Source organism: Ferrovibrio sp. GW821-FHT12F09 (assembly GCF_058806775.1).
Map to the genome: position 1 here is coordinate 114,603 of NZ_JBXAPZ010000003.1, position 110,707 is coordinate 225,309.

Consider the following 110,707-nt stretch of genomic DNA (forward strand, 5'->3'; position numbering starts at 1 on the left):
AGTCGGAAAACTTCTCCACATTCTGCGGGGCGGTCGTGAAGATGATATCCTTGTCGGCCAGGATGGTTTCGATGAAGTCTTCCGACAGTTTGGAATTGTCCAGCTTGTTGAAGATCTGCGCCGACTCCCTGCGGTTCGCCCTGATGAAAGCCGTGGCTTCCTCCACCGCAGCCAGTACGGCCTGATAGGTCTTGGGATTGTCGCTGCGGAATTTCGATGTGGTCCAGATCGCGCTGAACGACGCCGGTCCGTTGGTGATCTCGTAACTGCTCAGCACCTTGTGCACTTTCGAGTCCTGCAGCTGCTGATACTGGAAGGGCGGGCTGGTGAAATGCGCGGTGATCTCGGTGCGGCCGGTGAGCAGCGCCGCAGTGCCATCGGGATGCGCCAGCGATACGGTCAGGCCGTCCAGCTTGTTCTGCTGGCCCGGACCGAAAGTCTGTTCAGCGGCCATCTGCAGCAGGATGGCCTGCAGCGACAGCTTCACGGTCGGCAGGGCGATGCGGTCCTTTTCGGTGAAATCACGGATCGATTTCACATTGGGATTGATCGTGTTCAGGAAGGCCGGTTGCGAATTGAGCGCGGCCACGGCTTTCACCTGGACATTGCTGCGCGTCTTGTCCCACAGGATGATGAAGGGCGTCACGCCGGCGGCACCGTAATCCACGGAACCGGAAAGCAAGGCGTCGTTGATCGCGCCGGGATTGCCGATGGCTTTGTAGCTGGTCTTCAATCCCTTCAGGCCGAGCTTCTCTGCCTGTTTTTCCACCAAGCCTTTCTCCTGCATGACATAAAGCTGCAAATACCCCAGACCGAGATTGCGGGCGAACCGCACTTCGGAAACTTCCGCGGCCATGGCGGGCAGGGCGGCAACGGCAACGAGGGCCGTGGCCAAAAGACTTGTTTTCAGGGGCGTCAGCACAGACAATTCTCCATTGGATGATGTGTGAAGACGGGAACGGTAGGCCGCGCCGCGGCGTTGGAGAATTTACTTTTCCTATCGCGAGGATTTAGTGACGATTGCGACGCAACCGAATGCAGCCGCCAGCCGCCGCATCGCCATCATCGGCGGAGGATTGAGCGGTGGCGCCATGCTCTGCGCGCTGCTGGAAAGCGGCGTCGCCTGCGAGGTCGTCGTCTTCGAACCGGCTGCCGAGATCGGTCCGGGCCTCGCCTATGGCGCGGCCGCGCCCTGGCATCTGCTCAACGTCGTGGCCTCGCGCGCCAGTCTGGTGGAAGACGATCCCGATCATCTCTGGCGCTGGGCGCAGCGGCATGGGCCCGCCCTCGGCTGGCCCGAGACCGCGGACTGCACGGCCGCCAGCTATCTGCCGCGCAGTCTCTACGGCCGCTATATCGTCGCCCATATCAATGCGGTCATGGCGCGCAGTTCCGTGGCGGTCGTGCATCGCCGTACGGCGGTGACCGGCATTGCACACCGGCACGGCGGGCTGCCGCGCAGTAATCTGGTCGTGCAGTCTGCCGATGGCTCATCCGAGATATTCGACGACGTCATCCTGGCCGTCGGGGCACGCGAGGCTGCGGCGCCGGCCATCGAGGGATTGGCCAGCGTGCCGCTGATCGCCGATCCCTGGCAGCTCGATCGCCTGCGCGGTATCGCACCCGAGGCTGCCGTGCTGATCCTCGGCTCGGCGCTCACCATGGCCGATACCGTGCTGTCCCTGCAGCACCTGGGTCATCGCGGGCCGCTGCATGTGCTGTCGCGCCGCGGTCTGGTGCCGGAAGCCCGCCGCGAAGCGCCGGCCCTGCCTTGCGGCGTGGATGCGGGATCCACCGGCTTGCCGCTCAGTGCCCTGCTGCATCGTCTGCGTGACGCCATCGCGGCGGAAGCGCCGGAACACTGGCAGCGCGTGTTCGAGGGTCTGCGGCCGTTCAGCAACGATCTGTGGATCGCGCTGCCCGATGTGGCCAAGCGCCGGTTCCAGCGTCATCTGCGCGCCTTCTGGGATGCACATCGCTTCCGCATGCCGCCGAGTACGGCGGTGCTGCTGCAGCAACTGGCCGCTGCCGGACGCCTGCAGTTTCACAAAGGGCGGGCGCTGCGTATTGTCCGGAACACGGTGACCTGGCGGCCGCGTGGCCGGAACATGGAGCAGACTCTGCAGGCCGATGTGGTGATTGACTGCACCGGGCCGCGCCGTACGCCATGGGACTGGAAGGCGCAACTGATCGACCGGCTGCTGGCGCAGGGCCTGCTGGCACAGCATTCCACCGGCATCGGGCTTGCGGCCGATGTGCAGGGCCGGGCGCAGGACCAGGCCGGCCGGGCTGTCGCGGGCCTGTTCCTGCTCGGGCCGCCCATGCGCGGGGTGCTGCTGGAATGCTCGGCGATCACCGATATCCGCCGCCAGTCGACCCAGGTGGCAGCGCTGCTCAGCCGCCACGTGCTGCAACCGACGGGTTAGGGATTACGCCAGCCGGTGCGGCGTGGGGTCGCCGCGTTCGGCGATCAGCTGCCTGCGCGCCTCGGCGGCGCAGCGCTCGAAAGCCTGCATCACCTCATTGGCAGCGACGCCGGCACGTCCGGCCAGATCGACCAGGTCGCGCACCAGCCGGTGATCGTCATGTTCGGCAATGCGGCTGGCGATCAGCGGCGGGTCGATGCCGGCAATGCCGGGCAGGCGGTCACGCAGCCATTCGGCCAGCAGCCGGATGCGGCGCCCGCGCAGGTGAAAGTCGAAATCATCCGGTCGGCCGGAGCCCATCTCCGGCTTGGGCGGCGGGGCGTCGTGAGGGTCGAAACTCGTCATGGCGCTGACATACGGCAGAGCCGGTCTGGATGGCAGGTTTGCAGCCTGCGGCACGGCAGCGCAGCAGCCAGTTGTCAGGCCGGTCGATTGTTGCTATAATGTTCTCATAAAATGCAGGGTGGAGCAATCATAAAATTGGCCGGATAAGGCGGAATAAGCGCCGGATAACACCGAATAAGACGAAATAAGCTCGAATAAGGAGGCAATAGCGGTCGAATAAGACTCGAATAAGAAGAAATAAGCCTGCCTGAAGCACTGGTAGCCGTGCCGGCAAACCACACCTGAACGGACCGCTGCGCTGGGCAAGGCCGGGCCGGACGGTTAGCCTGCCGCCCATGATTCGCGTCACCCATCGCATCAGCCTCGACCCGCGCGAGATCGAGACCACCTTCATCCGTGCTTCCGGTCCCGGCGGCCAGAATGTCAACAAGGTCTCGACCGCCGTGCAATTGCGCTTCGACGTGCGCAATTCGCCCGGCCTACCTGAGGACGTACGTATGCGGCTGGAAAAGCTGGCCGGCAGCCGGCTGACCAATGACGGGGTGCTGATCCTGATCGCCCAGCAGCACCGCAGCCAGGACCGCAACCGGGCCGATGCGCTCGACCGGCTGCTCGGCCTGATCCGCGAGGCCGCCATCGTGCCGAAGGCGCGGCGGCCGACCCGGCCGACGCTCGGCTCGAAGAAGCGCCGGCTGGAATCCAAGGGCAAGCGTTCGACGGTCAAGGACCTGCGGCGCAGCAAACCGGGCTTCGATTGATGGTAACGAACCATGTCCTGCCGCGTTCATGCCATAATCGCCCGGCAAGAGGGGCGGGCCTGCCGCTTTTCCCAGTCACTCAGCCGCGTTGTTTTCCCTATGACAGATCGCCGACCTTTCCTGCTGCTGGCCGCCGGCCTTGCCGTTTGTGCTGCGCCCATTGCTGCTCTGGCGCAGGAGATGGCCCAGGCGCCGGTGCAGCAGGAGGCGCAGCCGATGCCGCCGCCGCCCTCGGCGCAGCAGGCCCCGGAACTGCCCGCCGTGCAGCCGGAAAAGCCCAAGCCGCCCGAACCCGGCATCTTCAGCCTGGTGGTGGAGAACGACCTCTTCTATGAAACCGACCGGCGCTACACCAGCGGTGTGCGCGCCAGCTACATGACGCCGAAAGGCGAGGAGCCGGCCTGGCTGCGCGAGGCCGCAGTGCAGGTGCCGATGTTCGGCTGGCACAGCGACATCCGCGTCGAATACGCCATCGGCCAGAACATGTACACCGCCACCGACAAGCTGCAGCGCAATCCGCCGCAGGGCGACCGGCCCTATGCCGGCTGGCTTTACGGCTCGGTCGGTCTGGTGGCGCGCACCAACAACGTGCTGGATCAGATGCTGGTCAGCATCGGCATGGTCGGTCCGGCATCCGGCGCCCATGAGACGCAGGATTTCATCCATTCCATTGTCGACTCTCCTGAAGCGCAGGGCTGGGATACCCAGCTCAAGAACGAGCCGACCCTGCAACTGACCTATCAGCGCAGCTGGCAGTCGCCGGAATTCAAATTGCCGGCTGACTTCGCCATCGATGCGACGCCGCATGCGGGTGCCGCACTGGGCAACGTCTACACCTATGCCAATACCGGTGCGATGTTGCGCTTCGGCCAGAATCTGCCGACTGATTTCGGCCCGCCGCGCGTGCAGCCCAGCCTGCCGGGCTCTGGTTATTTCGAGCGCGCGCCGGGCGGTTTCGGCTGGTATCTGTTCGCCGGCGTTGACGGCCGCGCGGTGGCGCGCAACATCTTCCTGGATGGCAATACCTTCACCAACAGCCGCAGTGTGGAGAAGGAGAATTTCGTCGGCGATGCCCAGTTCGGCCTCGCTGTGGTGATCGAGGGTGTGCGTCTCGCCTATACCCATGTGCTGCGCACGCGCGAATATGTCGGCCAGGATGCCAGCGACCAGTTCGGCGCTTTCTCAATGTCGGTGAAATTCTAGGCAAAACCCCGGTGCGGCTCGCGGCCTTGTGAGCCGATAGCGCTTGCCTGACGCAGCGTTTTACGGGATTTTTATGCCATGCGTCGTTCCGGATTTTTCCGCCTGCTCACGCCCTCCGTCTTCATGGTACTGGTCCTGATCGGACTGGTGCTGGCCGGCACGCCCGCCAGGGCGCTCAGCGGCAGTGATCTGGTCCAGGCCAGTCTGATCGCCGAGCCAAAGCCGTTGCGCGGCGGCGAACCTTTCTGGGTTGGTGTGCGCCTGCGCATGGCCGAGCACTGGCATACCTACTGGCGCAATCCGGGCGACAGCGGCCTTGCGACCGAGATCGCCTGGACCCTGCCCGAGGGCTTCACGGCCGGGCCGATTGTCTGGCCGGTGCCGCAACAGATTCCTGTCGCCCATCTGGTCAACTACGGTTACGAGGGCGAGGTCACGCTGCTCACGCAGATCACCCCGCCCAAGACGCTGCCGGCAGACGTCACATTGAAGGCCGATGTGAACTGGCTGGTCTGCCAGAAGGAATGCATACCCGGCGAAGCCAGCCTGTCGCTGGCGCTGCCGGATGGGGGCGGAGGCAACGCGGCGCTGTTTGAGGCGGCGCGTGCGCAGCTTGCACAGCCATCGCCGTGGGCGGCACGGATCGAAACCTCTGCCGAAGGGTATGTCCTGCGCGTTGCAGTCCCTGGCCTTAAGCCCGACCGGATTCGCAGCGCCGCTTTTCTGCCCGACAGCGAAACCCTGATCGAACATGCAGCACCGCAGACGCTGGCCATCGATAGCGCGGGGCTGTCGCTGCGGCTGAAGCGCAGCACCTATGCGGCTGCGACATTGCCCGACAGGACCGGCGGCCTGCTGGTGCTGACCGAAGACACCGGCGGCACACAGCAGCGTCAGGCGTTCGAACTCACCGACATTACAGCCGGTGGTGCCGCCCCGATGGCGATGGACTGGGCTGCCATTGCGCAGGCGGCGTTGCTGGCGCTGCTCGGCGGCATTGTGCTCAACCTGATGCCCTGCGTCTTTCCGGTGCTGTCGATCAAGATCCTGGCGCTGGTGGGTCATGCCGGTGAGGGCAGGGTGCGTCTGCGCCGCCACGGCTATGCCTATACGCTCGGCGTGCTGGCCAGCTTCGCGCTGCTGGCCGGACTGCTGCTGGGCCTGCGCAGCGCTGGTGCGCAGATCGGCTGGGGTTTCCAGCTGCAGATGCCGGTGGTGGTGGCGCTGCTCGCCTATCTGCTGTTTGTCATGGGCCTCAGTCTGTCAGGCGTGTTCCATATCGGCGGGCGTTTCGCCGGCATCGGCAACAGCCTGGCGCAGCGTGGCGGCTATCAGGGTTCGTTCTTCACCGGGGTGTTGGCCGCTGTGGTCGCCACGCCCTGCACAGCACCCTTCATGGGCGCCGCCATCGGTTTTGCCCTGACCCAGCCGTCTGCGGTGGGACTGTCGATTTTCCTGGCGCTTGGTCTCGGCCTGGCGCTGCCCTTCCTGCTGCTGACGCTGATCCCGCAACTGGCCGACCGCATGCCGCGTCCCGGCCTGTGGATGGAACGCGTGAAGCAGGCGCTGGCATTCCCCCTTTATGCGACTGTGGCCTGGCTGATCTGGGTGCTGAGCCAGCAGGTCGGCCAGACCGGCCTGCTCGCAGCCTTGCTCGGTCTTGTGCTGCTGGCCGCTGCCGCCTGGCTCTACAGCCTGAATGGCCGCATTGCCTCGGGTGCGGCCATTGCCACCATCCTGGCCACCGTGATTGCCCTGGTCGGCGTGGCGCGCGATCCGGCGCTGGCTGGTGCGCAGCCGGCAGAGAAAGGTGGCAGCCAGACCGCCGAAGCCTTCAGCCGGCCGAAACTGGATGCCCTGCTGGCAGAGAAGAAACCGGTCTTCGTCAACATGACGGCGGCCTGGTGCATCACCTGCATGGTCAACGAGCGCACGGCACTCAGCAGCGACAGCGTGCAGGATGCCTTCCGTGCGAAGGGCATCACATATCTCAAGGGCGACTGGACCAACCAGGATCCCGAGATCACCAAAATCCTGGAGCAGAACGGCCGCAGCGGCGTGCCGCTCTATCTGCTCTATGCCAACGGGCAGACCGTCGTGCTGCCGCAGATTCTCACCCCGGCCATCGTGCTGGATCACCTGAGCCTGCTGGATCGCGTCGGTTCGCGCGACCAGTCTTTGCAAACCGCGTCTCTTCCCAACCAGACAAGGAGTGCTCGTCCATGACCACCCCCCGTATGACTGTTGCTCGACGTACCCTGCTTTCCGCCGGCCTGGTCGGGGCCGCATCTCTCGCCTTCGCCCTGCCGCAGCTCAGCCTGGCATCCAGCGTGCAGGTTGGCCAGCCGGCTCCGGCCTTCAGCGCCAAGGATACAAACGGCAAGACGGTGTCGCTCGCAGACCTGAAGGGCAAGACCGTGGTGCTGGAGTGGTCCAACCACGAATGCCCCTTCGTGAAGAAGCACTACAGCAGTGCCAACATGCAGGGCCTGCAGAAGAAGTGGACGGCGCAGAATGTGGTCTGGCTCACCATCGTTTCCTCGCCGGCCGGTGAACAGGGCTATGTGGATGCGGCGCAGGCCAACAAGCTGACGGCTGATCGCGGCGCGTCGCCCTCGGCCGTGTTGCTCGATCCGAAGAGCCAGATCGCCCGCGCCTATGGTGCGCAGGTGACGCCGCATATGTATGTGATCTCGGCTGACGGCAAGCTGGCCTATGCCGGCGGTATCGACGATAAGCCGTCGGCCCGCGTGGATGACCTCAAGGGTGCGAACAACTTTGTCGATGCCGCGCTGACCAACATCGCGCAGGGCAAGGCGGTGGCCACCACCACCTCGCGACCCTACGGCTGCACGGTGAAGTACGACACCACGTCGTAACCGGCAGGATGTTTCACGAGAAAGGGCGCCGCAGGGCGCCCTTTTTTATTCTGCCGCCTGCGGCAACGATCTGAGGCTTGCCTCGAAGTCGGCCAGGGTGTTGTTCAGGCTGTTGCCGTCGGGATCGGCCAGGGCGGCGGTACGCGCCTGCACGACGGCATCGGCGGCCTGCGCCAGCGGGATGCGGCCCTCCAGCGCCGGAGCAATCACACGGTCGCGGATCTTTTCGAAATTGCCGGCGCCGCGCTTGAAGGTATCGCCATAGCCCTTGATGAGCCGCGCGCAGTCGACGATCTCGCGCGCCAGCGCCATATCCTTGGCAGCAGCACTGCTGATCAGGTCGAGCCAGTTTTCGATACGCTGCTGTTCCTCATGATAGCGGAAGCTGCGCGGACGCCAGCGGCGCAGGCCGGCCAGCAGGCGGAAGCGCAGATAGCCGCCCAGACGGTTCGACTGCACGGTCATGCCGAAATGCACGGTCTCGATCCAGCCCTTGCGTATGCTGAGGCCGATGATCCATTTCGCCAGTGCCGGCGGCAACAGCGAAGCGATTTCCTCGATGCCGGGCTTGACGAAATCAGCCACCGCATAGGGCTGGCCGGTTTTCACGCGGGTTTCGCGCTCGATGGCAGCAAAGCGTTCCGGTTTCACTTTAAGCTGGGCGACGCGGATCACATCCTCGAAGCTCATGCGCAGCGCCAGGTGACGCGCCGTCTCGGCGGTGAGCTGGGCATCGCCGGCTTTGGCGATGCTGTCCAGACGGTCGAGATAGAGGCCGGCATAGGCCTCGCCCTGATAATCGATCAGGCGTTTCACACCCTCGGTGGCGAAGCGACGTGCAGCATCAGGCAATTGACCGATGCGGTCAGCCAGGGCGCCAGAAGAGGCCACCTGCGGCAACGCGGCGGCGCGGGCCTGCCGTTCGGCCAGTTCGCCCTGGCCATGAGAGAGACCGAAGCGGAATCCGGAGAGGTTGCTCTCCACCGCTTTGCCTTCAGCGCGGATACCCTCTTCGAAGGCGGAAGCCGGGATCGGCAGCGCGCCGGAACCGGCGAGCGCGCCCAGCAACACGGCATTCAGGATCGAGCCGGCGTCTTTTGCCGCCTGGTCCATATCGAACAGGATGGTCTGCTGCGAGAAATCCCTGGCGGCACGCAGCAGCTTGCCGGTGTCGTAACGGCCATCGCCCATGGCGCTTTTCTCGGCGACAGCAAAGACGCGGTGCGTGGAGGCGATCAGCAGCGTGCGATCGGGCGAGACATAGCCATTGGCAATGGCGCGGCCGGCCTCGACAAACTCGCTGGCGATCATCACGTCCACCTGGCCCGGCATCGGGTTCAGGCACATGACCGGACGCTGGTCGGTCTGTTCAGGCCAGAGTTCGATGTAATAGGTGGTGGCGCCGGTGCGCTGGGCGACGCCCGGAATGGAGGTGGCCTGCACCGGATAGCCCAATTTCTCGGCCGTGTCGGTGATCCAGCCGGTCAGGACACCGCCGCCTTCGCCGCCCATGGCGGCAATCAGGATGCAGATGGGACGGGTGGGGGAGGTCATAGCTATTCCCCCGCCGCGATCTGGGATGTCGAAGCCGGCTTGCCGCCGAGCCAGCCGATCACGCTGCGATGCAGGCGGTCGCTGAGGCGGTCCCACCAGCCGGGATTATGGATGATCTCGGTCTTGTAGAAAGACGGGCAGAGCACGGCGGCATGGGCGACCTCGCCGCAATGGCCGCAGCCGACGCAGCTGCTGATGACGCTTGCCACCGGATCGGTGCGCAGCGGATCGGGATTGGGCTTGATGGTGAGCGACGGGCAGCCGCTGAGCCGGATGCAGGAATGGTCGCCGGTACAGACGCTGTCGTCGATGCCGAAGCGGGTGCGTACCACGCGCTCGCCGGACTTCAACGCCTTTGCCTCGTCGCTGCGCAGGCGGCGCTGACGCGCCAGCTGGCATTCGCCTTCGGCGATGATCACCTTCAGGCCTTTGCCGGCGGTGGTCAGCGCATCCTTCAGATTGGCCGTCATGTCCTTCAGGCCATAGGAGCGCAGGCGCTTCACCCATTTGACGCCGAGGGCCTTGAGTGTGCTTTCGATATCCGAGCCGCTGGCCAGGCCGTCGAGACGGTTGCCGGCGGAGGAGGGGATATACTGCACGCCGGTGGCCGATGTGTAGCCGTTCTGCATGATGACCAGCACGCCATCGCCGCGATTGAACATTGCAGACGCGACACCGGACAGCACGCCGTTATGCCAGAATCCGCCATCGCCCATGATGGCGAGCGAGCGCGTGTTCATCATCGGGCCGACGCCGGCCGCCGAGGCCAGCGACATGCCATAGCCGAGGATCGAATGGCCGAGGCTGAAGGGTGCAAAGGTGGCGAGCGCATGACAGCCGATATCGGCGGCGACATGCACCTTGCCGATCTGGCGCTCGACCAGCTTGATCGCGGTGAAGACCGGACGTTCGGGGCAGCCGGTGCAGAAGGTGGGAGGGCGCAGCGGCAGGTTCGGGCCGATCAGGGCCTGGGCGGTCTTGCGATTATCCAGTGCCGCCTCAAACCGGGTTTCCGGCGTGGCAACATCGACAGCGGGTTGCTCGGCCTTGATGAAGGCGAGCAGGCCACGGGTCAGCACCTCGATGGTGTATTCGCCGGCTGCCGGCAGCATGTTCTTGCCATGCACGCGCGTGTTGATGTCGGCCCGGCGCAGGACTGTGTGTAGCGTCTGCTCGATATATTCGGGCGAGCCTTCCTCGATCATCAGAACGGCGCGCTTGTCGGCACAGAACTGGGTCAGCTGCTCGGGGACCAGCGGATAGGTGACGTTGAGCACCATGGTTGGTACACGGCTGTTGCCGAAGGCATCGGCCAGGCCAAGATTCATCAGTGCGCGGTTGAGGCCATTATACAGGCCGCCCTGCACAACGATGCCGATCTCGGACAGATCGCCCGGCATCACCTCGTTCAGGCCGCGCTCCAGGATGAACCTGCGGGCCGCCGGCAGGCGCTGCTCCAGCTTCAGCTTTTCCTGCATGAAGGTGGCGGGGGGATGCGCCAGCTTGTCGTAATTGAAGGCGGACGGTCCCGGCAGGCGGCTGTTGCGCGAGACTTTCGCCGGGACATTGTTTCTGGCCGGGAAACTGCCAGTGACATGGCAAGCGCGGATGCGCAGTTCCAGCATCACCGGAGTATTGGAGATTTCGGAAAGCTCGAAGGCGTCCTGTACGCTTTTGGTGATGGTCGGCAGATCGGGCCGTGGATCGAGCAGCCACATGGAGGACTTCATCGCATAGGCATGGCTGCGCTCCTGGATCACGCTGGCGCCTTCGCCGTAATCCTCGCCGATGACGATCAGCGCACCGCCGGTGACGCCGGCCGAGGCGAGGTTGCTCAAGGCATCGGAGGCGACATTGGTGCCGACGATGGATTTCCAGGTGACACAGCCGCGGGCGGGGTAATGAATGGAGGCGCCGAGCAGGGCGGCCGCCGAGGCTTCATTGGTGCAGGTTTCCAGATGGATGCCGAGATCGTCGAGGATGTCCTGGGCCTGCACCAGCACGTCGACCAGATGCGACACCGGCGCACCCTGGTAGCCGCCGACATAGGACACGCCGGACTGCAGCAAAGCCTTGGTGACGGCGAGAATGCCTTCGCCCCGGAAGGTGTCGCCATCGCCCAGACGTAAGGATTCAATCTCCTTGGCAAAAGAGCGTTCCATCGTTGTCCTCCCACTTGGGCGAAATCTGCACCGCAGCATTCCGATCGTCAAGGAATTAGTTTGGCGTCCAACAAAATCGGGTGGACAGCATCGGGGCCGGACTGCTAGGTTTTTTATGCAGATGAAAAAGGGACAGCTCCGTCAATGAGAGCTGCCTGCAAGCGGAGGAAACAAACAATGGCGTTAAAACAGCATTTCTATGCCTGTGCGGTCGCACTCGGGCTGATCGCGGCATTGCCGGTTGCGACCCCGGCTGCTGCGCAGGACAAGGCGGTCACGCTGCGTCTGGGGCACTGGCTGCCACCGGCGCATCCGTTGCATCCGTCCTTCAAGACCTGGGGCGACTCTCTGGAGAAGGCGACCAACGGCACGGTGAAGACGCAGATTTTCCCGGCCCAGCAGCTTGGCCAGGCGAAAGACCATTACGACATGGCACGCGATGGCGTCGCCGACCTGACCTATGTCAATCCGGGCTACACGCCGGGTCGTTTCCCGGTGATCGCCGGCAGCGAACTGCCATTCCTGTTTTCCAATGGCAAGAGCGGTTCGGCCGCCATCGACACCTGGTATCGCAAATATGCCGAGAAGGAGATGGGCGATGTGAAGGTCTGCATGACTTTCGTGCATGACCCGGGCACCTTCCACAGCAAGATCAAGATTGCCGGCCCCGACGATGTGAAGGGCCACAAGATCCGTCCCGGCAATGCCACGGTGGCGCGTCTGGTCACACTGGCCGGCGGCACCAATGTGCAGGTGACGGCGCCGGAATCGCGCGATGCGCTGGAGCGCGGGCTGGCCGATGCCATCACCTTCCCGTGGGACAGTATGTTCATCTTCGGCATCGACAAGGCGGTGAAATACCATCTCGACGCGCCGCTCTATATCAGCAACTTTGTGCTGGTGATGAACAAGGCAACCTATGGCAAGTTCTCGGCCGGTCAGAAGAAGGCGTTCGACGACCATTGCACGTCGGAATGGTCGGAAAAGCTGAATAGCCCCTGGTCGGACGCGGAAGCGGCTGGTAAGGCCAAGATGCTAGCCCTGCCGGGTCATGAAGGCGTGAAGCTGAGCGATGCCGACAAGGCCGCCTGGGGCAAGATCAGCGACGAGATGACCAAGGCCTGGTATGAAGATACCAAGAAGGTCGGTATCAACGGCGAGCAGGCGCTCGGCGAACTGAAGGCCGAACTGAAGAAGCGCAACGCAGCCGCGTTCTGAGCCGACACGAGTATCCGGCCGCGGCAGATCATCGGGTCGCGGCCGGTTTTTTGACGGGGTGGGGGTGCCGGAATGTCCCGATTTATTGACAGGGTCGAGCTGATCGCCGGCCTGCTGCTCGGCGCCATTGCCGTTCTGACCTTTGTGGCCGTCATGGTCCGCTGGCTGTTCAATTACAGCATCCCCGATACCTTCGACTTCTCCCGCCTGCTGCTGGGCACGGCCATGTTCTGGGGCATTGCCATTGCCGGCTTTCATAACCGCCATATCCAGGTCGACGGTTTCTGGGAAATGGCACCAGCCTGGGGCAAACGCCTGATCGACATTTTCGCCACCTTCATCACGCTGATCTTCATGGTCCTGTTCGCCTGGATGTTGAAGAGCAAGGTGATGAGCGTCTATGCCAGCAACGAGCAGACCTTCGATCTGCGCATGCCGGTCTGGCCCTTCCATGCGATAGCGGCCCTCGGCATTGCATTGGCCACCATCCTTCTGGCTTTGCGTCTGTTGCGGCTGCTGGTTGGATCGCCATCGACCAGCGGCAGGGGAGTCTGATCGTGGAGCAGGACGTCATTGCCGTTGCCGGCTTCGTGATTCTTTTTGTGCTGATGGTGCTGCGTGTGCCGGTCGGTATTGCCATGGCCATCGTCGGCATTGGCGGTTTCGGCACGCTGGCAGCGGTCTATCCGGCGCTGAACCTGCTGGCGCAGTCGCCGATCCGGGTCGCCACCGATTACGATCTGGCGGTCATCCCGATGTTCATCCTGATGGGCTGTTTCGCCACGGCGGCCGGCATGAGCCGGGAACTCTTCCGGGCCAGCGAAGCCTGGCTCGGCCACCGTCGCGGCGGTCTGGCCATGGCCACGGTTGCGGCCTGCGCCGGCTTTGCCGCCATCAACGGTTCCTCGGTCGCCACGGCGGCCACGATGACCAATGTGGCGCTGCCGGAGATGCGGCGCAGCGGTTACCATCCCGGTTTTTCCACCGGGGTGATCGCCGCCGGCGGCACGCTCGGGATCATGATTCCGCCGTCGGTGATCTTTGCGCTTTACGGCATCCTCACCGAGCAGGATATCAGCAAGCTGTTCATTTCCGGAATCCTGCCCGGTCTGCTGGCGGTGGTGCTGTATATCGTCACGATCCAGCTGATGGGCTGGTGGCGACCGGACTGGCTGCCGCGCGGCCCGAAATTCAGCTGGCGCGAGAAATTCGAATCGCTCCGCGACATCTGGGCGACCGTGCTGCTGTTCGCCGGCATCGTCGGCGGTATGTATGGCGGCGTTTTCACGGCCACGGAGGCGGCCGGCTGCGGTGCCTGCGGTGCGCTGATCATCGGTATCCTGCGCCGCCGGCTCGGCTGGATTCAGATCAAGGAAAGCCTGATCGACGCGGTGCGCACCGGCGGTTCGATCTTCACCATCGTGGTCGGCGCTTTCCTGTTCGGTTACTTTCTTGTCATCACCCAGACGCCGCAGAAGGTGAGCGATTTCCTTACCGGGCTGCCGATCGGTCCCTATGGCGTGCTGACTCTGATCCTGATCATGTATCTGATCCTCGGCGCCCTGATGGATGAACTGGCCATCATCCTGGTCACCGTGCCGATCATCTATCCGGTGATGATGCAGCTGGGTTTCGATCCGATCTGGTTTGGCGTCATCATTGTGATGGTCACCACCCTGGGCATGGTCATGCCTCCGGTAGGCATCAATGTGTTCGTCATCAACTCCATCGCCCGCGACATTCCACTCTGGCAGATCTATAAAGGCGTCATGCCGTTTGTTGTCGTCGATCTGATTCGTTTGGTCCTGCTGGTCCTGTTCCCCGCCATCGCGCTCTACCTCCCCAGTCAGATGAACTGATGGCGCGCAAGGTCTTGTCATCGGCTGACGCGGAAAGCAGTGTCGCAAAGCGCGAGACGACGGCGCGCAGGCTGGATCGTGGCCCGCTGACCGGCCTTTACGGCTATAACCTTCGCATCGCCCAGGTCGCGGTCTTCGAAAATTTCATCGATGTGGTCGGCGCGGCACTGGCCGGGCGCATGGGCGGGCTGACGCCCGGGCGCTTCAGTCTGCTGGTGCTGCTGCGCGCCAATCCCGGCATCAACCAGACCGAATTGAGCCGCGGGGTGGGCGTCGACAAGTCCACACTGACACCGGCGCTCGATCAGCTGGAACGCAAGGGCCTGGTCCTGCGGCATCGCACCGCCAACGACCGCCGCACCTATGCCCTGTCGCTCAGTCCGGCCGGCGAGGCCCTGCTGAACGACCTGATGGTGAAGGTGATGCAGCATGAAAAGAACATTGTCGCCATGCTGTCGCCGGCCGAGCGCAGTACGCTCAATCGTCTGCTGAAAAAAATGGCCAAAGGACTAGGCAGCGAAGCGGTTGATTGATCCGGTCTGGATTTGATTGGTAATCCGCTGATTTCCGCTCCTGACCCGCTGTGGCGCATATTTGCCGGTGGTATGGCGCGGCGGTGTCACTCAACTTTTCCGTTCTGAGATCGGCTGTACAAGCCCAGAACAAATCGTTACCGATCCAATTGACAACATCCTGAATTATATGCCGAATAGTACAGGATATCGGATTGGCGTCCTGCGGCCGGTATCGAACGCATTTCAAGTCGGGCTGCGGACAACCGTCGCAGCAGAATGGCCTTGGTCGTCGCATAATCTCGCGTCTGTTCCGCCTTGCCGGGGTTCAGAAATTGCCTGGGTGCTCGTGATCGTGCGCTTTTCGGTATCCGACACGACAACCGGAAAGGCCGGATCAGGACGGAATGCGGTTCAGGAGTCATCTGTGCAAAGGCGAGTGTCTGGGATGCCTGCACGGCAGCGATGGAGCAGGGGCGACGCATGAGTGAGCAGAAAGCGGTAACGATCATCATGATCGAGGATGACGACGGGCATGCGCGCCTGATCGAGAAGAACATCCGCCGCGCCGGCGTCAGCAACGAGATCGTGCATTTTGCTTCTGGCGGACCGGCCCTGGAGTATCTTATCGGCGTCGGTGACGGCGATACCGGGAGCCATGGCGGTGCCTATCTGGTCCTGCTCGACCTCAATCTGCCCGATATGTCGGGCGTCGATATTCTCAAGCAGGTCAAGGACCATCAGGGCCTGCGGCGCATGCCGGTCGTGGTGCTGACGACGACCGATGACAAACAGGAAATTCAGCGCTGCTACGATTTGGGTTGCAATGTTTATGTGACCAAGCCGGTAAACTATGAGAACTTTGCCCAGGCGATACGCCAACTGGGCATGTTCTTCATGGTGATGCAGGTGCCCGAGACTGCGTGACATGACAACCGCTCGACTCAACCTCCTCTACATAGACGACGATGCCGGTCTGTGCCGCCTGGTGCAGAAGGAGTTCGAGCGTAATGGCTATGTTGTGCAGACGGTTTCGAGTGGCCTCGAAGGCCTTGAGCGGATTCGCTCGGCGCCCGATATCGATGTCGTGGCGCTGGATCACCACATGCCTGAACAAGGTGGCCTGGAAACGCTGGCTGCAATCGCTGCATTGCCCGATCCACCGCCGGTGGTTTATGTCACCGGCGAATCCGAGGGGCGGGTGGCTGTTGCAGCCCTGAAGGCGGGTGCTGCCGATTATGTGATCAAGGATGCCGGCCCGGAATTCCTGCTGCTGCTGCGCGCTGCCATCACCTCTGCCATCGAGGTGCGGCAGCAAAAGCGCCTGCGCGCCAAGGCCGAAGCCGAATTGCGGGAATCGCGCGATCGTTTCGAGGCCCTGGCCAACGAGCGTGCTGTTCTGATCCATGAGGTCAATCATCGCGTTTCCAACAGCCTGCAATTGATTGCCAGCCTGTTGCAGGTGCAGTCGGCGGCACAGAGCGACACACGCTCAGCGCAGATTCTTCTGGATGCCTATAAGCGGGTCGCCGCTGTTGCTCGTGTTCACAAGCGTCTCTATCGCACCGCCGATGTGCGATATGTCGATCTGGCCGACTATCTCTGCAGTCTGGTGGAAGATCTGCGCCAGTCCGCCGATCAGGGCGGCAGTGCGCTGCAATTCCTGGCCAGCCAGACCAGGATCGGCACCGATTTCGCCATTCCGGTAGGTCTGATCGTCACCGAGCTGGTCATCAATGCCCTGAAGCACGCCTATCCCGGCGCTGGCGGCGCAATCCGGGTCAAGGCCGAGCGCAATGACGACCTGATTACGGTCCAGGTCCAGGATGACGGTATCGGCGTCAGCGAAAACGACTGGCGCAAGGCGCGTGGCATCGGCAGCAAGATCGTGCTGGCCATGGTGGAGAAGATTGGCGGTGGCCTCACCATTGAATCGGGGCCGACCGGCACATCGATCACGGTCACGTTCACGGCCATAGACCCGGCTCCCGAAACTGCGGTGACAGCCGAAACCGAAACTTCGGTTCTGGTCATCGCGGACAGCCTTGGCCGTCCGGTGGACGACGCAGTCGATATCGGCCAGCCGCGGCTGCTGCTGGTCGAAGATGACCCGCTGATGCGCATGGTGGTGGCCGGCAATCTGGAAGCCGTGGGCTTTGTTGTCGAAGAGGCCGGGTCAGCTGAAGAGGCGCGTCAGCTCTGGAAGGTCGGCCGTTTTGCGGCGGCCATTATCGATGTGGGACTGCCCGATATCCGGGGTGATCAGGTGGCGAGCGAATTCCGCCTGGCCGATCCCCATTTCCCGGTCATCCTGGCGACCGGATATGACGAAAAGTCGATTGCCGCCGGCTTTCTGGGCAGCCGGTTCAGTCGTGCGTTGGCCAAGCCGTATGACGACATTGCAATGCTGGCAATGCTGGAAGCCCTGGGTGTCCGGGCCGCGCCGCCGGCCGCCACACCGCGTCTGGAGCAGCAGCAGCCCCGGCTGAACTGAATATCTCGTACCGCAGGAAATGCCGGCCGATGCCGGCCCGGGCGATCAACCCCGGAAGACAACAGTGCGATGACCGTTGAGGAAAATGCGGTGTTCGACGTGATATTTCACCGCCCGCGCCAGCACCAGGCTTTCGATATCACGGCCGACAGCCGCCAGCTGGTCCGGCGTATAGCCATGCTCGACGCGCCCGACCTCCTGCTCGATGATCGGGCCTTCATCGAGATGCTCGGTCACGTAATGTGCCGTCGCGCCGATCAGCTTCACGCCGCGGGCATGCGCCTGATGATAGGGTTTGGCGCCTTTGAAGCTGGGCAGGAACGAATGATGGATGTTGATGATGCGGCCACTGAATTCCCGGCATAGTTCCGGTGACAGAACCTGCATGTAACGCGCCAGCACGATCAGATCGATGCGTTCCTGCTCGATCAGCTCGCGCAGCATCTTTTCCTGGCGCGCCTTGCTGCTCGGTGTAACCGGCCAGTGGTGATAGGCAATATCATGATTGGCGGCGCGCTGGTACCAGTCGCGATGGTTGGAGACGATCGCCGGAATTTCCACCGGCAGGGCATCGATGGAATAGCGATACAGCAGGTCGTTCAGGCAATGACCGAATTTCGAGACCAGGATCAGCACCCGCGATTTGGCCTGGTCGTCGTGCAAGTCCCAGGTCATGTCAAAGGGCGCGGCGACCGGGGCGAAGGCTGCGCGAATCTGGTCGAGCGGCCGCCCGCCATCCAGATCCTCGAAACTGACACGCATGAAGAACAGGCCGGTCTCGCTGTCGCCGAACTGGGCTGAATCGCGGATGTTGAAACGCTGCCCGGCCAGGAAACCGGAGACGGCAGCAACAATGCCAGGACGGTCTTGGCAGGACAGTTTGAGGATCAGGCTCATGACACGGAACAGTTTGAGAGGCGGGAGGTTCGAGCGGGTGACTTTAACGTTGCAGTCCGCTGTGATGCAACTGCAGGGTTAACAAAGTGTAAGCGGCATCCGCAGGCGGGGCAAAAATCGGCTCGCATCCCTGTCGTTGCCCCTTTAAGCTGCGCCCAACGCGAATGGATTCGCCGCCAGAGCAGGCTGACAACAATGATTATCCGCGGTCCGGATTTCCTTCGACAGATGGCCAACAAGCTGTTTGACGCCCTGGTGCAGGGCGCCGAGGCACAGGCCCAGAAAGCGCCGTTCAGTATCGAGACCCTGCGGCAGCTGGTCGATGCAATGAAGACGGCGCCCGATTACGATCACTTTTACCGGGCGTCCTACGACGGCCTGATGAAAGTGATCGAAGAGGATCAGCATCGCGGCGCCCGCGTCAATGCCTTCGGCCGTCTGTTGGTACACCCGCTTGACCCGGTCTTCTCCGAAGAACGGCTGGATCGTCGCCTGATCGGCAACTTCTTCTTCTTCGTGCGCTCGTTGTTCGGCGACGAAGTCGAAGCGATGGCCGATGAGGCCGCAGCTATTGCCGAGGAGCGGCGCGCAGCATCTGGTGGCTCGCTGGACTGGGCGTCTTTCTACGCCGATCCGCGGGCCAAGGGGCTTTATTTCAAGGTGGTCGGTCGTGTGATCCGGGCTTTCCGTGTGTTCGACACGCGGCGCGACTGGGTGATGAAAGTGATGCAGCACGATCCCACGGCGGTCGGGCTGTCGTCGAATGTTTATATCGAGCGGCCCTTCGAAGGGCAGGCCCTTCCTTTCGGCGACCGCGAATTCTTCCTGTTCTTCGACGGCCTGGTGCGCCCGCTGGTCAGCCTCAGCGCGGCGGATGCAGAGATGTACCGCAGTGTGACCGGCGACGATGCCGCACGGGTCGCAGGCTCGTTCCTTGGGGAACTGGAGCAGTACCGGCCGGCGGCCTGACGCCGCCGCAGGCTTGCATCAATTGGTGTTGGCCGGCTCGCGATGGTCGAGTTTGGCGGCAAACTGCTCGAACAATTCCGACACGCAGCGCGCCACGGTCCGCTGGTGATTGTCGTTCAACTGGTCGGCGGCACGCATGCACATATCGGCGAACTTGCGGGCCAGGATCACGGCGTCGCGATTGCTCTCCTGGCGGATGTCGTCGAACATCGTGACGATGAAGTCGCGGGTCTGGTTGCTTTCATAATTCGTCACCGGGCGATCGCCCATCAGCGAATCCAGCATCGCGTTGAAGGTCTGCGAGGTGTCGATGGCGATGCTGGCGAGGATCTTCTCGATCCGCTCGTTATCCTTGGCGGTCACCGGCTTTTTGGACGGCGTGCTGCTCGGCGCATGGCCTGCGCGGATTTCCGTCACCTGGTTCTCGGTCTGGTTGGGGCGCGAGCCGGAGCGGTTCCACATGATGCAATACCCTGCTTAAAATTGACTGCTGTTGTGTGACTGAACGCCGCTGGGCGGCGTCAGTTCACCACTTCACGAGAAGCGCGGATCATATTGTCGATATGCCAGCCCTGGAACAGGCGGATACCGGCAGCGAGACCAGCCTTGAGCGCCTCTTCGGTCTCGCAGCGGGCCATGATAACGCGGTTGGCGTCGGCTTCGGAAATCTTGCTGGCCAGATCCTTGTCGATCCAGTCTTCATGGCGGTCCTTGAAATAGAACAGCTTGATGAAGTCGGCCTTCAGTTCCTTGCGTCCGAACAGCTGCAGCAGATCGGGCGTGATGCCGTCGATCAGCATGCGATAGCCGGAATTATGCAGGAATTCCGCGGCCAGCAGGTATTCGTTGTAATCCCAGAACACATCGTAGCGCTGCAGCTCGATGATGATCTGTTCTTTCTTGATGATGTTGCCGATGCGGCTGTCGAAATCGCGGAAGGTATCGCTCAGGATCGTGCTGACATTCATGTTGAGGCTGAACGGCCCGCTGTTGCGGGTTACGTAGCCATCCAGCAGGGCGCGGAACACACGGGTGTCCAGCGTGCGCGTCAGGTGGTGGAACAGCGAGCGGGCGCCGCGCAGGTTGACGTTCGGCGCGATGGCCTGGCGCAGTTCGTTCACGCCGACGAAGATTTCCTGGAAGATCGGCTTCGGCGGCTGGTTGCCGAAGCACAGGGCGATCGGCTGCCGCTTCATGAAGGTCGAGACATCGGCCTTTTTCAGGATGTCGTCGATCTGCTGCAATGCACCCGGCGTCAGCGGCATGCCGTCGCCGGTCGCGGCGGCGGTGCCGGCTTTGGCCAGCAGACGCTTGCGCCGTTCGGAGAAGACACGGAAACGCTGCTGGATGTTATCCATCAGCTCCTGCAGGTCTTCGAACTGGCTGTCGAAGCGATACCACTTGACCGCATTCTCGGCTTCTTCGGGCGTCAGGCCGATGGCAACGTTGTTGCGCGTGAGAATGTCGTCGATTTCCAACACCAGCTTTTCGAAAGTCTGGTCGAAGAAACGCTCGGACAGGCGCACAAACAACACGATTGAATAGTCGTGCAGCGTGTAGAAGCTGCCTTCGTATTTCGACATGAGCGAGCGGATGGAGTGCACAACGATGTTGTAGCTCTCGCGGTTGCGCTCAAACGTCTTCGGGTTGACGAATTGGATGACGGAGGCCAGGCGTCCACCGAAAATCTTGCCGCGAACCAGGCGGTCAAAATCGGTGAACATCTTCTCGTCGTCGGACGAGCCCTGGTTCTGAAGTGCTTCACTCATTAAACGGTCGCTTTCTCCGGTAACGGTCGTGGAGAGGGCGGCAACCAGCCAATATAGCTATGCTATTGCCCCCCGCAGCATGCCCACTATGGCAAATTCCCGGTTACGGAAAAAGCCGCACAAGATAGTTAATGCCACTGCTGTGAATAATATTCGCTTAATGCCAATGACTTGCGGTTAAGAGTTGGTAACCCCGCGGGCGGCCAGCGCATCGGGGGTGTCGTAATCCAAAAGGATGCCGGGGTCCTCCACCGGCACCTCGCAAATCCACTCCGCATGCGGCAGGAACAGGCTGCGGGCACCGGTATCGCCTTCCAGCCGCAGCAGATCAGGGAGAAATTGCACGCTCCAGAGGGTTGGGTTGCCGCGCTTGCCGCTCAGGGTGGGCAGGCAGATGGCCCGGCCTTCCACCGGATTAAAAGCGCTGATCAGGGCTTCCAGGGTCGCAGTGTGGACATCGGGCATGTCCCCCAGGCAGACCAGCACGCCGTCCAGACCTGCCGGCAGGGCATTCAGACCCGCGCGCAGGGACGCGGCCAGCCCTTCCGAATAGGCCGGGTTGTGGATTGTCTGGACTGCCGTACCGGCAGCCTCGCGCACCGCTTCGGCCTGGTGACCGGTCACCAGCAGAACGGGACTGGCGGAAGACGCCGTCACGGCATCAACGACATGGCGCAGCACCGGCTTGCCATCCAGGTCTGCCAGCAGCTTGTGGCCACTGCCGAACCGGCGCGACAGGCCGGCTGCCAGGATCAGGGCGGCGATTTTGGGGCGCCGCGGTGCCGGGATCGCCATCTGGCCGGTATCGGCCTGGGCCCGGGGCATCGGGCGGCTGGGGATTTCCTTCAGCAGGCCGCCGGCGCCCATGCGCATGATGTCGCGCCGGTCGATGGTCAGTCCGGCGCACAGGCGCTGCAAAACCCAGTCGAAGCCATTGAGTTTGGGCGAACGGGCACAGCCCGGCACGCCGACCACCGGGACGGCTCCAAGACTGCCGAGCATCAGCAGGTTGCCGGGATCAACGGGCATCCCGAAATGCAGCACAGTACCCCCGGCGCGAACCAGACCGGCCGGGACCACGTCCAGCCGGTCGACCGTGGCCGAGGCACCGAAAACCAGAATTGGGTCGCAGCCCAGGTTTTTCAGTTCGGCGATGGCCCCGGCGATGACAACCTCGTCATGGGCGACCACCCGTCGGTCACCGATATGGCTGCCGAGCTGGGCCAGCCGTTGCGACACCGCCTGTTCGGTTTTGGTCAGGACACTGTCCTTGGTGTTGCCGACACGGGTCATGACAAGGCCGAAATTGCGCGGCTGGAACGATGCCACCCGCACCAGCGGCCCCTGGTCACGCAACAAGGCCTCGCCGGCGGCGATCACTGCTTTCGGGGCGGCAAAGGGAATGATCTTCACGGTCGCCAGCATCTGCCCGGCTTCCACCGGCTCATAATCGGCAACGGTGGCAACGGTCAGGGCTTCGTCCAGCTCGTTCAGGCCGTGCAAGGCGGCGATATCGATGCGGGCGAGGCCGGCGCTTTCGGCATAGAGATTGGCGCGCCCGGTAAAGGCGGCAGCCGTGCGGGCCTGCGGACCGGCCAGTCCTGTGGCGATGCGGCGGGCGGCCTCATCTTCGGGCATGTCGCCATCATCAAGGCGGGCGACATAGATGCTGTTATGCCCGGCCAGTTCCAGCGCGGCGATGTCGGCTTCGCTCAGGATGCGGCCTTTGCGGAAGCGGTCGCTGCCTGCGCTCAGGGAGTGGCCGAGAATGCCGCCGATTGCCTCTCGCACCGGCACGGGACCGAAAAACATCTCAGGCGGCCGCGGCGCTGGCGGGTTGGGTCGGCTGACGTAGTGCTGCCGTCATCTGGGCCAGGATGGAGATGGCAATCTCGGCTGGTGACTTGGCGCCGATGCTCAGGCCGACCGGGCCATGGATGCGGGCAAAATCCTCGGGCCCGAATCCTGCCGCTGTCAGGCGTTCGATGCGCGAGGCATGGGTCTTTTTGCTGCCCAGTGCGCCGATGTAGAACACGTCGGATTTCAGCGCCGAGATCAGCGCCGGATCATCGATCTTGGGGTCATGCGTCAGCGTCACCACGGCGGTGCGCAAATCGGGCTTCAGCTGGGCCATGGCTTCGTCGGGCCAGTCGTTCGACAGCGTAACGCCTGGGAAACGCTCGACGGAACCAAAAGCGCTGCGCGGGTCGATCACGGTGACGGCATAACCGGTGAACTGGGCCATCGGAACCAGGGCCTGGGCGATATGCACGGCGCCCACCAGAACCAGGCGCAGCGGCGGATTGAACACATTGAGGAAGAGGGGGCCCTGCTCGGTATCGATGGTGCGCGGCTTATCCTCCAGCAAGGCCGCGCGCGCGGCTTCGCCGATGCGGGGGTCCAGATCTTTCAGCCCCTTCTTGCCGACGAGGTAGAGCAGGCGCTGCTCGCCGGTTTTCAGGAAGGTCGCCAGCACCACCGGGCGCTGTTCGGCGCGATCGGCCTGCAGCTGTTCGAGGATTTCGCGTTTCATGTATCCAGCCGTTCGACATAGACTTGGATCTTGCCGCCGCAGGCGAGGCCGACTTCCCAGGCCTGGGCATCGGAGACACCGAAATCGAGCAGGCGCGGCTTGCCGTCGCCAATCGCATCCAGCGCCTCGGTGACCACGGCACCCTCGATGCAGCCGCCGGAAACCGAACCGATGAACTGTCCCGCGTCGTCCACCGCCAGTTGGCTGCCGACCGGACGCGGGGCCGAGCCCCAGGTGGTGACCACAGTGGCCAGTGCAACGCCTTTGCCCGCCTGTTTCCAGTCCAGCGCGGTGGCGAGGATGTCTTCAGAAAGATCGGTGCTCATGCCGCCATCCTTCCCAGATTCTGTTTGAGCCGGTTGCCCTCGTGGCTGGCGTGGCTCAGCGCGGCGGCCAGGTCGGCAATGGAACTAAGATTGTGAACCGGACGGAAATCGTCAACCTGGGGCAGAAGTGCCCGGATACCGGCGGCTTTCGGCTCGAAACCCTCCCAGCGCAGCAGGGGATTGAGCCAGATCAGCCGGCGGCAGGATTTGTGCAGCCGTTCGATCTCGCGGGCCAATCCAGCGCCACCGTCACGATCCAGACCGTCGGTCAGCAGCAGCACCACCGCGCCCTGGCCCAGCACGCGGCGCGACCATAGCCGGTTGAATTCAGCGAGCGTTGCGCCGATGCGGGTGCCGCCTGACCAGTCGGGCACCTTTTCGCTCACGGCAGCCAGAGCCTTGTCGACATCACGCTGGCGCAGCAGGCGGCTGATATTGGTCAGCCGGGTGCCGAACAGGAAGCTGTGCACGCGGGTACGATCGTTGCTCAACGCATGCATGAAATGCAGAAACATGCGGCTGTACTGGCTCATCGAACCGGAGATGTCGCACAGCACGACCAGCGGCGGCGGTCGTTCACCAGGGCTTTTGCGTTTCAGCGGGATGATGGCGCCGCCGGTGCGCAGGGACGCCTGCAGGCTGGCGCGCAGATCGATGCGATGGCCGCGGATATCGGGTTTCTGGCGTCGGGTTTTCGCCGGCCGAAACGGCCATTCGATATGCCGCAAGGCAGCTTTGGCCGTCTCCAGTTCTTCGGCCGACATTTCGGCGAAGTCCTTATGCTGCAGCAATTCATCAGCCGAGAAGGTCAGGGTGGCATCGATTTCGACTTCTTTCGGCTCTTGCGGGGTCCGGCCTGCGCCGCGTCCCGGCAGCAGAGCCTGCCGCAGACGCTGGGAGACATGATTCTTCTTCGGCTCGGCCGTGCCCTCCGCCTGAGGCAGCAAAAGGCTCATCATGCGTTCGAGGATTTTTGGATCGCGCCAGAAGATATGGAACGCCTGGTCGAACAGTTCGCGCTGGTCGCGGCGGTTCACCAGCACGGCGAACAGTGTCCAGTAAAGATCGTCGCGCCGCCGAATGCCGGCCGTTTCCACCGCACGCACGGCATCGATGGATTTTCCAGGGCCGAGCGGCAGGCCTGAGGCGCGCAGCAGTCGCACGAAATGCACAATATTGTCGGCAAAGGCGCCGCCGTCATGACGCTCACCCGAAGTCGGATCGGGCAGCAGGGTCATGTCAGAGGTCCCGTTTCATATCAGACACCCAGCGCCGCCATATCCTGCTGCACCTGGCGCAGGATATTTGCGGCTTCGCTGCCCTTCATCTTTGCGATGTCATCCTGATATTTCAGCAGCACGCCCAGCGTGTTGTCGATAGTGTCGGGATCGAGGCTGACCTTGTCGAGGAAGGCGAGGGCGCGGGTCCAGTCGATGGTTTCGGCCACGCCCGGCAGCTTGAACAATTCTGTGTTGCGCAGATGTTGCACGAAACCAACGATTTCGCGGCTCAGGCGCTGTGGCGCGCCCGGCACTTTGCGTTTGAGGATGGCCAGCTCACGTTCGGCGTCGGGATAATCGACCCAGTAATACAGGCAGCGTCGCTTCAGGGCGTCGTGGATTTCGCGGGTACGGTTGGAGGTGATGATCACGATCGGCGGTTCGACGGCTTTTACGGCGCCGATTTCGGGGATGGTGATCTGGAAGTCCGACAGCACTTCCAGCAGATAGGCCTCGAAAGGCTCGTCGGTGCGGTCGAGTTCGTCGATCAGCAGCACCGGCGCGCCGGCGGGATCGGGCTTCAAGGCCTGCAGCAGCGGGCGCTCGATCAGGAAATCGGGGCTGAACAGGTCGCGCCCCAGCTTATCCTTGTCACCGGAGCCGGCCGCTTCGGCCAGCCGGATTTCCAGCATCTGCCGCGGGTAGTTCCACTCATAGACAGCGGAGGAGAGGTCCAGGCCCTCGTAACACTGCAACCGCACCAGCCGGCGACCAAGCGTGGCGGCCAGCACCTTGGCGATCTCGGTCTTGCCGACACCGGCCTCGCCCTCGAGGAACAGGGGGCGGCCCATCTTGAGGGCGAGAAACAGGGTCGTGGCCAGCGAACGGTCGGCGACATAGTCGCCCTGGTTCAGCAGGGTTTCGGTGGCATCAATGGAATCAGGCAATGCGGACATGACGACAATCTAGGGCGAGGGGGACGGAAATCATGCCCGGTTCGGCAGGCTGTCACAAGACGGGGGCGGGCCACGTCTGGGCTGTATAACTCTGGAGGACGTCGTGAATGCACCGTCAGGCCAGCCTGCTGGCCAGCCCCATCCCAACCGCCTGATGTTACAGCGCCACCTGGCTGCCGAGAATGCCCATGACATGGCCGGCACCCTGGTCACCGTGCATGAGGACTGCGTATTCCGCGATCTGGCGGCCGGTCAGGCTTTTCGGGGTCGCCGTGGCGCCGAACGCCATTACCGGCAGTGGTGGCAGGCCTTCGGCAATGTCGTCGAGCGCTCGCCCTTCGGCGGCGCACACTGGATCGACAACGATACCTATGTGGCCGAGCCGCAATATACCGGCCGGCATGTCGGGCCGTTTCTGGGCCTGGCGCCGACTGGACGGTCTTTCGTGTTGCCCTTCACGGTCTTCGTGAAGTTCCGGGACGGCCTGTTTGTGGAAGAGCGCTTTTATTACGACCTGGCCACGCTGCTGCGGCAACTGGGGCAGGACTGTGTTGATCCGGCCATGCTGGCGCACGCCCGGAGCTGGGCCGAGGGTGACTGAGGCCTAGCGTGAGAGGAAGGTATAGCCCCGTTCGATGACGCGCTTGGTCGCCTCGAAAGCATGGACCAGTTCGTCATTGGCCTCGCGGGCCGCCTTCAGGCTTGCGATATCCTCGGCGGTCGGGTTGGCCTTGGCCGCGAGCTCCAGGGCGATCTTCAGGTAGCGGGCGCGGGCCTCGGCCACCCGGACGGCAAAGGCCATGAAGGAGTCGCGGGTCAGTTCCGGCACGGTTTTCTTCAGTACTTCGCGGTTGGCGCTGAAGATCGCCATCTCAATTTCCTCAAGGAATTTTTGCAGCTTGCGCTGCGACTCCCGGTCCAGCATGTCCTTGCTGACCAGGTGGTCGACCTTCTCGGTCTTGCTGTAGCCCAGAATGCGCATGGCCACCTCCCGTGGAGAATCGTGTCTCGCCTCAAGATAGTGGTCCGGGGGCGGGGAAAGAAGCGCGATTAACCGGTGGAACCGGTCTCGGCACGGGCAGATTGTCTAGGAAAGTGATGGAGGTCCGGGCCGGAATTGAACCGGCGTACGCGGATTTGCAGTCCGCTGCGTCACCACTCCGCCACCGGACCTCGCGCGCGCGGCCTCTTACTAAGGGTTTCGCCCCGGCGGGGTCAAGGCTTTACCGGCCGGCGGGGCAGGTTGCACAGCTTGTGACGGCGGTTACCGCAGATGGGCGCGGGATCGGCTAACCCACAATAGAACCGTTGTTTTTACGGCATCGCAGCATTATAACGGCGCCTGACTTTCTCTCCAGTTCCAGCCTCGGATATTGCTCCCATGGCATCAGCCGAACTCTTTGCCGAAGCCCGCCGCCAGATGGTGCTGACCCAGCTCCGTCCGAACAAGGTGATCGACGAGCAGTTGATCGCTGCCATGGCCGGGCTGCCGCGGGAGGATTTCGTGCCGGCGGCCTATCGGGGCGTTGCCTACATGGATGAAGATGTGGCGGTTGCGGCCGGCCGCGCCCTGCTGGAGCCGATGGTTCTGGCCCGCCTGCTGCAGGAAGCTGAAATCCAGCCGACGGACAAGGCGCTGGTGGTGGGAGCCGCCACCGGATACGACCTCGCGGTGCTCGCGCGTCTGACAGCTTCGGTCGCTGGTGTGGAAGCCGATGCGGCGCTGGCTGCGCAGGCCAGGCAAAACCTGCAGGCGCAGGGCATTGCCAATGCCTCGGTTGCCGAAGGCAGCCTCAAGGATGGTCTTGCGGGGTCAGCCCCCTTCGATGTGATTCTGATTGCCGGCGCCGTGCCGGAAATTCCTGCCGCATTGCTGCAGCAGCTGGCCGACGGCGGCCGGCTGATCGGTGTAGTGCGTAAGGCCGGCGCACCGATCGGCCATGCCGTCATGATCAAGCGCGCAGGCGAGCTGTTCCCGCAGCGTGTGCTGTTCGATGCCGGCACTCCGGCGCTGCCGGGCTTCGAACGTCAGGCCGGTTTCGTGTTCTGATGGCCGACGCTCCGCTGGAAATCGATGTGGCCGAACTGGCCGGCTGGCGCAAAGCCGGCCGCGATGTGACGGTACTCGATGTCCGCGAGGACTGGGAGATCGCCACGGTGGCGCTGCCGGATGCCCTGCATATCCCGATGCGCCAGGTGCCCCAGCGGGTTACCGAATTACCACATGACAAGCCGCTGGTGGTGATGTGCCATCACGGTGGGCGCAGCCGCCAGGTGACGGGCTGGCTGCGGCAGAACGGCTTTCCGCAGGCGACCAATCTGGCCGGCGGCATCCATGCCTGGGCAGAGGAGATTCAGCCCGGTATGGCGACTTACTGAATTTCGAGTGCGTTGGTCATAAAAAATGAAGAGTTCGGGGAACACGATCGGGGCGCGCTGGTGTGGGAACAATGGATAAAATAAAGGACGGATGCGCGTCATGAACTTCAAGAAAATCCTGCTGGCGACTGCAATCGCCGTAAGCGGCCTGACGATGGCGCAGACCGCCAGTGCGCAGTCGCTGAACGAAGCGCTTAGTGCGGCCTACAATAACAACCCGACGCTGCTGGCGGCCCGTGCGGCCCTGCGGGCGACCGATGAAGGCGTGCCGCAGGCGCTTTCGGGCTGGCGCCCGACGGTCAGTGTTTCGAGCGAATATGGTCGCCAGAAGCAGGAATATGAGCCGCCGTCGGCAAGCAATCCCAACCAGATTCTCACTCCGAATACGAAATCGCTGACCGTGTCGCAGCCGCTGTATCGTGGCGGGCGCACCGAAGCCTCGACGGACTCGGCCGAAGCGCTGGTGCTTGCCGGTCGCCAGGATCTTGCCGCCACCGAGCGTCGCGTGCTGCAGGATGCCGTGACCGCCTACATGGATGTCGTCCAGAACCAGGCGGTGCTGGATCTGAACCGGAACAACGAAGAAGTGCTGCGCCGCCAGCTGGAAGCGGTGCGCGAGCGTTTTCGCGTCGGTGAGATCACCCGCACGGACGTGGCGCAGTCTGAATCTCGTCAGGCTCGTGCGACAGCCGACCGTATTTCGGCTGAAGGCGCCCTGGTGTCTTCGCGCGCTGTCCTGGCCCGCGTGATCGGCGAGATGCCGCGCACGCTGGTCCAGCCGCCGCCGCTGCCGCAGCTGCCGGTCAGCGAGGAAGAGGCGTTGTCGATTTCCTATGACGAAAATCCCGATCTGCTGGGGGCGCGCTTCCGTGAAGTCGCGGCCAAGAACGACGTGCGGGCGGTGTCCGGCGCGCTGCTGCCGACGATATCCCTGAACGGGACCCTGACCGATGCGAGCGAGACGACCCGTCGGAATCTGGGTACGGAGTCGGCGAAGATTGCGGTGCAGCTGACCATGCCGCTGTATGAAGGCGGTTCGGTCTACAGCCAGACCCGTCAGCGCAAGCAGATCCATAACCAGCGCCGCATCCAGGTCGAGGAGCAGCGTCGCAGCGTGCGCCAGTCGGTGGTGCAGGCCTGGGAAAACCTCGGTACGGCGCGCTCCAACATCACGGCCCGCCGGGCCCAGGTCGATGCGTCCCGCATCGCGCTGGAAGGCGTGCAGCAGGAAGCCGAAGTCGGTTCGCGCACCACCCTCGACGTGTTGGACGCCGAGCAAGAATATCTTGATGCCCGCGTGGCCGAGGTGCGCTCCCGCCGCGACGAATACGTGGCGGGCTACGTGCTGATCTCGGCCGTGGGCCGTCTCGGAGCCCGCCAGCTCAGCCTGCCGGTCGAATATTACGATCCGGAGAACAACTACAAACGGGTGCGCGACAAGTGGTTCGGCACCGATGGCGGCCTGAACGGCGAAGATTGATGTTTGCGGCCCGGTTCGTGGTTAAAAAAACTGCGAATCGGGCAAAAAACTTAACCGGGGCGGGAATTTGGGGAAATATCCCTTAACCCAGGTTAACAGTTCGGTTATCTTTCCGGCGCATACCATTGAGCCGACTGATTCGGCCCGGGCCGCCTCAGTATTGGCCTGCGTGCGTGACAGAAAGATTGTATCGGGCACCGGATGAGCGACCCCAAAGCAGGCCAAAATGAACCGACAATGGAGGAAATCCTTGCCTCCATCCGCCGGATCATTTCCGAGGACGGGGCCGACCAGGCTGCCGCGCCTGCCGCCGAGCCTGCACCGCCGCCGGCCCCCGAACCCGAGCCCGAGCCGCCGGCATTCGAACCTGAACCGATGATGGCGGAGCCGGAACCCGAGCCGGAGCCCGAACCGCCCGCCTACGAACCGGAACCCGAGCCGGAACCCGAGCCGCCAGCCTACCAACCGGAGCCTGAGCCGGAACCGGCTTTCGAGGCGCCGCCGATGCCGCCGCCGCGGCGTGCCCCGCCGCCGCCGCCGCCGCGTATGCAGGCGCCGCGCGACGACATTTTTGAACTGACCGATGTGGTCCGCGACGAGGTTGAGGGGCTGGTGTCGCAGCCGACCGCCACGCGCGCCGCCGCCCATCTGGGGCAGCTGTCCAGCGCCGTGGCCGGGTCGCGTGCCATGGCCATGGGCAACAGCCAGCGCACCCTTGAGGAACTGGTCAAGGAACTGCTGCGCCCCATGCTGAAGGAATGGCTGGATGCCCATCTGGCCACCATCGTGCAGCGTATTGTCGAGCGCGAGGTCGCCCGCCTGACCATCCAGGCGGAAGAAGAGCAGGACCACCTCTAAAACCGGGCCTTTTGGCGCTGACGACCGGGCCTGCCGGGGCTGGACGCGCGCGGCCGGATCGTCTTTATTTTGCGCCCCTTTCCTCAGTCTGCCGCCCGAGTTGCCCCATGTTGGACAAGACCTATCTGCCCCAGGATGTCGAGAACCGCCTGTACAAGGCCTGGGAAGAGGCGGGCGCGTTCAAGGTCGGCGTCAAATCCGGCAAGCCCTATACCATCGCGCTGCCGCCGCCGAACGTCACCGGCAGCCTGCATATGGGCCATGCGCTCAATCACACCCTGCAGGACATCCTGATCCGCTACCAGCGCATGCTGGGCCGCGACGCGCTGTGGCAGCCGGGCACCGACCATGCCGGCATTGCCACCCAGATGGTGGTGGAGCGCCAGCTGGCCGAGAAGCAGATGAACCGTCGCCAGATGGGCCGCGAGAAATTCGTCGAGCGCGTCTGGGAATGGAAGGCGGAATCCGGCGGCATGATCACCGGTCAGCAGCGCCGCCTGGGCGAGAGCTGCGACTGGAGCCGTGAACGTTTCACCATGGATGCCGGCCTGTCGGATGCCGTGCGCAAGGTGTTCGTCGAACTCTATCGCGAAGGCCTGATCTACAAGGATCAGCGTCTGGTCAATTGGGACCCCAAGCTGCTGACCGCGATTTCCGATCTGGAAGTCGAGCAGCATGAGGTGAAGTCTCACCTCTGGTATTTCCGTTATCCCGTTGAAGGTATGGCCGACACCTATATTACGGTGGCGACCACGCGTCCGGAGACCATGCTGGGCGATACCGGCGTGGCCGTGCATCCGGAAGACGAGCGCTACAAGCATCTGGTCGGCAAGTTCGCCATCCTACCGCTGGTCGGCCGCCGCATTCCCATCGTGGCCGATGAGTATTCCGATCCCGAGAAGGGTTCGGGCGCGGTGAAGATGACGCCCGCGCACGACTTCAACGATTTCGAAGTCGGCAAACGCCATAACCTCGAGATGATCAACATCTTCGACAAGCACGCGAATCTGAACGATGCCGTGCCGGAGAAGTATCGTGGCATGGAACGTTTCGCGGCGCGCAAGCTGATCGTCGCCGATCTGGAAGAGCTGGGCCTGGTCGAGAAGATCGAGCCCAACACCCATATGGTGCCGCATGGCGACCGTTCGCAGGTGGTGATCGAACCCTGGCTCACCGAGCAGTGGTATGTGAATGCCGAAGTGCTGGCGCGGCCGGCCATCGAGGCGGTGGAGAAGGGCGATATCCAGTTCGTGCCGAAGAACTGGGAAAAGACCTATTTCGAATGGATGCGCAACATCCAGCCCTGGTGCATCTCGCGCCAGCTCTGGTGGGGCCACCAAATCCCGGCCTGGTATGGCCCGGATGACAAGGTCTTCGTCGCCTATGACGAAGCCGAGGCGCAGGCCGAGGCCACGCAGCATTACGGCAAGGCTGTAGAGCTGCGCCGCGACGAAGACGTGCTCGACACCTGGTTCTCGTCGGCGCTCTGGCCGTTCTCCACGCTGGGTTGGCCGGAACAGACGCCGGTGCTGCAATCGCATTATCCGACCGACGTGCTGGTCACTGGATTCGATATCATCTTCTTCTGGGTCGCCCGCATGATCATGATGGGGCTGCACTTCACCAAGAAGGCGCCGTTCCATACGGTCTACATCCATGCCCTGGTCCGCGACGAAAAGGGTCAGAAGATGTCGAAGTCCAAGGGCAACGTGATGGACCCCCTGGATGTCATCGGCAAATACGGCGCCGACGCATTGCGCTTCGCGCTCACCATCTTCGCCGCCCAGGGCCGCGACGTGAAGATGTCGGAGCAGCGCGTCGAGGGCTATCGCAACTTCGCCACCAAGCTGTGGAATGCCGCGCGCTTCGCCGAGATGAACGGTTGTGCCCTGCCGGCGGATTTCGATCCGGCCAAGGTGAACGGCACCATCAACAAATGGGCGCTGGGTGAGCTGAGCAAGGCGACCCGTGACGTGGAAGCCGCGCTGGCCGCTTACAAGTTCAACGAGGCCGCTGGTGCGCTCTACCATTTCACCTGGGGCAGCTTCTGCGACTGGTATCTGGAACTGATCAAGCCGGCATTGCTTGGTGAAGATGCAACGCTGAAAGCCGAAACCCAGGCGACCTGTGCCTATGTGCTGCGCCAGCTGATCCATCTGCTGCATCCCATCATGCCCTTCATCACCGAAGAGCTGTGGGACAAGCTGTATGGGGCACCCGGCGGTTATCTGATGCTGCGGGACTGGCCCAAGGATGGCGCGCGCCCCGAGGACAAGGCGGCGTCGGCCGAGATCGACTGGCTGATTCGCCTGATCGATGGCGTGCGCGCCGCCCGTTCGGCTCTGAATGTCCCGGCCGCGGCCAAGATCGCCATGATCGTCAATGGCGCCTCGGCCGAGACGGCCGCGCGTCTGGCCCGTCATGCCGACCCGATCAAGCGCCTAGCCCGCATCGAGACAGTCTCGGAGAATGCTGCTGCACCGCAGGGTTCGGCGCGTATCGTGATTGATGAAGCGACTTACGTACTGCCGCTGGCCGATGTGATCGACATTGCCAAGGAGAAGCAGCGCCTGGGCAAGGAACGTGACAAGGCGTTGGCGGAAATCACCAAGATCGACGCCAAGCTGGCGGATGCCACCTTCATGTCGCGCGCCCCGCAGGCCGTGGTGGACGAGCAGCATGAGCGTCGCGCCAACCAGTCGTCGCTGGCCGAGAAGCTAGCCGACGCGCTGACCCAGCTGGGCTGATCATGACCGTGGCTGACGACAGGGCGCTGCTTGAAGCCGCTTCGGCGCTGATCCGCAAGCGCTACGCCGTCGGCCGTCATCACATTGCAGCGGCGCTGCGCACGCGCTCGGGCAAGATCGTCACCGGACTGCATCTCGATACCTATGTCGGCCGGGCCTCGGTCTGTGCGGAGGCCGTCGCGGTCGGTCAGGCCATGGCTGACGGGGCAGGGCCGGACGACCCGATCACCGATATTGTCTCGGTGCGCCATCCCCGTCCGACTGAGCAGAACAAGGATATCCAGGTGGTGGCGCCCTGTGGCATCTGCCGCGAGATGCTGCGTGATTTCGCGCCGGATGCGCGCGTGCTGCTGGCCGGCGAAGACGGCGGCCTGAAAGCCTACAACCCGACCGATCTGCTGCCGCTGAAGTATCACCGGCAGCCATAAGGCTGCAAAAAGGAAAGCCGCCAACCGTAACGTCAGGCCTCAGGCCAGCGTGGCCAGTGCCACGCGCAGATAATTGCCGCCCAGCAGCTTCAGCATGTCCTCACGCTTGAATCCGCGCGCCATCAGCGCGGCCGCCAGTTCGGGCAGGACCCTATAGCTCGGGAAGGCCGATGGGCTGAGCAGGCCCAGCATGTCGCTGCCCAGTCCCACGTTATCGATGCTGGTGGCATCCACCATCTGGGCAATGCCGGCGGCATATTCATCGATATTGGGGAAGATCGTAGCCGGTGGCCAGATCCCGATCACGCCGCCGGTCTTGGCCACCAGCTTGGCATGGATAGGCAGGATCTGTCGGATGAACGGGCGATTGTTCATGGTCAGCGAAGTATGCGACAGCACCAGCGGCTTGGTGGTGACATCAACGGCGCGCTTGACCAGATCGTAGGTGCCATGGGCGATATCGACCACGATGCCGCGCGCGTTACAGCGCTGAATCACCGCGACGCCGGCATCGGTCAGGCCGCCATGCACCTTGGCCTCGGTCTGGATGTCGCCCAGTTCGTTGACGCGGTAATGGGTGAGCTGGAGGTGACGCAGCTGCCATTTCTCGTAGGCTTCATCGACGCGCTCGGCCTTGCCTTCCAGGAAATCGCCGCCTTCGGCCGAGACGATGACCGAAGGCCGGTCGGGATGCGCTGCCCTCAGGCTGGCCGCATCGGTGATGACGCCCAGCTTCTGTGCTTTCACCAGGTCATGCAGCCGGCCGAAAGCCTGCTGGGCATAGGCGTAAAGCTCGCCCGGCGCCGGATCGCGGAACGGGCGGATGCGTTTGTCTTCTGTAGCCTGAGTGGCCGGCGTGTCCGCCACCATGGCGAGGCAGATCACCGCCATGCGGCCGGCGCGCATCGGCTCGGCCACGGGTGTGAAGGGGGCGCGCTCCTGGATGCGCTTCAGGCCGAGGATCGAGCCGGCATGGCTGTGCAGGTCGATGGTGATCGCATCGCCCAGCGCCTGTCGTGCTGCGGCGATGGCAGCCTCGTTCGGCGCTGCCGTGGCATCGGGCATCCAGGCCGACAGGCCAAGCGTGGCGGTGCCGGCCAACACGGCGCGGCGGCTGAAGCCGGTACCGTTGGCCGGCATCGGCAGCAGGCGGGCATCATGCAATTGGTAGCGCCAGCCGGCGTCGTCCTGTGCAAGGCAGGTCCAGCGACCAGCCAGCCGCAGCGGGCGGCTGGCCGGAGTGACCGGCTCGTCCATGAACACTTCGATACGGGCATGCGGGTCGCGCGGCAGGTGGCCGGCGCAACAGACCGGCTCAGCCACGAAGGCGAAATGCGACTGCGTGTCTGCATCTTCGGCCGGCGCCATCCAGCCATCGATCTCGATCCAGGCACCGTCCAGTGCATCGGCGATGGTTTCACTTGCCAAATCTGTCCAGGTGATTCGCATGGCCGCCTCCCGTCGCTCCAGCATCGCGCTGCCGGTCATGACAGGGAAGCGAAATGTGCCGGTGCAATGGATCGCTTGACGGCCCATAGGCGGACTGGTCTGCTGCCGGCCATAAACCGGAGGCACAGATGAGCAACCCGCAGGTGAACGAGATTCTTGATATCGTCCAGGTCTATCTGGACGGGCTGTACGAGGGCGATACGGCGAAACTGCGCCAGGCCTTTCATCCCGCCTCCAGCCTGTTCGCGTCGATCGACAACAAGCTGGTGAATGTGCCGCGTGAAGACTGGTGCAAGATGGTGGAGAGCCGCCCGTCGCCCAAAGCCAACGGCCAGGGTCGTGAGCATGACCGTATCCTGTCGGTCGATATCACCGGCCCGTCAACTGCCCTGGTGAAGCTGAACTGCGCCATCCTGCCGCGCCTGTTTACGGATTACCTCAGCCTGATCAAGCTGGATGGTCGCTGGCAGGTGATCAGCAAGACCTACACGGCCGAAACCGTGAAGGCGTGACGATGCGCTCAGTTCAGGACTGAACCTTGGCTACCGTCGTCGCCTTTACAGACTTCTGCCGGATCACCACGGCGGTCAGTGTCGTCAGCGCCAGCATGGCGGCGACGAACCACAGCACGCGGTCGGCATGGCCGTGGTCGAGCAGCAGGCCGAGCACCAGCGGCGCCATGGCCGAGCCGGCATCCAGGCCGGAATAGACAAAGCCGAAGACCCGCCCCGATGCGCCCTTGGGCGCGGCGCCGCGCACGATCAGGTCGCGTGACGGCGTGGTGAAGCCCTGCAGGAAGCCGGCAGCGGCAATCGCCGCCACCAGACCCGCAGCCGGCAGATTCAGGTTGGCGACCAGCAGGATCAGGCCAGCCGCACCAAGCAAGCCGCCGATCACGATGGCTTCCAGCTTTACGCCCTTGTCGGCGACCCAGCCGCCAACCATCACGCCACCGGAGGCGCCGAGCAGGAAGCCGGTGAGCGCTGTAGTGGCCAGAGTCAGCGGGGTATCATAGAGCGCGGCAAGTGTGGCCGGCAGGAAGTTCTGCGTGCCGATCAGTGCAAAGGACAGCAGCAGGAAATAGCCGAAGCACATCACCACGGGCAGGCTGAGCAGGGGCCCGAGGGCTTCGGCCTTCTCGCCGGCCTTGGCGGCGGCACGACGGGCGGCGCCGGCATCCTCCTTGATCAGGTCGCGGTTGAGCAGCAGGGCGGCGAGGATCGCATAGCCGACAAGGGCCGCGATGATTGGTGCGGCACGCCAGCCAAAGAGTGCAGCGCCGCCAGCCATCAGTACCGGCGCCAGGCCCCAGCCCAGATTGCCGCCTAGCGTGTGCGTGCCATAGGCCATGCCGAGACGCTTCTGATCGACCGATGCATTGAGAATGGAGAAGTCGGCCGGATGGAACACGCTGTTGCCGATGCCGGCCAAAACTGCCACCGGCAACAGCAGCCAGTAGCTGGGCGCCAGACCATAGAGCAGGACCGCTGTGCAGAAGATCGCCAGGCCGCCGATCAGCACGTTGCGCGCGCCGATGCGATCGACCAGGAATCCGGCCGGCGTCTGCAGAACCCCGGACGTGACGTAGAACAGCGTCATCACCAGGCCCAGCTCGGTGTAGCTGACAGCGAAGTCTTCCTTGAGGAAGGGAAACAGCGGCGGCAGCACCAGCTGGAAGAAATGGCTGCAGCCATGGGCGAAGCCGATCAGCGCCATCACCTTGATGTCACGGTTCGGAACGGTGGATGGCTGGCCGGGAAGGGCGATGTCGGTCATGGGGACCTGCAGAACGAAGCGGACTGGCGAATTCCGGCTGTATCGCCGGTTGACGCTCAGCCTAGCAGTTAATCCGCATGCGGCAAACGGTGGAATGGGTGCGTTTACTTCGCGTTTATGCGATTTCGCGGGCGCAAAAAAAAGCGCGGGGGTTTCACCCCGCGCTCCGTTTGCGGCCCTAGTCGATCCGGGGCTGCGCCTCAGTTCTTCATCTTGATGGACTTGTCCAGGAAGTCGTTGGTGTAGACCGCCTTGACGTCGAAGTCCTTCTCCATGCCGAAATAAGTCTTCACCAGATCGTAGTCGAACTTCATGCGATCGGCGTTGAAGGCGCCGAGGGCCACGCCGGTGGTGGTCGGATCGGTCATCAGTTCCTTGATGCGGTTCCACTGGTCGCGCTGGTTCGGCTCGTCCAGGCCGCTGACGCTGGCCATCAGCGCCTTCAGGCAGGGACTGACGTCGGTGACGCAGGCCGCGAAAGCCTTCTGCGAAATCTGCACGAACTTGGCCACTGTGTCCTTGTTCTTGCCGAGGTATTCGCCATTCACGATGATCGAGTTGCCATAAAGGTTCAGGCCGATATTGCGCCAGGCCAGGAATCCGAGATCAGGGCCGAACTCGCGCACTTTCAGATCATGCTCGTTGTAGAAATCGCTGGTGATGTCGATCGCCTTGGCCTTCAGCGAGGCGACCTTGGCCTGCGGTGTGATGTTGACGAAGGTAACGCTGTCAGTGGCGATGCCGACCTGCTTGGCAAAGGCCGGCCACATCACGCGCGAAGCATCGCCCGGCGGGTTGCCCAGCTTCTTGCCGGGGAAGTCTTTTGCTCCAGTGATCCCCGAACTCTTGAGCCAGTAGAAGCCCTGCGGCGAATTGGCATAGACGGTCATCACCGAGACCAGATCGGCGCCCTTGCTCTTGGCGACCAGGGCGGTGGCCATATCGGCGATGGCGAATTCGGTGTTGGCGGCACCGACGCGCTGGGCCGAGACGCCGGACCCCTTGCCGGTTTCGATGCTGACATCGATGCCGGCCTGGTCGTACCAGCCCTGGGCCTTGGCATAGTAGTAGGGGGAATGGTCGGCGGTCGGCACCCAGTTGAGCAGCAGGTTGACCTTCTGCTTGCTCTGGGCTTGGGCCGCTCCGGCCGCCAGTACGGGCAGCAATGCCGTTGCCAGCGCCATGCCAAGGATTTTGCACGGTGTCATGATGGTTCCCCTCCGTTGTGATTCGCTGTCCGGCTGACCGGGCTGAAAGAAACTCTAGCCAGACGCCGCGATCCGTTCAATAATTAATCAACCAGTTGGATGATAAGAGATGAGTATGGAAAATCCGGCACCGATCCGGGACGAGGGCGGCAGCGAGCGCCGCCGTGACCCCGTGGCGACCAAAGCGGCGCTGCTCAAGGCGGCAGTGGTGGAGTTTGCCGCGAAAGGTCTGGCCGGGGCCCGGATCGACGAGATCGCCCAGCGCGCTGGCGTCAACAAGCAGTTGGTTTATCACTACTTCGGCAGCAAGGATGAACTCTACCGGGCCGCGCTGGAACTGGTTTACGCGGAGATCCGTGAGCGTGAGAAGGCGCTGCACCTCGCCGACCTGCCACCGCGTGTGGCGATGGAGCGCCTGATCGGTTTCTCCTTCGACTACCTGGCTGAGCATCCGGAATTCCTTGCCCTGCTGAACGACGAAAACCGCCAGGAGGCTCGTCATGTGCGCGGCTCCGAACGGCTGGAGCAGATGCATTCACCACTGGTCAGCCTGCTCAAGGAGACCCTGGAACGCGGGGCGGCCGAGGGGGCATTCCGCCGCGACCTTGAGCCGGTGCAGCTCTACATCTCGATTGCCGGCCTGTCTTACTTCTTTTTCTCCAATAACCGCACGTTATCGGCCATTTTCGGCCGTCCGCTGGACAGTCCGAAAGCCGTTGCCGAGCGCCGCCGGCATGTGATTGCCTTTGCCATGGCGGCTTTACGGCCGTAAAACAATCAATCAACTAGTTGGTTGATTGTGATGAGGATGGCTGCTAGGCTGCGAGTCAGACAGGGGAGCAAGCATGGCCGTGACCGAGCCGACTGCGCAGCCGGACGACAAACCCAGAAGCAGCCATCTGCTGCGCTGGGCTACCATTGCCGTCATCCATGTGGTCGCTGTCATCCTGTGGGAAATTCTGGTCCGCATGACCAAGCTGCCGGCCTTCATCCTGCCGGCGCCGAGCGCGATTTTCGCCACGCTGTCCAAGACCAACTATGCCTGGGTCTCCAACACAGGGGTGACGGCCGCTGAAATCTATGGCGGCTATCTGCTGTCGGTGGTGACCGGCGTGGCGCTGGCTTTGCTGTTCACCTGGTCGCGGCTGCTGACGCTTCTGGTCTTTCCGCTGTTCATCACGCTGAACATGATCCCCAAGGTAGCGCTTGGCCCGCTGATTATCGTGTGGTTCTCCTACGGTATCGGCACCAACATCATGATCACGCTGTCGCTGTGCTTCTTCCCGATCCTGCTCACCACCGTACGTGGCCTGAAGGAAGTGGAACCCGATCTGCTCGATCTGGTGAAGTCGCTTAAAGGTTCGCGCTGGCAAACCTTCATCTATATCCAGTTGCCCGGCTCATTGCCCTATATCTTCTCCGGCATGAAAGTCGCCGCGATCCTGGCTGTTGCCGGCGCAGTGGTGGGCGAGTTCATTTCGTCCGACAAGGGTCTGGGCTATCTGATGATCCAGGTGCAGGCCTCGCTCGACACGCCCGCCATGTTCATGGCGGTGATCCTCATCACCCTGCTCGGCATCGCGCTCTACCTGCTGGTGCTGATCCTCGAACATCTGCTGATCCGCAAGGATGCAAGGATTGCGTCATGACCCAGAGCAAGACCGAAACCTGGCTGGATGACAGCGCGCTGCCGACGGGCTTTGCCGACGAGGTGGCGCTGGAAGAATTCATGACGCGCCCGAGCCGCGCCCTGGCGGCCGATCTGGAAGCGCTGGACGGCGACATCATGATCCTCGGTGTCGGCGGCAAGATGGGTCCGACCATGGCGCGGCTGGCCAAGCGCGCCGCGCCAGGCAAGCGCGTGATCGGTGTCGCCCGTTTCAGCGAAAAGGGCCTGAAGGAAGGCCTGGAAAGCCACGGGATCGAGACCATTGCTACCGACCTGATGGATCGTGACGCCATTGCCAGATTGCCGCGCATTGCCAATGTGGTCTTCATGGCCGGCCGCAAGTTCGGCGCCAGTGGCAACCAGTCGCTGACCTGGGCGATGAATGCCCATGTGCCGGCGCTGGTGGCCGAAAGCTTTGCTGCCTCGCGCATCGTCGCCTTCTCGACCGGCTGCGTCTATCCGTTTGTGCCGGTCGACAGCCAGGGCGCCACCGAGCAGATGGAGCCCAACCCACCGGGCGAATATGCAATGTCCTGCATCGGCCGCGAGCGCATGTTCGAGCATTTCTCTCAGGTCCATAAGACGCCGGGCCGGCTGTTCCGCCTCAACTACGCCATCGACCTGCGCTATGGCGTTCTGCACGACATCGCGCGTCTGGTGATGCAGGGCGAGCCGGTGGATGTCACCATGGGTCATGTCAATGTGATCTGGCAGGGCGATGCCAATGCGCAGGCGCTGCGCTGCCTGAAAGCCGCGACAGTGCCGACCACGCCGCTGAATGTCACCGGGCCTGAGACCATCGCCGTGCGCTGGCTGGCGGAGAGCTTTGCTGCGCGCCTCGGCAAGAAGGCTATCGTCACCGGTACTGAGGCACCCAACGCTTGGCTCAATAACGCCGCCGAGGCGGCGCGGCTGTTCGGTTATCCGCGCATCCCGCTGGCCAGCATGCTCGACTGGGTGGCCGACTGGGTGTCGCGCAGCGGCCGCAGCCTGGGCAAGCCGACCCATTTCGAGGTGCGCGATGGCGCCTATTAAGACGCTCGATATCGATCGTCTTGACAGCGCCGACCTTTCGGCGGCGCTGGTGCTATCGGCCGAGGCTGGCTGGAACCAGACCGAAGACGACTGGCGGATTTTCCTCGACCAAGGGCGCGTCTTTGCCTGCCGCGATGGCGATGGCAGGCCCGTCGCGACAGCGGCCATTCTTCCCTATGGCGATTTCGCCTGGATCAGCATGGTTCTGGTGACGGCTGCGATGCGGCAGAAGGGTATGGGCAGTCTGCTGCTGCGCCATTGCATCGGCGAATTGCAGCGTGAAGGTCGCGTGCCCTGTCTGGACGCAACGCCGGCTGGCGAAAACGTCTACCTGCCGCTCGGCTTCCAGCCGGTCTTCGGCATCACGCGCTGGCAGGGGCAGGGGCAGGGGCAGGGTCTGGGCAGAAGCGCGGTTCCGGTGGATGTCGAGGCGTGCCAGGCCCTGGACGAGGCGGCGTTCGGCGCCCGCCGTGCGCCGCTGCTGCACAGCTTTATCGGGCGGCTCCCAGTGCTGGCATTGCAGCAGGACGACGCCTTTATCGCGGCGCGCAATGGCCGTGTCGCCACTCAGATCGGACCGCTGGTTGCGGGCAGCGAAACGCAGGCGCTCGATCTGCTCACGACGGCCCTGGATCATGTCGCAGGCCCGGTCTTTCTCGATGTCCCTGACCGCTGGACAGCCTTGAGGGCCGAACTCCAGCGGCGCGGCTTCACCATCCAGCGTGGTTTCCGCCGCATGGCCTTAAACAGCAGCAACGCCAATGGCGATCCGGCGCGCAGTTTCGTCATCGCCGGTCCTGAATTCGGGTAGAGGATATCAAGCATGGGTTTGCATCATTCCAAGCTTCCGGCCGCGGTTCTCAGCAGCCTGCGTAAAGGCACCGTTATTCCGGCACATCCGCTAGCGCTGGATGCCAATCGCGATTTCGACCGCAGGCGCCAGCGTGGACTGACGCGCTATTATGTCGATGCCGGCGTCGGCGGCCTGGCCGTCGGCGTGCACACCACCCAGTTTGCCATCCGCGATGTCGGCCTCTATGAGCCGGTGCTATCGGCCGCCATAGAAGATGCGAAAGCCTGGACGGATCGTCCGCTGGTCATGGTTGGCGGCCTGGCCGGCAAGACCGCACAGGCGGTGAAGGAAGCACAGACGGCCGTAAAGCTCGGCTACCATGCCGGCCTGCTCAGTCTGGCGGCCATGAAGGATGCCGACGTCGATGCCATCATCGCCCATTGCGAGGCGGTGGCGGCCGAAATCCCGCTGGTCGGATTCTACCTGCAGCCGGCCGTTGGCGGCGTGGTACTGGATGCCGAATTCTGGCGTCGCTTCGCCTCGATCGACAATGTCATCGCCATTAAGGTGGCGCCGTTCCATCGCTATCGCACGCTGGATGTGATGCGCGGCGTGGCAGCAGCGGGGGCGGAAAAGCGCATTTCTCTCTATACCGGCAATGACGACCATATCGTGCTCGACCTCACCATTCCCTTCACGGTGAAGCGCGGCGATGAAGCGGTGAACCTGCGCTTCGTTGGCGGCCTGCTCGGTCACTGGTCGGTCTGGACGCAGCAGGCGGTCAGGCTGCTGGAGAAGGCCCATGCCGCGGTCGCTGCCGGCAGCGTGTCTCCCGAGCTGCTCGGCCTCGATGCGCGCGTCACCGATTGCAACGCGGCCTTCTTCGACGTTGCTAATGATTTCCACGGTTGCATCGCCGGCTGCCATGAAATCCTGCGCCGCCAAGGCCTGCTGGAGGGCATCTGGTGCCTCGATCCGCATGAGGGCCTGAGCCCCGGCCAGGCCGCGCTGCTCGATCGCGTCAGCCGCGAACATGCCGACCTCTCCGACGATGCCTTCGTCAAGGCCAACCTGGAGCGGTGGCTGGCATGAATGCGGCTGCTCCACTGATCCACCTGCAGAATGTCCGCAAGACCTATCGCGGACGCGGCAAGGATTTTATCGCCGTCTCCGACGTCACCTTCGATGTGGAAGAGGGCGATCTGGTCTCGCTGGTCGGTCCCTCCGGCTGCGGCAAGACCACCGTGCTGAAGATACTCGCGGACCTGCATACCGCAGATGACGGCGGCACGGTCGAGATCGGCGGTGGTACGCCGTTCACGCCCGGTCGCGATGTGGGCATGGTGTTCCAGCAGGCGCTGCTGCTGAAATGGCGCACCATCCTCGACAACGTTCTTCTGCCGGCCGATATCCTCGGCCTGCCGCGCAAGGCCGCCCGGGAGCGCGCCCGCGACCTGCTGCATATGGTTGGCTTGGCTGGTTTCGAGGCCAAGTATCCTTATGAGCTTTCCGGCGGCATGCAGCAGCGCGCCGCCATTGCCCGTGCGCTCGTGCATGATCCGAAGCTGATCCTGATGGACGAGCCTTTCGGCGCGCTGGATGCGCTGACGCGCGAGAAGATGAACTTGGAAATGCTGCGCATCTGGCAGGAAAGCCGCAAGACCATCATCTTCGTCACCCACAGCATCCAGGAGGCGGTCTTCTTGGGTTCGCGTTGCGCGGTGCTGACGGCCGGCCCGGCCCGGATGGCGGACTGTTTCCCCATCGACCTGCCGTTCCCGCGCACGCTGGATATGAAGACCACAGAGCGTTTCGGCGACTACACCAAGCGGATCTATCGCCTGCTGGGCATGGAATAAGGTTCGCGTCGGTCAGACGGCCGCAGGCTTTTCCGCGACCAGCACGATCCCGGCAACAGCCAGGTCCTGATCGCTGAAGGACGCAAACGGCTCTGCCAGTCTGGGCCTGATGGCGGCGACCGTGCGCAGGGCCTGATCACGCGCCACCTGCGGAATGTGCTCCCAGGGGCAGGCCGGGAATTCGCCATCCACGCCAGCCAGCCGCGTGATCCCCAGATGTCCCGGCCAGTTCCGGCTGGCCGCATGGGCACGATACTGCGGCAACAGAATGCGGTTGGGACGTCCGGTGTCCTTTGCCATCAGGGCATACAGCCCTGTCCTGATCGTCAGGAATGTCAGGGGATGGGCGCCGGCAAACATGCCGTGATCGCGAAAATCGATGCGATGCACAAGAATGCCGCCCGGCCGCAGACGGCCCCACATGGCATCCAGCGCCGACAACGGATCGTCCAGGTGTTCGAGCACGGCGCGCGAGATGACCGCATCGCAGGGTTCTGTTTCTGGTGTGAAATATCGTTCCGCCGGCATACCCGGCAGATAGGTGAAATTGCGGATCGTGCTTTCTGCCGGTGAACCACTGAAGAGATCGTTCAGGGCGAAGCGGCGTGCCAGGGCTTCGTAAATGACGGATTGCTGCTGCGGGTCGCGATAGGAGGTATATTTGTCGATAGCGACGACACGATCCGCGCCGTTTTTCAGGCAGAGCAGGGCCACGCCGAAGTTATCGCCGGGCCCGATCTCGACAATCCGTCCCGTCAGTGCCGGCCGGTTGGCGTATTGCAGGTAGTCGCGATAGACCCGTTCGATATAGGCAAGGGAATCGTCCAGCCGCAGAACGGCATGCCGCGAACCGGATGTCGTGGACAGAATGCCGCGCCGCAGACGGGACCGGCGGCGCCACCCGTCAAAAATGTAATAGGCGCATGCGAGCAGCATATTGGTCTTGAGAACTTTAACCAGCCAACCCCGCACTACCGATTCCCCTGATATTCCTTTTGCCGATCCCATGAACGGTTGCCGCCATCCTAGCCATGTTCCGGCTGCATTGCACCGTCGGCACCCATTGCCCAAGGCTTGATCTACGGGTTTTCCATACCACATTGAGGATATGGAAACTGCCGTCCGTGATAATCCCGCCCACAGCCGATACGAACTCGATGTCGACGGCCAGGTCGTCTTTGGCAATTACCGCCGGCAGGGCGATGTGCTGGCGATCACTCATGTGGAAGCGCCCGTGGAACTGCGTGGTACCGGTGCCGCCGGTCGCTTCATGCAGGGCCTGATGGAAGAAATGCGACAACAAGGCCAGAAGGTGTTGCCGCTCTGTGGCTATGCCAGCGCCTGGCTGCGCCGCCACCGCGAATTCAGCGATCTCGTCGTCTGATCTAGGCTGGTTGCTGCCGGACCCAGTCCAGATAGGACTGCAGGATGTAGCTGGCGGCCAGCTTGTCGACCAGCTCGGCGCGGCGCGCCCGGCTCAGGTCGGCTTCCTCGGTCATCATCCGCTGCACCGCCACCGTGCTAAGGCGCTCATCCCACAGCGCCACTGGCACCGGAATCTGCAGCGCGATGTTCCGGGCAAAGGCACGGGTGGCCTGGCAGCGCGGGCCTTCGGTGCCGTCCATATTGACCGGCAGGCCGAGCACCAGGGCGCCGACATTCTCCTTGGCAGCGATTCTGACCAGTTCGGCGGCATCCTGGGTGAATTTCTTGCGGGGCAGCGTCAGATAGGGGCTGGCGATATGATGGCCGGGATCCGACAGCGCCAGACCGATGGTTTTGGTGCCCAGATCGAAGCCGAGGTAACGGCGGCCGGATTCCAGCCGGATCGGGCCATCGGCAGGGCGGAACGGGGCCGGTTTCGGGGGAGCTTCGGAGGATGGTGCAGGGTTGCCGGTGGACATGCCGGATGATACTTTCCGCCGCCATTTCAAGGGGATTCTCCCCGGTACTATAGCGAACGGACCGCGCATGTCATTGGATAGAGCAGCCGTGGCGAAAATCGCCAAGCTGGCCCGCCTCAAGATGGAACCTGAACGGGCCGAGGCCCTGGCCTCGGAGCTGAACCGGATTCTGTCTTTCGTCGAGGAATTGCAGGCGGTGAATACCGACAATGTGGCCCCGATGACCTCGGTGGCGCCGATGAAGCTGCGCCATCGTGAGGACGCGGTGACCGACGGCGGCCAGCCGGAAGCCGTGCTGAAGAATGCCCCGCAGCGCCAGGGTGATTTCTACACTGTGCCGAAGGTGGTTGAGTAATGACCATCGATCCGGACAAGCTCACCATTGCCAGCGCCCTCGAAGGCCTAGCGAAGAAAGACTTCACCGCGGTCGAACTGACGCAGGCCAGCATCAAGGGCATGCAGGCGGCTAGGCCGCTGAATGCCATGATTACTGAAACGCCGGACAGGGCGCTGGAGATGGCGAAGGCTGCCGATGCCCGCCGGGCGAAGGGCGAGGCTGGCCTGCTGGAGGGTATTCCGCTCGCCATCAAGGATCTGTTTGCCACCAAGGGCGTGCTGACCACGGCGGCCAGCCATATCCTCAATGGCTTCCATCCGGAATATGAGTCCACCGCCACGGCCAATCTGTGGAAGGCCGGCGCGGTCATGCTGGGCAAGCTGAACCTCGACGAGTTCGCCATGGGCTCGTCGAACGAGACCAGCTATTACGGCCCGGTGGTCAATCCCTGGCGCGCCAAGGATGGCACCAAGCTCGTCCCCGGCGGCTCCTCGGGCGGTTCGGCCGCGGCCGTTTCCGCCGGCTTCGCGCTTGGCGCGACCGGCACCGATACCGGCGGTTCGATCCGCCAGCCGGCCTCTCTCTGCGGCATCACCGGCATCAAGCCGACCTATGGCCGCGTCTCGCGCTGGGGCATCGTCGCTTTCGCCTCCTCGCTCGACCAGGCCGGGCCGATGACCCGCACGGTGCGCGACAGCGCCCTGATGCTCCAGGCCATGGCCGGCTTCGACCCGAAAGACAGCACGTCTGTTGATCGGCCGGTGCCCGATTACGCCGCCAATCTGGAAGGTGGCGTGAAGGGCATGCGCATCGGCATTCCGCGCGAATACCGCATGGACGGCATGAACCCGGAGATCATGGCGCTGTGGGAGCAGGGCAAGCAGTGGCTGAAGGATGCCGGTGCCGAGATCATGGATATCAGCCTGCCGCATACCCATTATGCGCTGGCGACCTACTACATCGTCGCTCCGGCCGAGGCGTCGTCGAACCTGGCCCGCTATGACGGCGTACGCTTCGGCCTGCGTGTCCCGGGCAAGGACCTGACCGAGATGTACGAGAATACCCGCGGCGAAGGTTTTGGCCGTGAGGTGCAGCGCCGCATCATGATCGGCACCTATGTGCTGTCGGCCGGTTATTACGACGCCTATTACACCAAGGCGCAGAAGGTGCGCACGCTGATCAAGAAGGATTTCGAGCAGGCCTTCCAGCGCGTTGACGCCATCCTGACGCCGACCGCGCCGAATGCGGCATTCCCGATCGGTATGAAGAACGACGATCCGGTCACCATGTATCTGAACGACGTATTCACCGTGCCGACCAGCCTGGCGGGTCTGCCCGGCATGTCGGTGCCGGCCGGTCTGGCCAGCGATGGCCTGCCGCTTGGTCTGCAACTCATCGGAAAACCCTTTGAGGAGGCGCAGCTGCTGCGCGTCGGCCGCACGCTCGAAAAGGCCGCCAACTACACGGCGAAGCCTTTCCATTGGTGGGAGTCGTAAGATGGCTGAGAAGGATTATATCCAGGGCGCCACGGGTCCGTGGGAGATCGTGATTGGCATGGAAGTCCATGCCCAGGTCGCGTCGAAGTCGAAGCTGTTCTCCGGTGCCGATACGACATTCGGTGCCGAACCGAACCACCAGGTCAGTCTGGTGGATGCGGCGATGCCGGGCATGCTGCCGGTGATCAACGGATTCTGCGTCGAGCAGGCGGTGCGTACCGGTCTGGGCCTCAAGGCGCAGATCAACCTGCATTCGGTGTTCGACCGCAAGAACTACTTCTACGCCGATCTGCCACAGGGCTACCAGATCAGTCAGTATCTGCAGCCGATTGTGGGTGTGGGCAAGTTGCTGCTCGACATGCCCGATGGCTCGACCCGCGAGATCGGCATCACCCGTCTGCATCTGGAACAGGATGCCGGCAAGAGTCTGCATGACCAGAGCCCGCGCGAGAGCTTCATCGACCTGAACCGCTCAGGCGTCGCGCTGATGGAAATCGTCTCCGAGCCAGACATGCGGAACTCGGAAGAGGCGGGGCTGTACCTGAAGAAGCTGCGCACTATCGTGCGTTATCTCGGTACCTGCGACGGCAACATGGACGAAGGCTCGATGCGCGCCGACGTCAATGTCTCGGTGCGCAAGCCGGGCGGCCCGCTGGGTACGCGTTGCGAGATCAAGAACGTCAATTCCGTGCGTTTCGTGCAGCAGGCGATTGAGTATGAAGCCCGCCGCCAGATCGAAGTGCTGGAAGACGGCGGCAAGATCGCTCAGGAAACCCGCCTGTTCGACACCGGCAAGGGCGTGACGCGCTCCATGCGCTCGAAGGAAGAAGCGCATGACTATCGCTATTTCCCCGATCCCGATCTGCTGCCGCTGGAATTCGAACAGGGCTGGGTCGACGGCATCAAGGCGACGCTGCCGGAACTGCCCGACGAGAAGAAGGCGCGTTTCATCGACAAGCTTGGCCTCAGCCCCTATGACGCTTCCGTACTGGTTGCCGAAAAGGAGTCGGCCGACTTCTATGAGAAGGTGGCCAAGGGTCGCGACGGCAAGCTCTGCGCCAACTGGGTGATCGGCGACTATTTCGGTCTGCTGAACAAGTCGGGCCAGTCGATGGCCGACTTCGTCATCACTGCCGAGAAACTCGGCGGCCTGATCGACCTGATTGCCGATAACACCATCTCGACGCGTCTGGCCAAGGATGTCTTCGCCCTGATGGTCGAGACCGGTAAGGATGCACTGACCATCGTGGACGAGAAGGGCATGCGCCAGGTCACCGATACCGGCGCCATCGAGAAGGTGATCGATGAGGTGATGGCGGCCAACCAGGACAAGGTGGCCGAGTATCGTTCGGGCAAGGACAAGCTGTTCGGCTTCTTCGTCGGCCAGACCATGAAGCTATCGGGCGGCAAGGCCAATCCGGCGGCGGTGAACGAGTTGCTGAAGGCCAAGCTGGCGGGTTGATCCCTGTGACCACGTTGTGAATACAGAGCAATGGAAGGCCGGGGTGGTTTGACCCCGGCCTTTTTCTGACAGTTTCGCGGGATTATTTGCGGTTTGCTTCGTTGTGGTATCGCCCAGACGAGGAATCCTGATGATCCGACCTGTCCTGCTTTCTGCCGCCCTGTTGCTGTTGCTCACCTCTTGCTCCTCGCGGCGCGAGACCGAGCCACCGCGTTCGGCCACCGAGCAGTTGCTGTTCTCCACGGCTGCCGACCGCGCGGCCGACAAGCTGGCCTTCAATCTGCAGCCCGGCACCAGAGTGTTCGTCGATGCGGCCTATGTCGAAGGCATCGACAGCAAATATCTGCTGAGTTCGATCCGTGACCGCATCCTGCGCAAGGGCGGCGACCTGACGGACAAGAAGGAAGAGGCGGAGATTGTGATCGAGCCGCGTGTCGGCGCCATTTCGGTGGATGCCGACCGCACCCTGTTTGGCATCCCGGCAATCCCGGTCCCCATTGTGGGCTTGCAGGTTCCTGAGATTGCCCTGTTCAAGCGCAGCTATCAGCAGGGTGTGATCAAGGTGGCGGCGACATCCTACAACGCCAAGACCGGCATGCTGGTTCAGTCGCTCGATCCGGTCTACGGCTTCTCCAACCGCAAGGAGTGGGCCGCGTTGATCTTCTTTTCCTGGGGCAGCAACGATCTCATGCCCGAGCCGGCCAAGACGGAATGGATCAATCGCTGACGACATTACCCGTATTACACCTAATCAAAAACAGTCAGTAGTAGCATTCGGTTCTGTCATCCTGTCGGAGGGTTGCGCACCCGGTTAGCGCGGGCTAAGCCAGCTTACCTTGGGCTGAATTCCGCCATTTCCGATGTTCTGTGAGACCGAAGCTGAGACTTATGCCGATCCGGCGCGCGAGCTGCTGTTCCAGGTGGCGACCGCCTATCTGGAGCGTGTCGGGATCACCGCCACTGAGCTGGTCTTCAGCCCGGCGCAGCATCGCGCGCTGCTGAACGACGGCCCGCGTTTCCAGGAAATCCTGCAGCGCGTCGCGCTGCTGCAGGGCCAGCATACCAAGCGGCCGGTCTCGGAACGGATGAAGGAGCTGACGGCGATGGCCGAAAGCGCCATCCGTCGTGTCGAGGCGCAGGCTGCGGCGCTGCCCGACGGCATTGCCCTGCCGCAGGCGCTGCAGGCCGGATTGCTCAGCGGCAGCAACCTGGATGAATGGGTGCGCGGCGGCGTGGTGATGGCCCGGTTTCTGTCGGCCGATACAGACTGGCAGGTCCGTGCCGGCCTCTGCCTCGACCTGATCGAAGCCGATATCGGCAGCGAAGCCCATGCCATGGCCGACCAGACGCTGTCGGAAATCCTGCGCCTCAAACCGGCTGCCACGGCTCTGTTCGGTGATGCCAATCGTCGCCGCATGATCGAGCTGTGTCTGCGCCTGGCCGGCGGTGATGTGAAAACCGAAGCCCCGCCGATCCTGGAGCGTCTGCGCCAGGGCCTGGCTGGCGGCAGCCTGGAGCGCTGTCAGGCGGCGGTGCGTGGGCGCCTGGCCGAGATGCTGGGCGGTACTCTGCCGCTGTATCATCAGGATGCTTACGAGGAATTCACGGCGCTGCTCGGTCTGAAGAAGCGGATCATGGACCTGCCGATGCTGGCGGTCGATGAAGCGGTGTCGGCGACGCTGACGCGGCGCTTTACGCGCTTTGCCGCACCGGACCTGATGAACCCGCTGATTGGCCGCGATGCGGAATTCGCCCGTAAGCTTCTGACGCTGTTGCGCCTCTACAGTGAGATCGAGGAGGGCAATGCCCGCTTCGAGTTGCAGGGTATCATCAGTCACTACATGGAGCATCGCGAATTCACCACCAAGTTCATCGGCCCGCAATCGGGCAAGGATGATTTCGCCACGCTCTCGGCTGCCATCTCGACGGCGCTGCTGCAGGCCGAGATTCCGGAGCCGCGCAAAAGCCGCCTGCTGGACCTGTATCGCAACCAGCTTGGTAAGGTGGTCAAACCCAGCGGCCAGCGTGTCGCCCAGCGCGGCGTCGGCACCCCCCGGGACGCGGTCGTGATCAAGGCGCTCCGGGTGCCGCTGAAGAACTGGAGCCCGGTCGGCCTGCTGTTCGGACCATGCCCGGCCAGTATCCTTGCCAAGATCGCTGTGGGCGACAAGCTGCGCCTCGGCGTGGAAATCCGCGGCAGTCTGCTCAGCCTGGAATTCACCGCCGAGGCCGAGGTGCTGCGGGTGGCTGACGGCCTGATCGCGGCGCGCTACAGCTGCAGCGACGCCGCGATCACCCAGCGTATCCAGACGTATTTCGCGCCCTAGGCAGGGCGCCTGCTCCGATCCATTCGGACTGCCCGGGTCATGTGGTTCCGAGCAGGATGAGGTTTCAACGCATGCCGGCCAGGCTCTGGCCATGCTGGCCGCCGGGCTCCGACACCTTGCGCAGGGTTTCGACGGTATGGCGCGGCTGGGCCTCGATGGCCAGGTCGGCCAGCGATACGATGCCGACCAGACGCTTCTGCCGGCTCAGCACCGGCAGGCGCCGCACCTGGATATCGCCCATGTTTTTCGCCACATGCGCCAGGTCTTCATCCTCGAAGCAGTATTTCAGGTCCCGGGTCATCACCGCACTCACCTTGGTATCCGGGGGGCAGCTGCGGCCGACGCCGCGCAGGGCGATATCACGGTCGGTAATCATGCCAACCAGACGATCATTCTCGCCCACCGGCAAACTGCCGACATCCATTTCGGCCATGATCTGCGCCGCATCGGCGATCGACTGGTTGGGCGAGGCGATACGCACTTCGCGGCTCATGGCTTCGCTCACACGCATGATAGTCCTCCTTGAATCCATTTCACTCTGACTGCGGCGCAAAAAAACGCCGGGGACAGAGATGGGGGCGGATTCCAGCCCTGCAACCCGCATCGCCTGTTGCGAGGCTGCGGCCCGTCCGTGGTCACAGCACCCCTGCAGAATCCGGCACTGCCATGGAACAAACCGCGCTGCCGCCGTGTTTTCGCTCGTATCATCAACGGAGCGATGCCATGCCGCGCGGGGATAAATCCAGCTATACGGCCAAGCAGAAGCGCAAGGCCGCGCATATCGAAGAGGGGTATGAGAAGCAGGGCGTCGGCAAGGCGGAAGCCGAGCGTCGGGCCTGGGCGACGGTCAACCGGGAATCCGGCGGCGGCAACAAGTCAGGTTCCGGCCGGGGCAAGCCGGACAGCCATGCGAGTGCGCGCAAGGGCGGCCGGAAGGGCGGGGCGGCCGCAGCGGCGCGCCCCAAGGCCGCCGGGGTCGCATCGGCCAAGAAGGCAGCCGCCACCCGCCGTCGCCGTGCCGGCTGAGCCGGATCGTCCGCTCATGCTACACTCCATCCGAAGACTCGGGGTGCCGCATGAACCTGATGGAAGCGACCATTTTTGCCATTCTGATCAGCACGCCGGTGGTGGACCAGCCCCAGCCCAATCAACCGCCCGGCTTTGGCTGCCGCCTGACCGACGACCCCAAGCAGGCCTTGTGCAGCAACGATCTGGTGATCAAGGAATTTGAGGACGGCACGCTGGAATTCGGGTCCAGGTTCACGGTCAAAAAGAACCGCCGCCGCGAACTGGTCTTCTCCAATGGCGTGACGCATTACTTTGACAGCTTCGGGTGGCTGCAGTTTTCCAACGGCTATGCCGTCCGCCGCATGGAAGGCGATATCTTCAAGATGACGCAGCCGCGCGGTGGCCGCGACCTGCTCTGCCGTTACACCATTCAGAACAAACAGACGCGCTGTTCGCCCGGCTAAACCGGAGGGATCAACGTTTCATGTCGACGGCGCGCGATAGCATCGAGTCCGCGGCCGAGATCACCTGGCCATTCATCGAATAGGCCTGTTGCGCAACCATTAGCTTGGTCATCTGCTCGGCGATATCCACAGTGGACTGCTCCAGCGCGCCGGCAATTAGCTTGCCGACGCCGGTGGTGCCCAGCGGATCGCCCGGCTGGCCGTAGACGACAGCGCCAGAGACATTCCGGCCGGTGGCCAGAAATGCCGTCCCGTCGACGCGGTCAAGACGATCAGGTTCGGGGAAGTTGCCAAGCAGCAGCTGGCCGCCGAGCTGACTGCGGCCATTGCTGTAATTGTAGATGATATTGCCGTCGTCTTCGAAGGTCAGATAATCGAAGGTGCCGCCGAGCAGGCCGTTCTGGGTGATGATATTGTTCGAGGCTTCGGTGTTGTTGCTGGTGTATTGCGTCAGACTGCTGGTGGCGCTGACATCGAAGGCGGCGCCAAAGTCGCCCAGGTTGAGGGTGATCGCCTGCGGACCGGCGCCATAGTCGACGCTCAGCGCAACGGTGGCCGCGCCTGTGAGGTTGGTTACGGTCAGATTGGCGTCGGTCGTGGTCATGGTCTGCAACGTGCCATTGTTGAAGGTGACAGTGACCGGGCCGAAGGAATTCGGTGTGGCCTGCGTGGTGTTGATGTTCATGGTCCAGGTATCGGCTGCCGCCGACTTGTTCCAGATCACCTGGAAATTCTGTTCTTCGCTGTTTGCATCCACCACGCCGATGCCGGTGGTGATGGTCTTGCCGGGCAGGGCAGAGCCGGGCAGGTTGATCGTGTAATCCACAGTGCTGGTGGGAACGGCGGCAATATCGCCGGTGTCGACGATGAAATCCGCAGGCACCGTTCCACCGGCTTCGGCGGCGCGGAGATAGTAGCCGGCGGAATTGACCAGACGGTTCGATGAATCCATGCGGAAATCACCCAGCCGGGTGAAGTAGGTGGCGGTTTCGAAGGCCGTCGGTTCGCCGGTCAGGGGATCGATGCCGGTCGGCTTGGCCACCGGAATGAAGCCCTGGCCTGTGACCGCGATCGACGACGGGCTGGCATCGCGGATGATCGAGCCCTGCTTGCGGTTGGCGAAATCGGCCTTGGCCAGCACGCCCATATGACGGTTGGAGTCGATCACCGGGCTGTCGCCCAGCACCTTGTTGTTCACCAGGTCGGAAAAGTAGGTGTTGACCGTCTTGTAGCCGACCGTCGACGCATTGGCGACGTTGTCGGAGATATGGCCGATGGCGGTTGCCTGGGCGTTGATGCCCTGCACGGCAGTACCGAGTGCGCCAAAGAATGACATGATGGACTCCTGGTCCGGGTGGAATTCTCTCCCTGCGGTATAAGCAAGCCCCATGCCGTCCCGTCTCCAGGGCTATCCAACTGAAAACAAAAGGGTATTATCGAGGCCGCGGTTGGGGATGCTAGGCAATATTTGCCGGCTGGCTTTCCTGCCGCCGGCGTGATGGTCATAATATGCCGAGGATCGATCCACGCTGATGCTGCACACGCCATTCAATTCGCTTTTGCAAAATCCGGACGAACAACGCCTGTTCGCCCTGACCGGCGAATTTCGCGACCGCCGGGTTGAGCGTGCTTTTCGGGAGAGCCGCCTGGAGCCGGCGCGCAGCCTGCTTATGGCTTGTGGCCTGGCCGGGACCACTGTCTTCTTTCTGCTGATCGTGCGCGATTACCTGATGGTGGGCAGCGGGCTCACCTTCATGCTGCTGGCGGCAACGCGAATAGCCGGGTTGGTAATCGGTATTGCTTACCAGGTGGTGATCCGGCGGACCGCCAGTGTGATGACGATGGATGTTGTCGCCGGCGCCGGCATGGCATCGCTGACGATTCTGACCTTCATGACCTGGATGATCAGCCCGCCGACAACGCTGAATTCCGGCCCGTTGACCTTTGCCTACCTTCTGGTCTTTTTCCTGCTGATGCCGGTGATGTCGCGGCTGGTCGTCGCCAATGCGGTGTTGCTGTCGATCGGCACCCTGCTGATCGGGGCGACCTGGCTGCAGATGCGGGCCGACGGCCTTATCGTCCTGACGCTGTTTCTTCTCATCGGCAACGGCCTGGGTTTTGTTGGCATGCGCCAGTTCAAGCTGGAGCGACGCCGCAACTATTTGTCCAGCGAGGAGGCGCGGCGGGTCACCGAGGCCCTGACCCTGGCGCGACAGGAAGGTCGGCGCCGCAATGAATACCAGGCCTGGGCCCTCGACGCGCTGCAGGTCGGCGTCATCCTGTTCCACCCTGGCGGCATGATCCACACGATCAACCGCCGCGCCGCCGAACTGCTGGCTCTGCCACCCGGGATCATCAATCCTGGCGACAGTCATGAGGCCCTGATCCGCTTTCTGGTCGAGCGGCGCGATTTCGGCGATATGGAAATCAGCGATGTGCGCTACCACATCGACCGGCTGCTGCGTGGCGTCGGCAAGCTGGCGGCGATCCGCCATGCAGCGACCGGCAATGTCCTGGAGTTCACCCTCAACCGGCTGCCAGACCGTTCGGTGGCCGTCACCATCTTCGATGCCTCCGAGCGCTATGCGCTGCACCGGCGGCTGCGTCACGCGGTGGAGGTCGCCGGCGATGGTTTTGCCATCTACGATGCCAGCGACCGCATTTCGATCTGTTCGAGCCGGTTTGCGGCGCTCTACGGGCTGACGGCCGAACAGGCGATTGGCCAATCTTTCGCCGAGCTGATCGCCCGTAGTTACGAGCGCAATGTTTTCATGCCGGACGAACGCGAGCCGGGCAATACGGCAGGGGTCACTCATTCCCGGCGCAGTATCCCGGAACGCATGATCGAAATCCGCACCACCGCCGGTGAATGGTTCCTGGTGCATGAACGCCTGACGCCATCGGGCGATCTGGTGGTGGTGCGAACCAACATCACGGCGCGCCGCCGCATCGAAGACGAGTTGCGGCGGGCCAAGGAAGAGGCCGAGCGCGCCCTGGCGGATCTGCGCGGCGCCCAGGCCAGCCTGATCCTGGCCGAGAAAATGGCATCGCTGGGTTCGCTCGTCGCCGGCATGAGCCATGAGATTTCCACGCCGCTGGGCATCGGCGTATCGGCCGCGTCGCATCTGTCGGAGGAGGTGGAGCAACTGACCAACCACTTCCGCGAGGGGCAGCTGAAGCGCAGTGACATGGAGGATTTCCTCGAAACGGCCACCGAGGCAACCCGCATCATGCAGGGCAACCTGACCCGGGCGGCCCGCCTGATCCAGGCCTTCAAGCAGGTCTCGGCCGACCAGACCACCGACGAATTGCGTGACTTCGCCATTGGCGAATATCTGCAGGAGATCATGCTGAGCCTGCAGCCGGCGCTGCGTCACACGCCGCATAAGGTGAAGATCGTCTGCCCCGATGCCCTGCTGATCCGCAACCGGCCCGGCGCGCTCGGCCAGATCGTCACCAATCTGGTGATGAACGCCCTGCAGCATGGTTTCGAAGGCCGCGAACAGCCGGGCCTGCTGGAAATCGAGGTCAGCCGGCCGCGGCCGGGGCGTATCGTCATTGATTTCCGTGACAACGGCAAAGGCATCAGCACCGAAGACCTGCCGCGCGTCTTCGATCCTTTCTTCACCACCCGGCGCGGCACCGGCGGCACCGGTCTGGGTCTGCATATCGTCTATAATCTGGTCAGCCAGGTGCTCGGTGGCACCATCGCGGCCTCCAGCCGGATGGGCGAGGGCAGCCGCTTCACGATAAGTTTCCCGCAAGACGCCGCATCCTGAGATATATCGGCGTCATGAATACCGCCCAGCCCCTTAGCCGCCCGGCCACCCGGCGCCCTCTGAATATCTGGCCCTGGCAGGATAATGCCGGCCGCTTTTCCGTTCTGAAGACGATCTTGCTGGCACTGGTCGCACTGCCAGGCCTGTGGCTGCTCTGGCGTACGGCCCAGCAGGATCTCGGACCGCGGCCGCTCACCGAGCTGATCCTGCAGACCGGCACCTGGGGCATCCGCATCCTGCTGCTGTCGCTGGCGGTCACGCCGCTGCGCCAGCTGCTGCGCATGGGCCGGCTGGCCATGCTGCGCCGGCTGATCGGCGTCGCCGCCGGTCTGTATCTGCTGGCGCATTTCATCCTGTTCATGGCCAACTTGGCCTTCGACCTCGAGCGCATTGTCATCGAGATCGCCAAGGCCAACTACCTGATCATCGGCCTGGTCGGGCTGGTCATGCTGCTGCTGCTGCTGGCCACCTCCACCGATGGCATGCTGCGGCGCCTGGGCGGCCGACGCTGGCAGCGGCTGCATTATCTCGTCTATCCCGCCGCCATGCTGGGCGCCTGGCATTTCTTCCTGCAGGTGAAGGCGGATATTTTCGAGCCGCTGCTGCTGATCGGTTTCCTGACCTGGCTGTTGGGCTACCGGCTGTGGCGGCAAGTCCGTCCGCAGGGTGCGGCCCTGCCGCTCTGGGCTGCCGCGGTGCTCACCCTGTTCGCGGCCCTGTCCGTGATGGCGGGCGAGGCGGGCTATCTCGCCTGGAAGATTGGTCCGGCCGTGGTCCCGCGCGTGCTGGAGGCCAATCTGTCGATTGATACGGGTCTGCGGCCGGGAATATGGGTGCTGCTGGTGGCCGCAGGGGTGACACTGGCTGCGCTCGCCGCCACAATACGGGCTCGTCGTCCCTAAAAAAGCGAGAGCCCCCGTGCGTGCTGTTTTCGTCGATGCCAATGCCACCCTTGGCGATCTGGCCGAGCGCCTGCGTCTGCCCACCGATCCCGCCGTCACCGTCAACCGCAATGCCGATGTGAAGCCGGCTGACCTGCCGGCCGTGATCGGCGATGCCGGCGTCATCTGGGTCGACCATACGGCGCTGCCCACCGAGATCGCGAAACAGTGCAAGGGGCTTCGCCACGTTGTCTTCCTCGGCACCGGCGCGCGCAGCTATATGAATATCGAGGAACTGGCCGCCCTCGGCATTCAGGTGCATCTGATCAAGGGCTATGGCGATACCGCTGTGGCCGAATGTGCCTTCGCCCTGATGTGGACGGCGTCCAAGGGCTTCGCCCGCATGGACCGCGAGATGCGGGCCAGCAACTGGGTACGACTGGATGGCAAACAGCTCACCGGCAAGACCGTCGGCCTGGTCGGCTACGGCGGCATCGCAGCCGAGATGGCGCGGCTCTGCCTCGGCGCCGGCATGAAAGTGCTGGCCTGGAACCGCAGCAAGAAGGATGCGCCGGCCGGCGTCACCTTCACCGATCTCGATACGTTGCTGGCCCAGAGCGATGTGGTTTCGGTGCATCTGCTGCTCAACGACGAGACTCGCGGTTTCCTGTCGAAAGAGAAGCTGGCGAAACTGAAGCCCGGCGCCATCCTGATCAACACGGCGCGCGGCGCGGTGGTCGACGAGGCGGCGATGATCGAGGGGCTGAAGTCCGGCCATATCGGCCATGCCGGCCTCGATGTCTTCGATATCGAGCCGATGCCGGCCGGTCATGCGCTCACCACGCTGGAGAATGTGACGCTCTCGGCCCATTCCGCCTTCCGCACGCCGGAGGCCAGCGACAATCTCATCAATGCCGCGCTCGCCCACACGAGGCGCATCGCGACGGAGGGCAAGTAATATGACCGGCCGCTACGATCTCGCCATCCGCAATGCCCGCATCTATGACGGCAGCGGCGCGGCCGCCATCACCGGCGATGTCGGAGTCCGTGGCGACCGTATCGTCGCGGTTGGCGATCTGGGCGCGACGGCGGCTGACCGCGAGATCGATGCCAAAGGCCTGGCGCTGGCGCCGGGCTTCATCGATGCCCATACCCATGACGACGGTGCCGTGCTGCACGGTCCCGAATGCATGCATTGTAAACTGAGTCAGGGCGTCACCAGCGTCGTGGTCGGCAATTGCGGCATCAGCCTGGCACCGGCCACCATGACAAAGCGCCCGCCGCCGCCGCTCGATCTGGTCGGCACCGAAAGCGCCTGGGCTTTCCCCAGCTTCGGCGATTATGCGGAAGCGCTGCGCCGGACGCCGCCGGCCACCAATGTCTACGCGCTGGTCGGCCATATGTCGTTGCGCGTGGTGGCGATGGACCATGATGTGCAGCGCGCTGCCACCGACCGTGAAGCCGCAGTGATGCAGCAGCGGCTGGTGGAGTCGCTCGACCAGGGCGCCTCGGGCCTGTCGTCGGGCCTGTGGTATCCGCCGAGCCGCGCCGCGCCGACCTCGGAAGTGATCGCGGTGGCCGAAGGGCTGCGCTCGCGCGGCGGGCTGTATGTCACGCATATGCGCGACGAGGCCGATGGCGTCGTCGACAGCATCCAGGAGACGCTGAAGATCGGCCGCGACAGCGGCTCGGCCGTGGTCATCAGCCATCACAAATGCACCAATCCGGAGAATTTCGGCCGCTCGACCGAGACGCTGGCCCTGATCGACAGGGCGGCAAAGGAACAGACCGTCGATTTCGACGTCTATCCTTATGCGGCCAGTTCCACGGCGCTGCTGCCGGATCGCCTGCGCGACGACATGGCGGTACAGATCGCCTCGTCTGAATCCTATCCGGAAATGCGCGGCCGCATGCTGGCTGACATTGCCAGGGAATGGGGCACCGATATCGTCACGGCCGCCCATCGCCTGCTGCCGGCCGCCGCCATCTATTTCATGATGAACGAGGAAGACGTGCAGCGGATCATCGCGCATCCGCGCAGCATGATCGGTTCCGACGGCATCCCCAGCAACGACATGCCGCATCCGCGACTCTGGGGTACGTTCCCGCGCGTGCTGGGGCATTACAGTCGCGATCTCAAGCTGCTCAAGCTGGAGCAGGCCGTGCATAAAATGACCGGGCTCACCGCCCGCGTCTTCGGCATGCAGGATCGCGGCGCCATCCGGGAGGGCGCCTTTGCCGATCTGGTGCTGTTCGATCCGGAAACCGTGATCGACACGGCAACCTTCAGCAAGCCGATCCAGCCCGCGGCCGGCATCACGGAAGTCTGGGTCAATGGCGTGTCGAGCTATGTCGGCGGCCGGGGCGTCACCGGCGCGGCCCAGGGCCGGCTGATCACGCGGGCCCAGTGATGATGCGTCTGCTGGCCATCGCAGCCGTCCTGCTCGGCGGCAGCGCGATGGCCGCAGAACTGCCGCGCGACCGGATCGTGCTGGCCTCGGCGATCAGTGTCGATGCCGAAGCCAATACCGTCACGTTGCCACTGCATCGCGGCGAAGCCGGCGGCCGTGCGGTCTGGTATATCGTCACGGATTCTTCCGATGTGGCGGATGCGAAACAGCGCGGTGTGGTCCATGCGCCGTTGCTGGCCCATGCCGGCCATGTGCAGGCGGTGCGGCGACAGGACGATCGTGTGGTGTTTGCCGCAGCGCCCGATTTCGCGCTAGTACGCAGACTGGTGCCCGGGCCGGACGGTTTCCCGCCCGCCAGCGCCAGCCCCGGCGCCACGGCGCCCGCGGCTTATTCACCTTTCATCCGCATTGCCGGCGAGAGCGGGATTCTCAATGCGCCGATCATCGCCACCGGCGACGGCCCGTTCGACATGGCGACGCACACCAATACGGCCGACCGTGTGCTCGCCATCGACACGGAAAAGCGCACCGTCACGCTGCTGCTCAGTCACGGCTTCGCCGAAGGCCGTCGCGTGGTCTATATCAGCACCGAAGCATCGGACGCCGCCGCTGCCGTGCTGGAGCGCGCCATCCATGTGCCCGATCTGGGCGAAGGCAATGCCGATATCGGCCTGCTGGTTTTCGTGCAGGGCGAGCGCCAGGGCCTGCAGCATCTGCTGCGTGACAGCCACGCCACGGCCGAGGCCACGATGGCGACAGCGGCGCAGACCGCCAGCCCGCGCAATATCCTGACGGCGTTTCCCACCGGCAGGACGGCACGCGGCTATTCGCCGCTGTGGAGCGTCACCCCGATGCGCTGGACCGCAGAGCCAGGCCCGGCGCAGACCGCCCAGGCCGATATCTACGGGCTGGCCACAGCCGGCAGGATCGCCGGCGCCGATGGCCGCCAGCCGCTGCAGCCCGCCGGCTTTGTGGTCAACTGCCCGGTGATCGCCTGGCTGGATGCGGCGCCGGAATAAGCTCTCGGGCCTGCTCTGTATGCTGATGGGGCGCAGGACGCGATTGCGCCGTTGATTCGCAGATTGCTGATCGCAGACGCCGTCTTCCGGGCTGACGGTCCTATGAAGTGCGCATCTGCCACCATACTCCCTTGAAAGTAGGCGCAAGCGGCCAGTTACCCACAGTTCCTGCTACGAATGTCTTGGTATGTCAAACAAGCCTTGGCAGTGGAAAAAGCCCCGCACTAGAGTCTGGTCATGGGGACACTGCAGGACCGGCAGGTAAGAGTAAAACGCGCGTCGATGCGGCGGCAGTCGCTGACGCTGCCCATTGTCCTGTTCCTGCTTCTGGCCTGCCTGGTCCCGGTCGGCTTCGTGACCTGGCATGCCTGGCAATCGCGGTCCGCCGCACTGGTCCAGGGTTTCGCCCAGGCCGAGGATCTGGTGCTGGCGCTGAGCCAGCATGCAGCGCGCACCTTCGCCGAGCCCAACCTGATCCTGCTCGATGCCATCGAGCATGTGGAGAACGACGGCACCGGTCCGGCGGCGCTGCTACGCCTGCACAATATCCTCGTCAATCATGTGAAAGCCTCGCGCGTCATCCGCGAGATCGGCATTCTCGACGAACAGGGTTACTGGCGTACCTCCTCGTTGCCGCAGCGGCCGACCCACAGCAACGGCGACCGCGACTATTTCATCCATCATCGCGACAATCCGAGCGATGGCCTGCGCATCAATCTGCCGTTGCTGAGCCGCATCACCGGCACATGGACCATCCTGGTGACCCGGCGCATCGACCGGCCCGATGGCAGTTTCGGCGGCGTGGCCCTGGCATCGATCAGCACCGAATATTTCCAGTCGTTTTACGACACCCTGAACGTCGGGGCCCAGGGCCATGTTGCGCTGTATCGCGACGATGCACGGCTGCTGGTGCGCCGGCCCTTCGTTGAAGGGCACCTGGACACCAATCTGTCGGTGGCCTTCATGGAGGCGACAAAAAATCAGCCGACCGGCCGTTATCACGGACCCTCGATTTACGACGGCCAGATTCGTCTGGCCGCCTGGCGCAAGCTGGATGATTTCCCGCTGATCATGACGGTCGGTCGCGCTGAAGCCGATGTACTGGCGACTTGGCGCAGCTCGGTCATCCTCGATCTGACAGTGGCGCTGGCGGCCTCCTTTGTCATTATCGTGTTCGGCATATTATCGCTTGTCCTGCTGCAGCGGCGCATCCGGGCCGAACGCGCGGCGGCGGAAGCGGCGCACCAGTTTGAACTGATTGCCGAAGCCGCCACGGATGTCATCATCCGCATGACCCCCGAAGGCCGCCGGCTGTACATATCGCCGGCCTGCCGCGATGTGTTGGGGTATGAGCCGGGCGAATTGCTGGATGGCGACATGATGAAGGTGGTTCACCCGGATGATCGTGTCATCATGCAGCATGCACTGAGGGTGCTGAACGAGGGCACCGAGCGCACCACGGTGATCTATCGCGGCCGCCACAAGAATGGCCATTATGTCTGGCTGGAAGGCGCCTTCCGCATGATCCGCGACCGCAGGGGCGGCGCCCATGAAATCATCGGCAGCACGCGCGACATCAGCAGCCGCAAGGTTTCCGAACTGCAGCTGGCGCGCGCCAAGGAGGCCGCCGAACTGGCCAGCCGGGCGAAATCGAATTTCCTGTCCGGCATGAGCCACGAATTGCGCACGCCGCTGAATGCCATCATCGGATTCTCCGAACTGATGGACCGCCAGATGTTCGGCCCGCTGGGCAATGCGCGCTACCAGGCCTATGTCAGCGATATCAAGGTCAGCGGCGAGCATCTGCTGCAGCTGATCAACGATATTCTCGATCATGCCAAGATCGAGGCCGGCCAGCTGGATATGCACGAAGACAGCATCGATATGGCCGAAGCGATCGGTTTCGCCGTGCACATGCTGGTGCTGGAGGCGGAAAAGGCGGCGCTGACTGTGACCACGGCCGTCGCGCCGGGCATCCGCATCCTGGGCGACGAGCGGCGCATCCGGCAGATCATGCTGAACCTGCTGAGCAATGCGATCAAATACACCCCGGCCGGCGGGCGCATCCATATTGCTGCCGCCTTCAGTCCGGCCGACGATCTGGTGCTTTCGGTGGCCGATACCGGCATCGGCATTGCCGAGCCGGACCTGCATCTGATGCTGCAGCCCTTCACCCAGATCGACAATGAAAGCAATCGCAATCGCCAGGGCACCGGCCTGGGTCTGACCCTGACCAAGCAGCTCACCGAACTGCATGACGGCTGGCTAACCCTGGAAAGTCAGCCCGGCATCGGCACCACGGTCCGTGTTCATCTGCCGGCAGCGCGGGTGCTGGCGCGACCGGCCTGACATCGCCGTCCCGCCGCCACAATTCCGGCTCAAAGCCATGCTTCGTTGAGACAGGTTCCGTCCGGAGGTCCGCCATGATCCGCCCGCTCGTCAGCGCTGCCGTAATCTCTATCCTTCTGCTGGGGTCTTCCGCCTGGGCCGATCAGCCCGGCAAGGGGCGCGGCAAGCATGACCGCGATCGCGGCGGTGACAGCGTCAGCATCAATATCAGCATCGACACCGGCGACCGCACGGTGATCCGGGATTATTACGGCGGCATCGCCGCGCGTGGTCATTGCCCGCCGGGGCTGGCGAAAAAGCACAATGGCTGCATGCCGCCGGGCCAGGCCAAGAAATGGGCCAAGGGCCGCCGGCTGGGACCGGAGGTGGTGTTCTATGATCTGCCGCCCGATCTCTACGGCCGCCTGCATGTGCCGGCCGGCCATCGCTACGTCCGGGTTGGCGCCGATATCCTGATGATCGCGGTCGGCACCGGCATGGTGATCGATGCGGTGGAAGATTTGATGCGGATGTGAGATCCGTGCCGGCCGCCGGCGCTTTGGATCAGTTGGCGCTGCTGCGATACAGCAGCAGCAGGGTGATCGGCCGGCTGTTGGAAATGCTGAGCGCGCTGACCGAGAGGTCCTTCTGCACCTGCAGCGACGCGAGCAGCGCGGCATTGACGCTCACATCGCTGTCGACCAGGGCGCCGAGGCCGTTCTTCATGGCATCGACCACGCTGTCGTTGAAGCCCATCTGCGTGGCCATCTCGCGGCGTGCGGCGGCGAAATCCGCCGTGCTGGCATCCACCTTGGCCTGCAGCGGATCGAGCAGGGCATAGGCGGCGGTTGCTGTGGCGGTATCGGTGATGGCGGTGATGGCAGTGCCGAGATCGGTATATTCCGGATCCATGTCGAAGGCCGGCACCGTGATGGAATTGCCGGTGACATCGGCGACGAAATCCACGGGCGTCGAGCCGGTGATCGTCTGGTTGCGGCCGTTATAGATCGCCACCTTGCTGGTATCGGCGATCTGCCGGTGCAGGGCCTGGGCGTCGTTGGTGTAGATTGCCAACTGCTGCGTATTGAGCGAGCCATCGGAAGCCTTGACCAGCGTCGAGCGCAGCAAACCGATCACATTGCTGATGCCGGTGAAGGCAGCCAGCGTCACATCCACCAGGCCAAGACCCTGCTGCAGCGACGATTGCACGGCGGCATGGGCCTTGAAGTTGCTGCGGATGCCCTGGGCCACCGCGAAGACGGAGGCGTCGTCGAAGGCATCGGCGACCCGGTAGCCGGTTTCCAGCTGCTTGGAATTGGTGGTGATCTTGTGGTCGATCTGGCGCAGGGCGGCAACGGCCCCCATTGCACCGGCATTGGTGTTGACTGACGACACCATGGTTTTTAGCTCCCAAGGCTTAACACGCCCTGTTCCCCCGCGGCCCCCTGTGGCCGGCTGCACCGGTTCTGATGCAGCAGCACCGCGTTTACCTTATGTTAATACAACCCACAAGACGATTCGCGGTTAATGGCGCGAATCGCTGTGCATATGCAGTCTGTTATAGTTAACGGCAGGCAGCGGGCCGACGTCGGGGAGGATGCGCCGTGGCGAAAGTTCTAATGGCAGTTGCGGGTTTGGCCGGCGTCCTGGCCGGCTGTGCGGGTCAGCAGTCGCCGCCGCAGATCGATACGCGGCTGACGCCGGACGAGCGTCGGGCGCGGGCCATGTGCGAGGATATGATCGCCGACGACGTGCGGCGCCAGGCCGGCGAAACCATGATCGACCAGTGTGTGGCGGCGCGCCTGCGAGAGATCAGGGCGGGACTGAAGTAGGGGGTGAAGAACCTGGGACCCGCTGATGAAGAGTCAGCTGCTCTACCAACTGAGTTATGCGGCATCCCAATCGTAATATTCAAAACCGCGAGTTGCTCGGTCTTGTGCGAGTCGCGGTTGCAATCGAGGCAAGGCTCGGCTTTACTCATCCGTAAGCTGATTTCCTGCCCCAGAGAGCGCCATGACCCTGCCGCAGACCGAAATGAAAGGGGGAGTCCGGTTTTTCCCCCGTGGCACCGATATCGTGGTGCTGCAGTGGTGCACGGCGCGCGGCCTGACCCTGGATACGCTGGGCACCAAGATCGGCGTGCCGCGGGTCAACCTCAGTCTCATGCTCAAGGGCGTCGACCCGGTGCCGATCACGGCCGAGCGCAAGTTGCGCGAATTCATGAGCGCAAACTAACTCAAAAAAACAATCAATTATAACTGTTATATAATGTCTGATGTTAGGCTGTTCTCGCGGCCTTGAAAAGAACAATAAAAGAACATATGTTGTGATTATTTCCCTATACAGGAGATGGTCATGCCAAGCCGCCGCTACGATCCGTTCAAGGACCTAACGCCCCTGTCGTCGGAGAACGACCTGGGGCGGCCCGATCCCCTGGCCGGCTTGGACCCGTACCACCCGGCGAAGGTGGAAGAGGAGGAGGGCCGTGCCTATCTGCAGATCCCCAATCGGCGGCCGGGCGAACGGGTGAACTGGGGCGGCATTGCCGCCCTGCTGGCCCGCGGCCAGTCCGTGGAAACCACTGCATCGCTGTATGACTGCGAGCCCAAGCGCATCTGGCGCAACCTGCGCCGCAGTCGGCGCTTTCGCAACCGCATCGCCCTTGAGGCGGAGCGGCTGAAGCTGCAGGCCGATCTGCGGTTCCGCGATCTGCAGATCCATGCCGCCCTGCAGATGCGCCATCGCGCCGGCAAGCTCGATCCGAAGACGCTGCACTGGTTGGCCGAGCGCCTGGGGATGGGCGAGGCGCCGACCAGGACTCCGGAGCTGAGCGATTGGCTGGAAGCGGTGGCGCGTCTGCCCGACAGCCGGCGCAAGTCCACCGGGACGGATCAGGCCTGAATTGGCTCGCAATGGGACGCAATCGGTTCCGTACGGGACGCAATTGGCCCCCAATGGGACAGCATGGGCCCAGTACGGGCCCGAATGGGTATCGAATGGGCCCGTCGCGTTGCCCGGCTGGCTTGATAAGTATCTGTTCCGGCTCTATTTCGCGCTGCGCAGCGACCGTCCACGGCTTGCCCGGCCGGTTGCGATGTCCCATCCTGTCGCCCAAGCAGTCCCAGCGGAGCCCACCCGATGATCGATCTGTACTACTGGCCCACCCCGAACGGCCACAAGATCACCCTGTTTCTCGAAGAGGCGGGCATCGACTACACGATCAAGCCGGTCGCCATCGGCAAGGGCGAGCAGTTCAAGCCCGAGTTCCTGAAGATCAGCCCGAACAACCGCATGCCGGCGATCGTCGATCACCAGCCCGCCGATGGCGGTGAGCCGATCAGCGTGTTTGAGAGCGGCGCGATCCTGTTATACCTCGCCGACAAGTATAAAAAGTTCATCCCGCAGGACCTGCGCGGCCGCATCAGTTGCACCGAATGGGTGATGTGGCAGATGAGCGGGCTGGGCCCCATGTGCGGCCAGAACCATCATTTCAGCCAGTATGCGCCCGAGAAGATCGAGTATGCGATCAACCGCTATGTCAACGAGACCAACCGTCTCTACGGCGTGCTGAACAAGCGGCTGGAAGGCCGCGCCTTCATCTGCGGCGACGCCTACACGATTGCCGACATGATGAGCTATCCCTGGATCGTGCCCTACGAGCGCCAGAGCCAGAAGCTGGAGGATTTCCCCAACCTGAAGCGCTGGTTCGACAGCATCTGGGCGCGCCCGGCCACCAAGGTCGCCTACGAGAAGGGCAAGCCGATCAACCAGGGCATCCCGGTGATGACCGACGAGGCCAAGAAGGTGCTGTTCGGCCAGACCGCCAGCGTGGTGAAGGGGTAAGGAAAGACGTGGATGCCCGGACCAAGTCCGGGCATGACACGATTGGATTGAATTTTTTTATGTGTCATGGCCGGGCTTGTCCCGGCCATCCACGTGTTAGAGAAGCCGATGACCGCATCCAGTATCCATATCGCCGAAACCGACGAGCAGATTGCCGCCTGTTTCCCTGTGCTGCACGAGCTGCGGCCGCATCTGAAGGACGCCGCCGAGCTGGTGCGCCGCGTGAAGGCGCAGCAGCCCGAAGGTTATGTGCTGGCGTATTCCACGGACGCCGACGGCACGCCGGCCGGCTGCATGGGCTTCCGCCGCCAGACCCGCCTGGTGCATGGCCGCGTGATCTATGTCGACGATCTGGTGACGCTGTCCGCGGCGCGGTCGGGCGGCCACGGCAAGGCGTTGATCGCCTGGCTGGAAGCGCTGGCCAAGCGGGAAGGGATCGGGGCCATCGATCTCGACAGCGGCACCCAGCGCGTGGATGCGCATCGGTTTTACCTGCGCGAACGGTTCGCCATTACTGCGTTTCATTTTCTGAAAAGGATTGCACCGTGATCGATCTCTACACCTGGGGCACGCCGAACGGCCGCAAGATCTCCATCATGCTGGAAGAGACCGGCCTGACGTACCAGGCCTTTCCGATCAACATCAGCAAGGACGAGCAGTTCGCGCCGGATTTCCTCAAGGTGAATCCGAACAACAAGATTCCGGCCATCGTCGATCACGAGCCGCCGGCCGCCTATGGCACGGCCCCGGTCAGCGTGTTCGAGTCCGGCGCCATCCTGATCTATCTGGCCGAGAAGAGCGGCAAGTTCCTGCCCTCTGATGCCAAGGCGCGCATGCAGGCGCTGCAGTGGCTGATGTGGCAGATGGGCGGCTTCGGCCCGATGCCGGGCCAGCTGCATCACTTCGGCCGCTTCGCCAAGGAGAAGATTCCGTACGCCATCGAGCGCTTCACCACCGAGACCGCGCGGCTCTACAAGGTGATGGACGGCCAGCTGGCGAAGAACGAGTACATCGCCGGCCGGGAGCTGACGATTGCCGATATGGCGATCCTGCCCTGGGCGGCGCGCTGGGAATGGCACAGCATCGACTGGGCGACCTATCCCAATGTGAAACGCTGGTTCGACGCGCTGATGGCGCGTCCGGGCGTGCAGCGCGGCTTCGAGGTGCCCTGACCATGGCCACCGACGCTGCAGGCATTCTGGAGAATGCCTCGGTGAAGCGGGTGCGCGAGGCGATCCGCCTGCGCGGTGGCGGCGAACGGGTGATCGCGCTGGATGGCGCGGCACGCACGGCGGCGGAAGCGGCCGCGGCGCTCGGCTGCGATGTCGGCGCCATCGTCAAGTCGCTGGTCTTCTCTGACAACGGCAATGCGGTGATGGCGCTGGTCGCCGGCGACCGCCAGTGCGACGTCGCCCAGCTTGGCCGCGCGCTCGGGCTGGCTGCCGCGCCCGGCCGGGCCGATGCCGATCTGGTGCGCCGGGCCACCGGTTTCGCCATCGGCGGCGTGGCGCCCTTCGGGCATCCGGAGCAGTTGCCGATCGCGGTGGATGGCAGCCTGGCGCGGTTTCCGCTGCTGCATGCCGCCGCCGGCCATCCTTACGCCGTATTCCCGTTATCCTATGAGGAGTTGCTGGAATGGACCGGGGGCATCGCCGCTCCCGATCTGGCGAGGACTTGAGCGTTGACAGCCCACCCCCGGCCCCTTAGAACAGCCCCCGCATACACTGTGTTAATACCCACTCACGTGCGGAGGGGTGGCCGAGTGGCTGAAGGCAGTGGTTTGCTAAATCACCGTACGATGTCAAGTCGTACCGCGGGTTCGAATCCCGCCCCCTCCGCCATTTCTCTTTTCGTCTTTGCGTCATGAAACCGACGCGCCGCCAGCTGCTGCTGACCGGCGCGGCCGCGGCCCTGCTGCCGCGCGCCAGTTTCGCGGCTGCCGAGCCGGTGCAGATCACGGCTTCGCTGAAGCCGCAGACCCTGCCGGGCGCGGTGGGGCCATCCGATCTCTGGCTCTACAACGAAGCCTTTCCGCTGATCCTGCGCACGAAGCGCGGCGAGCCGTTCCGGGCCAAGTTCACCAACCGCCTGAACGAGCACAGCACCATCCACTGGCATGGCGTGCGCGTGCCTTACAACATGGATGGCGTGCCGTATTTCACCCAGGACCCGGTGAAGCCGGGCGAGGGCTTCGACTACGCCTTCACGCCGCCCGATCCCGGCACCTTCTTCTTCCATCCGCATTGCAACACCGCCGAGGCCATGGGCCGTGGCCTGGCTGGCGTGCTGATCGTGGAAGATCCGCGCGACCAGGGCCTGTTCGATGCCGAGCATGTGCTGGTGCTGAAGGACTGGCGCGTTCGCCACGACGGCAGCTTTGAGGACTTCGTCACCGATGCAGGCGCCGGGCGCGCTGGCAGCTTCGGCGACCTGCGCACCGTGAACGGCCAGGTGACGCCGACGCTGACCGTGCAGCCGGGTGCACGCGTGCGGTTGCGCATCCTCAATGTCGATCCGACCCGTATCCCGATGCTGAGCCTGCGTGGCGTCAATGGTGCGCAGGTGATCGCCACCGATGGCAATGCCTGCGAGCCTTTCGCGCTGAACGGCTGGCGCCTCGGTCCGGCCCAGCGTGCCGATGTCGGCTTCATCGCCTCCGACAAGGCGGGCAATGAAATCGTGCTGGAGGATGTGTTCAGCACCAAGCCGCGACCGCTGGCCAGGATCATCACCGCCGGCAGCCCGTTGCGCAGCACGAAAGCCAGCCTGCGCCTGCCGGCCGCGGATCTGCCGCAACCTGATCTGAAAAATGCGACCAAGCTGGATGTGCAGCTTCTGGCCGGCCATGCCGATCCGGCCATTGCGGCCTGGGCCAAGCAGACCGGCATGAGCGTCGATGATCTCTGCCTGACCCAGAAGGTGTTCTGGTCGATCAACCGCCAGTCCTGGCCGGGCTCGACCCATGAGAAGAAAGCGCCGCCGCTGTTCGAGCTGAAGAGCGGCAGAAGCTATGTGGCCGAGCTGTTCAACGGCACGCCGCACCAGCATCCGATGCATCTGCATGGTCACACGTTCAGGGTGCTCAGCTCAAGCGAGCGGGACCTGCCGGCGCACTGGGCCGATACGGTGATGGTGCGGCCGAAAGAGCGCGTGCGCATCGCCTTCGTGGCCGGCGAGCCGGGCGACTGGATGTTCCACTGTCACATCATCGAACACCAGGATACCGGCATGATGGGCTATTTCCGGGTCGCCTGACCCCGAACATTAAGCCGATTTAATCTTCCGTTCAGGTGTAGTGAAGCCGCGGCTCCCTATGTTGCAGGTGTGAGTTTCCCCTGCCTTAAGGAGCAGATCATGAAAATGACCCGTATCAAACGCACTGTCGCCGCCGTGCTGCTGGCCAGCACCGTCCTGTCGGGCGGTGGCGGCTATCTCGTCGCCCGGGCCTTTGCCGATGCCCCCATCACGCTTGCCCCGGCCGAACAGCCGATGGTCACCGCCGCCCGGCCTGGCTTTGCCGACCTGGTCGAGAAGGTGAAACCCGCCGTGGTGAATATCGCCACCACCGAGAAGGTCGATGCGAAAGCCGCCGGCCGCCAGCAGATGCAGCCCGGCTCGATGGAAGAGTTCTTCCGCCAGTTCATGGAGCAGCAGCAGCGTCGCAAGGGGCCGCAGCATGCGCTCGGCTCGGGCTTCATCATCGACCCGACCGGCCACATCGTCACCAACAACCATGTCGTCGAAGACGCCGCCAAGGTGGTTGTGACCCTGGAGGACGGCAGCGAGCATGCGGCGGTGGTGAAGGGGCGCGACCCCAAGACCGACGTGGCGTTGCTGAAAATCGAGAGCAAGACGCCGCTGCCCTATGTGGCCTTCGGCGACAGCGACAAGGCGCGCATAGGCGACTGGGTGGTGGCCGTGGGCAATCCCTTCGGCCTGGGCGGCAGCGTGACCGCCGGCATCCTGTCGGCGCGCGGCCGCAACCTGAACAACGGACCCTATGACAACTTCCTGCAGATCGATGCGCCGATCAATCCGGGCAATTCCGGCGGGCCGATCTTCGATGCAACCGGCCGCGTCATCGGCATCTCGACCGCGATCTATTCGCCCAACGGCGGCAGCATCGGCATCGGGTTCGGCGTGCCGTCCAATCTGGCCCAGACCATCGTCGGTCAGTTGCAGTCCAGCGGCAAGGTGGAGCGTGGCTGGCTTGGCGTCAGCATGCAGCCGCTGACCGAACCGCTGGCCAAGGCGGTCGGCCGCAAGACCACCGATGGCGTACTGGTCAGCGAGGTGCAGGCTGATGCGCCGGCGGCCAAGGCCGGCCTGAAACAGGGCGACGTGGTCACCGCACTGAATGGCCAGCCGATCCGGGACGGCCGCGACCTCGCCACCCAGGTGGCCGGGATCAAGGCTGGGGATACGGCAAAGCTGAGCATCTGGCGCGACGGCAAGGAGAAGGTGCTGTCTGTCACGGTTGGCGCTCAGCCGGCCGACCAGACCGCGGCGCTCAACGACGCAGGCGACCAGGAAGGCAAGGTGGGCCTGAGCCTGGCGCCGCTGACGCCGGAGCTGCGCAACCGGCTCGGCATCGAAACCGGTGCCAAGGGTGTGGTGGTGGCCGAGGTGGCCTCTGACAGCAAGGCCGAGGAAAGCGGCGTGCAGCCCGGTGACATCATCGTCGATGTGGCCGGCCGCAAGGTGGCGACCCCGGCCCAGGCGGTGGAGGCCATCAAGTCGGCCCAGCATGACAAGCGGGAAGCCGTGACCCTGCTGGTCATGCGCAACGGCACCACCTATTATCTGGCCCTGCAGCTCGTGTAAGGCCAGACAGGCCGGAGCGGGATGACCGCTCCGGCTTCGTCTTTCCGGCTTCGCCATTCGCAACGACCCATGAAAATCCTGCTCGTCGAAGACAATCCGCAGGTCGCCCAGTTCACCCGTAAGGGACTGGTCGAGGCCGGCCATACCGTCGACCACGCCGATAACGGGCGCGACGGCCTGTTCATGGCCACGACGGAAACCTACGACGCCATCATCCTCGATCGCATGCTGCCCGGCGGCATCGACGGCCTGGGGATCATCGAGGCCCTGCGCCGCACCGGCAGCGCCGTGCCGATCCTCATCCTCAGCGCGCTCGCCGATGTGGACGAGCGCATCCGCGGCCTCAAGGCCGGCGGTGATGATTACCTGACCAAACCGTTTTCCTTCGGCGAACTCGAAGCCCGGTTACTGGCGCTGATCCGGCGCTCGGGCAGCGCGGCGGAAACCGGGCTCACGGTCGGCGATCTGACCCTCGATCTGCTGAGCCGCAAGGTCACGCGTGCCGGCAAGGTGATTGTGCTCAAACCGCGCGAGTTCAAACTGCTGGAATACCTGATGCGTCATGCCGGCCAGGTGGTGACCCGTACCATGCTGCTGGAGAATGTCTGGGACTATCATTTCGATCCGCAGACCAATGTGATCGATGTGCATATCAGCAACCTGCGCCAGCGCATCGATGCCGGCTTCGACAAACCGATGCTGCAGACGATCCGCGGGGCGGGATACCGGCTGGGCGATGCTTAAATTCTTCCGTTCGACATCAATGCGGCTGGCCCTGGTTTTCGCCGCGCTGTTCGTCGCCGCTTCGATGCTGCTGGCGGGCCTGCTGTGGTGGAACACGGTGGGGTACCTGGATCGCGAAACCGATGCGGTGATCGCCGCCGATACCCGTGCCATCGGCGACCGCCTCGGCGATTTCGGCCTGCCCGGTGCCGTGCAGATGATGAACGAGCGTATTGCCGCCGATGCCGACCGCAAGGCGATCTACCTGCTGACCGACCCGCTGCTGCGGCCCATCGGCGGTAATGTCGCGGCCTGGCCGCTGAAAGTGGGGGCGGCGCCCGGCTGGTACGAGATCGAGCTGGTGCATCGCGACCGCCTGCATATGACGCGGTTGCTGCATGTGGTGCTGCCCGGCAATTTCCAGCTGCTGGTCGGCCGCGATGCCCAGGACCGCGTCGATATCCGCAACCTGTTCCTGCGCAACCTTGCCTGGGCCGGCCTGGCCATGCTGGGCTTCGCGCTGCTTGGTGGCTGGCTGATCCGCCGTACCGTGCTGCTGCGCATCGAGGGAATCAACCGCACAGCCACGGCCATTGTGCAGGGCGATCTCGGGCAAAGGATTCCGCAGCGCCATAGCGATGACGAATTCGACCAGCTGAGCGCCACCATCAACCGCATGCTCGACCAGATCCAGCAACTGGTGGAAGGCGTGCGCAATGTCTCGAACGCCATCGCCCATGACCTGCGTACACCGCTGGCCGAGGCGCGGGCCCGTCTTGAGGATCTGTTGCGCCGGCCGGGGCGGTCGGAAGTGATGCTGGATGGCATCGCCGCGTCGATTTCCGATATCGACCGGCTGATCGGCGTGTTCAACGCCCTGCTGCGACTGGCCGAGATCGACAGCGGCCTGCGCCGTGCCGGCTTCGGTCCGGTCGACCTGGCCGCGCTGATCACCGATACGGCCGAGCTTTACGCACCTGCAGCAGAGGCGCGCGCCCTGGAGTTTTCCTTCAGTGTTCCGGAGAGCCTGACCGTCACCGGCGACCGCCTGCTGCTGTCGCAGGCGGTCAGCAACCTGCTCGACAATGCCGTGAAATACACGCGACCCGGCGGTCATGTCGGTCTACTGGCCATAGCCGCCGCCGATGGTGGTGTTCTGATCCGCGTGACCGATACCGGGCCGGGCATTCCGGCAGGCGATCTGGCCAAGGTGCGGCAGCGCTTCTATCGCGGCGATTCCAGCCGCCATGCCGAAGGCGTCGGGCTGGGCCTCAGCCTGGTCGATGCCGTGGCCCGGCTGCATGGCGGCGAACTGCGATTGGAAGGGGGCAATCCGGGCCTGTATGCCACCTTGGCACTGCCGGCTTCGGCTTGATAGGATTGCGCCATGGCACAGGATCACGACCACCATCATCACCACGATCATGATCACGACCACGACCATGAGCACGGCACCGTGCTCAGCGATGTGGAGCTGCGCGTCCGTGCGCTGGAAAGCGTGCTGGTCGAGAAGGGCTATGTCGATCCGGCCGCGCTGGATCTGCTGATCGAGACCTATGAAACCAAGGTCGGCCCCCATAATGGCGCCCATGTGGTGGCGAAGGCCTGGAGCGATCCGGCCTATCGCGACTGGCTGCTGAAGGATGCATCGGCGGCAATCCAGTCGCTCGGCTATATCGGCCGCCAGGGTGAGCATATGGTGGCGGTCGAGAATACGGCGACGACCCATAACATGGTCGTCTGTACGCTCTGCTCCTGCTATCCGTGGCCGGTGCTGGGCCTGCCGCCGGTCTGGTACAAATCCGCGCCCTATCGCTCGCGTGCGGTGATCGATCCGCGCGGTGTGCTGAAGGATTTCGGCGTCACCCTGCCCGAGACGAAGCAGATCAAGGTTTGGGACTCCACGGCGGAGGTGCGCTACCTCGTGCTGCCCGAACGGCCGCAGGGCACCGAAGGCTGGAACGAGCAGCAGCTTGCCGCGCTGGTGACGCGCGACAGCATGATCGGCACCGGCCTGGCAAAGGCAGCATCATGAACGGTCCAAGCAAAGGATATGCGCCGTGAACGGCGCGGCGGACATGGGCGGCGTCATGGGCTTCGGTCCGGTGCGCCATGAAGGTGAAGACGAGCCGAAATTCCATGCCGCATGGGAGAAGCGCGTGCTGGCGCTGACTCTGGCGGTTGGGGCCACGGGACAGTGGAATATCGACATGTCGCGGTCGGCGCGCGAGAGTCTGCCGCCACCGCAGTATCTGGCGAAGAGCTATTACGAGATCTGGCTGGCTGGCATCGAAAAGCTGATGATCGAGCGTGGCATGCTCTCGGCCGAGGAAATCGAGGCCGGCCGCGTGCTGGCACCGCCGAAGCAACTGCCACGAATCCTGACCGCCGATGTTGTGCCGATGGTGCTCGCCAAGGGCGGCCCGACCGAGCGGCCGAGCGATCAGCCGGCGCGGTTCAGTGTCGGCGACCGCGTGCGGGCCGTGAACATGCATCCTTCGGGTCACACGCGTCTGCCGCGCTATGTGCGCAGCCATGTCGGCACGGTGGAGCTGCTGCATGGCGTGCATGTCTTCCCCGACAGCAATGCGAAGGGTGAGGGCGAGCAGCCGCAATGGCTCTACACCGTGCGCTTCGCCGCCACCGAACTCTGGGGGCCGGACGGCGACCCGCATCATTCGGTCTCTGTCGATGCCTGGGACAGTTATCTGGAGCCGGCATGAGCAGCCTGGCGGAGCTGTTGCCCGATCTGCCCTGCGACGATAACGCCGCACCGGTCTTCCGCGCGCCCTGGGAGGCACAGGCCTTCGCCATGGCGGTGGCGCTGCACCAGAAGGGCCTGTTCACCTGGCCGGAATGGGCGGCGGTGCTGACCGAAGAAATCCGTCGCGCGCAGGCCGCCGGCGATCCCGATACCGGCGCGACCTATTACCGTCACTGGCTGAATGCGCTGGAGCGCCTGACGGTGGAGAAGGGGGCCGCGACTTCGGCAGCGCTGCATGAAAAGGCTCAGGCCTGGGACCGCGCGGCGAAAGCCACGCCGCATGGTCAGCCGATCAGTCTTCCTTAGCGGGCGGGAGGGGCGGCAGGGGCCGCTTCGCCACCTCGTCGGCTTCCTTCGGCGCCACACCCAGGCCGCGCAGAATGGAGGCGGCGGTGGCCGAGACATGGGATTTGCCCGCCTGGCCGCGCAGGATACTGTTGATCGCGGCATAGTTGGTGCCGGTGATCAGGTCCATGGCGGCATCCTTGCTGGCCACATGGAAGCGCTTCTGTTTGATGCCAAGCATCAGGTCGGCATAGACGTAAGGCCGGATTTGCGTGTCCCAGACCGGCGAGGCCACGGCGATGGACATCATGAAGCGGGCCAGTTCCGGCTGTTCGATCGCCAGCATCATGTAGTGGCGACCGCCGATCGCCATGCGTTCGGCGGCATCGGTGATATGGCCGTAGCTGGTATCGATTCGCTCGCAGTAATCGATACCAACCGCCACGGCGCCGGCTTCGACGATCTCTTCCTTGGTCTGGAAGTAGTTGTAGAAGGTGCCGTTGGCGACCCCGGCGACGGAGGCGATTTCCTGGATGCTGGCGGCCTCTACCCCCTTGGCGGCAAAGACTTTTACCGCCGCGCCGAGCAGCAGGCGGCGGGTGCGTTCGCGCTTGGATGTAACGGCGGCCGGTTTTTTACGTGTTGACAAACTGAGACTTCCCTCATAATTGAGGCAACTCTCAAATTGAGAATTGTCTCAATTGAAAGTTTTGCACGACTTCAGTCCCGAGGGAAGCATGTCATCCGTCGCTCTCACCCTGGCCTACCTGGTTTTCGAGGTGCGCGATCTCGTACGCTGGCGCAGTTTCCTGCCGCAGATGCTGGGCTGCCAGCCGGCCGGCACGGTGGATGGTGCCGAGGCCTGGCGCATCGACGGCGCGGCCTATCGGCTGCTGCTGCGGCAGGGGCCTGCCGATGACCTGGTTGCACTCGGCTGGGCAACCGCTGATATGGAAACTCTGGCAACGCGGCTGGCTGGCCATGGCGTGGCGGTCGAGACGTTCGCAGCCGGCATCCGCTTTCGTGACCCCATGGGACTGGCCAACGAAGTCGTGGCCGACCTGCCGCAGGCCGGTAGTGCTTATGCCTCGCCGGTGATGCCGGGCGGTTTTCAGACCGGCCATCTCGGCCTCGGCCATGCCGTGCTGGCGGTCGGTCGTCGGGCCGAAGAGATGGAGCGTTTCTATACCGAAGCCTTCGGCCTGCGGGTCACCGAACGGATCGACACGAAGATCGGTCCGATCAAGGTGGATGGCGTCTTCCTCCATGCCAACCGGCGGCATCATTCGCTGGCGCTGATTGCGGTTCCGAGCCGCAAGCGGCTGCTGCATTTCATGCTGCAGGCCAACCAGTTGAAGGATGTCGGCCTGGCGCTGGAACGGGCACAGGAAGCCGGCGTGGCGATCAGCCTGAGTCTTGGTCAACACCCCGATCCGGATGGCACGGTATCTTTCTATGCGCAGACGCCGTCGGGTTTCGACTACGAGATCGGCGCCGGCACGCGCGAGATCGATCCGGCCACCCACCAGGTCGAGATCAAGACCAGGACCAGCGACTGGGGTCACAAGCCGAGCCTGCGCATGCAGTTGCGCGGCGCGCTGGATATCCTGGCTGATAAGTTTGGCCGGAAGGCAGCCTGAGCCATGGTTTTCAAGATCGCCCTGTGGACCGGCGGTGTGCTGGCTGGCGTCGTGGTCGCTGCAGGGCTGTTCGCCCAGTTCGGTAGTGCGCGCAAGATGAATCGTGCGATTGCCGTCAGCGTGGCGCCGGTGGCGGTTCCTGCGGACGGCACGGCGCTGACGCGCGGCAAGTATCTATTTGATTCGCGCGGTTGCACCGACTGCCATGGCCGCGATGGTGCCGGTAAAGTGTTTATCGACGATGGTGCGTTGCTGGTGCGCGGCCCGAACCTGACATCGGGTAAGGCCGGTATTGCAGCAGGCTATGGCGATATCGACTGGGTGCGCAGCATCCGTCACGGTGTCGGGCCCGCGGGTCGTCCGCTGCTGATCATGCCCAGCGAGGATTACAACCGTCTGAGCGATGCCGATATGGGCGCCATGATCGCCTATCTCCGCAGCTTGCCGCCGGTGGATGGCGTGCCGGGCGAAGTGCGCCTGCCGCTGCCGGTGCGCTTTGCCTATGCCGTCGGTATCGTCAGGGACGCGGCCGAGAAGATCGACCACAGCCTGCCGCCGGCGCAGCCGGCGCCGGCCGGAGAGATCATCGCGCAGGGTGCCTATGCGGCGCAGATGTGCATGGGCTGTCACGGCGAGAACCTGACCGGCGGCAAGATTCCCGGTGGTCCGCCGGACTGGCCGGCCGCGGCGAATCTCACGCCGATCAAGGGTGGCGCCATGCAGCGTTACAAGGATGCTCCTATGTTTGCAGCGATGATCCGCAGCGGCCTGCGGCCGGATGGCACGACGATCAAGGTGATGCCCTTCGACTCACTGAAGGAACTCGACGATGGCGAGATCGCGGCGATGTATGCGTATCTCGCCAGTCTGGCCCCAAAAGGAAAATAACGGGCCGGCAAATAGTCAGAGCGCGGCGGGCAGCGGCACGCCCAGCTTTTCGGCCCAGGGCTTGAGGCTCGGCATGATCTCGGGATGCAGGGCCACGCCATCGGCCTGCTGCTGACGGCGCAGTTTCAGCCCGCGCTCGCCCGGCATGCGCACCGGCGGGTTGCCGGGTTTGACTGGCGCCGTGCGGCAGGCCTCGGCCAGCCATGTGGTCTCGGTGGTGAAGGCGTCGAGGCCGCCGAAGGCTGCCGGGTCGATCACCTGGACGAAGACACGGGCGCCCCACTGCTTGGAACCGGTGGCACGACCAGAGCCAGCAAGGCTTGAGGTCAGCATCTCGACCAGCAGGCCGAGCGCGAAGCCCTTGTGGCCGAGGTCCATGCCGCCGAGCGGCAGCACGGCGCCGGGCGGATCAGCGGTGAAGCTGGCCGGATCGTCGGTGGCGTTGCCCTGGTTGTCGACCAGCCAGGGTCCGCCGAGCTTCGCGCCTTTGCCCTGGCGGTTCAGCCGCGCCACCATGCCATTTGTGGTGGTCGAGGCGCTGATGTCGAAGATCACCGGCTCGCCGCCGTTTACCGGCCAGCCGCCGGCGATCGGGTTGGGCGTGTAGCGTCCGGCGATGGCACCGAAGGGCGCGACCGAGCCACTGGCCGGATCGGAACTGGCGATGAGCAGCGCCATGCCCTGTTCGATCACGCGCAGCGGATAAGCGGCGAGGCAGGCGATGTGGTGCGAATGGTTGATCACCACCGTGCCGGTGCCATGAGTCTTCGCCTTGGTGATAGCGGCATTGATGGCCTGCAGAACCAGCCAGGGGCCGGGCAGATAGCGACCATCCCAGGTCAGCGTCGCCGGGCGTTCGGCGATCACGGTCGGTGCACCGCTTTTTGTCATGCGGCCGGCTTCGAGTTCGGCCAGATACGGCCCGAGCAGCTGCAGTCCATGGGTGCTGTGGCCCATCAGATCGCCCTCGACCAGAATCTGTGCCGTGGTCTGCGCTTTATCGGTTTCCAGGCCAGCCTTCGTGAGGACTGTGATGGCGAAGGTGGTCAGCGCGGCGGCGGAATGGCGGTCGGTCATGGCTGCCTCAAAAAGAAACGGCGCGCCGATATGGCGCGCCGCGGGATTGGAAAGACGGGCGATCAGCCCAGAGCGGCCTGCACGGCGCGCTTGGCGATCACGCCGACCAGATGGGCGCGATAGGCGGCCGAGGCATGGATGTCGCTGTTCATCGCGCCAGCATCGGTCTTGATGCCCTTCAGGGCATCGGCGCTGAAGGATTTTGCCAGGGCCGCTTCCATCTCCTTGTGACGGAAGACGCAGGGACCGGCGCCGTTGATGGCGACGCGGATGCCGCCAGCCGTCTCTGCGACGAAAGCACCAACCATGACATAGCGCGAGGCCGGGTTGGGGAATTTCACATAGCCGGCGCGTTTCGGGATCGGGAATTCCACCTTGGTGATGATCTCGCCGTCCTCGAGCGCGGTCTCGAACAGGCCCTTGAAGTAATCGTCGGCCGCGATCTTGCGCTTGCTGGTATGGATCGTGGCACCGAGGCCGAGCACGGCGCCGGGGTAATCCGCGGCCGGGTCGTTGTTGGCCAGCGAACCGCCGATGGTGCCCATGTTGCGCACCTGCGGATCGCCGATGCCAGCCGCGAGCACGGACAAAGCGGAGATGGCTTTCCTCACCTCGGCCGAGGCGGCCACAGCGGCATGCTTGACGGTCGCGCCGATGGTGACGCTGTTGCCCGACACGCTGATACCGCCCAGTTCGGCGATGCCGGTCAGATCGACGAGATCGGACGGCTGCGCCAGCCGGTTTTTCAGCGTCGGCAGCAGGGTCTGACCGCCAGCCAGAAACTTGCCGTCGTCGGCGCTGCCGAGCAGCTTGGCAGCATCGGCGAGCGAGGTCGGGCGGTGATAATTGAACGCATACATGGGGGCTTCTCCGTCTTTAAACTTTATTCGGCCGCATCGGCCAGTTTGCGGCTCTGGATCACCTGCCAGACCTTCAGCGGTGTTGCCGGCATCGTGATCTCCTCGGTGCCAAGCGCATCGGTGATGGCATTCATCAGCGCTGCCGGCGCGGCAATCGCACCAGCCTCGCCGCAACCCTTCACGCCCAGGGGGTTGTGCGGGCAGGGGGTCTGGATCATGCCGATCTTGTAGGAAGGCAGGTTGTCGGCACGCGGCATGCAGTAGTCGTTGAAGGATGCCGTGAGCAGCTGGCCGCTCTTCGGGTCATAGACCACGCCTTCCAACATGGCCTGACCGACACCCTGCGCGATGCCGCCGTGGACCTGACCTTCGACGATCATAGGGTTGATGACATTGCCGAAGTCATCGACTGCGACCCAGTTGGCGATGGTGGTGACGCCGGTCTCACTGTCGATCTCGACCTCGGCGATATGCACGCCGGCCGGGAAGGTGAAGTTGGCCGGATCGTAGAAGGCGCTGGCCTCCAGACCCGGTTCCAGATCGGCCGGATAGTTGTGCGGCACGTAAGCCGTGAAGGCCACCTGCGCCATCGGCACCTGCTTGTCGGTGCCCTTCACCGAGAAGACGCCCTTGTCATAGGCAACATCCTCGACGGACGCCTCCATCAGATGGGCGGCAATCTTCTTGCCTTTCTCCACGATCTTGTCGACAGCGCGAATGATGGCGGAACCGCCAACAGCCAGCGAGCGCGAGCCATAGGTCCCCATGCCCATCGGCACCAGCGCGGTGTCGCCGTGTACGACCTCGATGCTCTCCATCGGTACGCCGAGCTTGTCGGAGACGATCTGGGCGAAGGTGGTCTCGTGGCCCTGACCATGACTGTGCGAGCCGGTGTAGACGAAGACGCTGCCGGTGGCGTTGAAGCGGATCTGAGCCGACTCCCAAAGGCCGACACCGGCGCCAAGGGAGCCGACCACGGCCGACGGCGCAATGCCGCAGGCCTCGATATAGGCGCAGAGTCCGAAGCCGCGCAGTTTGCCTTGCTTGACAGACTCTGCCTTGCGTTTGGCGAAACCGGCCTGATCGGCCATCTGCAGCGCCTTGTCCAGCGCCTTGCCGTACTGGCCGCTGTCATACACGCAGGCGACCGGCGTCTGATACGGGAAGGCATCGTCGGGGACAAAGTTGCGCCGGCGCAGTTCGGCCGGATCCATTTTCAGCTCGCGGGCGGCGGCTTCTACGATGCGTTCGACCACATAGGTGGCTTCCGGGCGGCCGGCGCCGCGATAGGCATCGACCGGCGTGGTGTTGGTGAAAACGGCCTTCACTTCAGCGTAGATCGCCGGCGTGGTGTACTGGCCGGCGAGCAGCAGGGCGTAGAGATAGGTCGGCACGGCCGAGGCGAAGGTGGACAGATACGCGCCCATATTAGCCATGGTGGCGACGCGGAGGCCGAGGAATTTGCCGTCCTTGTCCATGGCCAGTTCGGCATGGGTGACATGGTCGCGGCCATGAGCATCGGTGAGGAAGGCCTCGGTGCGGTCCGAGGTCCATTTCACCGGCTTCTTAAGCTTGCGCGCGGCCCAGACGCAGACGGTTTCTTCGGCATAGTTGAAGATTTTCGAACCGAAGCCGCCCCCCACATCGGGGGCGATCACGCGCACCTTATGCTCAGGCAGGCCAAGCACGAAGGCACAGAGGATCAGCCGGATGACATGCGGATTCTGCGAGGTGGTGTAGACCGTGGTGCTGTCGGTGCCGGCATCGTATTCGCCAATGGCGCTGCGTGGCTCCATAGGATTGGGCGACAGGCGGTTGTTCAGCAGTTCGATCTTGGTGACATGGGCGGCCTTGGCGAAAGCAGCCTCGGTGGCGGCCTTGTCGCCGAAATCCCAGTCGTAGCAGAGGTTGCCGGGCGCATCGCCATGCACCTGCGGCGCTCCGGGCTTCAGTGCGCTGACCACATCGACCACCGGCGCCAGAACGTCGTAGTCGACCTCGATCATCTCGGCCGCGTCGCGCGCCTGCGACTGGCTGCGGGCGATCACCACCGCGACCTGATCACCGACATGGCGGACATGCTCGATGGCAATGATGTCGTGGCGCGGCGCCTTGTGCGGATCGCCTTTCTTGTCCTTGACGGTCCAGCCGCAGATCAGGCCGCCGACCTTGTCGGCCGCCACATCCTGACCGGTATAGACCGCCACGACCCCCGGCATTTTCTTGGCCGTGGTTGTGTCGATGGATTTGATTTTCGCAAAGGCGTGGGGCGAACGCAGGAAGGATGCGTATAACTGACCAGGGCGGTTGATATCGTCGGTGTAATGTCCCTGACCCGTGATGAAGCGGAAATCTTCCTTACGACGGACGGACTGACCAATACCCTGGTTTGTCATGACGCTTACCCCCGCATTGCCTGTGCCCCGGCCATCACGGCCTTGACGATGTTGTGGTAGCCCGTGCAGCGGCAGAGGTTGCCCTCAAGCTCGTGTCGCACAGTCTCTTCGCTCGGGTTCGGATTGCGCTGAACCAGATCGACGGCGCTCATAATCATGCCCGGCGTGCAGAAACCGCATTGCAGGGCATGGTTTTCACGGAAGGCTTCCTGCATCGGATGCAGTTTGCCGTCCTGGGCCAGCCCCTCGATGGTGGTGACCTTGGCGCCCTGCGCCTGTGCGGCCAGGATGGTGCAGGATTTCACGCTCTTGCCGTCGATATGGACGACGCAGGCCCCGCACTGGCTGGTATCGCAGCCGACATGCGTGCCGGTCAGTTCAAGATGCTCGCGCAGGAACTGCACCAGCAATGTACGGGGTTCGATATCGCGTGTTGCCGGCTGGCCGTTGACGGTGATCGTCACGGAGATGGTCATATTTTTCCTCCCATGGAGCGCGGAGAAGTGTTGGAGCATATCGCGCGCTTCACCCGGATAACTTTGGGCGCAACGCGCAAGTGGCGTCAAGTTGCAAAAAACGATGGCGATCAGCTTCGCAGGACCAGAGCTGTTGCTGCGCATACGACGACGATCAGGCCGCCGATCCAGATCCAGCTCGGTATCCCGCCGGTTACTGCGGTATCCGGTTGCGGTGCAGCAGATGGTGCCGGCTGCGTCGGCGGTGTTGCAGGGGCAGCAGCCGTGGTTTCCGCTGCTGCAGCAACACCGGGCGCGGCGACAAGCTGATTGAACTTGGTGAAAAACTCGTCAGCCATCTTGGCTGCCACGCCATCGACCAGCCGTGCGCCGATCTGGGCCAGCTTGCCGCCGATCTGGGCATTCACGCTGTAGGTCAGCCGTGTGACGCCGGGTTCGGCATCCGTCAGTTCCACCTTGGCGCCACCCTTGCCGAAGCCGGCCGCCACGCCACCCTGGGCTTCGCCCACGATGGTGCAACTGTTCGGCGGGTCGAGGTCGGTGAGGGATACCTTGCCCTTGAACCGGGCCTTCACCGGCCCGACCTTGACCTGGACACTGGCCTCGAAATCCGTGTCCGAGGTTTTTGTGACGGTTTCGCAGCCGGTGATGCACTGGCGCAGCACCTCGGGATCGTAAAGGGCATTCCAGACGGTCTGGCGGGGGGCGGGGATCAGTTGTTCGCCGGTCAGTTCCATGACGGGACTCCAAAATCACAAGAATATGCTGGGGCAAATCGATTCACGACCTGTTAAGCTTAGCCGCCTAGCTTGCGCATAACTAGGTTCAGGTCTGATTGAGGTAAGGGGATGGTCCCCGCGACACGCTCCGGTATCGATGTGAGTTTCTGGCTGCTTGAACGGGCGGCATCGGAACGCATCACCATGTCCCTGCCAAAACTGCGCTGGTTGCTGTATCTGGCACAGGCGCATTACGCCATTGCCCGCGAAGGCGCCAAGCTGATGCCCGCGACCTTCCTGGTCGGCGATGACGGCCCCCTGGAGCCGACGCTGGAACTGGTTTTCCAGGCCGGCATCGAGAATCCTTGGACGCCCACACTGAGCGAAACCGCGGAAGCCTTCCTGGATGCGTTCTGGAAGCGGTTCGGTATCCTGCCCGCCGTTGCACTGCACAAGCTGGTGGTCGGCGACCCGGCCTGGCGCAAGGCGCAGGAGAACGGCCCGGGCAGCGAAATCGCGGTGGAGAACCACCGCAGCGCCGCCAAGGCTGCTGCGACACGGCTCCCGTCCATGCCTTCGGCAGGTCGGCGCGAACAGCCCGTCGAGCTGCCTCCCTTCGAGGAGGCGGTTCAGGCCAAGATCGCCGAGCATTCCTTTGGCGCTGCCCAGCATCCGCTGGCCAAGGCCATGCGGGGCCAGCCGGCCAAGGGGCCTGCCGCGCCGGCAGGCGGCCGGACGGCCTCGGTGCAGGAAGCGGCCAATCACCTGCGCGCCGCACCGCCGGACAGTCAGGAAGTTCGCTTCACGGCCGATGGCCGTTCGGTTACCCGCTGGCGTCCGAAACGCCGTGTGGAAGGCCCCACAATCTGACCCTTCACCAGACCTTGGTCTGAGGGCTAACCCTCCGCAAGCCTTGTTAGAATCGTTTTGGCAGCGCCCGTAAAAGGTGTTACGCTTTCTGGCGTAGTGGGGCTATTGAAGGGTTAATAGAGTGGATCAAGGGGGCTTCGGCGACGCCGAAATCGTCAAGATTTCTGGCAAGGTCAAGTGGTTCAACGCAGTCAAGGGCTTTGGTTTCGTCAGTCCTGACGACAACTCTGGCAACGCTGGCGACGTATTTCTGCATCTCTCCTGCCTGCGGCAGGCCGGTTACGAAAGCATCGAAGAAGGCTCGACCCTGCTCTTGGAAGTCGCGAAGCGGCCCAAGGGTATGCAGGCAGTCCGCGTGCTCTCGGTCGACACCAGTACAGCAGCGCCGTCTCCGGCCGGCGGTGGCTTTGGCGATCGTGGTGCGCGTCCGCCTCGTCCGGCCCGCTTCGGCGATGATCGCGGCGGCTTTGGTGGTGGCGACCGGTTCGGCGGCGGGGATCGCTTCGGTGACCGCGGCCCCCGCGGCGGTTTCGGCCAGGACCGCGGCGGCTTTGGCGCCGACCGTGGCGGCCCGCGTTTCCCCTCGGTGGTTGCCCAGGGTGATTTCTTCGAAGCCAAGGTGAAGTGGTTCAATGCCGTGAAGGGCTATGGCTTCGTCTCGCGCGGCGAAGGCGACCAAGACATCTTCGTGCATATGGAAGTGCTGCGCCGCGAAGGCATCAACGAATTGCAGCCGGGCCAGTCGGTCCGCATCCGTGTCGGCCAGGGCCCCAAGGGGCCGCAGGTTGCCGAAATCCGCATGGATTGATTTCCCCGATATCCGGGGCATGCAACGCCGGCGCAGCCCTCTGCGCCGGCGTTTTCCGTTTCAGCATGTATCGTGGTGTATCGGCCGGCTTTCGGATGCGTAATCGGTATCCTGCTGATGTTTTGTATCTTTGCTGAGCGGCGGTTGCGCCTCGTCGTCGGGATAGAAGTTCAGGATCAACAGCATATCGACCGTTGCCCCATCCCTGGCCAAGGGAAAATAAACCCGCTCGCTGTCGATAAAATCCCGGTCTTCATAAGGCATGGGGAAACGGTCATAGACGGCCTGGCTATGCATCACAGCCGCAGTCATATTGGCGCGAATACGGTCTACGAACGCGGGAGCAACGGCTTCTTCGAGGTATTTTCCGCTGATTTCGCGGCCGGCTGCCGTTGTCTGCAATGTGCCCATCAGGCGGTAGCGGAACTGCAAGATGCCATCTTCAGTTCGCTCAACATCGACAAGGTTGACGAATGGCAGGATGGCGCGCATGGCAACGGGGTCGATATGCTGTCGTCCCGGTAGGAGGCCTGGTGGGGCCATCCGATCAAGGTAGTCTCGCATCCAACTAAAACGTGAATGCAATTTGGCGTAATTCGGATGCTGCATTCTGCTTCCTCCCCTCGCCGTAGAACCGACAGTAGCATAGGAGGCGGTGGGGCGCATCAAACATTGGCGAGACACTGCCAGCCGGATCAGCGCAGCTCGACGGCATAGCTGTCCACCGGCAGGGCTTTGGGGATGAGCCCCTGCTTGACCAGGTAGTCGGCGAAACGAGTGTAGCGATGGCCGTCCAGGGCGCGCGGCGACTGGGCAAAGCGGGGCAGGGTGGCGGTCCAGGCGCGACGGTTCAGTTCGTCATCGAGGGTCTTGTTTTCCTTGATGAAGGCCTGCCAGCTTTTCTGCGGCTCGTTATGCAGATAGGCAACGGCCTCCTCCAGCGCATCGAGCAGGCGCTTCAGACGTGCGTCATTCAATTTGTCTTTATGCGCAACCAGGATCAGTTCGTCATAGAGCGGCACGCCGTAATCTTCCGGGTAGAAGGCGCGGCCTGGCTTGCCGGCAATGTCCATCTGGTTCAGTTCGAAATTGCGGAAGGCGCCGATGGTGGCGTCAACCTTGCCGGCAAAGATTGAAGGCGACAGCGCGAAGTTCACATTGACCAGCGTGACATCGGTCAGCTTGAGACCGTATTGCTCCAGCATGCTTTTCAGCAGCGCATCCTCGAAGCCACCGACCGAATAGCCGATCTTTTTGCCTTTGAGATCGCCGACCGTCTTGATTGGACCGTCGCGCAGCACCACCAGTGAATTCAGCGGCGTCGCCACCACGGTGCCGATGCGCCGCAGCGGCAGGCCGGCGGCCACCTGCACATGCAGCTGCGGTTGATACGAGATCGCGACATCGGCCTTGCCGGCTGCCACCAGCTTTGGTGGATCGTTCGGATCGGCCGGCGCGATCAGGTCGACCAGCAATTCATGACGATCGAAGATGCCGGTATGCTTGGCTACCACCAGTGGCGCGTGATCCGGGTTGACGAACCAGTCGAGCAGCACGGTCATCTTGTCATGCGCAGATGCCATGCCGGGCAGCAATGCTGCGGCAAAGACGATGGCGGTGAACAGACGGGTCATCGGTTTACTCCTTCAGGACGTCGGAATGTCAGATCGGGCGTGAGTATCGGCTTGCCAGGGCAGCAGGCGTCTGGTCAGGCGGTCGACGGCGGCATAGAGCGCCACGGCGCAGAGCGCGAGCAGGATCAAGGCTGCGAACATCAGATCGGTCTGCACGCGCGCATTGGCCTGCAGCATCAGGAAACCGAGGCCGGCGCTGGCGCCGACCCATTCGCCGATCACCGCGCCGATAGGTGCGACCGCTGCCGCGATCTTCAGGCCGCTGGCAAAGGCCGGCAATGCCGCCATCAGGCGGATGCGCAGCAGGATACGCCAGCGGTGCTGCTGCACATCGCCGGTCATCACGCGCGCCAGATCGAGCCAGCCGGCTTCGGTGCGGCGCAGGCCGTCATACAGCGCCGCCGATACCGGGAAGAAGATGATCAGCATCGCCATCACGATCTTCGAAGCGATGCCATAGCCGAGCCACAACACCAGCAGCGGTGCGATGGCGAAGACGGGAATGGCCTGGCTGGCGACAACCAGTGGCAGCAGCCAGCGCCGTGCTACTGGCGAGATCATCAGGCCTAGCGCCGTTGCCGCGCCAAGCAATGCGCCGAACAACAGGCCGAGCAGCATTTCGATAATGGTGATCGCGGCTTCGCCCAGCAGGACGTCGCCACGCTGCATGAAGGCGACAGCCACCCTGTGTGGCGGCGGCAGGATGTAGGGCGGCAGATCGAACAGCCAGACCACGGCCTGCCACAGCAGCAGCAGACCCAGCACGGTTATCAGAGGTCGCAGCCAGGCCGTCATACCGTGCCCCCATTTTGCTGAAGCGCAGCATGGATGGCTCGCAGCGCCGGCAGCAGGTCGGCCGACAATGGGTCGCGAGGCTTGGGCTGCGGGAGGTCGAGCACGGGCTGCAGGCGCGCGGGACTGCCGGTCATCATGTAGACGCGGTCGGCCATGCGGCAGGCCTCGGCGGCGTCGTGGGTAACCAGCAGAACGGCACGGCCGGTCAGTTCGCGGCAGGCGAGATCCTGCATGGCGGTGCGAGTGATGGCATCCAGTGCAGAGAAAGGCTCGTCCATCAGCACCAGCGGACGGTCTTCCATCAGGGTGCGGGCGAGCGCTGCACGCTGGCGCATGCCACCGGACAACTGCGCGGGCAGGGCTGCGGCCCGTTCGGCGAGGCCCAGATGCAGCAGCAGGTGGTCGGCACGCGCTTCATCGGCGACATCGCCGCGCAGGCGGGCGCCCAGCAGCATATTCTCGCGCAGGGTTGCCCAGGGCAGCAGCAGGTCCTGCTGGGCCATCCAGGCGACCTGGCCCGTCATGGTGGTGCCGCCGGGCAGCAGGCCCGCGATCAATTTGAGCAGCGTGCTTTTGCCGCACCCGCTGGGCCCCAGGATGGCAACGGTTTCGCCGGCGGCGATCTCCAGGCTGAAGGCCGCCAGCACCGCTCGGCTGCCATAGGCAAAGCCTTCCCCGGCCAGTTGCAGGACAGGCTGGGCTGCAGGATGAGAATGGACGGATGGCGTCTGTACAGTCACGGCCGCTGATCCCTACGCCGGTATCAACCGGATCAGGTTCGAGGGGTCGTCCGGCTCACCCGGACCTCTCAGCCGCCCATCGGCTCCCCCTCAGAGGCAAGGCCGCATTATAGGCCGTCGGGATGCCTTGTTAAGCCCCGCAGGGCCGCTAGATTCTGTTTATGCTGGCTGCCCCGCTGCTGATTGGAAACGACATCTACCGCCACTCCACGCTGGGCGGCAAACACCCGTTGTCCATTCCGCGCGTTTCCACGGTGCTGGATATGGTGCAGGCGCTGGACTGGCTGCTGCCAGGCCGGTATCGCGAAAGCCGGCCTGCAACGCCGCAGGAACTGTCGCGCTTCCATCGTGAGGATTATATCGCCGCCGTGCAGATGGCCGAGCGCACGCTGACGATCAGCCCGGAAGAGTCCGAGCGCTACAATCTCGGCCGCGGCGGCAATCCGGTTTACGCCACGATGTTCCGTCGGCCGGCCACCGGCGTCGGTGGCAGCCTGATCGCGGCCCGGCAGCTGCTGACTGAGGACGGCACCATCTACAGCCCCGGTGGCGGCACGCATCATGGCCGCCCGGCGCAGGCTTCGGGGTTCTGCTATTTCAACGATCCGGTGCTGGCGATCCTGACACTGTTGGATGGCGGCCTTTCCCGTGTGGCCTATGTCGATCTCGACGTGCATCACGGCGACGGTGTTGCCGATGCCTTTGCCGATGATCCGCGCGTGTTGGTGCTCTCGGTGCATGAGGCCGGCCGCTGGCCGCATTCGGGCCAGCTGGACGAGGAGGGGGCCGGGAACCTGTTCAACCTGCCTGTGCCGCCACCGATGAACGATGACGAGATGGCAGTGCTGGTCGGCGAAGCGATTGGGCCGCTGGTGGAGGCGTTTCGACCTGAGGCCCTGGTGATCCAGTGCGGTGCCGATGCGCTGGCCGACGATCCGCTGGGTCGGCAGGCCCTGTCGAACGGCGCCCTGTGGCAGGCGGTCGCGGCCCTGAAAGCGCTGGCGCCACGCCTGTTGGTACTGGGCGGTGGCGGTTATAATCCCTGGTCGGTGGCGCGGTGCTGGACCGGCATCTGGGCCGAGCTGAACGGGCTGGAAAAGCCGGAGCGACTGCCGCCGGCAGCGGAAAGCCTGCTGCGGGATCTGAGCTGGAACCGGTCGGCGGGGCGTAATCCGCCAGAACACTGGTTCACCACCCTGGCCGATACCCCGCGCAACGGGATCGTACGGGACGATGTCCGGGGATTGGTCCGGCGTGTGAAGGAAAGGATGCGGGCGTGAAACTAAGTGCAGTGCTGGGCGGTTTGTTTGCCATGCTTTTGCTTGCCAGCCCGCTCCAGGCGCAGCCGCAGCCGACCCTGCCGCTCAGCGACCTTGCCATCCGGACCGAGAAGGGGCCGCAGAAATTCAAGGTCGAGCTGGCCGACAACGACCAGACCCGGGCACGCGGCATGATGTTCCGCACCACCATGGCACCCGACGCCGGCATGCTGTTCGATTTCAAGCAGGAGCAGATGGCGTCGTTCTGGATGCGCAATACGCTGATCCCGCTGGACATGCTGTTCATCAAGGCCGACGGCACCATTCTCAACATCCACCAGCGCGCCATCCCCAAGGACGAGACCGGGATCAACTCGATCGGCCCGGTGCGGGCGGTTCTGGAGCTGAACGGCGGCACGGCATCCCGGCTGGGCATCAAGGCCGGCGACCGGGTCGAACACGCCATTTTCGGCATGCCGCCAAAGCGTTAACCCGCCAATCTCACCCAATCCGGGGCGGCCCGGAGGCTGGCCGGACTGGCCGGCTTTATGCTAAAAGGCGCTCGCTTTTCCGCCGCGACGGCGGGGTGTAGCTCAGTCTGGTAGAGCGCTTGCTTTGGGAGCAAGAAGTCGCTGGTTCGAATCCAGTCACCCCGACCATAATGGCCCAGGTTCAGCAAGGACGGCCCCATGACGACCAAGGCACGGATTTACCAGCCCACCAAGACCGCGATGCAGTCCGGCAAGGCCAAGACCCGGCAGTGGGTTCTGGAATACGACACGGCTGACAGCCGTTTCGTCGAGCCGCTGATGGGCTGGACGGGGGCTGCCGGCACGCTCGGCCAGCTGACGCTGAAATTCGACAGCCGCGATGAGGCGGTGGCTTATGCCGACAAACGCGGCATTGCCTATGAGATCGAGGAGCCGCAGCAGCGCAAGCTGAACCGCCGTGCTTACGCCGACAACTTCGCGTTTACCAGAATCCGCTAAAGCTGGTTCGGCGAGGTGCCCGATGCGGCCGGCCTCGCCGGCCGTTTTTTTGTTTGAACATTGTTTCCTGCGTGCCCTTAGCTCAGTTGGATAGAGCAGCCGCCTTCTAAGCGGCAGGTCGGTGGTTCGAATCCACCAGGGCACGCCACTCCCCCATACAGCCAATTCCGACGTTGATGCATATCGCTTCCCGACAGGGAAGGCGTTTCATGACACATATCTTGTCATCGCACAGTACAAGTAAAAGCTGTGTTTTTGAGTTGACCGCACCGTCATGGCTCCTCTAACTAGCATGCAAGATATGGAACATGGCGATCAAGCCATGATCGAGGGATGGAACGCAGGCAGTGGCCACGGCGAGAAGATTGCCGAAAGCAGCCGGCAAGCGGCAACGACGTACCGTTGCGGTGCAAACGGTTGCTGCCATACCCCGGTTGCGACGGGCATCATCGCCACCGGCTACATCGGCAAGCCTGGTCTACAAGCATTTGCGGGCGCAGATCATTGCATTGGGAATCCTGCCCGGCGCAGCATTGTCTGAAAATGATCTGGCGCAATCATTCGGAGTCAGCCGTACGCCGGTGCGTTAAGCCTTGCTGCGTTTGGCCGACGAGGGACTGGTCGAGATCGTGCCGAAATCAGGGACGACAGTTAGCCGCATTCCCTACGCGCAGTTGATGGAAGCCATCATTATCCGCCGCGCCCTTGAAGAGGTTGCCGTACGGACGGCTGCCGAGCGGGCCACCAAAAGCCAGTTCGCGACACTATGGGCCATGCTCGAACGTCAGCGTGAAGCGGCCGAGGCAGCAGACAAGGAAGCTTTTCACAATGCCGATGAGGCTTTTCATGCTGCGATTGCCGAGGCCGCGGGATATCCGGGAATCTGGCAGCTTGTCAAACAGGTAAAAGTACAGGTTGACCGATACCGGCGCCTCACCTTGCCGCAGTCAGGACGCATGAACCGGGTGGTGAAGGAGCATGCGGCAGTGCTTTCCGCCATGGAAAAGCGCAATCCGGATCGTGCGATCGCCGCTATGCGCAATCATCTCGACGGGCTGAAGGAAAGCCTGCCCAACATCCGCAATCTCAATCCGGATTTTTTCGAAAGCGATGGCGATCTTCCTGCCATACGCCCCATCCGCAGGAAAAGTAAGGCGTGACGTAATTCACAACCATAAGCTAGGGAGGCTTACATGAAAAAAACACTGACCCTGATGACCGCTTCGATTGCGGCAATCCTGATGATGACCGCCAATCCGGCAGCGGCCCAGATCAAGCTGAAATGGGCCCATGTCTACGAGACGCCCGAGCCATACCATACGGAAGCCGTATGGGCGGCGGCCGAGATTGCCAAGCGCACCAATAACAAATACCAGATTGATGTGTTTGCGGCATCGCAGCTCGGCAATGAGAACCAGATCAACGAGGCGTTAGGGCTGGGCACTGTCGACATGATTTATACCGGCGTCGCCTTTGCCGGGTCGATTCACAAGTCGGTGGCGATCACCAATGCGCCGTTCATCCTGCGCGATTTCGATCACTGGAAAGCGTACCGCGATTCCTCACTGTTCCGCGACATTGCATCCGGTTACGAGAAAAAGACCGGTCACAAGGTTGTATCCCTGACCTATTACGGTCAGCGGCATGTTACGGCGAACAAGGAAATCAAGAAGCCGGAAGACATGAAGGGCATGAAACTGCGCGTACCGCCGGCCCCGTTGTTCCTCATGTTTACCAAGTCGGTCGGGGCGAATGCCACGCCGATTGCCTTCGCCGAGGTTTATCTGGCGCTGCAGCAGAAGACGGTTGATGGCCAGGAGAATCCACTGCCAACCATCATGGCCAAGAAATTCTACGAAGTGCAAAGCCATATCATGCTGACCGGCCATATCACGGAATCACTGGTTGTCAATGTCGGTGGCCATGTCTGGAACAAACTGAACGATGGTGAAAAGAAGATATTCCAGGACGTTCTTTTGGAGGCGGCATCGCGGGCAAGCAACCAGATTCGAGAATCCGAGATGAAGCTGGCGGACGAGTTCCGCAAGTTGGGCAAGACCGTGGTTGAGGTTGACCGCGCAGCATTCCGTGCAGCGGCCGTGCCGCTGCATAACGATGCCGCTGCTGGCGCCGGCTGGAGCAAGGCTGAATACGATGCTCTGCAGGCTTTGAAGTAACAGGAAGCGATTACGGGTGTGGCAGCAATGCCGCACCCGTAAGCTATGGAGCCGGACGTGATGGAACAGGATGCTCGGAATCAGCCGGAAACGGTGGCGCCACTGATCGTGGCGGAAGATGCAGATTATGTAATCCAGCCATTTGTCGAGGACGTGCTGGCTTTTGTCATTTTCTGGGTGCTGTCAGGAGTGGTTTTCCTGCAGTTCTTCACCCGGTACGTGCTCAATGATTCCATGGCCTGGACCGAAGAGATTGCCCGGTATCTTTTGATCTGGGTCACCTTTGTCGGCGCAGCCATCACCATGAGGCGCGGCACGAATATCGGTGTGGAGGTGCTCCTGCATTTCCTGCCGCCGGGTCCGGTCAGGGCGTTACGCTTCTTCATCGATATCGTCACGGTCGGCTTTATCGCGCTGCTGTGCTGGTTCGCTGTGCAGATCACCGGGCGGATGCAGATCCAGACGATGATGGTGATCGACGTGCCCATGAGCGTTGTTTATGGCGGCGTCGCGGTTGGCTGCTTCCTGATGCTGTATCGCAGCCTCGGGGTTTTTCTGGCGAATGCGCGCCGTCACTGGAAACCGGACCCCAACAAGGTTGACCTGATTATCGATTGAAAGGCCTGGGACTATGCTCGCACTTTTCGGTGTTTTCTTTCTGCTGCTTCTGATCGGGGTTCCGATTTTTATCGCCCTGGGTGGGGCATCGCTGACCTTCACGCATTACTTCACCACCATCCCGGATTTCGGCACCCTGCATCGCATGGTTGGGGGTGTCGATTCTTTTCCACTGATCGCGGTGCCGTTCTTCATTCTGGCCGGCAACCTGATGAACACGGCCGGCATTACCAATCGCATCTACGATTTTGCTACGGCAGGCGTCGGCTGGCTGCGCGGCGGCCTTGGCCATGTCAACGTCGTCGGCTCGGTGATTTTCGCCGGTATGTCGGGTACCGCAGTCGCCGATGCCGGTGGTCTCGGCACGATCGAGATCAAGGCGATGCGCGATCATGGCTACAATGATGAATTCGCCGTCGGCATCACTGCGGCATCCTCAACCATCGGCCCGATCATTCCGCCATCGTTGCCGATGGTGATTTTCGGCGTGATGGCCAATGTTTCGATCGGTCAGCTGTTTGCCGCCGGTTTTATTCCAGGCCTTCTAATGGCTGCCGCGATGATGGCTTACGTTGCCTGGTATGCCCACCGGCATGGCATCGGACGCGACCAGATCTTCCGCTGGGTTGTCCTCGGTCGCACGTTTTTGCGCGCGATTCCGGCTCTGCTGACCCCGGCCATCATCATCGGCGGTATGTCAGCCGGTATTTTCACCCCGACGGAAGCGGCGATCGCAGCCTGCGCCTGGGCGCTGTTTCTCGGGGTACTGCTGTATCGCACGCTGAGCTGGAAGCAGTTTTACCGGATTTCGCTGGAAACAATCGAAACCACGGCCAGCGTGCTGATCATCGTCGGCGCTGCTTCACTGTTCGGCTGGGTACTGACCACGACACGGGTCACCGAAACCGTGTCGGAGGCCTTGCTGGCGGTGACCACGGATCCGCTACTCTTGCTGCTGATCATCAACCTGATCCTGCTGGTGGTCGGCTGCTTCATGGAAACGATTGCCGCGATTTCCATCCTGGTGCCGGTGCTGATGCCGGCCATTACCAAGGTGGGCATCGATCCGGTGCAGTTTGGGGTCATCATGGTACTCAATCTCATGATCGGGTTACTGACGCCGCCGGTCGGGATGGTGTTGTTCGTGCTGTCACGGGTGGCCAACATGTCTTTCGACCGGACCGTGGTGGCTGTGTTGCCATTCCTGATCCCGCTGCTCGTGGTGCTGGTCCTGATTTCGGCGTTCCCGATCCTGACGCTTTACCTGCCCACGCTTTGGTATCGCTGAGGCGCGATCCGCCGGTCGTCCAGAACCCATTCCGGACCTTTTCCAGCCCAGAAACCACCAGGCTTCAATACGAAGCTTGGTGGAAGGGATGCCGGCTAAAGCCTTACAATCCCACCTTTATCACGGCATATGCGTTGCCGGGACGGATCGGCCTCCGCTATTCTTGCCGCTGAAAGAACCGATATAACTGGAGGAATCCCGGTATGCCATCCAACAAGGTTGCCCTGGTCACTGGTGCTGGCACCGGCATTGGCAAGGCTTCGTCGATCGCCCTGGCCAAGGCCGGCTACAATGTCGTGCTGGCCGGCCGTCGTCTTGAGGCTCTAGACGCCACGGCGCGCGAAGCAGAGAAGCATGGCGTGCGGGCCGTGGCTGTAGCGACTGACGTGGGTGACCATGCGCAGGTGAAGGCGCTGTTCGCCAAGACCAAGCAGGCTTTCGGCCGGCTGGATGTGCTGTTCAACAACGCAGGCATGGGTACGCCGGCTATGCCTCTGGAAGACCTGTCCTACGAGCAGTGGAAAGCCGTCGTCGACGTCAATCTGACCGGCCCCTTCCTGTGCACGCAGGAAGCCTTCCGCATCATGAAGGATCAGGATCCGCGCGGCGGCCGTATCATCAACAACGGTTCGATCTCGGCCTATGCGCCGCGGCCGTTTTCCTCGCCCTATACCTCGACCAAGCATGCCATCAGCGGTCTGACCAAGGCCAGCTCCCTGGATGGCCGGGCCTACGACATCGCCGTAGGGCAGATCGATATCGGCAACGCCGCCACCGACATGACCGAGCGCATGAAAAACGGTGTTCTGCAGCCCGATGGTTCGACCCGGGTGGAACCCCGCATGGATGTCGAGCATGTCGCCAATGCCGTGGTCCATATGGCCAGCCTGCCGCTGGATGCCAATGTCCTGTTCATGACGGTGATGGCGACCAAGATGCCCTTTGTCGGTCGCGGCTAGGGGGCAGGCCATCATCCAGGCGAAGCTGGGCCTCCCCAAGCAGTTTCATCCGGTTTTGGGGCCTACGCCTTTAGAACATCTAGGCGGGACCCCGGGACCCGTCTAAGAAGTTGGCTCCGGCAGAGGCTCGCTGGGCCCGTATGCGTATCCCGGAGAGACGGTTTTGAGCGACGCAATTACTCAGATGCGGGAGCAAATCCGCAAATTCCAGGAAGAAAAAGGCCGGCTGGAAGACAATATGGCCAGCCTAGCCAAGCGGCGTCCTGAGCTGGACAAGGCCATTCTCGACATCCAGACCGCATTACGGAACGCCAAGGGGCCGTCACAGCAGTTGCAGACGGACCTGCGGAATGCGAAAGAAGCCGCACAGGGCGCAATTGCCGGGGCCCAGACCATGCGCATGAAAATTGCGGAACTGTCTGGGAAGATTGCGGAACTAGAGAAAAACATTAAGATTGTCGAAGATTTTATGCGGCCGAAGAAATAGGCTCGCTTGTGTGACTTTGTGAGGGGGCTAGGGGCAGAATGAACCCCATGGAGGTTGAACGGATGCTGGCACGCCACCGTGAGTGGCTGCTGAAGCGTCCCCGTGGGGCACGCCTGAATCTCTCCCTGGCTGATTTGCAGGGCTACGATTTCAGCGGCGCCGATTTGCGTGCGGCCAAGATGTCCGGCGCGAATCTTTCGCGATCCGTTCTGGTCGAAACCAATCTGTCAGAAGCTGACCTGTTTGCAGCCAATCTGGAGCGGGCTGACCTGTCAAAGGCCGACCTGACCAAGGCCGATCTGCGCGGGGCCTCCATGCGCGGCGCCACCCTTGCCGGCGCGCGCCTGATGGGGGTGGACTTCCGTGGTGGCGCCCTGATGCAGGCGTCCGATAACGGCGTGGGTTTCGGAGCGGCGGATTCCACCGGCAAGAAGCCTAAGGCGAATACGGGCGGCGCCGATCTGGCCGAAGCCAATCTCCGCGGTTCGAACCTGACCGGCTCGAACATGAATGGTGTCAATCTGGCCGGTGCCAATCTGTCGCGCGCCAACCTGACCAAGGTATCCCTGCGCAAGGCGAACCTGGCCGGGGCCGATCTCAAGGGCGCCTGTCTGCGCGGCGTCGATATGACGATGTGCCTGATCGATGGCGCCGACTTCCAGGGCGCCGACCTGAAGGGCGCGATCCTGGAAGATGTCGACATGGATTCCGCCAACTTCACTGGCGCTGAACTGTTTGTCGATGTCTCCAGCTTCGGCGATACCGTTGCCGGCATCCTTCAGGAGCACGAGAAGTGGATCAAGACGGACGGCCGTGAAGGTTCGCGCGCCGATCTGGCCGGTCTGAACATGGAACGCATCGACCTGACCGGTAAGGACCTGAGCGGCGCGAACCTGAAGGGCGCAAAGCTCGCGGGCGCCAAGCTGCAGAATGCCACGCTGGTGATGACCGATCTTTCCGAAGCCGATCTGACCGGCGCAAATCTGATCGGCGCGCTGGCCAATGGCGTCAATCTGGCGCGTGCCATTCTGCAGAAGGCGATTCTGCAGCGCGCACAGCTTGGTCAGGTGCCGTTGCGCGGTCCCGATGGCAAGCCGATCGGCCGTTTCTGGTCGGCCAGCCTTGCGGCCTGCGATGCCACTGAGGCCGACTTCTCGGACGCCCTGATGAGGGGCGCTAACCTGATCGATGCCAAGCTGAACAAGGCGCGGCTGGTCAATGCCAACCTGACCGATGCGAAAATGGTCAATACGGATCTGAACGGCGCCGACCTGACCGGTGCGCAGATGCCGCCGCAGGATTAACAGCCGGGCGGAACGAAGGCCGTCGCGCAGGGCGCGACGAGGTCGTGTCAGGATTCCATATTACGCGCGCGTTCCATGCGCATGCGACCGGCATGATCGACGGCTTCTTTGTATGCTTCCGGCGCAACTGCCAGCAGTTTGTGATTCAGATTGCGCGTCATCTGCCATTCTTTCCGCGGCTCGCTTTTGCTGAGCAGGGCCTTGGAGTTGAGGTTGGACAGAATGCGCTCCCACAAGGTTTCGGAGCAGTAGGGCAGACGGTTCTCACCGAGCAGGCGATTGAGCTTTTCGAGAATCTGGTCCGGTTTGGCCGGCATTTCCACCTTGCCGGCGGAGAGGTCGGCCAGCGCAATCAGGGCCTCCGACAGGCCGGCGCGATGGCCCAGCAGATCCTGAATCAGCGTGGTGGAATCCAGACAGGAGGCGGCGGCTTCATCCAGCAGCGGCGACAGGCCGTTCATCGGTCGCTCGATCATGTCATTGAGATAGATATCGAGGCGGCCGGCATAGCTTGAAAGCGTCTGTGTGACCTTGACGGTCTGGAAAAAGAACGTGAAACGCAGCTGATCGTCTTTCATGCGCTGGCTGAGGCGCTCGTACAGTCGGGCAAAGTCATTGCCTTCAAGTGCGGGCAAGCCTTTTTCGGCCATGGCATCGCGCGTCAGCTGGATCAGCTTGTCGAATTGCACTTCGAGCTTCTTGCTACGCTCGCTCTGGCCCGGCAACCCGGGCTGCGTCTGCGATCCCGCCAAGGCGTAGAAGCCTGCACGCATGAAATTGCTCATGTCGCTCAGCTTGCGCTGATGCTGCGGCGAGTGCAGCAGTTCGATCGATGTCGCATTCTGCTTGTCGAGGAACTCTCTGAAGACGGTGCTGAAGCCCTTGGCGGCCGGACGGCGCGCAAGGTCATAAGCGGTTTCGCAAACCGGGAACGGTCCCTTGAAGGGCCGCGTCTGCATGACCTTCGGTTTTGCGGTCGCTGTCTTGTTGAAGATTTCCGACTGGGTGCCGAAACCGTCCGACCGCTCGCGCGAGCGCACCACCTTGACGGCCGAGAAGTCGCCCATGTTCAGCAGGGCATTGGCCTGTGATATAGCGGATTTTTCCAGTTGCTCGTTGGCGTGCTGGGTCATCTTTGCTTCGCCTTCGAGACGCTTGTCGAGGCGCCAGCGGCCATCAACCATGACATAGATTTCGTAGGCATAAGACCGACCGCCGCCGAACATCGAACCAAAAACCATGCTTCCCCCGAAAACTCGCTTACATGCTGTGGGTTGTGTGTACGGAAGTTTTGCTCCCGGCGATAGTTTTGGCAAGCCCCGCAGGCGCCAACAGCATTCAATCCTGCTGATCGCGCCGCTGTTTGTCCGCGATGGCGCGCTGCTCAATAGTCTGGAGCTGTTTGGCAAAGCGTTCGAAAGCCTGTGCGACGGAGAGCACGAACTGACGCTGCTGTGGCTCGGGCATTTCAAGAGCGGCTTCGGAGAAGCGGCGGGCCTGCTGCCAGGCGAGGCCGGCCGCATCGCGGAAGGCGTCGACGCGGACCTGTTCAAAGGTGGACAGGATGCAATGTCGGGTGATGCTTTCTTCGACGGTTTTGAAGGAGGCTTCCTTCACCATACCGTCTTTCAGCAGATCGAAGACCAGCAACGTTTCTTCCGAGATTTTATTAATAATACCGTCGACGCGTTCGCGATCGCGCGGCGTCGGGGTCAAATCCGGATCAGCCGTCTTTTTCGGTGCTCGTTTTACGACACTTCGCCACATGGCGTTGTAAAGACGGTCCTTTCTGGCATCCGTCGGAGTTACTGCCTGCCGCGGGTGATACTGCGGCACAACTCCGGGGTGCGCCAGTAGTTTTGACCGCAAATGGTTGCCCAAGGCTTAACCCGGCGCTTAAGAGACGGTAACGGTTGTCGGAATGTTCCTTCCGGCCTGTCGGAACGAAAAAAAAGGCCCCGGTTGCCCGGGGCCTTTGCCGACCTGACCGTTGGGACGGCTCAGGTGCGTTTTTTCTGCGACGCTGCGATCATGAAGTTGTCGAATGTGTTTTCCGACACCCGGAACCAGCTGACCTGTTCGTCACGGAACTTCACCCAGTTGTCGAACACCTTCTTGAACTTCGGGTTCTTGCTGCAGGTGTCGTCATACAGCTCGGTGGCCGCCTTGAAGCTGGCCTCCATCACCGGCCGCGGGAAGGCCCGCAACTGCGTGCCGCCGGCCAGCAGCTTCTTCAGGGCCGCCGGATTGACCGCGTCGTATTTCGCCACCATCCAGACATTGGCCTCGGCGCAGGCCGCTTCCAGGATGGACTGGTATTCCTTCGACAGCTTGTTATAGGCGTCGAGGTTGACCATGACCGACAGCTGCGGTCCACCTTCCCACCAGCCCGGATAGTAGTAATACTTGGCGACCTTGTTGAAGCCGAGCTTCTCGTCGTCATACGGGCCAATCCATTCAGCCGCGTCAATCGTGCCTTTTTCGAGCGCCGGATAGATGTCGCCGCCAGCGATCTGCTGCGGCACGACACCGAGCTTGGTGAGCACCTGACCGGCGAATCCACCGATACGGAACTTCAGACCGTTCAGATCCTCGACGGTCTTGATCTCCTTGCGGAACCAGCCACCCATCTGCGCACCGGTATTGCCGGCCGGGAAGCTGATGCAATTATACTCCTTGAAGAAGTCGCGCATCAGCTGCAGGCCACCGCCATGGTGCATCCATGCATTCTGCTGGCGTCCGTTCAGGCCGAACGGGATCGCCGTGTCGAAGGCGAAGGTCGGGTCCTTGCCGACATAGTAATAGTTGGCGGTATGACCGATCTCGACGGTGCCGGCCTGAACCGCATCCAGCACCTGGAGGCCGGGGACGATTTCGCCGGAAGCGAAGGTGCGAATCTGGAACTTGCCGCCGGTAGAGGCTTCAACGCGCTTGGCCACGATGTCTGCCGCACCGAAGATGGTGTCGAGGCTCTTCGGGAAGCTGGAGGCAAGGCGCCAGCGGACTTCCGGCTGGCTCTGTCCCAGCGCCGGCATCGGGAAGCTTGCGGCAACACCGATTGTGCCGGCGCCCGCCAGGGCGGCGCCTTTGATGAATTTACGTCTTTCCATTCTTTTATCTCCCTGTTTGACCTTTCGGTCGCGGGCCGGACTCTCGCGGCCCGATACCGATCACCCTCGCAGACTGACGCTGCAATGAATGATTGCTTGGGAGATTACGGGATTCGTGCGAATAGCGACAGATAAAGAAAAGCCCCGCAAATGCAGGGCTTTTCGATAATACGTATGCTGACAGATTAAATCCGGTCAGCCACCCTTCTTCGCAGCAGGCTTGCGCTGGCTGGCCGCCGACATGAAGCTGTCGAAGGTGCCTTCAGCAACGCGGAACCAAAGCAGCTGGTCGTCGCGATACTTCGACCACTGATCATAGACCTTCTTGAACTTCGGGTTGGCGGCAGCGACTTCGGCATAGACCTCGTTCGCGGCATCGAAGCAGGCTTCCATGACCGGCCGCGGGAAGGGCCGCAGCTGCGTGCCGCTGGCGACCAGCTTCTTCAGTGCGACCGGGTTCTGCGCATCGTACTTGCCAAGCATCCAGCTGTTGACCTCAGTGCTGGCGGCTTCGAGTGCGGCCTGGTACGGCTTCGGCAGGCTGTCCCACTGCGCGTTGTTGACGTACAGCGAGACCTGCGGACCACCTTCCCACCAACCGGGGTAGTAGTAGAACTTGGCCACCTTGTTGAAGCCGAGCTTCTCATCGTCATACGGACCGACCCACTCGGCCGCGTCAATGGTGCCCTTTTCCAGCGCCGGATAGATGTCGCCGCCGGCGAGCTGCTGCGGCACGACCCCGAGCTTGTTCAGGATCTGGCCGGCGATACCGGCGATGCGGAACTTCAGGCCCTTCAGGTCTTCAACGGTCTTGATTTCCTTGCGGAACCAGCCACCCATCTGCGTGCCGGTGTTGCCCGCCGGGAACTGAACGATGTTGTAGTCCTTGAAGAACTCGCGCATCAGTTCGAGGCCACCGCCGTTGCGCATCCAGGAATTCTGCTGGCGCACGTTGAGGCCGAAAGGCAGGCAGGCGTCGAAGGCAAAGGTCGGATCTTTGCCGACATAGTAGTAGCTGACGCTGTAGCCGGCTTCGACGGTGCCGGCCTGGACGGCGTCGAGCACCTGCAGACCGGGGACGATTTCGCCGGCAGCGAAGACGCGGATCTGGAACTTGTTGTCGGTCAGTTCAGCAACGCGCTTGGCCAGCTGCTCGCCGCCGCCATGGATGGTGTCCAGGCTCTTCGGGAAGCTGGTGGGCATGCGCCACTTGATTTCGGGCAGGCTCTGCGCGATCGCCGGGGCCGGAAAGCTGGCAGCGGCGCCGACGGCACCGGCGCCGGCAACGGCCGCGCCGGAGAGGAATTTACGACGAAGCATGTTTGGTGATCTCCCTAGAGATGTTGGTGGCCGGCGTTCGAACAAGCGCTGACGCAACACATAAGTACACGGAGAATCCGCATACGGTGCCGAAAAATACCCCTCAGAAGAGCGGGGCGCAAGAATCGGAGGTCAAAGCAGAGGGGCGGCTGTCAGGGGTGCCGGGAGCGATGGCGCATCCGGATCCAGGCGGCGCCAGCCTTCCTGGGTGAGAGCCTCCAACGGGCGGAAGCGGCTCTTGTAGGCCATCTTGTGGCTCTCGGAGATCCAGTAGCCGAGGTAAACATAAGGCAGGCCTAATTCGTAGGCATTCTGGATGTGCCAGAGAATGATCAGGCTTCCCGGGCTGCGCCGTTCAAAGTCTGGATCGAAGTAACTGTAGACTAGGGAAATCCCGTCATTCATGTCGTCAATCAGGCAGACGCCAAGCAGGCGGCCATCCGGATTGCGAAACTCGGTCAGGCCGCTGCGGACCGGACTGTCCTCGACCATGGCGCGGTAATCAGCGAATTCCATATCTGCCATGCCGCCGCCGTCATGGCGGGCCGTCACGTAACGGCGGAAGACCTGATAATGCTCGCGTGTGGCATAGGCTGGCAGACGGCGGGCCAATACACCGGTGTTGCGACGCAGCACCTTGCGCTGGGGGGCATCCGGAACGAATTCCGCCACCGGGACACGGACGGGTACGCAGGCATTGCAGTTTTCGCAGGCGGGGCGATACGCGAGATCCTGGCTGCGGCGGAAGCCGGCCTGGCTCAAGGCGTTGTGCAGGCCGTCAGGATCATCGCCTGCCAGCAAAGTCACGACTTTCCGCTCCAGCCGCCCTGGAAGGTAAGGGCATGGCGTGGGCGGGGTGGCAAAAAAATGCCGTAAAGGTATCTGCAGGCGATGTTTCACGTCGCAGCCCATCTCATTACAGTCGAAAACCAGATTAGCGTAATTGGCCCGCTTGGGGAGGGGGGATTCTGAGCTAAAATCACGCCCGGCGTATCACGACTGTGCCGCAGAGCTGGTCATGCAGGCAGCGGCGATAGTTGTTGAACAAGGGCCAAAGCAGGATCAGGCCGCTGGTAAAGCCAACGGAAAGGTAAAACACGGCCGTGTGCAGCAAAGCCTGCAGATAACCTGGTTTGCCGCCATTCCAGGCACGGACTTCAAGCCCGAACAGCCGCATGCCCAATGTGCCGGACGCCGGCCCGCCAATGGTCAGTGTGTGATAGGCCGCCGGGATCAGAGACGCGAGCAGCACCAGCAGCGGCGTCAGCAGTCCGAGAGTGGCTACCGATAGCACCACCAGGGCGAAGTAATAGAATACCAAAAGCAGCGCAATGACGCATGCGTCGATGGCGTATCCGAAAACACGACGCCATAACAGGCCTTCAAAACGCCCGGGATCTACAAACGGATCGAGCAGGGGGACGGCTGTTGGAACCGGCTGTGTGGATGGCTGCTCTGACACGCGGCCTCAGCGGGTTGGCAGGATGCGGACAGGGCTGTTTTGCCCCGGCCCATTCAGACCAGGCGGCAATGGCGGCGGCGGCGGCGGATTGCGCAGCGCCCCCGGCCGTGACGGCTGACCGGTTCGCTGCGGCCCTGCTCCGGCGGCGCCGGCGCCGGATCCGGGGCGGGGGACGTCGCTGAGCAGCAGGATGGCGATGCGGCGATTGCGCGGATCAAGCGGGTTATCCTTGATCAATGGGTCCTGATCGGCATTGCCGGTGACCTGACGAATGCGCTCGGACGGAACACCGGCCTCGATCATGGCGCGCCGCGCCGCATTGGCGCGATCGGCGGAAAGCTCCCAGTTCGAATAGGCACCCTGGCCACGGAAGGGTTGCGCATCGGTGTTGCCGCTGATCGCCAGCTTGTTCGGCAGTTTTGAAACCGCCTGGGCGACCTGCTGCATCAGGCGACGCGCCTTGTCGTTCATGCTGGCGGCACCCGAAGGGAACATCGAGGACTGTTCTTCGTCGACCAGCTGAATCCGGAAACCCTCCGGTGTGTTGTCGAACACGATCTGCTTCGAGAGTTCCGAGAGCTGCGGGTTATTCTGGATCGCTTGGCGAATTTGTTCTTCGGCCTCGCGGAAGTTTTCGGCTTCCGCCTGTGCGACGCGTTCGCGCGCCGCCTGCGCATCAATCTGCTGCAGGTCGGTGATCTGTCCCGCGCCAGCGCCCAGTTGCTGCTGGTCGCCGTCGCCCTGCTGAACCGTCTGGCTGGGATCCTGGAAGCGGTCGCCCTGTGTGCCGGGTGCCGGCGGCGGCTGCCGCGAGTCCGGGTATTTCTGATCGTATTGCGGCTGATCGGGCTGATCGGATTTTTCCGAAGACGGGCCGACAATCATGGTCGGCAGGCCGAAGCTGGAAATCTTACCGCCGTCTTCCAAAATGGTGCGTCCGCCCATGACGCCACCGGCGCCCGAGAAGCTGCGGCTGACGGAAGCCGGCGAGAAGTAATCGGCCACGCCTTTTTTCTGTTCGTCTGTGGTGACGTTCAGAAGCCACAGCAACAGGAAGAAGGCCATCATCGCCGTCACGAAGTCGGCATAGGCCACCTTCCAGGCGCCGCCATGGGCAGCATGGGCGCCTTTCTTGATCTTCTTGACGATGATTGGACGTTCGCCGTCGGCGGTCGCCATCGCTCAGTCCTCCGCAGTCGTCAGACCGACTGCACTTTGCTGGTCGCTTCTTCAACTTCGTAGAAGCTGGGGCGCACATTCGACATCAGCGATTTGCGCGCGAATTCCACCGACACGGCGGGTGCGTAACCTTGCAGATGCGCCAGCAGGCCGGCTTTGACGCACAGCAGGTATTTGCTATCATGTTCCTGCGTCGCCTTCAGGGCTGCCGCGATCGGCGAGACGATGCCGTAAGAGATCAGAATGCCGAGGAAGGTGCCTACGAGCGCGCCGCCGATCAGGCGGCCCAGCACTTCCGGCGGCTCGCTGATCGAGCCCATGGTTTTGATAACGCCGAGCACCGCGGCCACGATGCCGAGCGCCGGGAAGCTTTCGCCGAAGGCCGACATGCCGCCTTGCGCCAGATGATCTTCCTGGTGATGGATTTCCAGTTCCATATCCATCAGGGATTCCATCTCGTGCGGATTCTCGCTGCCCAGGGTCATCAGGCGCAGATAGTCGCAGAGGAAGTCCATGTTGTGGTGATCGGCCATGAACTTCGGAAACTGGCTGAAGAGTTTGCTTTCTTCAGGTTTCTCGATGTGCTGCTCCAGCGCGAGCATGCCTTTGCTCTTGGCGAGCTTGAACACGCTGTAGAGCATCGACAGCAATTCCAGATAGTCGTCCTTGGTGTATTTCGGCCCTTTGAAGGCGACCTTGAAGCCGTTCAGCGTGGCCTTGAGCACGGGTTTGGGGTTGCCGACAATGAGCGCGCCCACACCGGCACCACCGATGATGACAAGCTCAAATGGCTGCCACAGCACGCCGAGCTTGCCGCCCATGGCGACATAACCGCCCAGCACGCAGCCCATACCGACAATCGAGCCGATAATAATCAGCATTTAAACACTCCATGCCCGCGCCCGGCGAATCCGCCCAGCGCGTCAACCCAACCCATATTTATCGTATGCGGGAGGTAAATAGAATATTGAAAAGACGTAATGGTTTACGGGGGCTGGCGGGGGCTCAGCCTGAGACGCCCCAGGGCTCCGGCTTCGATATCCCCGGGGCGAAGCGACATCGGGATGTACTGAACGCCAGCCCAGGGGGCGGCAAAATCACGGTAATTGGGCGAAAGCACATGTCCCGACTGGCCGGTGGAATGGATAAATTGCGACCGGTTAAGGTCGGCCAGGTCATAAATGGCCCGCAATGAGGCGGCATGGCGGTTGGCAAAGGGCTCGGTTTCCTGACCCAGGTCATTGCGGCCGACATTCACGCTAAAGGCGTCGCCGGGGGTCGGGACGCTGACCTCGAACAGCCGCCTGAGCGGCGCGATAGTGCTGAATGGCCGGTGCGGTGCCTTGGCGAAATGCGCCTCGCCCCAGCGCCACCGGCCGAGATCGCCGCCGTACCGGCTTTTGAGATCGCTCAGGGCCAGGTCGAGGGCTTCGGCAACCAGGGTGGGGCAAGACGTTGGCGCACCGGTTGCAACATTGGCACACCAGCGGGCCTGCCCGTCTGTGTTGGCGAGGATGTTTTTCATCAGGACTGGCCGGAAACGCCAAAGTGGCAGAAACGACTCTCCCAATTCGTCGGCCAGCACCAGGCGGGTCAGCTCGCGATACCACGCCTGAAAGATCAGTGGTTCAGACCGGTTGGCGGTCATCGCGCCGTCCCAGGCAGACATCATGGCGTGGGTGGTTGGCAGCTCGGCGTTGCGCGGAGTGCTTTTTTGCGGCGCGCCCAGCATCAGCGGCAGGATATCGCTAACCATCAGCGACACAGTGTCGCCCTGGAGCTGTTTGAAACTCTCCACGGAATGGACCGCGCGTTCCTGGAGCAGCTGCTCGATCCGGCGCGCGCGATACGGTTCTGCCCATTCGGAGGTAATGAAATGCGGATAGCTGTCGGGCACAATTTTGTGATTGGCGGTAACCAGCATACCCTTTGCCGGATTGTAGCTGCGCGGCAGCTCGTTAAAAGGAATGAAGCCGGTCCAGTCGTATCGCGCGTCCCATCCCGGTGCCGGCGACAGTCCCTTCAGATCGTTATCCGGACGGCGAACCGGGATTAAACCCGGCGCCAGAAAGCCGATATTCCCGTCGCGATCGGCATAAACGATATTCTGCTGCGGTGAGACAAAACGTTCGAAATTCCTGACAAAGCTGTTCCAATCCGTCACCGCTTCCAGTCCGAGCAATGAATCGGCTGTGGTGTCTTCATCGCGCAATGCCGTCCAGGCAAAGGCCAGGACATACCCAGGTTCGATCAGGCGCTGAGCTGAGTCGTGGACATCGCTGATAACAGGGCCATGGCGCGTTTCGCGCACCGTGAGTGCAACGTCGTCACCGCCGCGCAGCTTGATGATTTCCTGCCTTGTGGCAAAGGCGGCTGTGCCATCCGGTGTTACGTAACGGCCAGAATCATTCGGGTCGATCTTCTCAATGAAGAGATCCTGAGTGTCCGGTCCAGTATTGGTGAAGCCCCAGGCGACGCGACCGTTATGACCCAGGATAACGCCAGGGACGCCGGGCAATGTTGCGCCGATAATGCCATTGTTCTGGACGGCGAGATGGGCGAAATACCAGATTGCAGGCGTCGTCAGGCCCAGATGCGGATCGTTGGCCAGCAGAGGCAACCCCGTAACGGTGCGTTTGCCATGCACGACCCAATTGTTCGAGCCGATGCCTTCGGGTGGCGGGGCGGGCAGGGCCTGCTGCAACTGGTCGAGATTGATTGCGGTCGTCACCTGCCTGTAAAGGCTGCTGTAATCTGCCAGCGCGACCGGTCCGTCGCCTGGATAGGGCGGGAAAAATTCTTCAATCTGCTGCTTGCTGAGGCGGCGCGACAGACTGAGGCGCGCCAGCTCACTGCCCCAGTTCCCGCTCAGATCCCAGGCCATCATCTTCAGCCAGCCAAGCGAGTCCGCAGGTGTCCATGGCTCTGGCGATACGTCGAAGACGAGGAATTCCGGAGGCAACGGGCCGGGATGATCGGTGATGAAGGCATTGATGCCGTCGGCATAGGCCTGCAGATAAGCCTGGGTGTCAGGCTGAAGATAGGCGAATGCGGCGACAGCCTTGCGGCGGATACCGAGGGTGCGTGTAAACCTGTCTGTATTGAGGGTGGCCGTGCCAAAAATTTCGGACAGGCGGCCGGCTGCGATGCGGCGCTGTACTTCCATTTGCCACAGGCGATCCTGAGCATGGGCATAACCCAGTCCGAACGCGCCGTCGTTGCGGCTGGCAGCACGAATATGGGGGACGGCGTAGCGGTCGCGCAGGATTTCAAGCGGTCCGGCAAGTGCCCGGTCGACCTTTACCTCACCATTGACGGCAGGCAGTGAGAGGCGGGCAATGACATAGATGCTACCAGCGGTGATCCCGGCAAGCAGAACCAATGCCATAACCAACCGAATCAACCAGCGCATAACGCCCCGCTCGCGACAAAGACACGAACTGGCTTAGCAGATTCGCGAGTGATTTGCAGGTTTCAAAAAACGCCGCAGCACTGGCTGCTGGCATTGGCCGCCACAATCAGGCGATCGCAACTTCCCGTTTGGCTGCAGGAGCAGGAGCGGGGCTGTCGCTCTGGGCAGTGCTGGTCGTCTGGGCCTTCGCAGGCTCGGCGGCCTTGTCGGAACCGCTGCCAATGATGCGGGGTTCGGCCTTATCGTTCTGCTTGTCGCTGCCTTCGGCGCGCAAATCCGAGTCATCGGGCAGGTTCTGCGCATACTCGCGAACCGCACGTGGACTTGGATATTGCTGCTGAACTTCGCCGGTCTGGCTATTGCGGATTTCGACAATCGCCAAGCGTGTCTCTACATCGAGCCTGATGAACGGGCTGACGAAAACGGCCAAGCCTCCCGTCGAGGAGACTTTCGTTTCAGCAGCTTCGTTGTCCGAGCGAACGGAGAGAGCCGCGGAACTAGCGGTTGTGGAGGTGTCTGTACTTCGAGCAGAGCGGGCAACTACACCGCTACTGCTCGACGAGGCGTAACTGCCTATGGTGTCGAGCGGCATGATGGGCTTCTCCCACGCCAGAACTTGGGTAACTCTGTATTCTGTTTACTATAATTGCCCCTGTCCCGCAAGTTGAAATTGTATGTGCCCTACAATCAAACGCGGTGGGTTGCGTTTGAGGCAATTGCCCGTTCCGGCGCCATGGTGCAAACTGGGGGCGTGAATCGAACGCGTCTTCTAATAAATTGAAAAACAAAGACTTTTGGAGAAAAAGATGGCGAAGGTGGCATTCATCGGTCTGGGTGTTATGGGCTTTCCTATGGCCGGGCACCTGACCAAGGCCGGGCATAGTGTAACGGTCTGGAATCGTTCCGCGGATAAGGCAGACCGTTGGGTGGCCCAGCATAAGGGGCAAAAAGGGTTAACCCCTAAGGAGGCTGCCACCGGCGCGGAATATGTCATGGCCTGTGTCGGCAATGACGATGATCTGCGGTCTGTCGTCTATGGCGAGACAGGGATTCTGGCCGGGCTCGCCAAGGGGGCTGTCTTCGTTGACCATACAACGGCATCGGCTGATGTTGCCCGCGAGATTGGCGAGAAGGCCAAGGCCAATGGTCAGGGTTTCATCGATGCGCCGGTTTCCGGTGGCCAGGCTGGTGCCGAAAATGGCCAGCTGACCATCATGTGCGGCGGTGACGAGCCGACCTATGAGAAGGTCAAGCCGGTGATCCAGGCCTATGCCAAGATGCAGAACCTGATGGGTGCGACCGGCAGCGGCCAGCTCACCAAGATGATGAACCAGATTTGTATCGCCGGTCTGGTGCAGGGTCTGTCCGAAGCGCTGGCTTTCGGTCGCGCCTCAGGGCTCGATCTGACCAAGGCAGTGGAAGTGATTTCCAAGGGCGCAGCCGGGTCCTGGCAGATGGACAACCGCCACAAGACGATGATCGAAGGCAAATTCGATTACGGCTTCGCGGTCGACTGGATGCGCAAGGACCTCGGCATCTGCCTGGCCGAAGCGCGCCGCAACGGTGCCAGCCTGCCGGTGGCGGCACTGGTCGACCAGTTCTACGCCGAAGTGCAGCAGATGGGGGGCAATCGCTGGGATACGTCCAGCCTGATCGCGCGTCTGGAGGCGACCAAGACCGCCAAGAAGTTCTGATTATCCGTGATGCCGGTGGCGGCGGCCCGTCAGGGCTGCTTGCCGTCGGCCATCATGCGGGCGACGTCACGCGCAAAGTATGTCAGCACGCCGTCGCAGCCGGCACGTTTGAAGGCGAGCAAGCTTTCAAAGGCCACCTTGGTGCGATCCAGCCAGCCACGTTCAGCGGCGCCGGCCAGCATGGCGTATTCACCGGAGACCTGGTAGGCGAAAGTCGGCAGGCGGAAAGCCTGTTTCACCCGCCAGCAGATGTCGAGATACGGCATGCCGGGCTTGACCATCACCATATCCGCGCCCTCGGCGACATCGAGAGCAACTTCGCGCAGGGCTTCGTCGCCATTGGCGGGATTCATCTGATAGGTGCGCTTGTCGCCCAGGCCGAGATTCACGGACGAACCGACGGCATCGCGGAACGGGCCATAGAAAGCGGATGCGTATTTTGCTGCATAGGCCATCAGTTGCACATGGCGGATGCCGTCGCGCTCGAAAGCGCCGCGGATCGCCGCGATGCGGCCATCCATCATGTCTGACGGAGCGATGATATCGCAGCCGGCCTGCGCCTGCACGATCGCTTGCTGGACCAGCAAAGCGACTGTTTCGTCATTCAGAATCACACCATCACGCAGCAGTCCGTCGTGGCCGTGACTGGTATAGGGATCCAGGGCCACATCGCACAGCACGCCGAGATTTTTGGTCGCAGCCTTTATAGCGCGGACACTGCGGCAGACCACATTATCGGGATTGAGACCTTCGCGACCGTCATCGCTTTTCAGCTTGGGGTCGGTGGCCGGAAAGAGGGCAATCGCCGGAATGCCAAGGGCTTCGGCTTCCTTCGCAGCAACGACTGCCGCATCGATACTCAGGCGTTCGACTCCCGGCATCGAAGGGATCGCGATATTGGCAGAGCCGTCGTGGACGAAAATCGGCCAG

Annotated in this window: 114 protein-coding genes, 4 tRNA genes and 1 riboswitch (2 of these 119 only partly in view); of the genes, 75 read left to right on the forward strand and 43 right to left on the reverse strand. The window is 62.9% G+C overall.

From position 1 onward, the window contains the following. Positions 1-895 carry the 5' portion of an ABC transporter substrate-binding protein gene (locus AC1ROB_RS20760; RefSeq protein ID WP_492973188.1) on the reverse strand. It extends 86 nt beyond the left edge of the window, so only the first 895 of its 981 coding nucleotides appear in the window; it begins with the start codon at positions 893-895; its stop codon lies off the left edge, out of view. Positions 896-1,013: 118 nt separating this feature from the next. On the opposite strand from AC1ROB_RS20760, the gene AC1ROB_RS20765 reads away from it, so the two are divergent. Further along, entirely contained in the window at positions 1,014-2,426 is a 1,413-nt protein-coding gene (locus AC1ROB_RS20765) for an FAD/NAD(P)-binding protein (protein WP_492973187.1), read from the forward strand. A 3-nt stretch (positions 2,427-2,429) separates the two neighbouring features. Here AC1ROB_RS20765 and AC1ROB_RS20770 read toward each other — a convergent pair whose 3' ends face one another. Further along, entirely contained in the window at positions 2,430-2,771 is a 342-nt protein-coding gene (locus AC1ROB_RS20770; protein WP_492973186.1) for a hypothetical protein, read from the reverse strand. A 335-nt stretch (positions 2,772-3,106) separates the two neighbouring features. Between AC1ROB_RS20770 and arfB the strand changes: the two genes are divergently transcribed. From arfB to AC1ROB_RS20790, 4 genes are all read left to right on the forward strand, one after another. Beyond that, entirely contained in the window at positions 3,107-3,529 is a 423-nt protein-coding gene (gene arfB, locus AC1ROB_RS20775; RefSeq protein WP_492973185.1) for an alternative ribosome rescue aminoacyl-tRNA hydrolase ArfB, read from the forward strand. Between the two features lie 99 nt (positions 3,530-3,628). Further along, a complete protein-coding gene (locus AC1ROB_RS20780; RefSeq protein ID WP_492973184.1) occupies positions 3,629-4,732 on the forward strand; it encodes a lipid A deacylase LpxR family protein in 1,104 nt (367 codons plus the stop codon). A 78-nt stretch (positions 4,733-4,810) separates the two neighbouring features. Then, positions 4,811-6,958, forward strand: a complete 2,148-nt coding sequence (locus tag AC1ROB_RS20785; protein WP_492973183.1) for a protein-disulfide reductase DsbD family protein — start codon at positions 4,811-4,813, stop codon at positions 6,956-6,958. Next, positions 6,955-7,611: a thioredoxin family protein gene (locus AC1ROB_RS20790; RefSeq protein WP_492973182.1), complete on the forward strand. Its 657-nt coding sequence runs from the start codon at positions 6,955-6,957 to the stop codon at positions 7,609-7,611. The genes AC1ROB_RS20785 and AC1ROB_RS20790 overlap by 4 nt, the downstream gene beginning before the upstream one ends. A gap of 45 nt (positions 7,612-7,656) precedes the next feature. Here the strand turns inward: AC1ROB_RS20790 and AC1ROB_RS20795 are convergent, their stop codons facing one another. Continuing rightward, the gene (locus AC1ROB_RS20795) at positions 7,657-9,165 is read right to left on the reverse strand and encodes an indolepyruvate oxidoreductase subunit beta family protein (RefSeq protein ID WP_492973181.1); all 1,509 of its coding nucleotides are present in this window, start codon (positions 9,163-9,165) and stop codon (positions 7,657-7,659) included. A 2-nt stretch (positions 9,166-9,167) separates the two neighbouring features. Beyond that, positions 9,168-11,327, reverse strand: coding sequence for a thiamine pyrophosphate-dependent enzyme (locus tag AC1ROB_RS20800; protein ID WP_492973180.1), 2,160 nt, complete (start codon positions 11,325-11,327; stop codon positions 9,168-9,170). Positions 11,328-11,504: 177 nt separating this feature from the next. On the opposite strand from AC1ROB_RS20800, the gene AC1ROB_RS20805 reads away from it, so the two are divergent. The 6 genes from AC1ROB_RS20805 to AC1ROB_RS20830 all read left to right on the forward strand — a co-directional run bounded on the left by AC1ROB_RS20805 (position 11,505) and on the right by AC1ROB_RS20830 (position 17,410). Continuing rightward, on the forward strand, positions 11,505-12,545 hold the full coding sequence (locus tag AC1ROB_RS20805) for a TRAP transporter substrate-binding protein (RefSeq protein WP_492973179.1): 1,041 nt from the start codon (positions 11,505-11,507) through the stop codon (positions 12,543-12,545). 72 nt (positions 12,546-12,617) lie between these two features. Next, on the forward strand, positions 12,618-13,100 hold the full coding sequence (locus AC1ROB_RS20810; protein ID WP_492973178.1) for a TRAP transporter small permease: 483 nt from the start codon (positions 12,618-12,620) through the stop codon (positions 13,098-13,100). Positions 13,101-13,102: 2 nt separating this feature from the next. After that, positions 13,103-14,404, forward strand: a complete 1,302-nt coding sequence (locus tag AC1ROB_RS20815; RefSeq protein ID WP_492973177.1) for a TRAP transporter large permease — start codon at positions 13,103-13,105, stop codon at positions 14,402-14,404. Next, a complete protein-coding gene (locus AC1ROB_RS20820; RefSeq protein ID WP_492973176.1) occupies positions 14,404-14,937 on the forward strand; it encodes a MarR family winged helix-turn-helix transcriptional regulator in 534 nt (177 codons plus the stop codon). Before AC1ROB_RS20815 ends, AC1ROB_RS20820 begins: the two co-directional genes overlap by 1 nt. 462 nt (positions 14,938-15,399) lie before the next feature. After that, the gene (locus AC1ROB_RS20825; RefSeq protein WP_492973175.1) at positions 15,400-15,843 is read left to right on the forward strand and encodes a response regulator; all 444 of its coding nucleotides are present in this window, start codon (positions 15,400-15,402) and stop codon (positions 15,841-15,843) included. 1 nt (position 15,844) lies between these two features. Continuing rightward, positions 15,845-17,410, forward strand: coding sequence for a response regulator (locus tag AC1ROB_RS20830; RefSeq protein ID WP_492973174.1), 1,566 nt, complete (start codon positions 15,845-15,847; stop codon positions 17,408-17,410). Between the two features lie 45 nt (positions 17,411-17,455). On the opposite strand, the gene purU is transcribed toward AC1ROB_RS20830, so the two are convergent. Further along, positions 17,456-18,307 carry a formyltetrahydrofolate deformylase gene (purU, locus tag AC1ROB_RS20835; protein WP_492973173.1) on the reverse strand — a complete coding sequence of 284 codons (852 nt, stop codon included), beginning with the start codon at positions 18,305-18,307 and terminating at the stop codon, positions 17,456-17,458. A gap of 228 nt (positions 18,308-18,535) precedes the next feature. Between purU and AC1ROB_RS20840 the strand changes: the two genes are divergently transcribed. Continuing rightward, complete coding sequence (locus AC1ROB_RS20840; RefSeq protein WP_492973172.1) at positions 18,536-19,276, forward strand: hypothetical protein; 741 nt, start codon at positions 18,536-18,538, stop codon at positions 19,274-19,276. Positions 19,277-19,294: 18 nt separating this feature from the next. On the opposite strand, the gene AC1ROB_RS20845 is transcribed toward AC1ROB_RS20840, so the two are convergent. The 7 genes from AC1ROB_RS20845 to AC1ROB_RS20875 all read right to left on the reverse strand — a co-directional run bounded on the left by AC1ROB_RS20845 (position 19,295) and on the right by AC1ROB_RS20875 (position 26,080). Continuing rightward, the gene (locus tag AC1ROB_RS20845) at positions 19,295-19,738 is read right to left on the reverse strand and encodes a hypothetical protein (RefSeq protein ID WP_492973171.1); all 444 of its coding nucleotides are present in this window, start codon (positions 19,736-19,738) and stop codon (positions 19,295-19,297) included. Positions 19,739-19,797: 59 nt separating this feature from the next. Beyond that, on the reverse strand, positions 19,798-21,045 hold the full coding sequence (locus AC1ROB_RS20850) for a hypothetical protein (protein WP_492973170.1): 1,248 nt from the start codon (positions 21,043-21,045) through the stop codon (positions 19,798-19,800). A 177-nt stretch (positions 21,046-21,222) separates the two neighbouring features. Further along, positions 21,223-22,857, reverse strand: coding sequence for an NTP transferase domain-containing protein (locus AC1ROB_RS20855; RefSeq protein WP_492973169.1), 1,635 nt, complete (start codon positions 22,855-22,857; stop codon positions 21,223-21,225). Between the two features lies 1 nt (position 22,858). Further along, complete coding sequence (locus tag AC1ROB_RS20860) at positions 22,859-23,578, reverse strand: XdhC family protein (protein ID WP_492973168.1); 720 nt, start codon at positions 23,576-23,578, stop codon at positions 22,859-22,861. Continuing rightward, positions 23,575-23,904, reverse strand: coding sequence for an XdhC family protein (locus AC1ROB_RS20865; protein WP_492973167.1), 330 nt, complete (start codon positions 23,902-23,904; stop codon positions 23,575-23,577). Before AC1ROB_RS20865 ends, AC1ROB_RS20860 begins: the two co-directional genes overlap by 4 nt. Next, the gene (locus tag AC1ROB_RS20870) at positions 23,901-25,142 is read right to left on the reverse strand and encodes a vWA domain-containing protein (RefSeq protein WP_492973166.1); all 1,242 of its coding nucleotides are present in this window, start codon (positions 25,140-25,142) and stop codon (positions 23,901-23,903) included. The genes AC1ROB_RS20865 and AC1ROB_RS20870 overlap by 4 nt, the downstream gene beginning before the upstream one ends. A 20-nt stretch (positions 25,143-25,162) precedes the next feature. Continuing rightward, complete coding sequence (locus AC1ROB_RS20875) at positions 25,163-26,080, reverse strand: AAA family ATPase (protein ID WP_492973165.1); 918 nt, start codon at positions 26,078-26,080, stop codon at positions 25,163-25,165. Positions 26,081-26,183: 103 nt separating this feature from the next. On the opposite strand from AC1ROB_RS20875, the gene AC1ROB_RS20880 reads away from it, so the two are divergent. Beyond that, positions 26,184-26,681: an ester cyclase gene (locus AC1ROB_RS20880; protein ID WP_492973164.1), complete on the forward strand. Its 498-nt coding sequence runs from the start codon at positions 26,184-26,186 to the stop codon at positions 26,679-26,681. A gap of 3 nt (positions 26,682-26,684) precedes the next feature. Here AC1ROB_RS20880 and AC1ROB_RS20885 read toward each other — a convergent pair whose 3' ends face one another. Together AC1ROB_RS20885 and AC1ROB_RS20890 are read right to left on the reverse strand one after the other, a co-directional pair. Then, positions 26,685-27,062, reverse strand: a complete 378-nt coding sequence (locus AC1ROB_RS20885) for a hypothetical protein (protein ID WP_492973163.1) — start codon at positions 27,060-27,062, stop codon at positions 26,685-26,687. 117 nt (positions 27,063-27,179) lie between these two features. Beyond that, positions 27,180-27,253 (reverse strand) — tRNA-Cys (locus AC1ROB_RS20890). A 208-nt stretch (positions 27,254-27,461) separates the two neighbouring features. Here AC1ROB_RS20890 and AC1ROB_RS20895 point away from each other — a divergent pair. From AC1ROB_RS20895 to AC1ROB_RS20920, 6 genes are all read left to right on the forward strand, one after another. Beyond that, positions 27,462-28,130, forward strand: a complete 669-nt coding sequence (locus AC1ROB_RS20895) for a protein-L-isoaspartate O-methyltransferase family protein (protein ID WP_492973162.1) — start codon at positions 27,462-27,464, stop codon at positions 28,128-28,130. Then, positions 28,130-28,459 (forward strand): rhodanese-like domain-containing protein, encoded by a 330-nt coding sequence (locus AC1ROB_RS20900; protein WP_492973161.1) that lies wholly within the window; start codon positions 28,130-28,132, stop codon positions 28,457-28,459. Before AC1ROB_RS20895 ends, AC1ROB_RS20900 begins: the two co-directional genes overlap by 1 nt. A gap of 100 nt (positions 28,460-28,559) precedes the next feature. Further along, positions 28,560-29,939: a TolC family outer membrane protein gene (locus AC1ROB_RS20905; RefSeq protein WP_492973160.1), complete on the forward strand. Its 1,380-nt coding sequence runs from the start codon at positions 28,560-28,562 to the stop codon at positions 29,937-29,939. Between the two features lie 237 nt (positions 29,940-30,176). Further along, positions 30,177-30,797 (forward strand): DUF2497 domain-containing protein, encoded by a 621-nt coding sequence (locus AC1ROB_RS20910; protein WP_492973159.1) that lies wholly within the window; start codon positions 30,177-30,179, stop codon positions 30,795-30,797. A gap of 107 nt (positions 30,798-30,904) precedes the next feature. Next, complete coding sequence (locus AC1ROB_RS20915) at positions 30,905-33,544, forward strand: valine--tRNA ligase (RefSeq protein ID WP_492973158.1); 2,640 nt, start codon at positions 30,905-30,907, stop codon at positions 33,542-33,544. Between the two features lie 2 nt (positions 33,545-33,546). Continuing rightward, entirely contained in the window at positions 33,547-33,972 is a 426-nt protein-coding gene (locus AC1ROB_RS20920) for a cytidine deaminase (RefSeq protein WP_492973156.1), read from the forward strand. 39 nt (positions 33,973-34,011) lie between these two features. On the opposite strand, the gene AC1ROB_RS20925 is transcribed toward AC1ROB_RS20920, so the two are convergent. Continuing rightward, a complete protein-coding gene (locus tag AC1ROB_RS20925; protein WP_492973154.1) occupies positions 34,012-35,421 on the reverse strand; it encodes a dipeptidase in 1,410 nt (469 codons plus the stop codon). A 128-nt stretch (positions 35,422-35,549) separates the two neighbouring features. On the opposite strand from AC1ROB_RS20925, the gene AC1ROB_RS20930 reads away from it, so the two are divergent. Further along, positions 35,550-35,933, forward strand: a complete 384-nt coding sequence (locus AC1ROB_RS20930) for a nuclear transport factor 2 family protein (protein WP_492973152.1) — start codon at positions 35,550-35,552, stop codon at positions 35,931-35,933. Between the two features lie 13 nt (positions 35,934-35,946). Here the strand turns inward: AC1ROB_RS20930 and AC1ROB_RS20935 are convergent, their stop codons facing one another. Both AC1ROB_RS20935 and AC1ROB_RS20940 read right to left on the reverse strand, forming a co-directional pair. Then, positions 35,947-37,197, reverse strand: coding sequence for an MFS transporter (locus tag AC1ROB_RS20935; RefSeq protein WP_492973150.1), 1,251 nt, complete (start codon positions 37,195-37,197; stop codon positions 35,947-35,949). Between the two features lie 200 nt (positions 37,198-37,397). Next, positions 37,398-38,405 carry an ABC transporter substrate-binding protein gene (locus AC1ROB_RS20940; RefSeq protein ID WP_492973148.1) on the reverse strand — a complete coding sequence of 336 codons (1,008 nt, stop codon included), beginning with the start codon at positions 38,403-38,405 and terminating at the stop codon, positions 37,398-37,400. 109 nt (positions 38,406-38,514) lie between these two features. On the opposite strand from AC1ROB_RS20940, the gene AC1ROB_RS20945 reads away from it, so the two are divergent. The 6 genes from AC1ROB_RS20945 (at position 38,515) to AC1ROB_RS20970 (ending at position 43,761) form a co-directional block, all read left to right on the forward strand. After that, positions 38,515-39,177 (forward strand): TetR/AcrR family transcriptional regulator, encoded by a 663-nt coding sequence (locus AC1ROB_RS20945; protein WP_492973146.1) that lies wholly within the window; start codon positions 38,515-38,517, stop codon positions 39,175-39,177. Positions 39,178-39,250: 73 nt separating this feature from the next. Continuing rightward, the gene (locus AC1ROB_RS20950) at positions 39,251-40,054 is read left to right on the forward strand and encodes an ABC transporter permease (protein ID WP_492973144.1); all 804 of its coding nucleotides are present in this window, start codon (positions 39,251-39,253) and stop codon (positions 40,052-40,054) included. Further along, positions 40,051-41,109 carry an NAD-dependent epimerase/dehydratase family protein gene (locus tag AC1ROB_RS20955; RefSeq protein WP_492973142.1) on the forward strand — a complete coding sequence of 353 codons (1,059 nt, stop codon included), beginning with the start codon at positions 40,051-40,053 and terminating at the stop codon, positions 41,107-41,109. Before AC1ROB_RS20950 ends, AC1ROB_RS20955 begins: the two co-directional genes overlap by 4 nt. Then, complete coding sequence (locus AC1ROB_RS20960; RefSeq protein WP_492973141.1) at positions 41,096-41,920, forward strand: GNAT family N-acetyltransferase; 825 nt, start codon at positions 41,096-41,098, stop codon at positions 41,918-41,920. Before AC1ROB_RS20955 ends, AC1ROB_RS20960 begins: the two co-directional genes overlap by 14 nt. Before the next feature lie 12 nt (positions 41,921-41,932). Continuing rightward, positions 41,933-42,994 (forward strand): dihydrodipicolinate synthase family protein, encoded by a 1,062-nt coding sequence (locus AC1ROB_RS20965; RefSeq protein WP_492973139.1) that lies wholly within the window; start codon positions 41,933-41,935, stop codon positions 42,992-42,994. Continuing rightward, positions 42,991-43,761, forward strand: a complete 771-nt coding sequence (locus AC1ROB_RS20970) for an ABC transporter ATP-binding protein (RefSeq protein ID WP_492973137.1) — start codon at positions 42,991-42,993, stop codon at positions 43,759-43,761. Before AC1ROB_RS20965 ends, AC1ROB_RS20970 begins: the two co-directional genes overlap by 4 nt. A gap of 12 nt (positions 43,762-43,773) precedes the next feature. On the opposite strand, the gene AC1ROB_RS20975 is transcribed toward AC1ROB_RS20970, so the two are convergent. Next, positions 43,774-44,862 (reverse strand): class I SAM-dependent methyltransferase, encoded by a 1,089-nt coding sequence (locus AC1ROB_RS20975; RefSeq protein WP_492973136.1) that lies wholly within the window; start codon positions 44,860-44,862, stop codon positions 43,774-43,776. Between the two features lie 7 nt (positions 44,863-44,869). Between AC1ROB_RS20975 and AC1ROB_RS20980 the strand changes: the two genes are divergently transcribed. Beyond that, complete coding sequence (locus tag AC1ROB_RS20980; RefSeq protein WP_492973135.1) at positions 44,870-45,145, forward strand: GNAT family N-acetyltransferase; 276 nt, start codon at positions 44,870-44,872, stop codon at positions 45,143-45,145. A gap of 1 nt (position 45,146) precedes the next feature. Here AC1ROB_RS20980 and ruvX read toward each other — a convergent pair whose 3' ends face one another. Further along, a complete protein-coding gene (ruvX, locus tag AC1ROB_RS20985; RefSeq protein ID WP_492973134.1) occupies positions 45,147-45,665 on the reverse strand; it encodes a Holliday junction resolvase RuvX in 519 nt (172 codons plus the stop codon). Positions 45,666-45,732: 67 nt separating this feature from the next. On the opposite strand from ruvX, the gene gatC reads away from it, so the two are divergent. From gatC to AC1ROB_RS21010, 5 genes are all read left to right on the forward strand, one after another. Next, complete coding sequence (gene gatC, locus AC1ROB_RS20990) at positions 45,733-46,020, forward strand: Asp-tRNA(Asn)/Glu-tRNA(Gln) amidotransferase subunit GatC (protein ID WP_492973133.1); 288 nt, start codon at positions 45,733-45,735, stop codon at positions 46,018-46,020. Further along, the gene (gatA, locus tag AC1ROB_RS20995) at positions 46,020-47,498 is read left to right on the forward strand and encodes an Asp-tRNA(Asn)/Glu-tRNA(Gln) amidotransferase subunit GatA (RefSeq protein WP_492973132.1); all 1,479 of its coding nucleotides are present in this window, start codon (positions 46,020-46,022) and stop codon (positions 47,496-47,498) included. The genes gatC and gatA overlap by 1 nt, the downstream gene beginning before the upstream one ends. Before the next feature lies 1 nt (position 47,499). After that, positions 47,500-48,960, forward strand: coding sequence for an Asp-tRNA(Asn)/Glu-tRNA(Gln) amidotransferase subunit GatB (gene gatB, locus AC1ROB_RS21000; protein ID WP_492973131.1), 1,461 nt, complete (start codon positions 47,500-47,502; stop codon positions 48,958-48,960). 130 nt (positions 48,961-49,090) lie between these two features. Beyond that, positions 49,091-49,687: a DUF6655 family protein gene (locus AC1ROB_RS21005; RefSeq protein WP_492973130.1), complete on the forward strand. Its 597-nt coding sequence runs from the start codon at positions 49,091-49,093 to the stop codon at positions 49,685-49,687. A 133-nt stretch (positions 49,688-49,820) separates the two neighbouring features. Beyond that, the gene (locus AC1ROB_RS21010) at positions 49,821-51,287 is read left to right on the forward strand and encodes a hypothetical protein (RefSeq protein WP_492973129.1); all 1,467 of its coding nucleotides are present in this window, start codon (positions 49,821-49,823) and stop codon (positions 51,285-51,287) included. 64 nt (positions 51,288-51,351) lie between these two features. Here AC1ROB_RS21010 and AC1ROB_RS21015 read toward each other — a convergent pair whose 3' ends face one another. Next, a complete protein-coding gene (locus tag AC1ROB_RS21015; protein WP_492973128.1) occupies positions 51,352-51,798 on the reverse strand; it encodes a CBS domain-containing protein in 447 nt (148 codons plus the stop codon). Between the two features lie 212 nt (positions 51,799-52,010). Here AC1ROB_RS21015 and AC1ROB_RS21020 point away from each other — a divergent pair, with 212 nt between their 5' ends. Both AC1ROB_RS21020 and AC1ROB_RS21025 read left to right on the forward strand, forming a co-directional pair. Next, positions 52,011-52,313: a hypothetical protein gene (locus AC1ROB_RS21020; RefSeq protein ID WP_492973127.1), complete on the forward strand. Its 303-nt coding sequence runs from the start codon at positions 52,011-52,013 to the stop codon at positions 52,311-52,313. A 50-nt stretch (positions 52,314-52,363) separates the two neighbouring features. Beyond that, entirely contained in the window at positions 52,364-52,759 is a 396-nt protein-coding gene (locus tag AC1ROB_RS21025) for a hypothetical protein (RefSeq protein ID WP_492973126.1), read from the forward strand. A 10-nt stretch (positions 52,760-52,769) separates the two neighbouring features. On the opposite strand, the gene AC1ROB_RS21030 is transcribed toward AC1ROB_RS21025, so the two are convergent. Beyond that, a complete protein-coding gene (locus tag AC1ROB_RS21030) occupies positions 52,770-54,095 on the reverse strand; it encodes a flagellar hook-basal body complex protein (protein ID WP_492973125.1) in 1,326 nt (441 codons plus the stop codon). 196 nt (positions 54,096-54,291) lie between these two features. On the opposite strand from AC1ROB_RS21030, the gene AC1ROB_RS21035 reads away from it, so the two are divergent. The 7 genes from AC1ROB_RS21035 (at position 54,292) to AC1ROB_RS21065 (ending at position 63,713) form a co-directional block, all read left to right on the forward strand. Next, complete coding sequence (locus AC1ROB_RS21035) at positions 54,292-56,538, forward strand: PAS domain-containing sensor histidine kinase (protein ID WP_492973124.1); 2,247 nt, start codon at positions 54,292-54,294, stop codon at positions 56,536-56,538. A 116-nt stretch (positions 56,539-56,654) separates the two neighbouring features. Further along, positions 56,655-57,440 (forward strand): protein-methionine-sulfoxide reductase heme-binding subunit MsrQ, encoded by a 786-nt coding sequence (locus AC1ROB_RS21040; protein ID WP_493031543.1) that lies wholly within the window; start codon positions 56,655-56,657, stop codon positions 57,438-57,440. A gap of 16 nt (positions 57,441-57,456) precedes the next feature. Further along, complete coding sequence (locus tag AC1ROB_RS21045; RefSeq protein WP_492973122.1) at positions 57,457-58,377, forward strand: NAD(P)-dependent oxidoreductase; 921 nt, start codon at positions 57,457-57,459, stop codon at positions 58,375-58,377. Position 58,378: 1 nt separating this feature from the next. Beyond that, the gene (locus AC1ROB_RS21050) at positions 58,379-59,830 is read left to right on the forward strand and encodes an N-acyl-D-amino-acid deacylase family protein (protein WP_492973121.1); all 1,452 of its coding nucleotides are present in this window, start codon (positions 58,379-58,381) and stop codon (positions 59,828-59,830) included. Beyond that, positions 59,830-60,849, forward strand: coding sequence for a DUF7482 domain-containing protein (locus AC1ROB_RS21055; protein ID WP_492973120.1), 1,020 nt, complete (start codon positions 59,830-59,832; stop codon positions 60,847-60,849). The genes AC1ROB_RS21050 and AC1ROB_RS21055 overlap by 1 nt, the downstream gene beginning before the upstream one ends. Positions 60,850-61,086: 237 nt before the next feature. Beyond that, positions 61,087-63,198 carry an ATP-binding protein gene (locus tag AC1ROB_RS21060; protein ID WP_492973119.1) on the forward strand — a complete coding sequence of 704 codons (2,112 nt, stop codon included), beginning with the start codon at positions 61,087-61,089 and terminating at the stop codon, positions 63,196-63,198. A gap of 74 nt (positions 63,199-63,272) precedes the next feature. Next, the gene (locus AC1ROB_RS21065) at positions 63,273-63,713 is read left to right on the forward strand and encodes a hypothetical protein (RefSeq protein ID WP_492973118.1); all 441 of its coding nucleotides are present in this window, start codon (positions 63,273-63,275) and stop codon (positions 63,711-63,713) included. A 28-nt stretch (positions 63,714-63,741) separates the two neighbouring features. On the opposite strand, the gene AC1ROB_RS21070 is transcribed toward AC1ROB_RS21065, so the two are convergent. Further along, on the reverse strand, positions 63,742-64,575 hold the full coding sequence (locus AC1ROB_RS21070; protein WP_492973117.1) for a flagellin N-terminal helical domain-containing protein: 834 nt from the start codon (positions 64,573-64,575) through the stop codon (positions 63,742-63,744). 206 nt (positions 64,576-64,781) lie between these two features. Here AC1ROB_RS21070 and AC1ROB_RS21075 point away from each other — a divergent pair, with 206 nt between their 5' ends. From AC1ROB_RS21075 to AC1ROB_RS21145, 15 genes are all read left to right on the forward strand, one after another. Beyond that, the gene (locus AC1ROB_RS21075) at positions 64,782-65,009 is read left to right on the forward strand and encodes a hypothetical protein (protein WP_492973116.1); all 228 of its coding nucleotides are present in this window, start codon (positions 64,782-64,784) and stop codon (positions 65,007-65,009) included. A 181-nt stretch (positions 65,010-65,190) separates the two neighbouring features. Further along, positions 65,191-65,412, forward strand: a complete 222-nt coding sequence (locus tag AC1ROB_RS21080; RefSeq protein WP_492973114.1) for a hypothetical protein — start codon at positions 65,191-65,193, stop codon at positions 65,410-65,412. 120 nt (positions 65,413-65,532) lie between these two features. After that, positions 65,533-66,078, forward strand: a complete 546-nt coding sequence (locus tag AC1ROB_RS21085) for a hypothetical protein (protein WP_492973113.1) — start codon at positions 65,533-65,535, stop codon at positions 66,076-66,078. Positions 66,079-66,315: 237 nt separating this feature from the next. Continuing rightward, complete coding sequence (locus tag AC1ROB_RS21090; RefSeq protein WP_492973112.1) at positions 66,316-67,020, forward strand: glutathione binding-like protein; 705 nt, start codon at positions 66,316-66,318, stop codon at positions 67,018-67,020. Positions 67,021-67,128: 108 nt separating this feature from the next. Beyond that, positions 67,129-67,569, forward strand: coding sequence for a GNAT family N-acetyltransferase (locus AC1ROB_RS21095; RefSeq protein WP_492973111.1), 441 nt, complete (start codon positions 67,129-67,131; stop codon positions 67,567-67,569). Continuing rightward, complete coding sequence (locus AC1ROB_RS21100; protein ID WP_492973110.1) at positions 67,566-68,192, forward strand: glutathione binding-like protein; 627 nt, start codon at positions 67,566-67,568, stop codon at positions 68,190-68,192. The genes AC1ROB_RS21095 and AC1ROB_RS21100 overlap by 4 nt, the downstream gene beginning before the upstream one ends. A gap of 2 nt (positions 68,193-68,194) precedes the next feature. Next, positions 68,195-68,698 (forward strand): YbaK/EbsC family protein, encoded by a 504-nt coding sequence (locus AC1ROB_RS21105; protein WP_492973109.1) that lies wholly within the window; start codon positions 68,195-68,197, stop codon positions 68,696-68,698. Between the two features lie 70 nt (positions 68,699-68,768). Next, a tRNA-Ser gene (locus AC1ROB_RS21110) sits at positions 68,769-68,861 on the forward strand. Between the two features lie 22 nt (positions 68,862-68,883). Continuing rightward, entirely contained in the window at positions 68,884-70,275 is a 1,392-nt protein-coding gene (locus AC1ROB_RS21115) for a multicopper oxidase family protein (protein WP_492973108.1), read from the forward strand. 99 nt (positions 70,276-70,374) lie between these two features. After that, positions 70,375-71,844: a DegQ family serine endoprotease gene (locus AC1ROB_RS21120; protein WP_492973107.1), complete on the forward strand. Its 1,470-nt coding sequence runs from the start codon at positions 70,375-70,377 to the stop codon at positions 71,842-71,844. 69 nt (positions 71,845-71,913) lie between these two features. After that, positions 71,914-72,588, forward strand: a complete 675-nt coding sequence (locus AC1ROB_RS21125; protein ID WP_492973105.1) for a response regulator transcription factor — start codon at positions 71,914-71,916, stop codon at positions 72,586-72,588. Continuing rightward, entirely contained in the window at positions 72,581-73,942 is a 1,362-nt protein-coding gene (locus tag AC1ROB_RS21130) for a sensor histidine kinase (protein ID WP_492973104.1), read from the forward strand. The genes AC1ROB_RS21125 and AC1ROB_RS21130 overlap by 8 nt, the downstream gene beginning before the upstream one ends. A gap of 12 nt (positions 73,943-73,954) precedes the next feature. Further along, on the forward strand, positions 73,955-74,602 hold the full coding sequence (nthA, locus tag AC1ROB_RS21135) for a nitrile hydratase subunit alpha (protein WP_492973103.1): 648 nt from the start codon (positions 73,955-73,957) through the stop codon (positions 74,600-74,602). Between the two features lie 25 nt (positions 74,603-74,627). Continuing rightward, on the forward strand, positions 74,628-75,290 hold the full coding sequence (gene nthB / locus AC1ROB_RS21140; protein ID WP_492973102.1) for a nitrile hydratase subunit beta: 663 nt from the start codon (positions 74,628-74,630) through the stop codon (positions 75,288-75,290). After that, on the forward strand, positions 75,287-75,637 hold the full coding sequence (locus AC1ROB_RS21145) for a nitrile hydratase accessory protein (protein ID WP_492973101.1): 351 nt from the start codon (positions 75,287-75,289) through the stop codon (positions 75,635-75,637). The genes nthB and AC1ROB_RS21145 overlap by 4 nt, the downstream gene beginning before the upstream one ends. On the opposite strand, the gene AC1ROB_RS21150 is transcribed toward AC1ROB_RS21145, so the two are convergent. Further along, a complete protein-coding gene (locus AC1ROB_RS21150; protein ID WP_492973100.1) occupies positions 75,624-76,265 on the reverse strand; it encodes a TetR/AcrR family transcriptional regulator in 642 nt (213 codons plus the stop codon). The genes AC1ROB_RS21145 and AC1ROB_RS21150 overlap by 14 nt on opposite strands. An 88-nt stretch (positions 76,266-76,353) precedes the next feature. Between AC1ROB_RS21150 and AC1ROB_RS21155 the strand changes: the two genes are divergently transcribed. Together AC1ROB_RS21155 and AC1ROB_RS21160 are read left to right on the forward strand one after the other, a co-directional pair. Continuing rightward, positions 76,354-77,256, forward strand: a complete 903-nt coding sequence (locus AC1ROB_RS21155) for a VOC family protein (protein WP_492973098.1) — start codon at positions 76,354-76,356, stop codon at positions 77,254-77,256. A gap of 3 nt (positions 77,257-77,259) precedes the next feature. Beyond that, positions 77,260-78,144: a c-type cytochrome gene (locus AC1ROB_RS21160; protein ID WP_492973097.1), complete on the forward strand. Its 885-nt coding sequence runs from the start codon at positions 77,260-77,262 to the stop codon at positions 78,142-78,144. A gap of 15 nt (positions 78,145-78,159) precedes the next feature. Here the strand turns inward: AC1ROB_RS21160 and AC1ROB_RS21165 are convergent, their stop codons facing one another. From AC1ROB_RS21165 to AC1ROB_RS21185, 5 genes are all read right to left on the reverse strand, one after another. Further along, positions 78,160-79,221, reverse strand: a complete 1,062-nt coding sequence (locus AC1ROB_RS21165; protein ID WP_492973096.1) for an Ldh family oxidoreductase — start codon at positions 79,219-79,221, stop codon at positions 78,160-78,162. Between the two features lie 62 nt (positions 79,222-79,283). Next, positions 79,284-80,081 (reverse strand): FAD binding domain-containing protein, encoded by a 798-nt coding sequence (locus AC1ROB_RS21170; RefSeq protein ID WP_492973095.1) that lies wholly within the window; start codon positions 80,079-80,081, stop codon positions 79,284-79,286. Between the two features lie 23 nt (positions 80,082-80,104). Beyond that, complete coding sequence (locus tag AC1ROB_RS21175; RefSeq protein WP_492973094.1) at positions 80,105-82,477, reverse strand: xanthine dehydrogenase family protein molybdopterin-binding subunit; 2,373 nt, start codon at positions 82,475-82,477, stop codon at positions 80,105-80,107. Between the two features lie 5 nt (positions 82,478-82,482). Beyond that, the gene (locus AC1ROB_RS21180) at positions 82,483-82,953 is read right to left on the reverse strand and encodes a (2Fe-2S)-binding protein (RefSeq protein ID WP_492973093.1); all 471 of its coding nucleotides are present in this window, start codon (positions 82,951-82,953) and stop codon (positions 82,483-82,485) included. Between the two features lie 110 nt (positions 82,954-83,063). Continuing rightward, positions 83,064-83,690: an SRPBCC family protein gene (locus AC1ROB_RS21185; protein ID WP_492973092.1), complete on the reverse strand. Its 627-nt coding sequence runs from the start codon at positions 83,688-83,690 to the stop codon at positions 83,064-83,066. A 111-nt stretch (positions 83,691-83,801) separates the two neighbouring features. Between AC1ROB_RS21185 and AC1ROB_RS21190 the strand changes: the two genes are divergently transcribed. Both AC1ROB_RS21190 and AC1ROB_RS21195 read left to right on the forward strand, forming a co-directional pair. Further along, positions 83,802-84,542 carry a hypothetical protein gene (locus AC1ROB_RS21190; RefSeq protein WP_492973091.1) on the forward strand — a complete coding sequence of 247 codons (741 nt, stop codon included), beginning with the start codon at positions 83,802-83,804 and terminating at the stop codon, positions 84,540-84,542. Positions 84,543-84,663: 121 nt separating this feature from the next. Further along, complete coding sequence (locus AC1ROB_RS21195) at positions 84,664-85,350, forward strand: cold-shock protein (protein ID WP_492973089.1); 687 nt, start codon at positions 84,664-84,666, stop codon at positions 85,348-85,350. 60 nt (positions 85,351-85,410) lie between these two features. Here AC1ROB_RS21195 and AC1ROB_RS21200 read toward each other — a convergent pair whose 3' ends face one another. The 4 genes from AC1ROB_RS21200 to AC1ROB_RS21215 form a co-directional block, all read right to left on the reverse strand. After that, positions 85,411-85,959: a PAS domain-containing protein gene (locus AC1ROB_RS21200; protein ID WP_492973087.1), complete on the reverse strand. Its 549-nt coding sequence runs from the start codon at positions 85,957-85,959 to the stop codon at positions 85,411-85,413. 86 nt (positions 85,960-86,045) lie between these two features. Further along, positions 86,046-86,984: an ABC transporter substrate-binding protein gene (locus AC1ROB_RS21205; RefSeq protein ID WP_492973086.1), complete on the reverse strand. Its 939-nt coding sequence runs from the start codon at positions 86,982-86,984 to the stop codon at positions 86,046-86,048. A gap of 12 nt (positions 86,985-86,996) precedes the next feature. Continuing rightward, complete coding sequence (locus AC1ROB_RS21210) at positions 86,997-87,779, reverse strand: ABC transporter permease (RefSeq protein WP_492973085.1); 783 nt, start codon at positions 87,777-87,779, stop codon at positions 86,997-86,999. Beyond that, on the reverse strand, positions 87,776-88,519 hold the full coding sequence (locus AC1ROB_RS21215) for an ABC transporter ATP-binding protein (protein ID WP_492973084.1): 744 nt from the start codon (positions 88,517-88,519) through the stop codon (positions 87,776-87,778). Before AC1ROB_RS21215 ends, AC1ROB_RS21210 begins: the two co-directional genes overlap by 4 nt. Then, positions 88,512-88,619, reverse strand: a riboswitch (TPP riboswitch). Its footprint overlaps the gene before it by 8 nt. A gap of 61 nt (positions 88,620-88,680) precedes the next feature. Between AC1ROB_RS21215 and AC1ROB_RS21220 the strand changes: the two genes are divergently transcribed. The 14 genes from AC1ROB_RS21220 (at position 88,681) to AC1ROB_RS21285 (ending at position 97,600) form a co-directional block, all read left to right on the forward strand. Next, positions 88,681-89,799: an acetoin utilization protein AcuC gene (locus AC1ROB_RS21220; RefSeq protein WP_492973083.1), complete on the forward strand. Its 1,119-nt coding sequence runs from the start codon at positions 88,681-88,683 to the stop codon at positions 89,797-89,799. Further along, positions 89,796-90,269 (forward strand): DUF192 domain-containing protein, encoded by a 474-nt coding sequence (locus tag AC1ROB_RS21225; protein WP_492973082.1) that lies wholly within the window; start codon positions 89,796-89,798, stop codon positions 90,267-90,269. Before AC1ROB_RS21220 ends, AC1ROB_RS21225 begins: the two co-directional genes overlap by 4 nt. A 91-nt stretch (positions 90,270-90,360) precedes the next feature. Further along, positions 90,361-90,437 (forward strand) — tRNA-Pro (locus tag AC1ROB_RS21230). A 30-nt stretch (positions 90,438-90,467) separates the two neighbouring features. Further along, positions 90,468-90,767 carry an ETC complex I subunit gene (locus AC1ROB_RS21235; protein WP_492973081.1) on the forward strand — a complete coding sequence of 100 codons (300 nt, stop codon included), beginning with the start codon at positions 90,468-90,470 and terminating at the stop codon, positions 90,765-90,767. A 71-nt stretch (positions 90,768-90,838) separates the two neighbouring features. Next, positions 90,839-90,915 (forward strand) — tRNA-Arg (locus AC1ROB_RS21240). A 153-nt stretch (positions 90,916-91,068) separates the two neighbouring features. Further along, positions 91,069-91,308: a hypothetical protein gene (locus tag AC1ROB_RS21245; RefSeq protein ID WP_492973288.1), complete on the forward strand. Its 240-nt coding sequence runs from the start codon at positions 91,069-91,071 to the stop codon at positions 91,306-91,308. Next, entirely contained in the window at positions 91,277-91,357 is an 81-nt protein-coding gene (locus tag AC1ROB_RS21250; protein ID WP_492973286.1) for a GntR family transcriptional regulator, read from the forward strand. Before AC1ROB_RS21245 ends, AC1ROB_RS21250 begins: the two co-directional genes overlap by 32 nt. Positions 91,358-91,360: 3 nt before the next feature. Continuing rightward, complete coding sequence (locus AC1ROB_RS21255) at positions 91,361-91,927, forward strand: GntR family transcriptional regulator (protein WP_492973080.1); 567 nt, start codon at positions 91,361-91,363, stop codon at positions 91,925-91,927. Positions 91,928-91,960: 33 nt separating this feature from the next. Then, a complete protein-coding gene (locus tag AC1ROB_RS21260) occupies positions 91,961-92,944 on the forward strand; it encodes a sialic acid TRAP transporter substrate-binding protein SiaP (RefSeq protein ID WP_492973078.1) in 984 nt (327 codons plus the stop codon). Positions 92,945-93,004: 60 nt separating this feature from the next. Next, positions 93,005-93,562, forward strand: coding sequence for a TRAP transporter small permease (locus tag AC1ROB_RS21265; protein WP_492973077.1), 558 nt, complete (start codon positions 93,005-93,007; stop codon positions 93,560-93,562). A 13-nt stretch (positions 93,563-93,575) separates the two neighbouring features. Next, complete coding sequence (locus AC1ROB_RS21270; protein WP_492973075.1) at positions 93,576-94,850, forward strand: TRAP transporter large permease; 1,275 nt, start codon at positions 93,576-93,578, stop codon at positions 94,848-94,850. Positions 94,851-95,053: 203 nt separating this feature from the next. Next, positions 95,054-95,809: an SDR family oxidoreductase gene (locus AC1ROB_RS21275; protein WP_492973074.1), complete on the forward strand. Its 756-nt coding sequence runs from the start codon at positions 95,054-95,056 to the stop codon at positions 95,807-95,809. Positions 95,810-95,972: 163 nt separating this feature from the next. Further along, positions 95,973-96,296: a hypothetical protein gene (locus tag AC1ROB_RS21280; RefSeq protein WP_492973073.1), complete on the forward strand. Its 324-nt coding sequence runs from the start codon at positions 95,973-95,975 to the stop codon at positions 96,294-96,296. A 62-nt stretch (positions 96,297-96,358) separates the two neighbouring features. Continuing rightward, positions 96,359-97,600, forward strand: a complete 1,242-nt coding sequence (locus AC1ROB_RS21285) for a pentapeptide repeat-containing protein (RefSeq protein ID WP_492973072.1) — start codon at positions 96,359-96,361, stop codon at positions 97,598-97,600. 47 nt (positions 97,601-97,647) lie between these two features. On the opposite strand, the gene AC1ROB_RS21290 is transcribed toward AC1ROB_RS21285, so the two are convergent. The 10 genes from AC1ROB_RS21290 to AC1ROB_RS21335 all read right to left on the reverse strand — a co-directional run bounded on the left by AC1ROB_RS21290 (position 97,648) and on the right by AC1ROB_RS21335 (position 108,675). Then, the gene (locus tag AC1ROB_RS21290; RefSeq protein WP_492973071.1) at positions 97,648-98,841 is read right to left on the reverse strand and encodes a hypothetical protein; all 1,194 of its coding nucleotides are present in this window, start codon (positions 98,839-98,841) and stop codon (positions 97,648-97,650) included. A 97-nt stretch (positions 98,842-98,938) separates the two neighbouring features. After that, positions 98,939-99,481: a hypothetical protein gene (locus tag AC1ROB_RS21295; RefSeq protein ID WP_492973070.1), complete on the reverse strand. Its 543-nt coding sequence runs from the start codon at positions 99,479-99,481 to the stop codon at positions 98,939-98,941. A gap of 119 nt (positions 99,482-99,600) precedes the next feature. Then, the gene (locus AC1ROB_RS21300) at positions 99,601-100,710 is read right to left on the reverse strand and encodes a TRAP transporter substrate-binding protein (RefSeq protein WP_492973069.1); all 1,110 of its coding nucleotides are present in this window, start codon (positions 100,708-100,710) and stop codon (positions 99,601-99,603) included. A 195-nt stretch (positions 100,711-100,905) separates the two neighbouring features. After that, positions 100,906-102,030: a TRAP transporter substrate-binding protein gene (locus AC1ROB_RS21305; RefSeq protein ID WP_492973068.1), complete on the reverse strand. Its 1,125-nt coding sequence runs from the start codon at positions 102,028-102,030 to the stop codon at positions 100,906-100,908. A 132-nt stretch (positions 102,031-102,162) separates the two neighbouring features. After that, on the reverse strand, positions 102,163-102,930 hold the full coding sequence (locus AC1ROB_RS21310) for an arginyltransferase (protein WP_492973067.1): 768 nt from the start codon (positions 102,928-102,930) through the stop codon (positions 102,163-102,165). A gap of 79 nt (positions 102,931-103,009) precedes the next feature. Beyond that, a complete protein-coding gene (locus tag AC1ROB_RS21315; RefSeq protein WP_492973066.1) occupies positions 103,010-103,492 on the reverse strand; it encodes an RDD family protein in 483 nt (160 codons plus the stop codon). Between the two features lie 6 nt (positions 103,493-103,498). Next, positions 103,499-104,671, reverse strand: coding sequence for a flagellar motor protein MotB (locus AC1ROB_RS21320; protein ID WP_492973065.1), 1,173 nt, complete (start codon positions 104,669-104,671; stop codon positions 103,499-103,501). Positions 104,672-104,691: 20 nt separating this feature from the next. Continuing rightward, positions 104,692-105,552, reverse strand: coding sequence for a flagellar motor stator protein MotA (motA, locus tag AC1ROB_RS21325; RefSeq protein ID WP_492973063.1), 861 nt, complete (start codon positions 105,550-105,552; stop codon positions 104,692-104,694). A 104-nt stretch (positions 105,553-105,656) separates the two neighbouring features. After that, complete coding sequence (locus AC1ROB_RS21330; protein WP_492973061.1) at positions 105,657-108,083, reverse strand: penicillin acylase family protein; 2,427 nt, start codon at positions 108,081-108,083, stop codon at positions 105,657-105,659. Positions 108,084-108,189: 106 nt separating this feature from the next. Further along, complete coding sequence (locus AC1ROB_RS21335; protein ID WP_492973060.1) at positions 108,190-108,675, reverse strand: hypothetical protein; 486 nt, start codon at positions 108,673-108,675, stop codon at positions 108,190-108,192. Positions 108,676-108,889: 214 nt separating this feature from the next. Here AC1ROB_RS21335 and AC1ROB_RS21340 point away from each other — a divergent pair, with 214 nt between their 5' ends. Then, positions 108,890-109,777 (forward strand): NAD(P)-dependent oxidoreductase, encoded by an 888-nt coding sequence (locus tag AC1ROB_RS21340; protein ID WP_492973058.1) that lies wholly within the window; start codon positions 108,890-108,892, stop codon positions 109,775-109,777. Positions 109,778-109,806: 29 nt separating this feature from the next. Here AC1ROB_RS21340 and hemB read toward each other — a convergent pair whose 3' ends face one another. Further along, a protein-coding gene (gene hemB / locus AC1ROB_RS21345; protein ID WP_492973057.1) for a porphobilinogen synthase crosses the window boundary here: on the reverse strand, positions 109,807-110,707 show its 3' portion. Its footprint extends 122 nt past the window's final position; the window shows 901 of its 1,023 coding nt (coding positions 123-1,023); the start codon falls outside the window, past its right edge; it ends in the stop codon at positions 109,807-109,809.

Excerpts from the sequence above, each read along its gene's own strand:
- AC1ROB_RS20770 (WP_492973186.1), bottom strand. The coding sequence starts at position 2,771 with ATGACGAGTTTCGACCCTCACGACGCCCCGCCGCCCAAGCCGGAGATG.
- arfB (WP_492973185.1), top strand. The coding sequence starts at position 3,107 with ATGATTCGCGTCACCCATCGCATCAGCCTCGACCCGCGCGAGATCGAG.
- AC1ROB_RS20780 (WP_492973184.1), top strand. The coding sequence starts at position 3,629 with ATGACAGATCGCCGACCTTTCCTGCTGCTGGCCGCCGGCCTTGCCGTT.
- AC1ROB_RS20785 (WP_492973183.1), top strand. The coding sequence starts at position 4,811 with ATGCGTCGTTCCGGATTTTTCCGCCTGCTCACGCCCTCCGTCTTCATG.
- AC1ROB_RS20790 (WP_492973182.1), top strand. The coding sequence starts at position 6,955 with ATGACCACCCCCCGTATGACTGTTGCTCGACGTACCCTGCTTTCCGCC.
- AC1ROB_RS20795 (WP_492973181.1), bottom strand. The coding sequence starts at position 9,165 with ATGACCTCCCCCACCCGTCCCATCTGCATCCTGATTGCCGCCATGGGC.
- AC1ROB_RS20800 (WP_492973180.1), bottom strand. The coding sequence starts at position 11,327 with ATGGAACGCTCTTTTGCCAAGGAGATTGAATCCTTACGTCTGGGCGAT.
- AC1ROB_RS20805 (WP_492973179.1), top strand. The coding sequence starts at position 11,505 with ATGGCGTTAAAACAGCATTTCTATGCCTGTGCGGTCGCACTCGGGCTG.
- AC1ROB_RS20810 (WP_492973178.1), top strand. The coding sequence starts at position 12,618 with ATGTCCCGATTTATTGACAGGGTCGAGCTGATCGCCGGCCTGCTGCTC.
- AC1ROB_RS20820 (WP_492973176.1), top strand. The coding sequence starts at position 14,404 with ATGGCGCGCAAGGTCTTGTCATCGGCTGACGCGGAAAGCAGTGTCGCA.
- AC1ROB_RS20825 (WP_492973175.1), top strand. The coding sequence starts at position 15,400 with ATGAGTGAGCAGAAAGCGGTAACGATCATCATGATCGAGGATGACGAC.
- AC1ROB_RS20830 (WP_492973174.1), top strand. The coding sequence starts at position 15,845 with ATGACAACCGCTCGACTCAACCTCCTCTACATAGACGACGATGCCGGT.
- purU (WP_492973173.1), bottom strand. The coding sequence starts at position 18,307 with ATGAGCCTGATCCTCAAACTGTCCTGCCAAGACCGTCCTGGCATTGTT.
- AC1ROB_RS20840 (WP_492973172.1), top strand. The coding sequence starts at position 18,536 with ATGGCCAACAAGCTGTTTGACGCCCTGGTGCAGGGCGCCGAGGCACAG.
- AC1ROB_RS20845 (WP_492973171.1), bottom strand. The coding sequence starts at position 19,738 with ATGTGGAACCGCTCCGGCTCGCGCCCCAACCAGACCGAGAACCAGGTG.
- AC1ROB_RS20850 (WP_492973170.1), bottom strand. The coding sequence starts at position 21,045 with ATGAGTGAAGCACTTCAGAACCAGGGCTCGTCCGACGACGAGAAGATG.
- AC1ROB_RS20855 (WP_492973169.1), bottom strand. The coding sequence starts at position 22,857 with ATGTTTTTCGGTCCCGTGCCGGTGCGAGAGGCAATCGGCGGCATTCTC.
- AC1ROB_RS20860 (WP_492973168.1), bottom strand. The coding sequence starts at position 23,578 with ATGAAACGCGAAATCCTCGAACAGCTGCAGGCCGATCGCGCCGAACAG.
- AC1ROB_RS20865 (WP_492973167.1), bottom strand. The coding sequence starts at position 23,904 with ATGAGCACCGATCTTTCTGAAGACATCCTCGCCACCGCGCTGGACTGG.
- AC1ROB_RS20870 (WP_492973166.1), bottom strand. The coding sequence starts at position 25,142 with ATGACCCTGCTGCCCGATCCGACTTCGGGTGAGCGTCATGACGGCGGC.
- AC1ROB_RS20875 (WP_492973165.1), bottom strand. The coding sequence starts at position 26,080 with ATGTCCGCATTGCCTGATTCCATTGATGCCACCGAAACCCTGCTGAAC.
- AC1ROB_RS20885 (WP_492973163.1), bottom strand. The coding sequence starts at position 27,062 with ATGCGCATTCTGGGCTACAGCAAGACCGAGAAGGTCGACCACCTGGTC.
- AC1ROB_RS20895 (WP_492973162.1), top strand. The coding sequence starts at position 27,462 with ATGGCATCAGCCGAACTCTTTGCCGAAGCCCGCCGCCAGATGGTGCTG.
- AC1ROB_RS20900 (WP_492973161.1), top strand. The coding sequence starts at position 28,130 with ATGGCCGACGCTCCGCTGGAAATCGATGTGGCCGAACTGGCCGGCTGG.
- AC1ROB_RS20905 (WP_492973160.1), top strand. The coding sequence starts at position 28,560 with ATGAACTTCAAGAAAATCCTGCTGGCGACTGCAATCGCCGTAAGCGGC.
- AC1ROB_RS20910 (WP_492973159.1), top strand. The coding sequence starts at position 30,177 with ATGGAGGAAATCCTTGCCTCCATCCGCCGGATCATTTCCGAGGACGGG.
- AC1ROB_RS20915 (WP_492973158.1), top strand. The coding sequence starts at position 30,905 with ATGTTGGACAAGACCTATCTGCCCCAGGATGTCGAGAACCGCCTGTAC.
- AC1ROB_RS20920 (WP_492973156.1), top strand. The coding sequence starts at position 33,547 with ATGACCGTGGCTGACGACAGGGCGCTGCTTGAAGCCGCTTCGGCGCTG.
- AC1ROB_RS20925 (WP_492973154.1), bottom strand. The coding sequence starts at position 35,421 with ATGCGAATCACCTGGACAGATTTGGCAAGTGAAACCATCGCCGATGCA.
- AC1ROB_RS20930 (WP_492973152.1), top strand. The coding sequence starts at position 35,550 with ATGAGCAACCCGCAGGTGAACGAGATTCTTGATATCGTCCAGGTCTAT.
- AC1ROB_RS20935 (WP_492973150.1), bottom strand. The coding sequence starts at position 37,197 with ATGACCGACATCGCCCTTCCCGGCCAGCCATCCACCGTTCCGAACCGT.
- AC1ROB_RS20940 (WP_492973148.1), bottom strand. The coding sequence starts at position 38,405 with ATGACACCGTGCAAAATCCTTGGCATGGCGCTGGCAACGGCATTGCTG.
- AC1ROB_RS20945 (WP_492973146.1), top strand. The coding sequence starts at position 38,515 with ATGAGTATGGAAAATCCGGCACCGATCCGGGACGAGGGCGGCAGCGAG.
- AC1ROB_RS20950 (WP_492973144.1), top strand. The coding sequence starts at position 39,251 with ATGGCCGTGACCGAGCCGACTGCGCAGCCGGACGACAAACCCAGAAGC.
- AC1ROB_RS20955 (WP_492973142.1), top strand. The coding sequence starts at position 40,051 with ATGACCCAGAGCAAGACCGAAACCTGGCTGGATGACAGCGCGCTGCCG.
- AC1ROB_RS20960 (WP_492973141.1), top strand. The coding sequence starts at position 41,096 with ATGGCGCCTATTAAGACGCTCGATATCGATCGTCTTGACAGCGCCGAC.
- AC1ROB_RS20965 (WP_492973139.1), top strand. The coding sequence starts at position 41,933 with ATGGGTTTGCATCATTCCAAGCTTCCGGCCGCGGTTCTCAGCAGCCTG.
- AC1ROB_RS20970 (WP_492973137.1), top strand. The coding sequence starts at position 42,991 with ATGAATGCGGCTGCTCCACTGATCCACCTGCAGAATGTCCGCAAGACC.
- AC1ROB_RS20975 (WP_492973136.1), bottom strand. The coding sequence starts at position 44,862 with ATGTGGTATGGAAAACCCGTAGATCAAGCCTTGGGCAATGGGTGCCGA.
- AC1ROB_RS20980 (WP_492973135.1), top strand. The coding sequence starts at position 44,870 with ATGGAAACTGCCGTCCGTGATAATCCCGCCCACAGCCGATACGAACTC.
- ruvX (WP_492973134.1), bottom strand. The coding sequence starts at position 45,665 with ATGTCCACCGGCAACCCTGCACCATCCTCCGAAGCTCCCCCGAAACCG.
- gatC (WP_492973133.1), top strand. The coding sequence starts at position 45,733 with ATGTCATTGGATAGAGCAGCCGTGGCGAAAATCGCCAAGCTGGCCCGC.
- gatA (WP_492973132.1), top strand. The coding sequence starts at position 46,020 with ATGACCATCGATCCGGACAAGCTCACCATTGCCAGCGCCCTCGAAGGC.
- gatB (WP_492973131.1), top strand. The coding sequence starts at position 47,500 with ATGGCTGAGAAGGATTATATCCAGGGCGCCACGGGTCCGTGGGAGATC.
- AC1ROB_RS21005 (WP_492973130.1), top strand. The coding sequence starts at position 49,091 with ATGATCCGACCTGTCCTGCTTTCTGCCGCCCTGTTGCTGTTGCTCACC.
- AC1ROB_RS21010 (WP_492973129.1), top strand. The coding sequence starts at position 49,821 with ATGTTCTGTGAGACCGAAGCTGAGACTTATGCCGATCCGGCGCGCGAG.
- AC1ROB_RS21015 (WP_492973128.1), bottom strand. The coding sequence starts at position 51,798 with ATGCGTGTGAGCGAAGCCATGAGCCGCGAAGTGCGTATCGCCTCGCCC.
- AC1ROB_RS21020 (WP_492973127.1), top strand. The coding sequence starts at position 52,011 with ATGCCGCGCGGGGATAAATCCAGCTATACGGCCAAGCAGAAGCGCAAG.
- AC1ROB_RS21025 (WP_492973126.1), top strand. The coding sequence starts at position 52,364 with ATGAACCTGATGGAAGCGACCATTTTTGCCATTCTGATCAGCACGCCG.
- AC1ROB_RS21030 (WP_492973125.1), bottom strand. The coding sequence starts at position 54,095 with ATGTCATTCTTTGGCGCACTCGGTACTGCCGTGCAGGGCATCAACGCC.
- AC1ROB_RS21035 (WP_492973124.1), top strand. The coding sequence starts at position 54,292 with ATGCTGCACACGCCATTCAATTCGCTTTTGCAAAATCCGGACGAACAA.
- AC1ROB_RS21050 (WP_492973121.1), top strand. The coding sequence starts at position 58,379 with ATGACCGGCCGCTACGATCTCGCCATCCGCAATGCCCGCATCTATGAC.
- AC1ROB_RS21055 (WP_492973120.1), top strand. The coding sequence starts at position 59,830 with ATGATGCGTCTGCTGGCCATCGCAGCCGTCCTGCTCGGCGGCAGCGCG.
- AC1ROB_RS21060 (WP_492973119.1), top strand. The coding sequence starts at position 61,087 with ATGGGGACACTGCAGGACCGGCAGGTAAGAGTAAAACGCGCGTCGATG.
- AC1ROB_RS21065 (WP_492973118.1), top strand. The coding sequence starts at position 63,273 with ATGATCCGCCCGCTCGTCAGCGCTGCCGTAATCTCTATCCTTCTGCTG.
- AC1ROB_RS21070 (WP_492973117.1), bottom strand. The coding sequence starts at position 64,575 with ATGGTGTCGTCAGTCAACACCAATGCCGGTGCAATGGGGGCCGTTGCC.
- AC1ROB_RS21080 (WP_492973114.1), top strand. The coding sequence starts at position 65,191 with ATGACCCTGCCGCAGACCGAAATGAAAGGGGGAGTCCGGTTTTTCCCC.
- AC1ROB_RS21085 (WP_492973113.1), top strand. The coding sequence starts at position 65,533 with ATGCCAAGCCGCCGCTACGATCCGTTCAAGGACCTAACGCCCCTGTCG.
- AC1ROB_RS21090 (WP_492973112.1), top strand. The coding sequence starts at position 66,316 with ATGATCGATCTGTACTACTGGCCCACCCCGAACGGCCACAAGATCACC.
- AC1ROB_RS21095 (WP_492973111.1), top strand. The coding sequence starts at position 67,129 with ATGACCGCATCCAGTATCCATATCGCCGAAACCGACGAGCAGATTGCC.
- AC1ROB_RS21105 (WP_492973109.1), top strand. The coding sequence starts at position 68,195 with ATGGCCACCGACGCTGCAGGCATTCTGGAGAATGCCTCGGTGAAGCGG.
- AC1ROB_RS21115 (WP_492973108.1), top strand. The coding sequence starts at position 68,884 with ATGAAACCGACGCGCCGCCAGCTGCTGCTGACCGGCGCGGCCGCGGCC.
- AC1ROB_RS21120 (WP_492973107.1), top strand. The coding sequence starts at position 70,375 with ATGAAAATGACCCGTATCAAACGCACTGTCGCCGCCGTGCTGCTGGCC.
- AC1ROB_RS21125 (WP_492973105.1), top strand. The coding sequence starts at position 71,914 with ATGAAAATCCTGCTCGTCGAAGACAATCCGCAGGTCGCCCAGTTCACC.
- AC1ROB_RS21130 (WP_492973104.1), top strand. The coding sequence starts at position 72,581 with ATGCTTAAATTCTTCCGTTCGACATCAATGCGGCTGGCCCTGGTTTTC.
- nthA (WP_492973103.1), top strand. The coding sequence starts at position 73,955 with ATGGCACAGGATCACGACCACCATCATCACCACGATCATGATCACGAC.
- AC1ROB_RS21145 (WP_492973101.1), top strand. The coding sequence starts at position 75,287 with ATGAGCAGCCTGGCGGAGCTGTTGCCCGATCTGCCCTGCGACGATAAC.
- AC1ROB_RS21155 (WP_492973098.1), top strand. The coding sequence starts at position 76,354 with ATGTCATCCGTCGCTCTCACCCTGGCCTACCTGGTTTTCGAGGTGCGC.
- AC1ROB_RS21160 (WP_492973097.1), top strand. The coding sequence starts at position 77,260 with ATGGTTTTCAAGATCGCCCTGTGGACCGGCGGTGTGCTGGCTGGCGTC.
- AC1ROB_RS21165 (WP_492973096.1), bottom strand. The coding sequence starts at position 79,221 with ATGACCGACCGCCATTCCGCCGCCGCGCTGACCACCTTCGCCATCACA.
- AC1ROB_RS21170 (WP_492973095.1), bottom strand. The coding sequence starts at position 80,081 with ATGTATGCGTTCAATTATCACCGCCCGACCTCGCTCGCCGATGCTGCC.
- AC1ROB_RS21175 (WP_492973094.1), bottom strand. The coding sequence starts at position 82,477 with ATGACAAACCAGGGTATTGGTCAGTCCGTCCGTCGTAAGGAAGATTTC.
- AC1ROB_RS21180 (WP_492973093.1), bottom strand. The coding sequence starts at position 82,953 with ATGACCATCTCCGTGACGATCACCGTCAACGGCCAGCCGGCAACACGC.
- AC1ROB_RS21185 (WP_492973092.1), bottom strand. The coding sequence starts at position 83,690 with ATGGAACTGACCGGCGAACAACTGATCCCCGCCCCCCGCCAGACCGTC.
- AC1ROB_RS21190 (WP_492973091.1), top strand. The coding sequence starts at position 83,802 with ATGGTCCCCGCGACACGCTCCGGTATCGATGTGAGTTTCTGGCTGCTT.
- AC1ROB_RS21200 (WP_492973087.1), bottom strand. The coding sequence starts at position 85,959 with ATGCAGCATCCGAATTACGCCAAATTGCATTCACGTTTTAGTTGGATG.
- AC1ROB_RS21205 (WP_492973086.1), bottom strand. The coding sequence starts at position 86,984 with ATGACCCGTCTGTTCACCGCCATCGTCTTTGCCGCAGCATTGCTGCCC.
- AC1ROB_RS21210 (WP_492973085.1), bottom strand. The coding sequence starts at position 87,779 with ATGACGGCCTGGCTGCGACCTCTGATAACCGTGCTGGGTCTGCTGCTG.
- AC1ROB_RS21220 (WP_492973083.1), top strand. The coding sequence starts at position 88,681 with ATGCTGGCTGCCCCGCTGCTGATTGGAAACGACATCTACCGCCACTCC.
- AC1ROB_RS21235 (WP_492973081.1), top strand. The coding sequence starts at position 90,468 with ATGACGACCAAGGCACGGATTTACCAGCCCACCAAGACCGCGATGCAG.
- AC1ROB_RS21245 (WP_492973288.1), top strand. The coding sequence starts at position 91,069 with ATGGAACATGGCGATCAAGCCATGATCGAGGGATGGAACGCAGGCAGT.
- AC1ROB_RS21260 (WP_492973078.1), top strand. The coding sequence starts at position 91,961 with ATGAAAAAAACACTGACCCTGATGACCGCTTCGATTGCGGCAATCCTG.
- AC1ROB_RS21265 (WP_492973077.1), top strand. The coding sequence starts at position 93,005 with ATGGAACAGGATGCTCGGAATCAGCCGGAAACGGTGGCGCCACTGATC.
- AC1ROB_RS21270 (WP_492973075.1), top strand. The coding sequence starts at position 93,576 with ATGCTCGCACTTTTCGGTGTTTTCTTTCTGCTGCTTCTGATCGGGGTT.
- AC1ROB_RS21275 (WP_492973074.1), top strand. The coding sequence starts at position 95,054 with ATGCCATCCAACAAGGTTGCCCTGGTCACTGGTGCTGGCACCGGCATT.
- AC1ROB_RS21285 (WP_492973072.1), top strand. The coding sequence starts at position 96,359 with ATGCTGGCACGCCACCGTGAGTGGCTGCTGAAGCGTCCCCGTGGGGCA.
- AC1ROB_RS21290 (WP_492973071.1), bottom strand. The coding sequence starts at position 98,841 with ATGGTTTTTGGTTCGATGTTCGGCGGCGGTCGGTCTTATGCCTACGAA.
- AC1ROB_RS21300 (WP_492973069.1), bottom strand. The coding sequence starts at position 100,710 with ATGGAAAGACGTAAATTCATCAAAGGCGCCGCCCTGGCGGGCGCCGGC.
- AC1ROB_RS21305 (WP_492973068.1), bottom strand. The coding sequence starts at position 102,030 with ATGCTTCGTCGTAAATTCCTCTCCGGCGCGGCCGTTGCCGGCGCCGGT.
- AC1ROB_RS21320 (WP_492973065.1), bottom strand. The coding sequence starts at position 104,671 with ATGGCGACCGCCGACGGCGAACGTCCAATCATCGTCAAGAAGATCAAG.
- motA (WP_492973063.1), bottom strand. The coding sequence starts at position 105,552 with ATGCTGATTATTATCGGCTCGATTGTCGGTATGGGCTGCGTGCTGGGC.
- AC1ROB_RS21330 (WP_492973061.1), bottom strand. The coding sequence starts at position 108,083 with ATGCGCTGGTTGATTCGGTTGGTTATGGCATTGGTTCTGCTTGCCGGG.
- AC1ROB_RS21335 (WP_492973060.1), bottom strand. The coding sequence starts at position 108,675 with ATGCCGCTCGACACCATAGGCAGTTACGCCTCGTCGAGCAGTAGCGGT.
- AC1ROB_RS21340 (WP_492973058.1), top strand. The coding sequence starts at position 108,890 with ATGGCGAAGGTGGCATTCATCGGTCTGGGTGTTATGGGCTTTCCTATG.